General features: G+C 70.5%; 89 protein-coding genes, 1 tRNA gene and 1 rRNA gene. 38 read left to right on the top strand and 53 right to left on the bottom strand.

Features of this window, described 5'->3' with window-relative positions; genetic code table 11:
* The first annotated feature begins 67 nt into the window (after positions 1-67).
* Together rrf and BM140_RS06735 are read left to right on the top strand one after the other, a co-directional pair.
* Positions 68-183 (top strand): 5S ribosomal RNA (rrf, locus tag BM140_RS06740).
* A gap of 84 nt (positions 184-267) precedes the next feature.
* Positions 268-344 (top strand) — tRNA-Met (locus BM140_RS06735).
* 465 nt (positions 345-809) lie between these two features.
* On the opposite strand, the gene BM140_RS06730 is transcribed toward BM140_RS06735, so the two are convergent.
* Positions 810-1,226 carry a hypothetical protein gene (locus BM140_RS06730; protein WP_091943281.1) on the bottom strand — a complete coding sequence of 139 codons (417 nt, stop codon included), beginning with the start codon at positions 1,224-1,226 and terminating at the stop codon, positions 810-812.
* A 350-nt stretch (positions 1,227-1,576) separates the two neighbouring features.
* Positions 1,577-2,896, bottom strand: a complete 1,320-nt coding sequence (locus BM140_RS06725) for a lipopolysaccharide biosynthesis protein (protein WP_244535320.1) — start codon at positions 2,894-2,896, stop codon at positions 1,577-1,579.
* A gap of 330 nt (positions 2,897-3,226) precedes the next feature.
* Between BM140_RS06725 and BM140_RS06720 the strand changes: the two genes are divergently transcribed.
* The 5 genes from BM140_RS06720 (at position 3,227) to glpX (ending at position 9,963) form a co-directional block, all read left to right on the top strand.
* Positions 3,227-4,024: a polysaccharide deacetylase family protein gene (locus BM140_RS06720; RefSeq protein WP_091943280.1), complete on the top strand. Its 798-nt coding sequence runs from the start codon at positions 3,227-3,229 to the stop codon at positions 4,022-4,024.
* A 13-nt stretch (positions 4,025-4,037) separates the two neighbouring features.
* A complete protein-coding gene (locus BM140_RS06715; RefSeq protein ID WP_091943346.1) occupies positions 4,038-5,165 on the top strand; it encodes a glycosyltransferase family 4 protein in 1,128 nt (375 codons plus the stop codon).
* Positions 5,162-7,138: a right-handed parallel beta-helix repeat-containing protein gene (locus BM140_RS06710; RefSeq protein ID WP_091943278.1), complete on the top strand. Its 1,977-nt coding sequence runs from the start codon at positions 5,162-5,164 to the stop codon at positions 7,136-7,138. Before BM140_RS06715 ends, BM140_RS06710 begins: the two co-directional genes overlap by 4 nt.
* Positions 7,139-7,340: 202 nt before the next feature.
* Positions 7,341-8,660, top strand: coding sequence for a homoserine dehydrogenase (locus BM140_RS06705; RefSeq protein WP_091943276.1), 1,320 nt, complete (start codon positions 7,341-7,343; stop codon positions 8,658-8,660).
* A gap of 304 nt (positions 8,661-8,964) precedes the next feature.
* Positions 8,965-9,963 (top strand): class II fructose-bisphosphatase, encoded by a 999-nt coding sequence (glpX, locus tag BM140_RS06700; RefSeq protein ID WP_091943274.1) that lies wholly within the window; start codon positions 8,965-8,967, stop codon positions 9,961-9,963.
* A gap of 176 nt (positions 9,964-10,139) precedes the next feature.
* Here glpX and BM140_RS06695 read toward each other — a convergent pair whose 3' ends face one another.
* Entirely contained in the window at positions 10,140-10,520 is a 381-nt protein-coding gene (locus BM140_RS06695; RefSeq protein ID WP_091943272.1) for a response regulator, read from the bottom strand.
* Positions 10,521-10,676: 156 nt separating this feature from the next.
* Positions 10,677-11,546 (bottom strand): tetratricopeptide repeat protein, encoded by an 870-nt coding sequence (locus BM140_RS06690; protein WP_091943270.1) that lies wholly within the window; start codon positions 11,544-11,546, stop codon positions 10,677-10,679.
* Positions 11,547-11,837: 291 nt separating this feature from the next.
* On the opposite strand from BM140_RS06690, the gene BM140_RS06685 reads away from it, so the two are divergent.
* Entirely contained in the window at positions 11,838-12,230 is a 393-nt protein-coding gene (locus tag BM140_RS06685; protein ID WP_091943267.1) for a response regulator, read from the top strand.
* Here BM140_RS06685 and BM140_RS06680 read toward each other — a convergent pair.
* Positions 12,196-13,317 carry a 5-(carboxyamino)imidazole ribonucleotide synthase gene (locus tag BM140_RS06680; protein ID WP_091943265.1) on the bottom strand — a complete coding sequence of 374 codons (1,122 nt, stop codon included), beginning with the start codon at positions 13,315-13,317 and terminating at the stop codon, positions 12,196-12,198. The genes BM140_RS06685 and BM140_RS06680 overlap by 35 nt on opposite strands.
* Positions 13,318-13,334: 17 nt before the next feature.
* Entirely contained in the window at positions 13,335-13,832 is a 498-nt protein-coding gene (purE, locus tag BM140_RS06675; RefSeq protein ID WP_091943263.1) for a 5-(carboxyamino)imidazole ribonucleotide mutase, read from the bottom strand.
* Positions 13,833-14,051: 219 nt separating this feature from the next.
* Between purE and BM140_RS06670 the strand changes: the two genes are divergently transcribed.
* Positions 14,052-14,228, top strand: a complete 177-nt coding sequence (locus BM140_RS06670; protein WP_091943260.1) for a DUF3606 domain-containing protein — start codon at positions 14,052-14,054, stop codon at positions 14,226-14,228.
* A 78-nt stretch (positions 14,229-14,306) separates the two neighbouring features.
* Here the strand turns inward: BM140_RS06670 and BM140_RS06665 are convergent, their stop codons facing one another.
* Positions 14,307-14,528 (bottom strand): YdcH family protein, encoded by a 222-nt coding sequence (locus BM140_RS06665; RefSeq protein WP_091943344.1) that lies wholly within the window; start codon positions 14,526-14,528, stop codon positions 14,307-14,309.
* Positions 14,529-14,775: 247 nt separating this feature from the next.
* Between BM140_RS06665 and BM140_RS06660 the strand changes: the two genes are divergently transcribed.
* The 4 genes from BM140_RS06660 to BM140_RS06645 all read left to right on the top strand — a co-directional run bounded on the left by BM140_RS06660 (position 14,776) and on the right by BM140_RS06645 (position 18,036).
* On the top strand, positions 14,776-14,955 hold the full coding sequence (locus tag BM140_RS06660; protein WP_091943258.1) for a YdcH family protein: 180 nt from the start codon (positions 14,776-14,778) through the stop codon (positions 14,953-14,955).
* Between the two features lie 183 nt (positions 14,956-15,138).
* Positions 15,139-17,055, top strand: a complete 1,917-nt coding sequence (locus BM140_RS06655) for a propionyl-CoA synthetase (RefSeq protein WP_091943256.1) — start codon at positions 15,139-15,141, stop codon at positions 17,053-17,055.
* A 114-nt stretch (positions 17,056-17,169) separates the two neighbouring features.
* Positions 17,170-17,634 carry a hypothetical protein gene (locus BM140_RS06650; protein WP_131803749.1) on the top strand — a complete coding sequence of 155 codons (465 nt, stop codon included), beginning with the start codon at positions 17,170-17,172 and terminating at the stop codon, positions 17,632-17,634.
* 153 nt (positions 17,635-17,787) lie between these two features.
* Complete coding sequence (locus tag BM140_RS06645) at positions 17,788-18,036, top strand: CopG family ribbon-helix-helix protein (protein ID WP_091943252.1); 249 nt, start codon at positions 17,788-17,790, stop codon at positions 18,034-18,036.
* A 189-nt stretch (positions 18,037-18,225) separates the two neighbouring features.
* On the opposite strand, the gene BM140_RS06640 is transcribed toward BM140_RS06645, so the two are convergent.
* Entirely contained in the window at positions 18,226-19,131 is a 906-nt protein-coding gene (locus BM140_RS06640; protein ID WP_244535326.1) for a hypothetical protein, read from the bottom strand.
* Positions 19,132-19,477: 346 nt separating this feature from the next.
* On the opposite strand from BM140_RS06640, the gene BM140_RS26075 reads away from it, so the two are divergent.
* Positions 19,478-20,077, top strand: coding sequence for an energy transducer TonB family protein (locus BM140_RS26075; protein WP_207549436.1), 600 nt, complete (start codon positions 19,478-19,480; stop codon positions 20,075-20,077).
* A 66-nt stretch (positions 20,078-20,143) separates the two neighbouring features.
* On the opposite strand, the gene BM140_RS06630 is transcribed toward BM140_RS26075, so the two are convergent.
* The 5 genes from BM140_RS06630 to BM140_RS06610 form a co-directional block, all read right to left on the bottom strand.
* Complete coding sequence (locus tag BM140_RS06630) at positions 20,144-20,488, bottom strand: hypothetical protein (RefSeq protein ID WP_207549435.1); 345 nt, start codon at positions 20,486-20,488, stop codon at positions 20,144-20,146.
* A gap of 33 nt (positions 20,489-20,521) precedes the next feature.
* Positions 20,522-21,772, bottom strand: coding sequence for a NupC/NupG family nucleoside CNT transporter (locus BM140_RS06625; protein ID WP_091943246.1), 1,251 nt, complete (start codon positions 21,770-21,772; stop codon positions 20,522-20,524).
* Between the two features lie 181 nt (positions 21,773-21,953).
* Positions 21,954-25,175 (bottom strand): caspase family protein, encoded by a 3,222-nt coding sequence (locus tag BM140_RS26660; RefSeq protein WP_342030023.1) that lies wholly within the window; start codon positions 25,173-25,175, stop codon positions 21,954-21,956.
* A 120-nt stretch (positions 25,176-25,295) separates the two neighbouring features.
* The gene (locus BM140_RS06615) at positions 25,296-25,958 is read right to left on the bottom strand and encodes a class I SAM-dependent methyltransferase (RefSeq protein WP_091943244.1); all 663 of its coding nucleotides are present in this window, start codon (positions 25,956-25,958) and stop codon (positions 25,296-25,298) included.
* A complete protein-coding gene (locus tag BM140_RS06610; protein ID WP_091943340.1) occupies positions 25,955-27,097 on the bottom strand; it encodes a glycosyltransferase family 4 protein in 1,143 nt (380 codons plus the stop codon). Before BM140_RS06610 ends, BM140_RS06615 begins: the two co-directional genes overlap by 4 nt.
* Positions 27,098-27,201: 104 nt before the next feature.
* On the opposite strand from BM140_RS06610, the gene BM140_RS06605 reads away from it, so the two are divergent.
* Complete coding sequence (locus tag BM140_RS06605; protein ID WP_091943338.1) at positions 27,202-28,350, top strand: DNA topoisomerase IB; 1,149 nt, start codon at positions 27,202-27,204, stop codon at positions 28,348-28,350.
* A 15-nt stretch (positions 28,351-28,365) separates the two neighbouring features.
* Here the strand turns inward: BM140_RS06605 and BM140_RS06600 are convergent, their stop codons facing one another.
* From BM140_RS06600 to BM140_RS06585, 4 genes are all read right to left on the bottom strand, one after another.
* A complete protein-coding gene (locus BM140_RS06600) occupies positions 28,366-29,067 on the bottom strand; it encodes a response regulator transcription factor (RefSeq protein ID WP_091943242.1) in 702 nt (233 codons plus the stop codon).
* Positions 29,068-29,321: 254 nt separating this feature from the next.
* On the bottom strand, positions 29,322-30,218 hold the full coding sequence (locus BM140_RS06595) for a GGDEF domain-containing response regulator (RefSeq protein WP_091943240.1): 897 nt from the start codon (positions 30,216-30,218) through the stop codon (positions 29,322-29,324).
* A 108-nt stretch (positions 30,219-30,326) separates the two neighbouring features.
* Complete coding sequence (locus BM140_RS06590) at positions 30,327-30,788, bottom strand: hypothetical protein (RefSeq protein WP_091943238.1); 462 nt, start codon at positions 30,786-30,788, stop codon at positions 30,327-30,329.
* A gap of 119 nt (positions 30,789-30,907) precedes the next feature.
* Positions 30,908-31,159 (bottom strand): hypothetical protein, encoded by a 252-nt coding sequence (locus tag BM140_RS06585; RefSeq protein WP_091943236.1) that lies wholly within the window; start codon positions 31,157-31,159, stop codon positions 30,908-30,910.
* A gap of 439 nt (positions 31,160-31,598) precedes the next feature.
* On the opposite strand from BM140_RS06585, the gene BM140_RS06580 reads away from it, so the two are divergent.
* Positions 31,599-32,411, top strand: a complete 813-nt coding sequence (locus tag BM140_RS06580; protein ID WP_091943234.1) for an FTR1 family iron permease — start codon at positions 31,599-31,601, stop codon at positions 32,409-32,411.
* Between the two features lie 94 nt (positions 32,412-32,505).
* Here BM140_RS06580 and BM140_RS25765 read toward each other — a convergent pair whose 3' ends face one another.
* The 8 genes from BM140_RS25765 to BM140_RS06545 form a co-directional block, all read right to left on the bottom strand.
* Positions 32,506-32,658: a hypothetical protein gene (locus tag BM140_RS25765; protein WP_165616405.1), complete on the bottom strand. Its 153-nt coding sequence runs from the start codon at positions 32,656-32,658 to the stop codon at positions 32,506-32,508.
* Between the two features lie 96 nt (positions 32,659-32,754).
* Positions 32,755-33,084, bottom strand: coding sequence for a hypothetical protein (locus BM140_RS06575; protein WP_091943232.1), 330 nt, complete (start codon positions 33,082-33,084; stop codon positions 32,755-32,757).
* Positions 33,081-33,293: a hypothetical protein gene (locus BM140_RS06570; protein WP_131803746.1), complete on the bottom strand. Its 213-nt coding sequence runs from the start codon at positions 33,291-33,293 to the stop codon at positions 33,081-33,083. The genes BM140_RS06575 and BM140_RS06570 overlap by 4 nt, the downstream gene beginning before the upstream one ends.
* Before the next feature lie 180 nt (positions 33,294-33,473).
* Entirely contained in the window at positions 33,474-34,124 is a 651-nt protein-coding gene (locus tag BM140_RS06565; RefSeq protein ID WP_091943228.1) for a M15 family metallopeptidase, read from the bottom strand.
* A gap of 11 nt (positions 34,125-34,135) precedes the next feature.
* Positions 34,136-34,504, bottom strand: a complete 369-nt coding sequence (crcB, locus tag BM140_RS06560) for a fluoride efflux transporter CrcB (protein WP_091943226.1) — start codon at positions 34,502-34,504, stop codon at positions 34,136-34,138.
* Between the two features lie 132 nt (positions 34,505-34,636).
* Positions 34,637-36,898, bottom strand: coding sequence for a xanthine dehydrogenase family protein molybdopterin-binding subunit (locus BM140_RS06555; protein ID WP_091943224.1), 2,262 nt, complete (start codon positions 36,896-36,898; stop codon positions 34,637-34,639).
* Between the two features lie 10 nt (positions 36,899-36,908).
* Positions 36,909-37,922 (bottom strand): FAD binding domain-containing protein, encoded by a 1,014-nt coding sequence (locus BM140_RS06550; protein ID WP_091943222.1) that lies wholly within the window; start codon positions 37,920-37,922, stop codon positions 36,909-36,911.
* Entirely contained in the window at positions 37,919-38,443 is a 525-nt protein-coding gene (locus BM140_RS06545; RefSeq protein ID WP_091943220.1) for a (2Fe-2S)-binding protein, read from the bottom strand. Before BM140_RS06545 ends, BM140_RS06550 begins: the two co-directional genes overlap by 4 nt.
* A gap of 363 nt (positions 38,444-38,806) precedes the next feature.
* On the opposite strand from BM140_RS06545, the gene BM140_RS06540 reads away from it, so the two are divergent.
* The 5 genes from BM140_RS06540 to BM140_RS06520 are packed head-to-tail and all read left to right on the top strand — an operon-like array spanning position 38,807 to position 45,752.
* A complete protein-coding gene (locus BM140_RS06540) occupies positions 38,807-40,198 on the top strand; it encodes a M20/M25/M40 family metallo-hydrolase (RefSeq protein ID WP_091943218.1) in 1,392 nt (463 codons plus the stop codon).
* A gap of 19 nt (positions 40,199-40,217) precedes the next feature.
* The gene (locus BM140_RS06535) at positions 40,218-40,913 is read left to right on the top strand and encodes a hypothetical protein (protein ID WP_244535319.1); all 696 of its coding nucleotides are present in this window, start codon (positions 40,218-40,220) and stop codon (positions 40,911-40,913) included.
* Positions 40,913-42,817, top strand: coding sequence for a glycosyltransferase (locus BM140_RS06530; protein ID WP_091943216.1), 1,905 nt, complete (start codon positions 40,913-40,915; stop codon positions 42,815-42,817). Before BM140_RS06535 ends, BM140_RS06530 begins: the two co-directional genes overlap by 1 nt.
* Complete coding sequence (locus BM140_RS06525; RefSeq protein ID WP_091943214.1) at positions 42,814-44,886, top strand: glycosyltransferase; 2,073 nt, start codon at positions 42,814-42,816, stop codon at positions 44,884-44,886. Before BM140_RS06530 ends, BM140_RS06525 begins: the two co-directional genes overlap by 4 nt.
* Complete coding sequence (locus BM140_RS06520) at positions 44,883-45,752, top strand: hypothetical protein (protein ID WP_091943213.1); 870 nt, start codon at positions 44,883-44,885, stop codon at positions 45,750-45,752. Before BM140_RS06525 ends, BM140_RS06520 begins: the two co-directional genes overlap by 4 nt.
* Positions 45,753-45,776: 24 nt before the next feature.
* Here the strand turns inward: BM140_RS06520 and BM140_RS06515 are convergent, their stop codons facing one another.
* The 5 genes from BM140_RS06515 to BM140_RS06495 form a co-directional block, all read right to left on the bottom strand.
* Positions 45,777-45,983 carry a Trm112 family protein gene (locus BM140_RS06515; RefSeq protein ID WP_091943211.1) on the bottom strand — a complete coding sequence of 69 codons (207 nt, stop codon included), beginning with the start codon at positions 45,981-45,983 and terminating at the stop codon, positions 45,777-45,779.
* Between the two features lie 68 nt (positions 45,984-46,051).
* A complete protein-coding gene (locus tag BM140_RS06510; protein ID WP_091943209.1) occupies positions 46,052-46,726 on the bottom strand; it encodes an LON peptidase substrate-binding domain-containing protein in 675 nt (224 codons plus the stop codon).
* A gap of 37 nt (positions 46,727-46,763) precedes the next feature.
* The gene (locus BM140_RS06505; RefSeq protein WP_091943207.1) at positions 46,764-47,684 is read right to left on the bottom strand and encodes a thioredoxin family protein; all 921 of its coding nucleotides are present in this window, start codon (positions 47,682-47,684) and stop codon (positions 46,764-46,766) included.
* 123 nt (positions 47,685-47,807) lie between these two features.
* Positions 47,808-48,326 carry a hypothetical protein gene (locus tag BM140_RS06500; protein ID WP_091943204.1) on the bottom strand — a complete coding sequence of 173 codons (519 nt, stop codon included), beginning with the start codon at positions 48,324-48,326 and terminating at the stop codon, positions 47,808-47,810.
* Between the two features lie 124 nt (positions 48,327-48,450).
* A complete protein-coding gene (locus BM140_RS06495; RefSeq protein WP_091943202.1) occupies positions 48,451-49,443 on the bottom strand; it encodes a glutathione S-transferase family protein in 993 nt (330 codons plus the stop codon).
* Between the two features lie 133 nt (positions 49,444-49,576).
* Here BM140_RS06495 and BM140_RS06490 point away from each other — a divergent pair, with 133 nt between their 5' ends.
* On the top strand, positions 49,577-50,695 hold the full coding sequence (locus BM140_RS06490; RefSeq protein ID WP_091943200.1) for an NADH:flavin oxidoreductase/NADH oxidase: 1,119 nt from the start codon (positions 49,577-49,579) through the stop codon (positions 50,693-50,695).
* 70 nt (positions 50,696-50,765) lie between these two features.
* Here the strand turns inward: BM140_RS06490 and BM140_RS06485 are convergent, their stop codons facing one another.
* The 3 genes from BM140_RS06485 to BM140_RS06475 all read right to left on the bottom strand — a co-directional run bounded on the left by BM140_RS06485 (position 50,766) and on the right by BM140_RS06475 (position 53,275).
* Entirely contained in the window at positions 50,766-51,197 is a 432-nt protein-coding gene (locus BM140_RS06485; protein WP_091943198.1) for a CBS domain-containing protein, read from the bottom strand.
* A 231-nt stretch (positions 51,198-51,428) separates the two neighbouring features.
* Positions 51,429-52,307, bottom strand: a complete 879-nt coding sequence (locus tag BM140_RS06480; protein ID WP_091943196.1) for a transporter — start codon at positions 52,305-52,307, stop codon at positions 51,429-51,431.
* Between the two features lie 152 nt (positions 52,308-52,459).
* Positions 52,460-53,275 (bottom strand): rhomboid family intramembrane serine protease, encoded by an 816-nt coding sequence (locus tag BM140_RS06475; RefSeq protein WP_091943194.1) that lies wholly within the window; start codon positions 53,273-53,275, stop codon positions 52,460-52,462.
* A gap of 389 nt (positions 53,276-53,664) precedes the next feature.
* Between BM140_RS06475 and BM140_RS06470 the strand changes: the two genes are divergently transcribed.
* The 6 genes from BM140_RS06470 (at position 53,665) to BM140_RS06445 (ending at position 59,337) form a co-directional block, all read left to right on the top strand.
* A complete protein-coding gene (locus tag BM140_RS06470) occupies positions 53,665-54,300 on the top strand; it encodes a PAS domain-containing protein (RefSeq protein ID WP_091943334.1) in 636 nt (211 codons plus the stop codon).
* A gap of 178 nt (positions 54,301-54,478) precedes the next feature.
* Positions 54,479-55,090: a PilZ domain-containing protein gene (locus tag BM140_RS06465; RefSeq protein ID WP_091943193.1), complete on the top strand. Its 612-nt coding sequence runs from the start codon at positions 54,479-54,481 to the stop codon at positions 55,088-55,090.
* 380 nt (positions 55,091-55,470) lie between these two features.
* Complete coding sequence (locus BM140_RS06460; RefSeq protein WP_091943191.1) at positions 55,471-56,133, top strand: transglutaminase-like cysteine peptidase; 663 nt, start codon at positions 55,471-55,473, stop codon at positions 56,131-56,133.
* 225 nt (positions 56,134-56,358) lie between these two features.
* Positions 56,359-57,048 carry a transglutaminase-like cysteine peptidase gene (locus BM140_RS06455; protein WP_091943190.1) on the top strand — a complete coding sequence of 230 codons (690 nt, stop codon included), beginning with the start codon at positions 56,359-56,361 and terminating at the stop codon, positions 57,046-57,048.
* Positions 57,049-57,148: 100 nt separating this feature from the next.
* Positions 57,149-58,228: an ATP-binding protein gene (locus BM140_RS06450; RefSeq protein WP_091943332.1), complete on the top strand. Its 1,080-nt coding sequence runs from the start codon at positions 57,149-57,151 to the stop codon at positions 58,226-58,228.
* 122 nt (positions 58,229-58,350) lie between these two features.
* The gene (locus tag BM140_RS06445) at positions 58,351-59,337 is read left to right on the top strand and encodes a Tim44 domain-containing protein (protein ID WP_091943188.1); all 987 of its coding nucleotides are present in this window, start codon (positions 58,351-58,353) and stop codon (positions 59,335-59,337) included.
* A gap of 90 nt (positions 59,338-59,427) precedes the next feature.
* On the opposite strand, the gene BM140_RS06440 is transcribed toward BM140_RS06445, so the two are convergent.
* From BM140_RS06440 to folE, 3 genes are read right to left on the bottom strand one after another with little or no spacing between them, the layout of a single operon-like run.
* The gene (locus tag BM140_RS06440; RefSeq protein ID WP_091943186.1) at positions 59,428-60,489 is read right to left on the bottom strand and encodes a patatin-like phospholipase family protein; all 1,062 of its coding nucleotides are present in this window, start codon (positions 60,487-60,489) and stop codon (positions 59,428-59,430) included.
* On the bottom strand, positions 60,486-60,902 hold the full coding sequence (gene hisI / locus BM140_RS06435; RefSeq protein WP_091943184.1) for a phosphoribosyl-AMP cyclohydrolase: 417 nt from the start codon (positions 60,900-60,902) through the stop codon (positions 60,486-60,488). Before hisI ends, BM140_RS06440 begins: the two co-directional genes overlap by 4 nt.
* 10 nt (positions 60,903-60,912) lie before the next feature.
* On the bottom strand, positions 60,913-61,662 hold the full coding sequence (gene folE / locus BM140_RS06430; RefSeq protein WP_483127896.1) for a GTP cyclohydrolase I FolE: 750 nt from the start codon (positions 61,660-61,662) through the stop codon (positions 60,913-60,915).
* Between the two features lie 281 nt (positions 61,663-61,943).
* On the opposite strand from folE, the gene BM140_RS06425 reads away from it, so the two are divergent.
* Together BM140_RS06425 and yidD are read left to right on the top strand one after the other, a co-directional pair.
* Entirely contained in the window at positions 61,944-62,402 is a 459-nt protein-coding gene (locus BM140_RS06425) for an iron-sulfur cluster assembly scaffold protein (RefSeq protein ID WP_091943180.1), read from the top strand.
* Positions 62,399-62,719 carry a membrane protein insertion efficiency factor YidD gene (gene yidD, locus BM140_RS06420; protein WP_091943178.1) on the top strand — a complete coding sequence of 107 codons (321 nt, stop codon included), beginning with the start codon at positions 62,399-62,401 and terminating at the stop codon, positions 62,717-62,719. The genes BM140_RS06425 and yidD overlap by 4 nt, the downstream gene beginning before the upstream one ends.
* Positions 62,720-62,737: 18 nt before the next feature.
* On the opposite strand, the gene thrS is transcribed toward yidD, so the two are convergent.
* Both thrS and mtgA read right to left on the bottom strand, forming a co-directional pair.
* Complete coding sequence (thrS, locus tag BM140_RS06415; protein WP_091943176.1) at positions 62,738-64,765, bottom strand: threonine--tRNA ligase; 2,028 nt, start codon at positions 64,763-64,765, stop codon at positions 62,738-62,740.
* Positions 64,766-64,885: 120 nt separating this feature from the next.
* Positions 64,886-65,632: a monofunctional biosynthetic peptidoglycan transglycosylase gene (gene mtgA, locus BM140_RS06410; protein ID WP_091943173.1), complete on the bottom strand. Its 747-nt coding sequence runs from the start codon at positions 65,630-65,632 to the stop codon at positions 64,886-64,888.
* A gap of 36 nt (positions 65,633-65,668) precedes the next feature.
* On the opposite strand from mtgA, the gene BM140_RS06405 reads away from it, so the two are divergent.
* Both BM140_RS06405 and BM140_RS06400 read left to right on the top strand, forming a co-directional pair.
* Positions 65,669-66,631 carry a polyprenyl synthetase family protein gene (locus BM140_RS06405; protein WP_091943171.1) on the top strand — a complete coding sequence of 321 codons (963 nt, stop codon included), beginning with the start codon at positions 65,669-65,671 and terminating at the stop codon, positions 66,629-66,631.
* A gap of 96 nt (positions 66,632-66,727) precedes the next feature.
* Positions 66,728-67,213, top strand: a complete 486-nt coding sequence (locus BM140_RS06400; RefSeq protein ID WP_244535318.1) for a hypothetical protein — start codon at positions 66,728-66,730, stop codon at positions 67,211-67,213.
* A gap of 83 nt (positions 67,214-67,296) precedes the next feature.
* On the opposite strand, the gene BM140_RS06395 is transcribed toward BM140_RS06400, so the two are convergent.
* The 4 genes from BM140_RS06395 to BM140_RS06380 form a co-directional block, all read right to left on the bottom strand.
* Positions 67,297-68,985 carry a cation acetate symporter gene (locus BM140_RS06395; protein ID WP_091943169.1) on the bottom strand — a complete coding sequence of 563 codons (1,689 nt, stop codon included), beginning with the start codon at positions 68,983-68,985 and terminating at the stop codon, positions 67,297-67,299.
* The gene (locus tag BM140_RS06390) at positions 68,982-69,371 is read right to left on the bottom strand and encodes a DUF485 domain-containing protein (RefSeq protein WP_091943167.1); all 390 of its coding nucleotides are present in this window, start codon (positions 69,369-69,371) and stop codon (positions 68,982-68,984) included. Before BM140_RS06390 ends, BM140_RS06395 begins: the two co-directional genes overlap by 4 nt.
* A 103-nt stretch (positions 69,372-69,474) precedes the next feature.
* Positions 69,475-71,427 (bottom strand): acetate--CoA ligase, encoded by a 1,953-nt coding sequence (gene acs / locus BM140_RS06385; RefSeq protein ID WP_091943164.1) that lies wholly within the window; start codon positions 71,425-71,427, stop codon positions 69,475-69,477.
* A 247-nt stretch (positions 71,428-71,674) separates the two neighbouring features.
* Entirely contained in the window at positions 71,675-74,242 is a 2,568-nt protein-coding gene (locus tag BM140_RS06380) for an ATP-binding protein (protein WP_342030022.1), read from the bottom strand.
* A gap of 273 nt (positions 74,243-74,515) precedes the next feature.
* Between BM140_RS06380 and BM140_RS06375 the strand changes: the two genes are divergently transcribed.
* Both BM140_RS06375 and BM140_RS06370 read left to right on the top strand, forming a co-directional pair.
* Complete coding sequence (locus BM140_RS06375) at positions 74,516-75,001, top strand: phasin (RefSeq protein WP_091943160.1); 486 nt, start codon at positions 74,516-74,518, stop codon at positions 74,999-75,001.
* Positions 75,002-75,175: 174 nt separating this feature from the next.
* A complete protein-coding gene (locus BM140_RS06370; RefSeq protein ID WP_091943158.1) occupies positions 75,176-75,502 on the top strand; it encodes a hypothetical protein in 327 nt (108 codons plus the stop codon).
* A 282-nt stretch (positions 75,503-75,784) separates the two neighbouring features.
* On the opposite strand, the gene BM140_RS06365 is transcribed toward BM140_RS06370, so the two are convergent.
* The 8 genes from BM140_RS06365 to petA form a co-directional block, all read right to left on the bottom strand.
* On the bottom strand, positions 75,785-76,450 hold the full coding sequence (locus BM140_RS06365; RefSeq protein ID WP_091943156.1) for a L,D-transpeptidase: 666 nt from the start codon (positions 76,448-76,450) through the stop codon (positions 75,785-75,787).
* Between the two features lie 138 nt (positions 76,451-76,588).
* Entirely contained in the window at positions 76,589-77,395 is an 807-nt protein-coding gene (locus BM140_RS06360) for a transglutaminase-like domain-containing protein (RefSeq protein ID WP_091943154.1), read from the bottom strand.
* A gap of 73 nt (positions 77,396-77,468) precedes the next feature.
* Positions 77,469-77,990, bottom strand: a complete 522-nt coding sequence (locus BM140_RS06355; RefSeq protein ID WP_091943152.1) for a response regulator — start codon at positions 77,988-77,990, stop codon at positions 77,469-77,471.
* A gap of 213 nt (positions 77,991-78,203) precedes the next feature.
* Entirely contained in the window at positions 78,204-79,346 is a 1,143-nt protein-coding gene (locus BM140_RS06350) for a transglycosylase SLT domain-containing protein (protein ID WP_091943150.1), read from the bottom strand.
* Positions 79,347-79,650: 304 nt separating this feature from the next.
* Positions 79,651-80,526, bottom strand: coding sequence for an S-methyl-5'-thioadenosine phosphorylase (locus BM140_RS06345; protein ID WP_091943148.1), 876 nt, complete (start codon positions 80,524-80,526; stop codon positions 79,651-79,653).
* A 372-nt stretch (positions 80,527-80,898) separates the two neighbouring features.
* Positions 80,899-81,795 carry a cytochrome c1 gene (locus BM140_RS06340; RefSeq protein WP_091943146.1) on the bottom strand — a complete coding sequence of 299 codons (897 nt, stop codon included), beginning with the start codon at positions 81,793-81,795 and terminating at the stop codon, positions 80,899-80,901.
* A 21-nt stretch (positions 81,796-81,816) separates the two neighbouring features.
* Positions 81,817-83,109 carry a cytochrome b gene (locus BM140_RS06335; protein ID WP_091943144.1) on the bottom strand — a complete coding sequence of 431 codons (1,293 nt, stop codon included), beginning with the start codon at positions 83,107-83,109 and terminating at the stop codon, positions 81,817-81,819.
* Positions 83,110-83,143: 34 nt separating this feature from the next.
* Positions 83,144-83,713: a ubiquinol-cytochrome c reductase iron-sulfur subunit gene (petA, locus tag BM140_RS06330; RefSeq protein WP_091943142.1), complete on the bottom strand. Its 570-nt coding sequence runs from the start codon at positions 83,711-83,713 to the stop codon at positions 83,144-83,146.
* 436 nt (positions 83,714-84,149) lie between these two features.
* Between petA and BM140_RS06325 the strand changes: the two genes are divergently transcribed.
* Positions 84,150-85,430 (top strand): O-acetylhomoserine aminocarboxypropyltransferase, encoded by a 1,281-nt coding sequence (locus BM140_RS06325; protein ID WP_091943140.1) that lies wholly within the window; start codon positions 84,150-84,152, stop codon positions 85,428-85,430.
* Here the strand turns inward: BM140_RS06325 and BM140_RS06320 are convergent.
* From BM140_RS06320 to BM140_RS06310, 3 genes are read right to left on the bottom strand one after another with little or no spacing between them, the layout of a single operon-like run.
* Entirely contained in the window at positions 85,419-86,273 is an 855-nt protein-coding gene (locus BM140_RS06320) for a methionyl-tRNA formyltransferase (RefSeq protein WP_091943138.1), read from the bottom strand. The two genes, BM140_RS06325 and BM140_RS06320, sit on opposite strands and share 12 nt — an antisense overlap.
* Positions 86,270-87,040, bottom strand: a complete 771-nt coding sequence (locus BM140_RS06315) for an SDR family NAD(P)-dependent oxidoreductase (protein ID WP_091943136.1) — start codon at positions 87,038-87,040, stop codon at positions 86,270-86,272. Before BM140_RS06315 ends, BM140_RS06320 begins: the two co-directional genes overlap by 4 nt.
* A 55-nt stretch (positions 87,041-87,095) precedes the next feature.
* On the bottom strand, positions 87,096-88,403 hold the full coding sequence (locus BM140_RS06310; protein WP_091943134.1) for a capsule biosynthesis protein: 1,308 nt from the start codon (positions 88,401-88,403) through the stop codon (positions 87,096-87,098).
* 413 nt (positions 88,404-88,816) lie between these two features.
* Here BM140_RS06310 and BM140_RS06305 point away from each other — a divergent pair, with 413 nt between their 5' ends.
* From BM140_RS06305 to BM140_RS06295, 3 genes are all read left to right on the top strand, one after another.
* Positions 88,817-90,763: a capsular polysaccharide export protein, LipB/KpsS family gene (locus BM140_RS06305; RefSeq protein ID WP_091943133.1), complete on the top strand. Its 1,947-nt coding sequence runs from the start codon at positions 88,817-88,819 to the stop codon at positions 90,761-90,763.
* Between the two features lie 4 nt (positions 90,764-90,767).
* Positions 90,768-92,255 (top strand): LTA synthase family protein, encoded by a 1,488-nt coding sequence (locus BM140_RS06300; RefSeq protein WP_091943131.1) that lies wholly within the window; start codon positions 90,768-90,770, stop codon positions 92,253-92,255.
* 235 nt (positions 92,256-92,490) lie between these two features.
* The coding region (locus BM140_RS06295; protein WP_425287045.1) for a polysaccharide biosynthesis/export family protein at positions 92,491-93,212 on the top strand (722 nt) is incomplete at its 3' end.

The raw sequence follows: 93,212 nt of genomic DNA, 5'->3' as shown, positions 1-93,212 counted from the left end.
CACAAACAGCACGACAAAGACCAACGCTTGCCGAACACCCCAGTGACAAAACCTTGTGCTGCGCCGGCCTGGTGGCCTGAGCGGTGTGCCCAGGACCCGATCCCATCTCGAACTCGGCCGTCAAACGCACCAGCGCCCATGGTACTGTGTCTCAAGACACGGGAGAGTCGGTCGCCGCCAGGCCTGCCCAGCACAAGATCTCACTGACCTCACCCCATTCCCTCGACACCAGCCGATCCGACCGACCCACACGGTCCCACATCTCGGCGCGGGGTGGAGCAGCCCGGTAGCTCGTCAGGCTCATAACCTGAAGGTCGCTGGTTCAAATCCAGCCCCCGCAACCAAACACAACACACCACACACAACAAACCTATCACACCGAGCCCCGTGCCACCGCACGGGGCTTTCTGTCGTTCCCAAACCCAACACCACCCGACAGGCGCGCCTCCACGAGCGCGCCTCAAACCGAAAGCGGGGCAGGGAAGAGCGCGAGCTCCCCGACAAAGAGCCCTCCGGCGCGCAATCAGCATGAGCGATCGGCTGGGGCTACGCCCCGCCGAAGGGGATCGCACGGACCGAGCCGATCCGATCCCGAAGCAGGGGAGGGGGGCGAGGATTCTCCGGGTTCGGGGATTGTAGCCCACCGATCGGCTTAACGCCCCGTCAGCGCGCTCGACCGGCAGCGCTCCGCGTGGATCCGCATGGCGAAGCGTCCGGCCGAACGCGCATCTCGGCGGTTTCGACACCGATCTACGGCCGATTCGGATCCCGTCCGACTTCGCAATTCCCAGGACTTGTGAGATGCGCGCTTACTTCCGGCCCGGGCGGAGCGGTCCATAGAACCCGCTCCACTCCATGCCCAGGGCCTGTGCTCGCTGTGCCAGGACACCGGGAACCAAAAGCAGGTTCATCACGGGCGAATCGACGATGTGCGGGGCGCTCAGAAGATGCCCGATCTGTCGTCCCCGCCACCAGAGCAGTCCGAACAGCAGAGCGAGCATCAGAAGCAGGCCCCAAGTCACGAGGCTCCAGCCGAGAACATAAAGGCCATAGGGGGGCGCGAGCGCGGTGCCGAGCCGGGACAGGCCAATGAGGATGAGCGGCAACAGGACCAGAAAGCCAAGCAGTTCCAGCGGCAATCTGCGGAACACGCGGAGGGCACTGTTCACATCCTCCACGGATACAAGGTCGAGCGACAGATGTTCGTCGTTCACGGCTTGCTTCACGGAGCCTCCCGACTGCAGTTCCGCCTCCGGCCGTGAGGGCGTGGCGTTCCAGGGTCTTGTTTAGAAAGCCGGCTTCCAGTTCTCGGGCCGGTGCTGGAGGATAAAAGGGACCGAACGGGATTTCTACCTGCCGCACCGTTCAGCCCGGCATCGCGCCGGCCTCTCCTTTCGGTTCGACGTCCGGGCGGGCGCGGGTGATTGCCGCCGGACGAGCCCGGCGCTGGATGGGGTTGTCGCCCCCTTGGGAGTCCTGGGGCCGCCGCTTGCTCAGGAGAATGGCCGGGCCCCGGCCCTGATCGTCCGAGCCGGGAGAGCGCCGGAGCCGCAAGCCGCTCCGGACGCCTCCGCCCTCATCGGGCGCGGGCGAGCCACGCCATCACGGGCCGTGACTGCCAGCGCATCGCCGCCGCGAGATAGATCAGCGAGGCGATGTGGCCTGCGGTGACGGCCGCCGCCGCGCCGGTCACGCCGGCGTGCTTCATCAGCGGCACCACCACGGCGAGCGAGACCACCATGCTGACCCCGAGGGATTCGAAGATCACGCGGGTGTTCTGCTTGGCGCGGAAGTAATGCGCCGCGAGGTCGCGCACGAGAATCACCAGCACCCCGACCGAGAGAATGCGCAGGCAACCGGCGTACGCGGCGAATTCCGCGCCGAAGATCAGGGTCAGCCACAACTCGGCCGGGCCGGCGAGCACGGCCAGGATCGCGACGATCGGTGCGCCGAGGCGGATTCCAGCGCTCACGAGGTAGCGCCGCAGGGCTTCCTCGCCGCCTTCCGTATGGGCGCGGGCGGCGCGCACCGGCAGGACGTTCTCGGTGGCGCTGAGCAGGATCAGCACGGTGCCGACGAGGTACTGCGCCGCCCGCAAGCCGCCGAGGGCGTCGAGGCCGAGGGTCGAGCCCGCGACCATCCACACCAGCTGTTCCTGGGCGAAGGTGACGAACACGATCGGCAGGAGCCAGCGGGCGATCGGCGTGTGGCGCCGGCTCAGCGCCCCGAGCTGGACCGAGGCCGAATCCCGCAGCAGCGGGCGCCCCACCCAGAGCATGAACGGCAGGCTGGTCACCAGCGACGTGAGCGCCAGCATCCCGACGAAGCCGTTGACCCCGACCGCCCCGTGCTGGAGCCAGATCAAGCCGGCCGCGAGGGGGAAGCTCGCCGCGCGGGCGAGGTCCATGCCCAGCGCGCGCAGGCCCTTGCCGCGGGCGAAGAGCAGGCGGCGCAAGGTGAACTGGATGTTCTGGGCCAGCATCAGGGCGCAGGCGGCGGTGAGCGCCGCGGGCGACATCTGGCCGCTCAAGCTCAAGGCGAAGATCACGAACACCGCCCCGGGCACCGAGAGCAGGAACGCGGCGATCAGGATGTTGGCGCCGTAGATCCGCGAGATCGAGCCGCGGGCGCCCGCGAGCGTCATCATCGGCGCGGTGATGAGGGCGTTGTGCAGCCCCTGCGCGAACGAGATCACGATGAGGATCATCGCGAAATGCCCGAACTCGACGATGCCGAGCAGGCGTGCGGCGGCGATGCCGCTGACGAAGCCGAAGCCGCTGACGACACCCTGGTCGGCGAGCGAGATCAGGGCCGCGGGCGGGCGGCGGACGAATTTCTGCGCGCGCAGGCGCAGGCGCAGGCGCTCGCCGAGCGGGGGGGAGGCGGTGTCGTGCATCGGATGCGTTCCGCTCTACAGCGAGGCCGGGGGACGGCGAGCCGTCCGCGGACGGGCCGGTCTGTGCCATCCGGGGGCGGGCCCCGGCGTCGGGATCGTCAGATGGCCCGTCATGAACACCGCTTCTCTTGACCTGTCCCTGCGGGGGACAGGAGGATCACACGTGGCCGTTCCGGCGCAAGCCACGGGCCAGCGGATGCAGTAATCCACGCCGAAACCATCGGAGGCTGATGTTTCTTGGTCAATTAACCACTGAGCGTCAAAGTCGTACACTGGCATCTGCAGAAATGAACCGAAACAATGTAGGGGAGATGGTAGGGCGAGGTGAGCATGTATCACTGGGTCAAGACCACATTGCGCGACACGCCGGGCTTGCGGGAATTGGCCCTGCGCAGCGGCGCGCTGCTACGCTCGCTCGCCTGCGCGGAGCCGGGCCTCTATACCTTATGCTATCATCAGATCCCGCTGGCGCTGCAGGAGCGTTTCGCCGACCAGCTGCGCCTGCTCGGGCGCCACGGCGATTTCATCGATGCCGACACGGCCTGTGACCGACTGGCCGCGGGTTGGCCCGCGCGGGAACGCGCCTTCCTGATCTCCTTCGACGACGGCTATGCGGACACCCACGACGTGGCGATGCCGGTGCTCACGGCGCTCGGCCTGCCGGCCATCGTGTTCCTCGTCAGCGAATGGCTCGATGCGCCGCCCCAGGCACCGGGAGAGCGCCGCTACATGGACCGTGCCGACGTAGCGAGGTGGCTGGCGGCGGGCTTGCAGATCGGGTCGCACGGGGCGCGCCATCTCCGGTTGAGCGGCCTGTCCGCGGACGAGATCGCCGCCGAGTTCGCCCGCTCGCGCCGCGACCTTTCGGCGCTCGCCGGCCGTCCGATCGATCATTTCGCCTGTCCCTGGGGCGTGGCGGGGCACGATTTCGATCCGGCCCGCGATCCGGCCCTTGCCAGGGCGGCGGGCTTCCGCACCTTCTTCACCACCCGGCGCGGCCACACGTGCAGCGCCGACGACGTCTTTCTGATGCCGCGCCACGTGGTCGAGCCGCATTGGTCGGCCTTCGAATTCGAGGCGTTGCTCGGTGGATCGAAGCTGAAGAGGCGCAGCGATGGGACGGCCTGAGCGCATGCCGGCGATGTCCGCGGCGACTGCCCATGCGCGGCGCCCGGTCGTTGTGGTGACGGGCGCGCTCGCGCCCTACACCCACGTTCTCTACGAGCGGCTGGCCGAGCGGCTCGACCGGCCGCTTCACGTCCTGTCCTGCACCCCGCGGGAGACCGCCCGGCAATGGGTGGTCGAGGCGCCGCTTCTGTTCCGCCACGCCGTGCTGCCGGGCCTGCGCTGGCACCGGGACGCGGTGCGCAACCTCTACGTCAATCCCGCGGTCGTGCCGCGTCTGGCCGCTCTCGATCCGGCGGTGATCGTCCTCAACGATTTCTCGCCGACGATGCTGATGGCCGCTGGCTACGCGCGTCTGCGGCGCATCCCCTACCTGATCCGCACCGACGGCGTGCCGGAGACCGATCCGGGGCAGCGTTCGGTGCCGCATCGCTGGCTGCGGCGGGCGATCGTCTCCGGCGCCCGCGGCGGCATCGGCCCGAGCGCGGGCAGCGCCCGGCTGCTGGCGCTCTATGGAATCACGCCCGAGCGCTTCGCCACCAGCCCGCTGTTTCCGGCCTGGTCGCCCGCCGGGCCGCCGCCGCCGGATTCCGAGCGGCCCTACGATGTCCTGTTCTGCGGCATTCTCAACGAGGAGGTGAAGGGCGCGCGCTTCTTCACCGAGGTCGTCCTCGGCTGTGCCGCGCGGGGCCGGAGGCTCTCCGTGCGGGTCGCGGGCGACGGGCCGTTGCGGGCCGAGATGGAGGCGCGCTTTGCCGAAGCCGGAATCGCGGCGCGGTTCGATGGTTACCTGACTCAAGCCGCGCTGCCCGCGGTCTACGCCTCCGCCCGGCTGTTCCTGTTCCCGAGCCGGGGCGATGTCTGGGGCATCGTCGTCCACGAGGCGCTCCAGAGCGGGACGCCGGTTCTGGCCTCGCCCCATTCCGGCATCGCCCGGGACCTCGTCGCCGCCCAGGGCTGCGGCGCGGTGCGTGACCTCGACACCCAGGCCTGGATCGACGCGACGCTGACCCTGCTCGACGACGCCTCCCGCCGCGCGGCACTGCGGGAGGCCGCGTCCCGCGCGCTGGCGGCCTACACGCCGGAGGCGGCGGTGCAGGGCTATCTCGACGGCTTGCGACCGGTCCTGGCGGCCGGGACGTGACGGTTTCTCGCCCGACGGGATCCTGCCTCGCGCTGCTGATCGGCCTCGGCCTGCTCCCGCTGCCGGCCTGTGCCGCGGGCCCCGAGCGCGTGATCCGCGTGCGGCCGCCGATGGATCTGCATCAAGCCCTCGACGAGGTCGCGGCCCTGCGCGCCCGCGATCCCGAACGGCCGATCACGGTCGAGCTGGCGTCCGGGCTCCACCGGCTCGGCCGCTACGCCCGCATCGGGGCCGAGCATGGCGGCACGCAAGGGGCGCCGCTGGTGATCCGAGGCGCTGCGGACGGCACGACCCGCGTGGTCGGCAGTGTTCCGGTGGAGGCGGTGGCGCTGCCCGACGATCTCGCGGCCCGCCTGCCGGCGAAGGCACGGGGCCGGGTGAAGGCATTCCGGCTGCCCAACGAGATGTCCGCGCGCCCGCACATTCGCCCGCCGCGCCTGCTCGGGCCGCCGCCCCCGCCGCTCACCTTCGAGGTGTTCGATGCGCAGGGCGCGCTCCATCCGGCCCGCTGGCCCAACGACGGCTTCGCCCGCGTCACCGCCGGGCCGGACGCGACGGGGACGACGATTCGGCTCGAAGGCACCAAGCCCGAGGCATGGCGCGGCGAGGCCGATCTCTGGGCCGAGGGCTACTGGAGCTGGGGCTGGCTGTTCGAGACGATCCCCGTCGCGGTGCCGGAACCCGGCTCGGCCCTCGTGCGCCTCGGTGTGAGGCCCTACGAGGGCATCCGCGCCATCGCCCGGGCCCGCATCGTCCACGCCCTCGCGGAGCTCGACGCGCCCGGCGAGTGGTGGCGGGACGCCAAGCGCAACCTCCTGCTGGTCTGGCCCCGCGACGGAGCCGGCGCGGTCGAGGTGTCGGTCGCCGACACGCTGATCAGCCTGGAGAAGGCCTCGCATGTCCGCATCGAGTCGCTGCGGCTGGAGCGGACCCGCGGCGACCTGCTCACCGTTCGCGGCGGGGGCGACGTCGTCGTCCGCAACAGCGCTCTGGCGTGGTCGGGCCTGCGCGCGGCGGTGTTCGAGGATGTGAAGGGCGGCGGCCTGGAGGCCTGCGCCATCGCCGACACCGGCTTCGGCGCGGTGCGTCTCGTCGCCGGCGACCGGCCGAGCCTGACCCCCGGCGGCCTCTTCCTCCGTGACTCGAGACTGACCCGCTATGCCCGCCTGTCGCGGACGCAGAGCCCGGCGCTCGAACTCGACGGCGTCGGCAACCGGGCCGTCGGCAACTACTTCCACGATGCGATCGATCACGCGGTCTATCTGCGCGGCAACGATCATCTCGTGGCCGACAACGAGATCACACGCCTCCTCGACGGGGCCACCGATGCCGGCGCGATCTATGCGGGCCGCGACTGGACCGCGCGGGGCTCGGTGATCCGCGGCAACTTCCTGCACGACATCCGCACCCGGCCGGGGCTGGAGGTGAAGGGCGTCTATCTCGACGACATGGCCAGCGGCTTCACCGTCGAGGGCAACCTGTTCGTGCGGGTCGATCAGCCGGCCTTCATCGGCGGCGGGCGCGACAACGTCTTGTCCCGCAACGTCTTCGCCGATTCGAGTCCGGCGATCCATGTCGATGCCCGCGGCCTGAACTGGGCCGCCCCCTCCGTCGCCGACCCGGAATCGCAGATCCGCGCGGGGCTCGCCGCGATGCCGACGGGATCGGCCCTGTGGCGCCGCCGCTATCCGCCGCTCGCCGTGATCCTCGCCCGCGAGCCCGGCTCGGCGCGCGACAACCGCCTCACCGACAACGTGTTCTGGTGGAGCGAGCCGTTCCGCTACGAGCCGCCCGCCCGTCCCGGCGATCAGGTCGTCATGGGCAACGTCGAGGCCCTGCGGCGGCAGCCGCTGCCCGCCGCCTCCGATCCGTCCGCCTTCGCTGCCCCGCCGGTCCCGGCCGGACGCATTCACCTCGACACGACGCGGATGCTCCGCGCGACGCTGCCGACGGCGCCGAGCCCACGCCGCTGAGGCGTGTTCGCCGCCCCGCCGCCGGGACTGCGGACCTGTTCCGACGGCCCCGGTTTCCTTGCGCCCCTGCCGAAATCGTTGCAGAAGTGCGCGCCGTTCCGGACGCGCCGTCGTGCCTCCCGCCGGCCTCCCGCGCGGAGGTCCTTGAGAGCCGCCACCGCCGCCCGGGCCGCAGACCCGAATTCATCGAGACGGCACGCCCATGACCCAGCCCCTTCGCCTCGGCATCGCCGGTCTCGGCACCGTCGGCGCCGCCGTGGTGGGGATGGTGGCGCGCCGCGCCGAGGCGCTGTCCGCCTCCGGCCGCACGGTCGCGGTCACCGCCGTCTCGGCCCGCGACAAGTCCCGCGACCGCGGCCTCGACCTGTCGGGCTTCGCGTGGTTCGACGACCCGGTGGCGCTGGCCCAATCCGACGCCATCGACGTGTTCGTGGAACTCGTCGGCGGGGCGGAAGGGCCGGCCAAGGCGGCGGTCGAGGCCGCCATCGCATCGGGCAAACACGTCGTCACCGCCAACAAGGCGCTGCTCGCCCGCCACGGCGCGGCGCTCGCCAAGGCCGCCGAGGAGAAGGGCGTCGCGCTCGCCTACGAGGCGTCGGTGGCCGGCGGCATTCCGGTCATCAAGGCGATCCGCGAGGGGCTGGCCGGCAACGCGGTGAGCCGCGTCTACGGAATCCTCAACGGCACCTGCAACTACATCCTCAGCCGGATGGAGGCCGAGGGGCTCACCTTCGAGGCCTGCCTCAAGGACGCGCAGGCGCTCGGCTATGCCGAGGCCGACCCGACCTTCGACGTCGAGGGCTTCGATACCGCCCACAAGCTGGCGATCCTGACGAGCCTCGCCTTCGGGGTCGAGATCGACGCCGACGGCGTCTCGGTCGAGGGCATCTCGGCGATCCAGCCGCTCGATCTCGCGATGGCGGACGAGCTCGGCTACCGCATCAAGCTGCTGGGCGTCGCCCAGGCGACGGAGGCCGGCATCGAGCAGCGCGTCCACCCGACCATGGTGGCGAAGGCGTCCGCCATCGCCCAGGTGATGGGCGTGACCAACGCGGTCACGGTCGATGCGGATGCCGTCGGCGAACTCACCCTGATCGGCCCCGGCGCAGGCGGCAAGGCCACGGCCTCCGCCGTCGTCGCCGACATCGCCGACGTCGCCGCGGGCGTGCGGCGCCCGACCTTCGGCCGCCCGGTCGCCGCGCTCTCCGCCCCGCGCCGGGTCGAGATGCAGCGCCACGAGGGCGGCTACTACATCCGCCTGACCGTCCACGACCGCACCGGCGTCGCGGCCGGTGTCGCCACCCGCATGGCCGAAGCCGGCATCTCGATCGAGAGCATCGTCCAGCGCCGCTCGGCCAAGGCGGCGTCGAGCGATCCGAAGGGCCGCTCGGGCCAGCCGGTGCCGCTGGTGCTGATCACCTACGCGGCGACCGAAGGGAACGTGCGCGAGGCGCTCGCTGCCATCGGCCGCGACGGCCTCCTGGCGGAGGCGCCCCAGCTCATCCGCATCGAGCGCGAATAGCGGGGACACCGCCCGCCGACGGCTCTGGCATCATCGTGCCGGGCTTTTCGGCGCGTCTTGCCTGCGGCATGAACTCTCGTGCATGGCACGTGTTAGAGCATCGGCCCGAAAGTCGGGACCGGCTTTCGGAAGAAGCCGATGCGGCACAAGGATCTCAAGCATCGGCCCGAAAGGTGGGGACCGGCTTTCGGAAGAAGCCGATGCGACACAAGAATCTGAAGAATCGTCTCGGCTCCGAGATCCGGGACGATTCTTCGGGCACCGACGGAAAGTCGGGCGTTCCGGGACGAGGGACTCAAGGGCGATGTCGGTGGCCGATACCGGAATCTTCAGCGACCCCACCGCGCGAGGTCTGACCCTCGAACTCGTGCGCGTCACCGAATCCGCGGCCATCGCCGCCGCGCGGCTGCGCGGCCAGGGCCGCGAGAAGGAGGCCGATCAGGCCGCCGTCGATGCCATGCGGGGCGAACTGATGGCGCTCGCGGTCGAAGGCACCGTCGTGATCGGCGAGGGCGAACGCGACGAGGCGCCGATGCTGTTCATCGGCGAGCGGGTCGGCAGCGGCTCGGGGCCGGCGGTCGACATCGCCGTCGATCCGCTGGAGGGCACGACGCTCTGCGCCAAGGACATGCCCGGCGCCATCGCCGTCATGGCGCTCGCCGAGCGCGGCACGCTGCTGGCGGCCCCGGACGTCTACATGCAGAAGATCGCCATCGGCCCCGGCTACCCGCCCGGGACGGTCGATCTCGACTGGAGCCCGTCGCAGAACATTGCCTCGCTGGCTCGGGCCAAGGGCGTCGATCCCTCCGGCCTCACCGCGATCATCCTCGACCGGCCGCGCCACATGGACCTGATCGCCGCCGTGCGCGAGACGGGGGCCGGCATCCGCCTGATCTCGGACGGCGACATCGCCGCGATCATCCACTGCACCAAGCCCGACGAGACCGGCGTCGACATCTATATGGGCACCGGTGCGGCGCCCGAGGGCGTGATCGCGGCCTCGGCGCTGCGCTGCATCGGCGGCCAGATGCAGGGCCGGCTGATCCTCGATTCCGCCGACAAGCGGGCGCGGGCAGCCAAGATGGGCATCACCGATCCGGCCCGGAAATACGACATGCACGATATGGCCCGCGGCGACGTGATCGTCGCGGCGACCGGCGTCACCACGGGGGCGCTGCTCTCGGGCGTGCGCTTCCGTCCCGGCCGGATCGAGACCGAGACGGTGGTCTACCGCTCCAACACCGGCACCGTCCGCCGCATCGCCAGCGAGCACCGCCGGCCCGAGGCATCGCCGCGCGGCTGAAGCATCGGCCCGAAAGGTGGGTACCGGCTTTCGGAAGAAGCTGATGCGGCACAAGGATATCAAGCATCGGCTCGAAAGGTGGGCGCCGGCTTTCGGAAGAAACCGATGCGGCAGTGGCATCGAGGGCATCGTGCGGGAGATCGCATCCAGCACGATGCGCTGAGGGATCGGCTGTTTCAGCAGCCCACGGCCTCGCCGAACAGCGCGTCGGCCAAGCGGGCGGCTTCGACCGGCTTCTCGCAATGGATCGTGTCGCGCAGGCGCTCGGGGATCGCGGTGCGCTCGTAGCCGCTGGCGAAGACGAAGGGCACGCCGCGCTGCCGAAGCAGGTCGGCGACCGGAAAGACCATCGTTTGGCGCAGGTTGATGTCGAGCACCGCGCCGTCGATCCGCTCCGGCGCGCCGGAGAGGAGCGCCAACGCGTCCTCGACACTGCCCACGGGGCCGATCACCCGAGCGCCGCTTTGCTCGAATGTCCGGCGCATGTCTTCGGCAATGAAGTACTCGTCCTCGACGACGAGCACGGTACGCCCTTCCATCAATCGGGATCGGGTCATCGTTCGCCTCCCTGAAATCGCTGCCGGGCCCGCCGCGCGAGGCGTTGGGATCGGACCGATCGAGGGAGAAACTCTACAGCCGGTAACGAGTTCGTGAACAGCCGTTCGAGCGCCGGCCCGAACGAGACGCGTCGGCGTTCGGAGAGGGTCGATGCCTCAGAACAGGCCGCCGCCGCCCTGGGTCCGGCCGATGCCCTGCTTGGCCATGGCGTTGCCCGGATCGAGGCGGGCCGCCTGCTGGTAGCTCTCGGTGGCTTCCTTGCGACGGTTCGTCTTCTCGTAGGCCAGCCCGCGATAGGCCCAGGATGCCGAGTCCTTCGAATTGACGTTGAGGGCGGCGTTGAAGTCCTCGATCGCCTTTTCGTACTGGTTCATGGCGATCAGGCTCTGGCCGCGGGCGGCGTAGGGCGCGGCGACGAAGGGATTGCGGTCGATGGCGGCGGCGAAGTCGCCGATCGCGTCCGGGTTGTTGCCCTGCTTCTGCCGGACCAAACCGCGGGCGTGATAGGCCTCTGCCGATTCCGGAGCGAGGCGGATCGCGACGTTGAGATCGTTGAGCGCGCCGTCGAGGTCGCCCTGCGCACGCTCCAGGTTCGCCCGGCCGATATAGGCGGCGGAAAAGTTCGGATCGTTGGCGATGGCCTTCGAGAAGTCCTGCATCGCGGCATCGGCGCGGCCGGTCTGGCGATAGGCAAGCGCGCGGTTGTTGTAGGCCGAGGCCGAGTTCGGATCGAGCTGGATCGACTTCGAGAAGTCGCTGATCGCGTCGCCGAACTGGCCCGAGCGGGCATAGGCCGCGCCGCGGGTGTTGTAGGCGCCGGCATCGGACGGGTTGCGGGCGATCACGTCCGAGAGCGAGGCGATGTTGACGTTGGTGGCGCCGGTCGTGTCGGTCTCCACCACCGCGAACTGGCGCGGCGCGGAGGTCGCGCTGCCGTAGGTTTCGCAGCCGGCGAGCGCCGCGGCCGTCAGTGCGACGGCGCCGACCAGCCGCGCCTTCGGTCCCTGCAGCGTCATCCCGATCATCTTCGTTACTCCCCCGCGTCGCGTCCGCGGATGCCGGCCCCGGCGGACCTGGGTGCCCTCGTCGCGCACACGCTGCCGCAACAGGGTGAACGGGCGCTTAAGGTCCGCGGAAACGGCGCCCCGTCCCGCTGCTCAAGCGGCGCGATGTGGCGAAGGTGTGGCTCCGGCCCCGCGACCGCCCTCGGGGCGGGCGGCGGGCCTTAGACTTTCGTCTGCTGTTGCCGATCCGCGACAGGATCTACGGTGGGGCCTTGGTCTCGGGCGGGGCATCGGGCGCGGCGGGAGAGGGTGATGGTTTCGCGCAATCCACTGTCCGGGCTCCGCATCCTGATCGTCGAGGACGATTATTTCACCGCGCAGGATACGCGGCGGATCATCGAGCGGGCCGGAGGGACCGTGATCGGGCCGTTCGGGGACTTGCCCGAGGTGATGGCGACCGGCTTGAGCCAGCCGCTCGACGCCGCGGTGGTCGATATCGGCCTGCGCGGGGAAACGGCGTACCGCCTCGCCGACGCCCTCGACGCCCGCGGCGTGCCCTACCTGTTCGCCACCGCCTACGATGCCGGCGTCGTGCCTGAGCGCTTCGCCGGCGTGCCGCTGCTGCAAAAGCCGTTCGGCGGCCCCGATCTCGTCCGGCTGGTCGCCGGGCTCAAGGGGTCGTCCCCGGCGGGATCAGCCGGGTGACGTGGCCCATCTTGCGGCCGGGCCGGGCCTCGGCCTTGCCGTAGAGGTGGAGATGCGCGCTCCCCTCGGCGAGCAGCGCGGGCCACCGCTCCGCGGCGTCGCCGATCAGGTTCTCCATCTCGACGTTCATGCCACCGGTGCGCGCGGTGTCGCCGAGGGGCCAGCCGCAGACGGCGCGCACGGCTTGCGTGAATTGCGAGGTCAGCGCGCCTTCCGTGGTCCAGTGCCCGGAATTGTGGACCCGTGGGGCGATCTCGTTGACGACGAGGCGGGCGGCGCCGGCCGCGCCCTCGATCTCGAACAGCTCGACCGCGAGCACGCCGACATAGTCGAGCGCCTCGGCGATGGCGCGGGCGATCGTTTCGGCCGCCGCGGCGGTCGCCGGGTCGAGGCCGGGGGCGGGCACGCGGGTGAAGGCCAGGATGTGGTCGCGGTGCTCGTTCTCGCAGGGTTCGTAGGCGGCGAATGCCCCGTCCGGCCCGCGGGCGGCGACCACGGAGACCTCGCGCCGGAACGGCACGAAGCCTTCGAGGATGCAGGGCGCACCGCAGAAATCCGCCAGGATCGCCGCCGCGTCGTCGCCCGCGCGGATCGTGCGCTGGCCCTTGCCGTCGTAGCCGAACCGCCGGGTTTTGAGGATTGCCGGGCGACCCAGCGCGTCGAGCGCGGCTTCGAGATCTTCGGCCGTATCGACGGCGCGGTAGGGGGCCGTCGGGATGCCGAGCCCGTTCACGAAGTCCTTCTCGACCAGCCGGTCCTGCGTGGTCAGCAGGGCGTGCGCGCTCGGGCGCACGGTGGCGTGCTCGGCCAGGATCGCCGCGGTCGCGTGCGGGATGTTCTCGAACTCGTAGGTGACCACGTCGCAGGCATCGGCGAAGGCCGCGAGCGCCGCCGCGTCGTCGTAGGATGCGACCGTGTGGGCGGCGGCGACGTCGAAGGCCGGGCTGTCGGCGTCGGGGGCGTAGACGTGGACCTTGAGGCCGTAATTCGCGGCGGCGAGCGCGATCATGCGGCCGAGCTGGCCGCCGCCGACGATCCCGAGGGTAGCGCCGGGCCGGATCTGCCGCGAGGGCGTGGAGGTGGTCATCGGATCGGGTACGTCGGTCAGGATTGAGAGGTGTCGGGCCGCTCGGTGACGGCTTCGGTCTGGCGGGTGCGCCACGCGTCGAGCCGGGCGGCGAGATCGGGATCGGTCAGGGCCAGCACCGCGGCGGCGAGCAGCGCGGCGTTGACCGCGCCGGCCCGGCCGATGGCGAGGGTGCCGACCGGGATGCCGGCGGGCATCTGCACGATCGAGAGCAGGCTGTCCTGCCCCGAGAGCGCCTTCGATTCCACCGGGACGCCGAAGACCGGCAGCGGCGTCATCGCCGCCGTCATGCCGGGCAGGTGGGCCGCGCCGCCCGCGCCAGCGATCACCACCTTGAAGCCCGCCTCCCGCGCGCCCTTGGCGAAGGCGACGAGCCGGTCCGGGGTGCGGTGGGCCGAGACGATGCGGGCCTCGTGGGCGACCTGGAGCGCCTCGAGCGTCTCGGCGGCATGTCGCATGGTCGCCCAGTCCGACTGGCTCCCCATGATGATCGCGACCGGGGGAGATCCCGCCATCGTCGTCCTGATCCGCTGCGCACGAGAGACGGGCTGCCCGCCCGTGAAGCGGGTCGCATAACAGGCGCGCGCGTGAGGTCGCAAGCGCGGCTGGAGGATCGGGCGCGAACCGGCGGAAAAAGTGGGGGAAGGGCGCCTTTTCCCGGAGCCGAGGCCGATGATCCGCGTTGAGTGCGCAACGGCCCTTGCCGGGCCTCCCTCCCATCAGCGAGCCTTCCGATGTCCGTTCAGGACCCGACCACGCGCGCCCGCACCCCGTCCCATATCGACATCCACGACACCGCCAGCCGCCGCCACTGGGCCGACCTGCTTCAGGTGTCGGACGAGCGCCTGCGCAAGGCCGTCCGCATGGTCGGCACCCGCGTATCCAGCGTCACGGCCTATCTGGCGAAGTGATTTGATTTCGGGCCGAGCGCGTCGGCCCGCGCCTCGCAGGGACGAAGCTCCAGCCGAGATGCGCCAAGGCGCCCGGCGTCACGCGATGATGTCGGGCGTCATCTGGTCTTCGAGCATGTTGATGCGGTCGCGCAGGATCAGCTTGCGCTTCTTCAGCCGCTGGATCTGCAGCTGGTCGCCCGCCATGCTGAGCTTGAGCGCCTCGATGGCCTCGTCCAGATCCCGGTGCTCCTCGCGCAACCGGCTGAGCTCGCCCGCCGGATCGGGGCTCAGATCGTTGGCAACCTCGTCCGCCATCATCGCTCGAAACACGCCATCGGCACCGACCGGTCGGACCATGCGCCAAGCCTCCCGCCGGGGCAAGGCGGCGGGGCGAAGCTCGGCGGATTCGGCCGGGGATGACGGGGGAGAAGGGCCTTTTGCGAAGGTCCCGAAATTTGAAATGAGCTTGTTGTCCTGCCGTCCATTTTGCCGCCGAATGGCTTCGACAGGGCCGCGAATCCATGCCAGTCTGTTGCCGTCGGAAACGATAGAGGAGCTTTCCCTCATGTCCTTGCAGACGCATTTGAGCCAGCTCGCCGCCAAGCACGACGCCCTCGAGCGCGAGCTTCACGACGCGATCCAGTCGCCTTCCACCGACGACCAGCGCATCGCCGAACTCAAGCGTAAGAAACTGCAGCTCAAGGACGAAATCCAGCGCCTCCAGTCCGGCGAGACGCTGCACTAGGCGCCCTCCCGAGGCCCGCGGCCCCTGCCGCCGGGCCTTTTTCTTTGTTCACCGCGTACGCCGCCGCCTGGGCCACCAGCGCGGCGGTCTTCGTTTTCGGGGTGCGTCGGCGAAAACCGCGCTATCATCGCGACCGACGAGCCCGGAGCGAACCGGGCCTTCGAGGAAGCCCCCGAGACTGCCATGACCGACGCCCCGCGCCGCTACGCCGACCTCCATGCCGCGTCGCTGACCGACCGCGAGGGCTTCTGGCTCGACGCGGCCAAAACCATCGACTGGGATACGGCGCCGGCCCGCGCCTTCGACGAAGCCCAGGGCGCCTATGGCCGCTGGTTTCCGGATGCCCGGCTCAACGTCTGCCGCAACGCCGTCGACCGCCACGCCGAGGGGGGCCGCGCCGACCAGCCGGCGATCATCCACGACTCGCCCGTCACCGGCACGAAGCGGGTCGTCACCTACGGGCAGCTGAAGGACGAGGTATCGGTTCTCGCGGGTCTTCTCGCCGACCTCGGCGTCGGCCACGGCGACCGCGTGGTGATCTACATGCCGATGGTGCCCGAGGCGCTTTTCGGGATGCTGGCCTGCGCCCGGCTCGGCGCCATCCACTCGGTGGTGTTCGGGGGCTTCGCCGCCAACGAACTCGCCGCCCGCATCGAGGACGCCGCGCCGAAAGTCATCCTGGCCGCCTCCTGCGGCATCGAGCCGAGCCGCGTCGTCGCCTACAAGCCGCTGCTCGACGCGGCCATTGCCCGCTCGGCCCACAAGCCCGATTCCTGCCTGATCCTGCAACGACCGCAGGCGGTCGCCGACATGACGCAGGGCCGCGACCGCGACTGGGCGGACAGCGTGGCGCAGGCGAAACGTGACGGGCGGCGGGCCGATCCGGTGCCGGTGGCGGCGACCGACCCGCTCTACATCCTCTACACCTCGGGCACGACCGGGCGGCCGAAGGGCGTGGTGCGCGATTCCGGCGGCTACTGCGTTGCGCTGACGTGGTCGATGACCAACCTCTACGACGTGGCGCCCGGCGAGGTGTATTTCTGCGCCTCCGACATCGGCTGGGTCGTGGGCCATTCCTACATCGTCTACGGCCCGCTGCTGCACGGCTGCACCACCGTGCTCTACGAGGGCAAGCCGGTCGGTACGCCCGATGCCGGCGCGTTCTGGCGGGTCGCGGCCGAGCACGGCGTCTCGACGCTGTTCACCGCGCCGACCGCGCTCCGCGCGATCAAGAAGGAAGACCCGCGCGCCGAAAAGCTTAGCCATTACGACCTGTCGCGCCTGCGCGCCCTGTTCCTCGCGGGCGAGCGGGCCGACCCGGATTCCGTCGCCTGGGCCGAGCGGGCGCTCGGCAAACCGGTGATCGACCATTGGTGGCAGACCGAGACCGGCTGGGCGATCGCCGGCAATCCGCTCGGCGTCGAGCGGCTTCCGGTCAAGCACGGTTCCACGGCCAAACCGATGCCGGGCTACGACCTCCATGTCCTCGACGAGGCCGGCAAACCGGTGCCGACGGGCACCATGGGCACCATCGCCCTCAAGCTGCCCCTGCCGCCGAGCTGCCTGCCGACCCTGTGGAACGCCGACGAGCGCTTTCGCCAGAGCTACCTCACGACTTATCCGGGTTACTACGACACCTCGGATGCCGGCGTGGTCGATGCCGACGGCTACGTCACGGTGCTGGGCCGCACCGACGACATCATCAACGTCGCCGGCCACCGCCTCTCCACCGGCGGCATGGAGGCGGTGCTGGCCTCGCATCCGGACGTGGCCGAATGCGCCGTGATCGGCATCCGCGACGCGCTGAAGGGCGAGGCGCCCTGCGGCTTCGTCGTCCTCAAGTCCGGCGTCGACAAGGCGCCCGAGGTGCTGGAGCGCGAACTCGTCGCCAAGGTGCGCGACGAGATCGGTCCCGTGGCGGCCTTCCGCCTCGCGCTCACCGTCGGACGCCTGCCCAAGACGCGATCCGGAAAGATCCTGCGCGCCACGATGAAGCGCATCGCCGACGGCGAAGACTTTGCGATGCCGCCGACCATCGAGGACCCGGCGGTGCTGGAGGAGATCGGCGTGAGCCTGAAGGAGCGGGGAATCGGGGGGTGAGGGTGCCGTAAGGTATGTGACGGCGCCTTGTTCCGGCGCCCCAGTTGCCTCCAATTCTCTTGCGCCACTTGCCTTATCGGGCGGCGTGAGTGGTGCCATCACGATTGGGCGTCGATGAATATGGCTCACATTCTGCTGCCAGCTCTTAATGCCGTCTCTCTGATCTTGTTGTCTGGTGCATATACACCGCGACGCATTCTGCTATCTTTGATCTTGCAGCCGACCATTTTGGTGCCCATCCTAGTGGGCATGCCGGCGATGCTCATTGCCGCATTTAAGAGTGGTAAGAAATCGCAAATTTATGTGTCGAATTCAAGCATGCTGCTTTTTATTCTCAGTTGCTATGTAGCCGTCGTGTTCGCAAAGATCGCGCTCTTGATGACCCTGTTCGCCAACGCGGAGTCCTACACCTCTGACAATGTTCTGCTCGTCTACAAGGGTGCGTTGACCACGGAGGCGTATAAAGGCATTTTCAGGGAGAGCTTCACCGAAGTCATGCTCATTGCCGGCTGGTTTTTGTTGCTCAAGCTTATCAATAGGCTTCCAAACTCCGAGCGGCCGACCTCGGTTACGTCGTAGCGAGCCACAGTAGAGGTCGCTCCATGCCGCGGTCCATCGACGTGACGGCGATGCTGGAGGAGATCGGGGTGAACTCGAAGAAGCGGGACATCGGAGGGTGACGACTGCCTGCCACACGGTGTTCGAGCGCCGGAAGTTCCGGCAGGATGCGGCATGGCTCACGACCTGAAGCTCGCCCCCGACCTGCAAGCCCGCGTCGATGCCGTCGCCGCGCGTGCGGGCCGCTCGGCCGGCGAGGTGATCGCCGACGCGCTCGAACACGGCCACTCCCTCGAATGGCAGGAGCGGTTCGTCGAGAAGGTCCGGGCCGGGATCAAGGACGCCGATGCCGGCCGCTTCGCCACGCCCGCCGACGTAGAACGGGTTTTGAACAAGTATCGTCCAAGCCGAGAGCCTGTTTGACAGGCCTATCCCATCCAATTCCCTCATTCTGAGGTGCCGCGAAGCGGCCTCGAAGGAGGGCTCCAGTAGACGCGCGATCCCTGGAGCCCTCCTTCGAGGCTGCGCTTAGCTCCGCACCTTCGGATGAGGGTGAGGGTGACGGTTGGAAAATTCGCAAAATTACATCGAAAGTAGGTCCTCCCCGTCCCCTCACTTCACCTGCAAGCTATCCACCACCTGCCGGAACAGCGGCAGCACATCCGCGCGCTGGTCGGCGCGGGTGACGCCGACGGCGCGGATGTAGCCGTCCGGGTTGAAACGGATGGTCTGGGCCACGACGACGGGCGTGTTCGTCGGCACGTCCACGGCGCGGGCGACGATCTCGTGCCAGTCGACGCCGTTCTGGCGGTAGCTCTGCGAGCGCTCGATCTGGAAGTCCTTCAGGGTCTGGTTGGCGAAGAGCGCCTGGCGGGCCAGCCCGTCGCGCTGTTCCTGCGGCGTCGGGTTCTGGACCGCGTGGGCGATCACGAGGATCGGCTGCTCCATGGCCGAGATCTGGTCGCGCGGCCCCAGCGTCATCAGCACCGAGTTGCCGGCGAGCGCCCGCACCGGCCGGAAGCCCGCAGGGTCACCGATGCGGAAGGGGAGCGCCGCGACCTGCTCGTCGAGGCCGAGCGCCGGACGCAGCTTCACGCTGGTGAGCATCGCCCGGATGGTCTCGTCGCTCTCGGCCCCGGCCGCGGCCTGGGCGATGACGAGGCCGGTCACGTCGCTGCCGCCGACGATGAGCAGCCATTTGTTGACCGCGGACACGCCCGGAACCTCCGAAGCGGTGGCCTCGCCGGTGAACAGCACGCCCTGCATCCCGTCGGCGAGCGTCACCGACTCCCGCGAGCGCACGACCATCCCCTGCGCCTTCAGGGTCTCGTCGGTGAAGGTCTGCTCCATCTCGGTGTAGGCCGGGCCGGGCAACTCGACCACCGAGACGACGACGCCGCCGCCCTTGCGCTCGAAGCCGGTGAAGCGCTTCGAGATCGTCATGTCCGCGGGCGCCGCGAAGCCGAAGCGGGAACTCGGCGGGAACACCGCCTCCTGCGCTGACGCGGGGACGGTCATCGCCGCACCCGAGAGCAGGACGGCGGCCGCGAGGCGGCGGAGGGACAGACGCAACGGTGTCACCGATCGGCTCCGAACAGCACGCTCCCGCACGGGGGGCGCGGTTGCGATGGGTCGTCCGCGGCGCAGGACCTGTCAAGCCGGCGAGGTGGCGACACGGGCGCGCTGACCAGCGTGCATCGTCGAGTGCGATCGGCCGTTGAGCTTTGTCCCTCCGGCTCCTAAAGCTTGGCCATTGCAAGCGGAGCGTGCGGAAACAATGCGTCGGTTGAGCGAGGTGTTAGGCCTGGTGCTCTCGGGCTTGGTCGTATGCCTCGCAGGCGTGCCGGCAGCGACGGCTCGGGACGTGACCGACGTCGCGGGCGTTCCGGGCTACCGCCAGCAGCTCTCGAGGATTCTCAAAGCCAGGATCGCCTCTCTCCGGCATTCGTCGCCCGGCGGAATCGTCGACCTGCGCTTCACCGTAGATCGGGATGGTCACGTGATCCGGTCGGAGGTCGCGGCCACATCGGGCTCCGAGTTCACCGACCGCCTCGCTCTCGGCATCGTCCCGGTGGGATTGAAGCTACCGCCCTTGCCGCCACGGGCGCCAATCGCGGAATTGACCGTGACGGTGCCGGTCCGCCTCTCCTCGCGGGAGGCTGCGATGTCCGACGCTCTGAGGACCTACCGGGCCGCGGTCACGCAGGCTCTGCTGCAACGGGTCCGCAACCTGCCCCACCAAATGCTGACCGGCGGCATGCTCCATATCCGCTTCACCATCGGCCGGGACGGGGTCGTGACGCGATCGGACATCGCGCGCTCTTCGGGCGACCGCGCCATCGACGAACTCGGGTTGCGGATCGTGCCGGTCGGCCTGAGGCTGCCGCCCCTGCCTCCGGGCCAGCCGACGGCGCTCTCCCTCACGCAGCCACTGGCGTTCGGCCTCGCCCCCGAAGGACGATAGAACGCTCTGACGCATCGGCCGTCTCGAAAGCCGAACTCCGCCATTCGTGCCGGGCCTTGGGAACGATCAGGGCCGGCGCCCCGCTTCGTCCTTCTTCGGGCGCCAGCGCCGCCATTGCCGCTCGATCCAGCGGGCGGATTTCTCCATCGGCACCTTGAGGGCGGGCACGTCCTGCGCCAGCAGGGCGAGGCCGAGCGGCAGCATCCACAGTCCGAGGACGGGCAGGATCGAGAAAAGGCCGCCGAGGATCAGCAGGATCGCGGCGACCACTCGCACGGGGAAGCGTGCGGGCTCGCGCAGCCACGCGACCATCCGCTGGCCGCGCTCCGGCAGCTTCAGGCAGGCGCGGTCGACCCGCTCGTCCCAGTCCCGCGCCGTCACCGGCCTGTGTTCGTCGCTCGCGCTGTTCATGCTCACCATATGGTGAGGCGCGGGAAAAAATCCTCAGGCGGCGATGAACAGGCCGGCAATGGCCGCGCTCGTGAGGTTGGCGAGCGTCCCGGCCAGGATCGCCCGCAGGCCGAGCCGGGCGATCTCGGCGCGGCGCTCGGGCACGAGGCTGGTGAAACTCGCGAGCTGGATCGCCACCGAGGTGAGGTTGGCGAAGCCGCAGAGTGCGAAGCAGACGATGGCGGCGGTGCGTGGATCGAGCGTGCCGGCCTTCAGGGTCGGCGAGAGCGTGGCGTAGGCCAGAAACTCGTTGAACGCGATCTTCTGGCCGATGGCGCCGCCGACGAGCCGTGCCTGCTCCCACGGCGCCCCGAGCAGCCATGCCAGCGGCGCCAGGACCCAGCCGAGGATTCCCTCGATCGAGGTGCCGGGGAAGCCCGCGAGCCCACCGGCCCAGCCGACCCCGGCGTTGAGAAGCGCGATCAGCCCGACGAACGCGATCAGCATCGCGCCGACCGCCACCGCGACGCCGAGTCCCTTCTGCGTGCCGTCGGCGGCGGCCTCGATCAGGTTGGCTGCCCGCGCCTCGCCGAACTCGACGCGGGTCGTCAGCACCCGGGTCGGCTCGTCGGAGGGAAACAGGATCTTGGCGTAGAGCAGCCCGCCGGGGATCGCCATGAAGGAGGCGGCGAGCAGAAAGTCCATCGGCACGCCGAGGGCGGCATAGCCCGCCAGGATCGAGCCGGCGGTGGAGGCGGCCCCGCTCGTCATCACGGCGAAGAGTTCGGCGCCCGTGAGCATCGCGAGGAAGGGGCGGAGCGCCACCGCGATCTCGCTCTGGCCGATGAAGATGGTGATGACCGCCGAGAACGACTCGATCGGCGACGTGCCGAGCACCCGCCGCAAGCCCGCGCCGAGGAGGCGGGCGAGCGCCTGCATCGCCCCGAGATGGTAGAGCACGCCGATCAGCGCCGAGACGTAGAGGATCTGCGGCAGCACGCGGAAGGCCAGGATGAACCCTGAGCCGCCGAACAGCTCGAACATCCGCGGCTCGACGAGCCCGCCGAACAGGAAGGCGGTGCCGACATCGCCGAAGGACAGCACCTTGGTGACGAGCCCGGCGATCCATCCGAGGGCGGTGCGCCCGGCCGGCACGAACAGGATCAGCGCCCCGATCCCGACCTGAAGCGCCAGCGCCGCCCCCACCACCCGCGGCCGCACCGCGCGCCGGTTCAGTGAAAAGGCGAACGCCACCGCAAGGAGAAGCGCGACGCTCGCGCCGGCGTGAAGCAACCTGTCGAGCATGTTGGAAGGGGTGCCGCACCTGAGCCGAGCCGTTGGCGGGCGCATGCGCGATCCGGGCCAAGGTCGCAAGGGCGGATGCGCGGCCCGAAATGACGAAGCCGTGCCCGGTCGAACCGGGCACGGCTTTCGGTGTCCTGTCTTGAAGTGCCTGCCCGGCTCGACCTCCTGCGTCGCGGCGAACCTATCGGCAGGGGACGCCCGGCGGGCAGCCGTGGCCACCGCCATGACCGCCGCCACCGGGGGGCGGGCCGGGCCGGGGCATCTGCTGGCGCTGCATCATCATCTGCTGCTGGCGGGCGGCCTGCTGCTGCGCCTGCTGGGCCTGCATCTGCTGCTGACGCGCCATCTGCTGTTGCTGCATCATCTGCTGCTGACGCGCCGCTTGCTGCGCTTGCATCTGCTGCTGGCGCTGGGCCGCTTGCTGCGCTTGCATCTGCTGCTGGCGCTGGGCCGCTTGCTGCGCTTGCATCTGCTGCTGGCGCTGGGCCGCCTGCTGGGCCTGCATCTGCTGCTGGCGCTGGGCGGCCGCCTGCTGCGCCTGCATTTGCTGACGTTGCGCCGCGACGGCACGAGCCTGCTCCGCCTGCTGCTGGCGGGCTGCCTGCTGCGCTTGCATCTGCTGCTGACGCTGCTGTGCGGCCTGAGCCTGCCGCGCTTGGTCGGCCTGCTGCGCCTGCATCTGCTGACGGTGCTGCGCCGCCTGCCTGGCCTGATCCGCCTGCTGCTGCCGGGCCGCCTGCTGCGCCTGCATCTGTTGCTGACGCTGCTGCGCGGCTTGTGCCTGCTGGGCCTGGATCTGCTGCTGGCGCTGAGCCGCCGCGTCCGGCCGCGGCTGGGCGGGATTGGACGGCATCAGGCCGAGGGGCGCACCGGGCCGGCCGGCCTGCTGAGCCGCGGGTCTGTCGGGCGTGCCGACGCCCGGCGGAAGCGCGCCCTGCGGACGGCCTGCGGGGCCCGGACGACCCGCCTGCTGAGGCGGTTGCGGCGCGTTCGCCCCGGAAAAGGGCTGGCCCGGCTGCGGACGTCCGGCGGCGTCCGGACGGGCCGGCAGCGGCTGACCGGGCCGCGCGGCCTGCTGCGCCTCCGGCCGGTCCTTGGCGTCAGGGCGGTCCTTGGCGTTGGGTTCCGGACGGCCCGCCTGTTGGGGCGGGAGAGGCTGGCCGTTCGCACCCGGCAACGCGTGGCCGGCCTGCTGCGGATCGGGCTTGCCCTTTACGTCGAGTCCTTTGGCGTCGAGTCCTTTGGCATCCGGAGCGGCCGGGTTGGCTGCGGGCACGCCCGGACGGGCGGCCTGCTGCGGGTCCGGCTTGTCCTTCGCGTCGAGGCGATCCTTGGCGTCGATTCCCGGGCGGCCCGCCTGCTGGGGCGGGAGCGGCTGCCCGTTGGCGCCGGGAAGCGGACGCCCGGCCTGCTGCGGCGCCGGCTGGCCGTTGGCGGGAGCGCCGGGCTGGCCGGGAACCGGGTTGGTTTGCGCCGTGCCCGGACGGCCCGGCTGCTGCGGCAGCGGCTGGCCGTTGGCGCCCGGCAGCGCCTGTCCCGGCTGGCCGCGTCCGGCCACGCCGAGGGGTGCGTTCGGCTGACCCTGCGCGGCCGGGTTCGACGGGCCGGCGCCGGGGCGACCGGGCTGACCCGGCAGAGGCTGGCCGTTGGCGCCGAGCGCCGGCTGCCCCGCCGGCTGGCCGGGGGCGGCGCCGGGCATCATGCCGGGACGGCTCCCTTGCGGATTTCCGGCCTGCGGGTTGTTGAACGCGCCGGGCATACCGGCCGGGGCGTTCGCACCGGGCACCGGGTTGGTCGGCGGATTGCGCAGGGCCGCCTTCTGCGCCACCGCCGGGGGCAGCGCGACGCGGGCGGCGGCCGCGCCCAGCGCCGCGCCGGCCACGGCACCCGCGCCGGCGGCGAGACCGGGCGAGATCGCGCTCGGATTGCGCGAGATCTCGACGTTGCGCTCGTTGATGGTGTTGATCACCGTCACGTTGTGGATGTTCTGGTAGATCACGTTGTTGGGCGGCGGGACGATGTAGTCCGGGGCGCTGACATAGGTCGGCACGGGCACGAAGGCCGGCACCGGCAGGGCGTAATAGGCGACCGGCGGCGGCGGCGGCGCGAGGTCGACGATGTAGGCCGGCGGCGGCGGCAGGAAGACCACCGGCGGCGGCGGGGGCGGCGCGAGCGCATAGACCGGATCGTCGAGGTAGAGCGCCGGGCGCTGGACGTAGACGATCTCCTCCGGCGGTGGCGGCGGCACGTCGTAGCTGATCGCGGCGAAGCGCGGCGGCGGCTCGAGGGCGGCGGCGAGCTGGCGCAGGCGACGCCGCGCGTCCCAGGCATGGGGGCCGCGCGGGTAGCGGTCGAGATAGGACCAGTAGGCGTCGCGGCTATCGGCCATCCAGGTGCGCCGCCACGTCACCGCCTCGCGGCGGGCGGCGATGAGGGCGCGCACGCGCTTGGCCATGTCGTCGCGGGGATAGGCCTGGACGAATTCCTGATAGCCGTCGAGGGAGTCGCGCTGGAGGCAGACCGCGTAGGCGTCGCGGGCGCCGATCTCCTTGAGCGGGCGCGACCGCAGGGAGGCGACCTCTTCCGGGCGGCCGATCGGCGGGGCGTCGGGGGCGCGCTCGAAGAAGGTGAAGGTCGCGTCGATGCGCGAGGAATGCCAGGGCACCTCGGCGCCCTTGGTGGTCTCGTCCACGCGCAGGCGCACCCGGTCGAACACCTGGGCCGGGGCGAGGCCGCCCTCGCGGATCATCTCGACGAGCGCCGTGGCGTAGGCGCCGTAGGAGCCCTTCTCGTCGGGGCCGATCGTGCCGGGGCTGGCGTTGAAGGCGATGAGCGAGCCGGGCTCGGCCTCCGTCAGGGCGAGGCCGCCGGCAAGCGGATCGCCGTTACGGGCGAAGGGATTGTTGCGCGCGCCGTCGAGCACGACGAAGCGGGCGGCGAGCGGCAGGGCGGCGAGCTGACGGGTGTAGTCCGACAGGCGCAGCGCGCGGGACGGCACGTCGGCGGCAGCCGGAATGCGGGCATCGACCGGGACGAAGTAGTTCTCGCCGGCGAGCTGCAGGCCGTAGCCCGCGAGGTAGACGAAGGCGACCGTGTCGGGACCGGATTGCTCCGCCTTGTCGGTGAAGTCGCGCAACGCCTTGCGCAGGGAATCCTCGTCGAGGTCGCGGGCGCCGACCACGTCGAAGCCCGCCGCCTGGAGGGTCTGGGCCACGAGGCCGGCATCGTTGGCGGGCGTGGCGAGCGCCCCGGCCTCGTAGGCCGCGTTGCCGACGACGAGGGCGATGCGTTTCTGGGTCTTCGGTCCGTCCTGTGCCGAGGCCGAGAGGCCGGGCAAGAGGCCGGACATCGGGCCGATCACCAGACAAAGCAACGCGGTGAGAATACGGGACGACCAGGACATGGACGCATCTCCTGCCCGGCAGGCATACACCCGCCGGGTCGTTGCCGCATCATTGGGACAGTGCGGCTTGAACGCCCCCTGAACGCCAAAATCGGCAATTTCGGGATCGTGCCTCCGCTTTCAGCGGAATGTCCACACGCACGACTTCTTGATCTCGGCATCCTCCAGATCGCGCGTAACCGGGACTTCGTAGGTCGCGAGCGGCACGAGCCGCGCCTTCGGCAAGTAGGCGCGGCCGGGATCGCCGATGAGGACAGTCCGGCCGGCCGCGTGCAAGCCCGCCAGCCAGTCGCCGACGGTCCGGCCGAGGTCGCGTTCGTAGAACACGTCGGCCGCGAGCACGCATCCGGCGTCCATCGCGGCCTCGCCGCCGATCAGGTTCGCGCCGGTCGTCGCGATCCTGTCCGCCACGCCGTTGGCGGCGGCGTTGAGCGGGATCGCATGGAGCGCGAAGGCGTCGAGGTCGCTCGCCAGCACCCGCGCCGCCCCGGCTTTCGCCGCCGCGATGGCGACGAGGCCCGAGCCCGAGGCGAAGTCGATCACCGTCCGCCCGGCGACCGTCTCGGGGTTGTCGAGGATGTAGCGGGCGAGCGCCTGTCCCCCCGCCCAGGCGAAGGCCCAGAACGGCGGCGGCAGGCCGATCTCTTCCAGCTCTTCCTCCGTCTTCTGCCAGAGGGCCGTCGCCTCGTCGGCGACATGGAGCGCGATCTCCGGGGCGTGCGGCACCGGGCGCAGGCGGGTGTGGCTGCGGATGAAGCCGAGCGGATCGCGGGCCGGCGTCACGACGCGAGAAGCTCGGCGTAGATGCGCACGACGGAAGCCGCGACCGCCTCCTCCGTATAGCCCCCCTCCAGAATCCGCGCCCGCGCCGCCGCCCCCATCCGCGCGACGCCTTCCGGGTCGGTGGAGAGTCGGGTCAGCGCGGCGGCGAGTGCGACGACGTCGCCCGGCGGCACCAGCAGACCCTCGACGCCGTCGCGCACCAGCGCGCGGCAGCCCGGCACGTCGCTGGTCAGCAGGGCGCGCCCGCACGCGGCGGCTTCGAGCAGCGTGCGCGGCAGGCCCTCACCGCCGCGCGAAGGCAGGCAACCGACATGGTGCCCGGCAAACGCGCCGGCCACGTCGCGGGTGGGGCCGTGCCACGTGATGCCGTCGCCGCTCCAGCCGCGCAGGGTTTCTTCCGGGATCGCCCGGCGGTTCGACGGGTCGGGGGCACCGTAGAGCGAGAGTTCGACCGCCGCGCCCCCGGCTCGCGCCCGGCGCACCGCCTCCACCGCCACGTCGATGCCCTTCGACCACAGCATCCGGGCGACGATGGCGACCTTCAGCGGAGAAGCCGGCGGCAGGGGGCGCGGCGCGAAGACGTCGGGATCGACGCCCGCGCCGCCGACGATGGTGACGGCGGTGTCGGACGGGTCGAGCCCGAGCGCGCGCGCGTCGTCCGGGTTCTCCAGCAGGAAACGGGTCTGGCGGCTCGCGAGCGGCCCGCGGATCAGACCCTTCAGGGCGAGCCGCGACAGGCGCCCGGTCGCATCCTCGCGGGCGCCGAGCAGGCCGAGGCCGGTGAGCGCGAAGACCCGGCGCGGGATGCCCGCCATCGCCGCCGCGGTGCCGCCGACGAGGATGCCGCGCAGGGCGATGCAGTGGACGATGTCGGCGTCGAGCGCCTTGAGGATACCCGAGAGCTGGCCCGCGGCGTAGCCCGCCGCCATCGGGTTGAGGCTGGAGCGCTCGGCCTCCAGCGGCACCACGCGGATGCCCGCCGCCTCGATGACGGCGCGGTGCTCGCGCACCCGCGTCACCACCGCGACCGACAGCCCCATGGCGATGGCCGCGCGGGCCATCGGCAGGAAGTGCGAGGCGAAGAACCAGTCCTCGGTCACGACGAAGACGATTTTTTTGGGAGTTGCGGGCGCGCTCATCGGGGCTGCCATAGCACGGCGATCCCCCGCTCCGCAGCGCCGGAGCGGAACAGCGCGGCCCGTCCTCCGGTTCTCGTTCAAACGTGGAAGCGCGGGAGGTCGCCATGCTGTCGGACGTCGCCGGTGTGGTCGAGCCGCGCGAGGCCGCGCGGGAGGCGGGCCTGCGCTACGTGGACGACGCCAAGCCGGGCCTGCGGCGCAAGCGCAGCGGCAAGGGCTTTCGGTATCTCGACGCCAAGGGCGCGCCGATCCGGGACGAGGCGGAGATCGAGCGGCTGAAGAGCCTCGCGATCCCGCCGGCCTACACCGATGTCTGGATCTGCCCGAGCCCGAACGGCCACATCCAGGCGACCGGGCGCGACGAGAAGGGGCGCAAGCAGTACCGCTACCATCCGCGCTTCCGCGAGGCGCGGGAGGCCTCGAAATTCCACCGCATCATGGCCTTCGCCGAGGCGCTGCCGGGCATCCGTGCCCGGATCGACGCAGATATGAGCCGCCGCGGCCTACCGCGGGAGAAGGTGCTGGCCACCGTCGTCCATCTGCTGGAGACGACGCTGATCCGCGTCGGCAACGACGATTACGCCCGCGCCAACAAGAGCTACGGCCTCACCACCCTGCGCGATCCGCACGTGAAGGTCGAAGGGTCCGAGATGCGCTTCCGCTTCAAGGGCAAGAGTGGCAAGGAATGGTCGGTCTCGGTGCGCGACCGGCGCGTCGCCCGCATCGTCAAGGCCTGCCAGGATCTGCCGGGCCAGGAGCTGTTCCAGTATCTCGACGACGAGGGCGCGCGGCGCGACGTGACCTCGTCGGACGTCAACGACTACCTGCGCGAGATCACCGGCGAGGATTTCACGGCCAAGGACTTTCGGACTTGGGCCGGCACCGTCCTGGCGGCCCTGGCGCTGCGTGAGTTCGAGGCCTTCGACAGCGAAACGCTCGCGAAGAAGAATCTGCGCACGGCGATCGAGAGCGTGGCGTCCCGGCTCGGCAACACGCCGACCATCTGCCGCAAATGCTACATCCACCCCGAGATCCTGGGCTGCTACCTCGAAGGCGGCCTGCTCCTGCAGATCAAGGACGCGGTCGAGGGCGAGCTGAAGAACGGGCTCGACGAACTCCGGCCCGAGGAGGCGGCGGTGCTCGGCCTGCTGCGCACCCGCCTCGCACGGGCGGTGGCCGAGCCGCCGCGGCGGACGAGCAAGCGCAGCGGCGCGACGCGTGCCAAGCGAGGGGTGGCGAAGAAGGCGGCGTAACGGCGCGCTCCCCCGTCAGATCCGCGCCGCGTGGAGCGTGTGGCGGACGGGCGCGCGGGTCGGCTCGGCGTCGATCACCGGCTTGAGGCCGAGTTGCCGGGCCAGCATCACCAGATCCTTGAGCCGACCGGTCTGGGTCTTGCGGCGCAGGTTGAGCCGGTGGGTCTCGACGGTGCGCACGCTGAGCGACAGGCGGCGGGCGACCTCCTTGTTGCTGAAGCCGGCGCTGAGGAAGCGCAGAACCTCCGCCTCCCGCGGGGTCAGGCCGACCGCGTCCGGCGCCGCGATGCCCGTCTCCAACGGGCCGCAGGGATGAGCCGTGCCGCAAGGCTGGGGCTCGACCCGCTCCGCCGCAGGCGTTGCGCCGCCGAGCGCCAGCAGGGTCGCGCAGATCTCGCGGGCCGGGCTGGCATGCCCGACGAAGGCGTCGGCCCCCGCCTCGATCAGCCGGAACATCGCGCCCGCGTCGAGGGCGCGGAACGCCACCAGCACCCGCATCCACGGGCGGCCGTCCCGAAGGGCCGCGATCCGGGTGCATCCGGCTTCGCACGCTTCCTCGTGGACGAAGACGAGTGCCACCACCGGCCGCTCGCCGGCCCCGGCGAGATCGTCCTCCCCGACGGTGCGCAGGGCCGGCTCGTGCTCCAGGATCGCGCGCTGGGTCGCGTCCAGGCCCGGCGGCTCGTCGATGATGAGAACGTCAACGGCTCGACTCATGCCGCTTCCCCTTCCGTGTCGGCGCGAGACGGCGCCGCAGCGTGCGGAGTGAGAAGAACAAGACTCGTTCCAGGGGTTTACGGCCCGTTTACCGTTGCGAATCGTTCAATCCGGAGAAAATACGCATCAGCGGCCCTAGGGGCCTGTCCCGGTTCGGCACGCATCGCGCGGGTCCCGTCCGTCCCGGCGCCGTATCGGCTCTTTCCGAGACCCCGCGTCACGAGATTCCGAGTGACGCGACCGGCGCGGATGCCTCAGCCCGTCCTGGACAGGACGAGGTCGGTCATGGCCGAGACGACGCGATTGCGGCCGCTGGTCTTGGCCTCGTAAAGGGCGATGTCGGCCCGCTTCAGGAGGCCCTCGACCGTCTCGCCCTCGCTCCATTCGCTGACGCCGAGGGAGCAGGTCAGGCGCACCGGCGCCCGGGCTCCGCGGACACGCAGGTCCGCCGCCTTGAGGCGCAGGCGGTTGGCCAGCGCCTCGGCCTCGGACAAGCTTTTTCCCGGCAGGACCACGGCGAATTCCTCGCCGCCGAGGCGACCGGCGATGCCTTCCTCGGCGATCAGCGCCGAGACCGCCTTGATCGCCGCATCGCCCACATCGTGGCCGTGCTCGTCGTTGATGCGCTTGAAGTGGTCGATGTCGAGGATCATCGCCGAGAGCTGCCCGAACGAGCGCGCCCGCTCCGCCGCTTCGCGGGTGCGTTGAAGGAAGGCGCGGCGGTTGAGCAGGCCGGTGAGCGGATCGGTCTCGGCGAGGCGGATCAGCTCGCTCTGCAGGCTCGTCAGGCGCTCGGCCGCCCGCAGGCGGGCCTGCAATTCCTCGGCGCCCGGCGGCTTGTCGATGAAGTCGTCGGCGCCGCTGTCCAGGGCTTCGGCCAGGTTGCGGGCGTTGCGCACCGACGACATCACGATGATCGAGAGCGGCCGGCTCGCCTCGGCCAGCAGCCGCGCCGACCAGCACAGCTCCAGGCCTGCGAGCGGACGGACCTCCAGACTGGTGATCAGCGCCCGGACGCGGGGATTGTCGGTGACGTAGGCCAGCGCCTCGGCCGAGTCGGTGAAGGCGGAGACGATGTGGCCGCGCGGCTCCAGCATGCCGGCGACGACCTTGAGGATGACGCGGCTCGAATCGACGATGACGATATGCACGATCTTCCCCCTCGGCCGAGGATGATCGTGCACAAGATGTCTTAACGCCCTCTCACGCCGCCGCCGCGGATTTGCCCCGTGCGGGCGATTTTGCGCGACCGGCTCCGGCTATCGGCCCGGCACGCGCATCGGGACCACCTGGGCGCCGCTGCGCTCGGCCGCGCCGATCCCGGCATCGGTCCAGGTCCCGTCCCGGCCGCGAGAGACGACCTTGGCGCTGCGGCGGGGGAGCAGACGGTTCTCTGCGCGGCCTTGGCGCTCGATCACGTAGAGGGCCGGACGGGCCGAAGGCGTATCGCGGATGCCGGCCACCGTCGGCACGCCGTAGGTGCCGTACCCCCAGGCCGGCGGCACCAGGCGGTCCGGGCTCGGAACGCGGGTGAAGGGCGCGCCGACATAGCTCCCGTCGATGGCGTTGCCGGCAAAGCCGTAGCCCGATGCGGCGTAGACCCGCTGGCCGTAGCCCGTGCCGACATAGGAGAGGGACTCGGCCTGCGCGGCGCTGGCGGCCACGGCGAGGAGGGTGCCGGCGGCGAGGGAGCGGGCGAGACGAGGGGAGAGGTTGGGCAAGAGGCGGGTCTCCGGATGGGCGCTCGGCGCGGCGACGATTCGAGGAGTCAAATCCTGCCGCCCATGCTCGTTCCGGAGACGGGCCCGGCGCCAGCGAGGCAGAGTGCTGAGAGGGCGCCCTACCGGCAGATCGTCACCCGACGCACGATCCAGCCCTCGCCCTCGATCCAGAGCCGCTTGCGCAGCTTGCTGCAATTGGCGACGTCGTCCTCGGACTCGGCCTCCGCCGGGCGGATGTCGGAAACCGGACGGACCTGGCTCGCTTCCGCCATCTGGCGGGTGCCGCGATCCGCAGCCGGAGCGGCGAGCGCTGCGGACATGCCGAACAGGACGAGGCCGAAGCCGGCCGCGGCGAAGAGCTTGGGTGCCATGGATATCCTGCCCGCGCGCCGCCCGAGGGGCGCGCTCCCTGTGCCTGATGCGTGCGGGCCTGACCCGCACCGCAGGTCGTCCGCGCCTTTGCCGTATCAATTCGCGACCCGGCCGCGGGGTTTCGCCGCGAATCGGCAAAAGAGGCGGAAATTTGTCGCCGCGGCGATCTCCGGCACGGCGCACTCGCGGGAATTGGCCGCGAGGACGGGGCGCGCGGGCCTGCTTGCGGGGCCGGCGTGAACAGTTATACGGCGACGAAACGTCGAACATCTGCCGGAGGGCCGCCGAGGCGACCGTCCCTCGACTTGTTCGGAACGTTTCCAAACAATCCTCTTCTCGACGCGATCGAGGATTGTTCGATCTTGAGTTCGGTCCTCGATGGGGCCGCAGCGTTCCGGTGCGCGTGCGGCGCCGGATCGAGCCGGGAGTTCGACGGACATGGAAGGCGGATCGACCTTCGTGCAGGCCTTCACCATCCTGTTCCGCGAGGGGCTGGAGGCGATGCTGGTGATCGCCGCGCTGGCCGCTTTCCTCCGGCGGGCCGGCGCCGCGGACCGGATCGCACCGGTCTACATGGGTGCGCTGGGCGCGGTGGTGGCGAGCCTCGCCGCGGCCTGGGTGTTCCAGGTCTTCTACGACGGCAACCACAGCGACCTGTTCGAGGCCGTGATCATGCTCGCGGCGGCCGTGCTCATGTTCTACATGAGCGGCTGGATGTTCCTGCGCCAGGATCCGAAGGCGTGGCAGGCGGACCTGAACCGTCTGGCCGAGCGGGCGCTCGGGGCCGGCACGATGCTGTCGCTTGCCGGCATCGCCTTCCTAGCGGTGTTCCGCGAGGGCGCCGAGACGATCCTGTTCCTGCATGCCCTGGCCAAGGGCGGCAACGGCTTCGACGGCGCCCTGCTCGGCGGCCTCGGAGTCGCGGCACTGGCGCTCGCGGGGATGTTCGTGGCGATGCAGTGGCTCGCCTTCCGCCTGCCGCTGCGGCCGATGTTCCTGGTGACTTCCGCCTTCCTGTTCCTGATGGGCCTGCGCATGGTCGGCGAGGCGTTCCAAGAGCTTCAGGAGCAGCAGATCCTGCCCTTCACCACCGACGGCGTTCCCGCCTTCGTGTCCGAGTGGGGCCTCAACAACGGCACCTGGGAGGTGATCGGCACGCAGGGCGCGCTCGTGCTGGTCGCCCTCGTCGCCGGCCTCCTGACGCTGCGGCGCCAGGGAGCCGACAGGCCGGTCGCGGTCGCCTCGCGCTGAGCCGCGCGAGCGCACTCCGAGAGAGAGTGCACGCCTGAACGACGACGGAGCGATGCCGGCCTGAGGCGATCAGGCCGGATACGGCCTCGAGCCGCTACGGCGCCTCGTCGGGGCCGACGCTGATCATCGGCAGCGTCGTCTCGGTCATATCGTGACGCGGGAAGGTCGGGATGGCCGCCGCGGCCACCATGAGGGCGAAGGTGAGCGCGAGAAGCGAAGTTTCGACGCCGCGGTAGAGCTGTTCCATCGGACACTCCCGGCGCGCGGGAGCGAATCGACCCCGCGTCCCTTCGAGCATCGGGCGCCTTGGTAACCAAATCGTCAAGCACCCCGAAGGCGTCGCTCACGCCCGCCCGGCCGGCACCATCGCGGCGAGGTCGGTGGCGGTCGGCTGGGGCGTCAGGCCCGCCGCCAGCATGGCTTCGAGCACGATCAGGTCGGCCTCCGGATCGGGCTCCCAGCCGCAGGCGCAGGTGCCGTGCGGGCCGTGCGCCGCCGCGACCTGCCGGTAGAGGGTGCCGACGGTGCGGGCCGCGGCCTCCAGGGCGGCCATGGCCGGCATCGGCCGGCACTGGATCACCTGCCAGAACGCCACCGTGAGGGCCCGCTCCAGGGCGGCCTGCGCCGCGCGCTCCTCCGTGTCGGGCCGGGCGGCTTGCGGATGCGGCTTCACGAGAAGAGCCTCCGGCGCGGGGTGGCATCGCCCGGTTCCAGCCCGACCAGGGCTTCGAGCCCGGCCCGGCTGAGCGCCACGGACGAACCGTCCCACCACACGCTGCGCAGGCCGTCGAGGAGGGTCTCGAAGATCGGCTCGGATTGCGCCGGAAGCGTATCCGCGGGGATCCGCGCAGATCGGTGCCGGAACGGGGTCGGAAGTGTCAAGATATGCGTCATGACCCGATGATGACGCGAGTTTTCTGTTTACCGCAAGTCCTGCGCAAAACATTGGAAATACTTTAACTTGTGTTTCCGCGCGATCGACCCAGTCTCGATTTGGAAGAATTCAAGCGGGCCCGAAAAGGCCGCGCGGCGCGGCGAGTTGGCGCTGACGGCGCCGCGACGTCACCGCACCGGCCGGTCGAAGGCCGTTGCCGGGAACGGCTCGTCCTTCAGGGTGAAGTGCCACCATTCCTGAGGATAGGGCGCAAAGCCGGCCCGAATCATCGCCGTGCGCAGGCGCCGACGGTTCGCCCGCGCCGCCGGCCCCACCCGCCCCGAGTCGCTGGCGGAGGCCTCGTCGAACAGATCGAACGGCGTGCCCATGTCGAGTTCTGAGCCGTCGGCCAGCCGCACCAGGGTGAGGTCCACGGTCGAGCCGCGGGAATGGGCCGAGCGCTCGGCGATGTAGCCGAGGCGGAACAGGTCGGCCTTGTCGGTGCGCGGGTAATAGGCCGGCTTCATCCGGGCATCCGCCGGATCGCGGGCCCAGGCGGCGAAGTCGGCGACCGCCCGGACCGGTCGGTAGCAGTCGAACACCTTGAGGCCGAGGCCTTCCGGCGCGAGGTCGGCCTGGACCCGGGCGAGCGCCTGCGCGGCCTGCGGCGTCAGCAGGCAGCGCGGCGCCTCGTAGCCGGCAATCGGCCGCCCGACGAAGTTGTCGGAGCCGGCGTAACGCATCTCGACGGCAAGGCCCGGTACGATCCCGGCGGCGTCGACGAAGAGCGGATCCGCTTGCCCCGCGCCCGTCAGGGCCAGCCCGATCAGTCCGGTCATCGCCGCTCTCCTCACAGCAGATGCCGCATGGCCGCGAGCGCGAGGGCGAGCCCGCCGACCCCGGCCAGGAGCGAGATCAGGACATAGGCGAGCGCCGCGCCCCAATCGCCCCGCTCGATCAGGGTGAAGGCCTCCAGCGAGAAGGTCGAGAAGGTGGTGAAGCCGCCGAGCATGCCGGTGGCGAGGAACAGGCGCGCCTGGGGCGGCCCGCCGCGCAGGGCGAACCAGCCGGTGACCACCCCCATCAGCACCGAGCCGAGCACGTTGATGCCGAGCGTCCCCCACGGGAACGACGATCCGAGCCGGACGGCGGCGAAGTTGACGCCATGGCGCAGGACGCCGCCGAGCCCGGCGCCGAGGAAGACCAGAAGGGTGTTCAAGACCGCGCTGCTCCGATGGACGATCCGCTTCGTACACCCGGTCCCCCGACGTGCAAGGGCGGTGCCGGAACACGACACGGCCCGGAGCGCAGGGGCGCACCGGGCCGCATCCCTTTCCTCATCCCGAAGGAATCAATCCGCGCCGAGGATCTTGTCGATGGTGATCGGCAGGTGGCGGATGCGCTTGCCCGTGGCGTGGAACACCGCGTTGGCGATGGCGGCGGCGACGCCGACGATGCCGATCTCGCCCAGGCCCTTCACGCCGAGGGGGTTCGCCTTGTCCTCCTCATCGACGAAGATCACGTCGATGTCGGGAATGTCGGCATGGACCGGCACGTGATACTCGCCGAGATTGTGGTTCATGAACCGGCCAATGCGGTGGTCGAGCATCGATTCCTCGTGCAGCGCCGAGCCGATCCCCATGACGACGCCGCCGAGGATCTGGCTGCGGGCGGTCTTCGGGTTCAGCACCTTGCCGGCCGCGATCGCCGAGACGACGCGGGTGCAGCGCACGACGCCCAACTCCTCGTCGATCTTCACCTCGGCGAAGATCGCGGAGTGGGTGTAGGCGTTGTACTTTTCTTCGAAGTCCTTGTCGGGCGCGGCTTCGCCGGTCGCTTCCAGCTTGTCCGTGCCGGTGGCCCTCATCACGTCGGTGAGCGCGACGCCCTTCGAGGGATCGCCCGAGACTTCGATCCGGCCGTTGGTGAAGACCACGCGCTCGAAATCGACGTTGGCGAGCGGCGAGTTGTCCATGCCGCGGGCGAGCCGAAAAACCTGCTCGGCGAGATCGCGACAGGCCTTCATCACGGCGGTCCCCGACGAGGCCGCGGTCCACGAGCCGCCGGCCACGGGAGCCTGCGCCAGGGTGGTGTCGCCGAGCTTGGTCGTGACGTGGTCGAGCGGGAGACCCAGCGTGTCGGCGGCGATCTGGGTCAGGATCGTGTAGGTGCCGGTGCCGATATCGCCGGTCTGGTTGCCGACCTCCAGCCGCCCGTCCGCACCGAGCACCGCGCGGGCGCTCGACTGCATCATCATCGATTCCCAGATGCCGGTCGCCATGCCCCAGCCGACCAGTTCACGTCCCTCGCGCATGGAGCGGGGCTCGGGCTTGCGGCTCGCCCAACCGAAGGCTTCCGATCCCTGGCGGAACGCCTCGCGCAGCTCCTTCGAGCCGAACGGCTTGTCCTCGGTCTGGTCGCCCTCGGAATAGTTCTTCAGGCGCAACTGCACCGGATCCTGGCCCGAGGCGTAGGCGAGTTCGTCCATCGCCGTCTCGATGGCGTAGACGCCGGTGACGGCACCCGGGGCCCGCATGTCGCCCGGCGTCGGCGTGTCGAGCTTGGTCAGGCTGTAGGTGAGTGCGACGTTGTCGCAATCGTAGAGGACGCCCGACCAGTTGACGACGACCTCCTGGTAATCCTCGTAGGTCGAGGTGCCCTGCACCGCATCGTGCTTGAGCGCGGTCAGCTTGCCCGAGCGGTCGGCGCCGAGCGAGATCGTCTGGATCGCCTCGGAGCGGTAGGTGAAGGACCACATCTGGTCGCGGGTCAGCGTCACCCGCACCGAGCGGCCGAGGTCTTTTGCCGCCAGCATCGCCAGGAACAGCTGGTATTGCGGGCGAAGCCCCGAGCCGAAGCCGCCGCCGAGATAGGGGTTCAGGACCCGCACCTGCTCCGGCTTCAAGCCGAAGGCGCCGGCGATGTAGTCGTGGGTGTTCGAGACGCCCTGGATCTTGTCGTAGACCGTGTAGCTGCCGTCCTTCTCCACGACCACGGTCGAGGCGTGCGGCTCCATCGGGTTGTGATGCTCGTCGGCCATCCGGTACTGGCCGTTGACGCGAATGTCCGCGCCGTCGAACGCCCCCGCGGCGTCGCCCCACGGCTCCGGCGGTGGCTTGATGCCGGCCCGCTTCATCGGTGGATCGTAGGATTCACCAGCCTGCGCCGCGACATCGGTGAGCGGGGCGGCGGTCTCGTACTCGACCCTCACCAGCGAGGCGGCGTAGCGCGCGGTCTCGAAATCCTCGGCGACGACGAGCGCCACCGGCTGGCCCGAGAACACGATGCGGTCGCTCGCCAGCGCCTGGAACGGCGCGCCGGGGGGCGCCACCGCGTCCTGATAATCCTCCGGCTTCTGCGAGGTCGCCGGGCGGTTTTCGTGGGTGATCACCTTCACCACGCCGGGCACGGCCTCGGCCGCGCCGGAGTCGATCCGCGCGATGCGGCCCTTGGCGATGGCGCTCGACACGACGACGCCGTAGGCGAGGTCGGGCGCGGCGAACTCGCCGGCATATTTGGCGAGGCCGGTGACTTTCGCCGGGCCATCGACGCGGCTGATGGCTTGGCCGACGAAGCGGTCGCGGCCGGCCGCCGGGCTGAACTGGACGGTCATAGGCGACTCCTTACTGGATGCGCTTGTCGGACTGGGACTGGGGCGTACCGGCGGCGGCCTGCTCCAGGCCGCGGACGATGGCGCGGCGCGCCAGCTCGATCTTGAAGCCGTTGGTCGATTGCGGCTTGGCCTCCCGAAGGATCAGGTCGGCGGCCGCCTGGAAGGTCTCGCGGGTGGCCGGCTTGCCCTGAAGCAGCGCTTCGGCCTCCGGGTTGCGCCAGGGCTTGTGGGCGACGCCGCCGAGGGCAAGGCGCGCGGTGCGGATGGTCTCGCCATCGAGCTCGAGGGCGGCGGCGACCGAGACCAGCGCGAAGGCGTAGGACAGCCGGTCGCGCAGTTTCAGGTAGGTGTAGTTGGTCTTGAATTGTTTGGCCGGCAGATCGACCGCGACGATGATCTCGCCCGGTGCGAGGTTGGTGTCCTTGGCCGGATCGTCGCCGGGCAGGCGGTGGAACTCACTGAGCGGAATCGAGCGGTCGCCGTTCGGCCCGCTCACCTGCACCACGGCTTCCAGGGCGGCCAGCGCCACGGCCATGTCGGAGGGGTGGGTGGCGATGCAGTGCTCGCTGGCGCCCAGAATCGCGTGGATGCGGTTGACGCCGCCGATGGCGCCGCAGCCCGTGCCCGGCTCGCGCTTGTTGCAGGGCGTAGCCGTGTCGTAGAAGTAGTAGCAGCGGGTGCGCTGCAGCAGGTTTCCGCCGGTCGAGGCGGCGTTGCGCAGCTGCGCCGAGGCGCCGGCCAGGATCGCGCTCGACAGGAGCGGGTAGCGCTCCTTGATCCGTGCGTCGTAGGCCACGGTCGCGTTGGTCACGAGCGCGCCGATGCGGTAGCCCCCGTCCTGCTCCGTGATGTCGCGCAGCGGCAGGCGGGTGATGTCGATGAGCCGGCCCGGCCGCTCGACATCGTACTTCATCAGGTCGATCAGATTGGTGCCGCCCGCGATGAAGCGCGCCTGCGGATCGGCGCCGAGCGCCTGCACTGCCTCCGCCACGGTGTTGGGGCGGACGTAATCGAAGCGGTTCATCGGGCGCCTCCCTGCTGCATCACGTCCTCGATAGCATCGACGATGTTGGTGTAGGCGCCGCAGCGGCAGATGTTGCCGCTCATCGCCTCGCGGATTTCCTCGCGCGAATGGGCGTGGCCCTCGTTCATCAGGCCGACCGAGGAGCAGAGCTGGCCCGGTGTGCAGTAGCCGCACTGGAAGGCGTCGTGCTCGACGAAGGCCTCCTGAATCGGATGGAGGCTGTTCTTGCCCTCCCGCGCGGCGAGGCTCGCCAGCCCCTCGACGGTGGTGATCTCGGCTCCGTCCTGCATCACCGCGAGCGAAAGGCAGGAATTGATGCGCGTGCCGTTGACCAGCACCGTGCAGGCGCCGCACTGGCCGTGGTCGCAACCCTTCTTGGTGCCGGTGAGGTCGAGGCGCTCGCGCAGGAGGTCGAGGAGCGTCGTCCAGGGCGCCACCTGGATCTCGCGGCGCTCGCCGTTGATCGTCAGGCTGATGCCGATGGTCCCGGCCGCGCCGGGCGAACCGCTGTCGATGAGCATGGTGGTGTCCGTGGCGAGGCGGCGCCCCGCGACGCTCTTCGAGGGGGCTCGAAGTCGTGACGGGGGTTCGCGTCATGGGAGGGCGGGGACGAGCCCGCGCCGGGTCGTTTCCATAACCGTTCCAAGGTGAGGCCGTTCCTTCTCCTTGGTTTGGCCTCAAGCGCCGGCGGCTGCGTCCGCAGCCTTGGCTTTCGCTCCGCTCGACGCCTCGGCGGAGCCGAGGCCGCTGCGCGCGGCGCTCTTCGCGCCGGGCCGTACGGCCGTTCCTCCTGCACGCGATGGTCTTCCGGAGACTGCTCGGCCTTTGCGGAAGGCCGTGGTGGTGCTAGCTCCGGCATCAATCGTTCCCCGCCCGGAGCCCCCATGTCCGCGACGCTCGATCCCGTCCTCAACGACATCGACCGCGACCTCGACGGCGCGCTGGAGCGGCTGTTCGCGTGGCTGCGCATCGAATCGATCTCGACCGATCCGGCCTATGCCGGACAGTGCCGCGCGGCGGCCGCGTGGCTCGAAGGCAATCTGACCGCGCTCGGCTTCGAGACCAGCGTGGAGGAGACGTCGCTGCACCCGGTCGTGCTGGCGCATCGCCCCAAGCCGGGGGCCCCGCATGTGCTGTTCTACGGCCATTACGACGTGCAGCCGGTGGACCCGCTGAACCTGTGGCAGACGCCCCCGTTCGAGCCGCGGATCGCCGAGGAGAATGGATCAAAAAGAATCGTCGCGCGGGGGGCGTCGGACGACAAGGGTCAGGTGATGACCTTCGTCGAGGCCTGCCGGGCGCATCTGGCCATGAACGGCGACCTGCCGGTCGGCGTCACCATCCTGGTCGAGGGCGCGGAGGAGAACGGGTCGCAAGGGCTGCCCGAATGGGTCGCGCAGAACCGCGAGCGCCTCAAGGCCGACGTGGCGTTGGTCTGCGACACCGGCATGTGGGACCGCGACACCCCGCAGATCACCACCTCGCTGCGGGGGCTCGCTTATTTCGAGGTCAAGGTGACCTGCGCCGACCGCGACCTGCATTCGGGCTTCTTCGGCGGGGCGGCGGCCAACCCGATCCACGTGCTCTCGAAAATCCTCGCCGCTCTGCACGACGACGAGGGCCGGGTGACGCTGCCGGGCTTCTACGAGGGTGTGCGCGAGCCACCGGCCGAGCTGCTGGAACAGTGGCGCGGCCTCGGCCTCACCCCGGAAAAGTTCCTGGGGCCCATCGGCCTCAAGGAACCTGCGGGCGAGCGCGGGCGGCTGCCGATCGAGCTGATCCAGTCGCGCCCGGCCTGCGACGTCAACGGCATCATCGGCGGCTATACGGGAGAGGGGACCAAGACGGTCATCGCGAGCCAAGCCTCGGCCAAGGTCTCGTTCCGCCTCGTGGACGATCAGGACCCGGAAAAGCTCGCCCAGACCTTCGAGGCCTTCGTGCGCGCGCGCGTGCCCGCCGACTGCTCGGTCGAGGTGATCTGCTACAAGGGCTCCCGCGCCGTGGCGCTCCCCTACGACATGCCGCAGCTCGACGCGGCCAAGCGGGCGCTCGCCGAGGAATGGGGCCGCGAGGCGGTGGCGGTCGGCGCGGGCGGATCGATTCCGATCGTCGGCGACTTCAAGCGCATCCTCGGCCTCGACACCCTGCTGATCGGCTTCGGCCTCGACGACGACCGCATCCACTCGCCCAACGAGAAGTACGAGCTGTCGAGCTTCCACAAGGGCACCCGCTCCTGGGCGCGCATCCTCCAGGCGCTCGCGGACGCGCGGGTCTGATCGGGGCGTGCCTGTCCCGATGTCGGCAGCCTACGGCGCCTCGTCCGGCACCGCCGCGCGCCGCATGAGCCCCGATCCGACGCCGGGCCGGCTCCTTGCCGGCTCTCGAAACACCGCCCTGCTGCGCTTCCCCCTGCCGCCTGCCCTGCCGATTCCCCTCGGCATCGCGGCGCCCGAGGGCGTAACGCTCGCCACCTGGGCCTTCTCCGGCCTGGAAGAGGGCGACGCGGGCGGCCCCGTCTGCCTGCTTGCCCTCGAAGGCACGCCGCAGGGCGACCTCACCCTCGCCACCCATTTCCGCGACATCCCGATCCGGCCCGAGCCCGCTTCCGACGCCTTGAGCGAGGCCGAGCGCCTGCTGCTGGCCCGCGCCCTACTCTCGGCCGGACCGACCGGTGTGTCGGCGCTCGCCGGCCTGTTCGCCCTGATCGAGCCGGCGCTTTCCACCCTCATGCCCGCCGCCGACGCGCCCGCGCTGATCCCCGAGGGGCCCGGCTATCTCCTCACCGGCACCGCGATCCCGCACGCCCTGCTCGTCCACACCGCTGCCGGCTGGGCTTGCGCCCGCATCGCGACCGGGCGGCTCCGCTTCGCCGGCGGGGCCCGCATCGCCCTCACCCTCGAACCGCTCTGGGGCGCCCCGCCGGAGGGCGCGCGGGCCGGCTTGGCGCTCAACGCCCACGGTTTCGTGCCGCTCCATGTCAGGGCCGCCTGATGGCGCACGAACCCGCCATCCTCGTCCTCGCGCCGATGCCCGCCGCGCCCGCGAGCGCGGGCAACCGCCGCCGGCTGGTCGCCACCTGCGAGGCGCTGGCGCGGGGCGGATTCGCCGTCGATCTCGCCTATCTGGCCCACGAGGATCAGGTCTATCGCCGCTTCGGCCAGCACCCGCCGACCGATCTCCTGGCGATGCAGGAGACCTTCCGGAACGTCTTCCTGATCGAGCCGCGGGGCATCATCCCGCTCAAGACGCGCGCCCCCTGCTTCGGCATCGACGAATGGTGCCCACCCGAGGCCGGCGATTTCGTCGCCTGGTATTGTTCGCAACACCCCGAGACCCGTGCGGTCCTGGTCAACTACGTCTTCCTCTCGGCGGCGCTGGAGCGGGTGCCGCCGGGCGTGCTGAGGCTGATCGACACCCACGACCGCTTCGCCGACCGCCAGACCCAGTACCGGCCGTTCCGCGCCGAGCCGAACTTCTTCTACACCGACGCGGCCGGCGAGGCGGTGGGCCTCACCCGGGCCGACATCGTGCTGGCGATCCAGGCGGCGGAGGCGCGCCACTTCACCGACATCGCGTCCGCGCGCGTCCTGCTGCTGCCGCCGCACTTTCCCGCGCAACGGCCGTTCGCGGTTCCGGAGCGGGTCGCCCGCCTCGGCTTCCTCGGCCACGGCAACGATCCCAACCTGTTTTCCATCGGCCGCTTCGCCCGCGCCTGGGCCGCGGACTGGACGCCGGAGCGGCCCGAACTCGTCATCGCGGGCGAGATTTGCCGCTCTCTGGCCGGCATCGAGGGGCCGGGCGTGCGGCTGCTCGGCTATCTCGACCGGCTGGCGGATTTCTACACGCAGGCCGATCTCGTCGTGGCGCCGATGCTAATGGGCTCGGGGCTGAAGATGAAGGTCGGCGAGGCGCTCTCCTACGGGCGCCCGGTGATCGGCACTGAGATCGGCCTCGAAGGCTTCGAGCCGGACCATCCTGCCCATCGCTGCCGCGACGCCGACGCCGTGAAGGCGGCGGTGTTGGCGGTGCTGGAGGATCGCGTGGCGCTGGCGGAGCTGACGGCGGCGAGCGAGCGGCTGTTCGCGCGCTACGCGGCGGTGGCGGAAGCGGCAGAGGCCGAACTGATCGGGCTACTGCGTTCGCACGAAGAGGCCCGATCAACCCCCTCGCCCCGCACGCGGGGACAGGGTCGCGACGACGGGGTCGCCGAAGTCCTCTCCGCGCGTACGGGGAGAGGAGATGCGCACGATGCGTCCGCCTCGCCCGAAAACGTCGTCCTCACCGGCGGCGGCCTCACGATCACCGCCGAGCATTCCCCCCGCTCCCTTCTCACGACCGACCCCGATCTCGGCGCCCTCGTCGCCACCGAGCGCCGGCCCGGTGGCGGAACCGCCGCGTCCTACGCCCCCGAGCGGCGGCGCTGGTTCGCGCGCGTGTCCGACGCGGATGGGCCAGTGCCCCGGCTCGGCGCCCTCGACGTCGCGCTCTCGCCCGAATGGGTACGCACCCGCGCGCTGCCCCCTGCGGCGCGCACGGCCTTGGCCCTGGCATTTGCCGACATGGTGGCGGATTGGGAGGCGGCGGGCCGGATCGTCGGCCGGGCTGGCGACCGGATCGAACTCGCGACCCTGCTGCCCGGCGTGCTGGCCTCCGGCACACACCCCACCGCCGCCTTCCTGATCGGCGAGGATGCCGCGGCCGAACGGCGCCTGGAGCGCGTCACGCCGCTGCAGATCCGCCCGCCCGGCTCCTACGCCGACCGCACCGGCCGCCTGCCCGCGCCGATCCCGGTGAGCCTGAGCCTTCGCGGCGAGGCCGAGCCCCCCGCGACAGCCCGCTGTCTCCTCCTGCTCACCGATGACGGCATCGGCCGCATCACCCTGGAGGTGTCGTGAGCGACGCGCCCGCCATCCCCCGCCTCGATACCGTCGATCCCGGCATCGGCCGCCGTGCCGCCCTGGTCGAGGCCGCGCTGATCTGGGAGGCGATCCACCGCAACGGCGTGCGCCTCGCCTTCCGGCCCGAGCCCGAGCCGGACGTGTCGGTGGTGATCGTCGCGCGCGACGCCCGCCATCTCCTGGCGCTCACGCTCTACCGGCTCTGTGCGCAACAGGCGCTTGCGGGCGTGCGGTTCGAGGTCATCCTCGTCGACAACGCCTCGTCGCCGGAAACCCGCAGCCTCTATCCCCACCTCGACGGCGTGACGCGGATCGAGAACGCCGAAAACACCGGCTTCGGCCCGGCCTGCAATGCGGGGGCCGAGCGGGCGCGGGGGCGCTTCCTGCTGTTCCTCAACCCCGATGTCGATCTGATGCCCGGCGCCATGGCCGCCATGGTGGCGGCGTTTCGCGATCACGCCGACATCGGCATCGTCGGCGCCCGCCTCGTCTTCCCCGGCGGCTATCTGCAAGAATCCGGTGCGGGCTTTCGCGACGATGCCGGCCTCACCCATCCGCACGGACGGGGTAATCTCGATCCGCTCACCCCCGAACATGCCGCGACTCGTGATGTCGGCTACGTCTCGGGCGCGGTGCTGATGATCGAGCGCGCCCTGTTCGAAACGCTCGGCGGGTTCGATCCGCTCTTCGCCCCGGCCTATTACGAGGACACCGACCTCTGCCTGCGCTGCCATCAGGCCGGGCGGCGGGTGCTGGTGCAGCCGCGGGCCACCGCGATCCACTACGAGAACGCCACCAGCGCCAAGCGCGAGGAGGTGGAGGCGCTGCTCGACCGCAACCGCGCCCGCTTCCTCGACCGCCACCGCGAAAACCTGTTCGCGCAGGGGCCGCAGCCGCGGGCGGGCGCCAGCCTCGATCATGATCCGTGGCGGTTACGGGTGCTCTACGTCGACGACCGGGTGCCCCATCTCGATCTCGGCGCCGGCCTGCCCCGGGCCAACGCCATCCTCAACGCCATGGCGGAACTCAGCTTCGCCGTGACCTTCTTCCCCAATTACGGGGCGGATGCCGAGGAGGCGCAGCGCTACCGCGACCTCGACGAGCGCATCGAGATTTGTCACGCCACCGGCGACGAGGGCTTCGCCCGGCTGATCCAGGAGCGGCGCGACCATTACGACGTGCTCTGGGTCAGCCGCCCGCACAACATCCTGTTCGTGCTCCAGGCGCTCGATGCGCTGGGCCTCGACCCGCGCGGCTTCGTGCGGTCTCGGGTGATCTTCGATTCGGAAGCCCTGTTCTCGTTACGCGATTTCGTGACCGAGGCCGCGACCGGCGGCAGCGCGGTCGCCGCCGACCTCGCGTGGCAGGCCGAGCGCGAGGCGCGCCGCTTCGGGCTCGCCGACGCGGTGGTCTGCGTCTCGCACGCCGAGGCCCGGGTGCTGGCGCGCTACGCGGCCTGCACCGTCGCGGTCCTCGGCCACGCGCTGGCGCTGCCGGAGGCGCCGAGCCCGGATTTTTCGGATCGCGCCGGCTTCGTCTTCGTCGGCGCGCTGGGCCGCGAGGGCCAGCCCAACGTCGATTCCCTCGACTGGTTCTTCGGCCATGTCTGGCTGCGGGTGCGGGCCGCCTTGCCCGAGGCGACGCTGACGATCGTCGGCGAAATCGCCGACACGATCCGAGATCGCTTCGGCCGCGAGGGCGTCCGCATCACCGGCCGCGTGCCGCGCACCGAGCCCCATCTCGACGCCGCCCGCGTGTTCCTGGCGCCGACCCGCTTCGCCGCCGGCATCCCGCACAAGGTCCACGAGGCGGTGGCCCACGGCCTGCCCTGCCTCGCCACGCCGATCCTGTCCGAACAACTCGGCTGGCCCGACGGCACCGGCCTGCTCGCCCGCGACTGGCGCGACCCGGAAGCCTTCGCCGCGGCGCTGATCCGCCTGCACGAGGACGCCGGGTTGTGGCGGAGTGTGCGCCAGAACGGCCTCGACCGCATCCGGGCGGAATGCGACCCGCAGGCGTTCCGCAATGCGATCCGCTCGCTCTGCGAGGCGCAGACCGTCGCATGAGCCGTCTCGTCGCCCTCGCCTCCGGCCTGCTGCGCCGCGCCCTCCACGGCCGGGTGCCGCGCCTGTTCGATGCAGCCTATTACCGCGCCCGCAATCCGGGGGTCGCCAGGAGCGGCCTCGACCCGTTCCTGCATTACGTGTGGTTCGGCGCGCGGAAGGACCGCAATCCGAACGCGGATTTCGACACCGCCTTCTACCGTCGCCAGAGCGGGCCGACGCGGCTCGATCCCGTGCGCCACTACCTGCGCGAGGGGGCCGCCAAGGGGCTCGATCCGAGCCCGGCCTTCAGCACCGCCCTCTACCTCGCCCGCTATCCCGATGTGGTCGCGGCGGGCGTCAATCCGCTCGTGCATTTCCGCAACGACGGCCGCACCGAGGGTCGCGAGGCCGCGCCCTCGCCGATCGAGCCGGACCGCCTTCGCGCGCTGGACGGCGTGGCCGATGACCACATCCTGACGCTCCCCGATTTCGAGGGCGGACGCTTCTCGCTCACGCTGGAGCGTCCTCAGCGGCCCGATCCCGCGGCGGATTTCGCCCCACGGGTCTGCCTCCAGCTCTGCGTCGATGGCCTCGAATACGACGCCCTGCTCGATGCCCTGCGCGCCTTCGAGGCCGGCCGGCAGGACAGCCTCGCGCTCGACATCGACACGGGAACCGGCCCGCATCCGCCGATGCCGACGCAGTTGCTCGCCTTCGAGCGCTGCTTCCTCACCCGTTCCGGCGACGGCCGGAGCTGGAAGCTGTCCTACGCCGAGCTTCGGGTCTGGGACCTCCGCCTGAAGCGGCCGGGCGTGGCGGCGGTGTTTCCGGGCGGGGGCTTTTCCGCACAGCGACTGGCGAAGGGGGACAACTGGCCGATGAAATGACGCCGGACAGCCCTCCAAAGAGCATCAATCCGTCAGCGAGCGCGCCTCTTCCGGCAGCATGATCGGAATGCCGTCGCGGATCGGGTAGGCGAGCTTGGCCGAGCGGCTGATCAACTCCTCGCGGGCCGCGTCGTATTCCAGCGGCTCCTTGGTCAGCGGGCAGACCAGGAGTTCGAGCAGGCGGGGATCGACCCGGGTCGCCTCGACGGGGGGGACAGCGCTGTCGGCCATGGTGTGTTCCGGGTCCTCGATACGGTGCCTGCCCCATAGCCGGAACCGGCCCGGGCCTCACGCGGAATCTATTGCAGGGTCGGCTCCGGGCCGCCGCCGGTGCGCATCAGCTCCATCTCGGTCACCGCGACCAGCACTTCGGCGCGGGTCTTGAGATCGGCGGCTTCCAGCATCGCCTGTTTCTCGCGCACGCCGAAGGGGCTCATCATGCAGAGCGCGTTGACGAGCGCCTCGTTGGGCGCCTCCTCGATCCCCGACCAATCGACCTGCAGCTCGTTGGCCTCGACGAAGCGGCGCAGGGCCTGCAGCACGCCCGCGCGATCCACCGCCTCCTCTCCGGCCCGCGGCTCGAAATCGCTGGCGAAGGCGTCGTAGGAGACGTGGCAGCGGCGGTAGGCCGTGGTGGTGGCGAGTTCGCTCTCGACCCGGAAGCGGCTGACCCCGGTGAGCGAGATCAGGTAGCGCCCGTCGCCGGTCTCCGCGAACTGGCTGATCCGGCCGGCGCAGCCGACCCGGTAGAGTTTCGGAGCGGCGGCCGCGCCGCCGCCCTCCGGGTCCGGCTGGATCATGCCGATGATCCGGTCGGTGCGCAGCGCGTCGTCGATCATCGCGAGGTAGCGCGGCTCGAAGATGTTGAGCGGCATCTGCCCCCGCGGCAGCAGCAGGGCCCCTGGTAGCGGAAAGACCGGGATCACGGCCGGGCAATCCGCCGGAGACTTGAGATTGCTCGTCTGCGTGCTCATGCGCGTCTCCCCTGCGAGCCGGTGGGGCGTCGCGCGGTCACGAGAACAGGATCGTCGAGAGCTGGCGGCGTCCGCGGATCGCGGCCGGGTCCATCAGGCCCCAGGCCTCGAAGAACTGGAGCAACTGCTTGCGGGCGGCGTCCTCGTTCCACGTCCGGTCGGCCCGGGCGATGGCGACGAGCTGGTCCACCGCCTCGTCGCGCTTGCCCGCGGCGTTGAGGCCGAGCGCGAGATCGAACCGGGCCTGGAAATCGTTGGCGTCGGCCTCGATCCTCTTTTGCAGCCCGGCGAGGTCGCCCAGGCTCTCGGCCTGGTCGGCGAGTTCGAGGGCGGCGCGCACGCCGGCGAGCAACGGGTCGTCGGCCTTGTCGGCGGGCACCATCGCCAGGACTTGGCGCGCGTTATCGGCCTCGCCGAGTTCGAGCTGGGTCTTGGCGAGCCCGGCAATGGCCTTGAGGTTGTCGGGCTCCTCGCGCAGCACGGCGGCGTAGAGCTCGGAGGCCGAGGCGAGGTCACCGGCGGACGCCACGGCGGCGGCCTCTTCGAGGATCTGGTCGATCTCGGACGGGCCGGCGAGGCGATCGACGAAGGCGCGCACCTCGGATTCCGGCACCGCGCCCATGAAGGCGTCGACCGGCCGCCCGCGGTCGATGGCGATCACGGCGGGGATCGATTGCAGCCCGAGCTGTTGGCCGATCTGCTGCCACACGCCCGGATGCTCGTCGATGTTGAGCTTGGCGAGCTTCACCCGGCCGCCGGCCGCGTTCACCACCTTCTCGAGGACCGGCGTGAGCTGTTTGCAGGGGCCGCACCAGGGCGCCCAGAAATCGACGATGACCGGCTGGTTCATCGACTCGGCGATGACGTCCTGCCGGAACCCTGCCGTGGTGGTGTCCTTGATCAGGCCGGCGGCGGCGGAAGCACCGGCAGGGGCACCGGCGGGGTTGGCGTCGAGCATGGAGCCCTCAGTGTCGAAAACGCGTTTCGCGAGCGTCGCATCGCGCGCGTTACATGGGGCCTGGGCCCCGGCCTGACCAGCGGTTTTGCCGCGCACGGGGCCTGCAAACGGCGGGTCGTCCGCTCAGGGCTTGGCGCTGTCCTTCTTGTCCTGGCTGCCGTCGCCGGCCTTCGCATCCGACTTGGTCTCTGACTTGGCCTCGGTGATGAAGGTCCCGGCGAAGGTCTTGCCCTGCGAGGTCGCCTCGCAGGCGATCTGGGTCTTGCCGGGCGCCGGGCTGGAGAAGCGGCAGGCGCCGACCGCGGGCGCCGGGCTGCGCACGATGCCCTCGTTGTTCTTGAGGCCCGACACGATCAGGCTGATCGGCTGCAGCTGCTCGGTCTCCTCGGTGGCCTCGTGCTGGGCGCCCGAGCCGCTGAAGCTCAGGGTCTGGCCGTCCCAGGCGGCGAAGTCGAAGGTGGTGCGCCCGCGGGCCACCGTGTTGACGAGCTGCTCCTTGCAGTTCTGGGTGATGTCCTTGTCGCCGATCACCAGCCGCTCGCACTGGCCGGTCATCTTGATTTCGGCCCCCTGCTGCGCCGCGGCCGGCCCGGCGGCGAGCGCCCCGAGGAGGGCGAGAAGGGAAGCGGCGCGGGTCGTCATGTCTCGGTTTCCTCCGGTTCGGCCGTGCTGTGGCGGCCGGGGCGGCTGCCCCCGATCGGTCGTTCGGGATCGTCGTGGGTCGGGATCGTCGTCGTTTGGGATTCTTGGGCGCGCCGCCCCGGCTTCAAGCGCCGAAGCGCAGGGCGCGGTCGTTGGGCGCAGCGAAGTCGAGTTCCGGCCCGAGCGGGACGATGCCGGTCGGGTTGATGGTCGGGTGGCTGCCGTAATAGTGGCGCTTGATGTGCTCGAGGTTCACCGTCGGGGCGACGCCCGGCAGGGCATAGAGGTCGCGCAGGTAGTTCGACAGGTTCGGATAGTCGGCGATCCGGCGGCGGTTGCACTTGAAATGGCCGACATAGACCGCATCGAACCGCACCAAAGTCGTGAACAGGCGGATGTCGGCCTCCGTGAGCCGCGATCCGCAGAGATAGCGCTGCCGGTCGAGCCGGTCCTCCAGCGCGTCGAGTTCGGTAAACAGCGCGGTGAACGCCTCCTCGTAGGCGTCCTGTTTGGTGGCGAAGCCCGCCTTGTAGACGCCGTTGTTGACCCGGTCGTAGACGCGGGCGTTGACCGCATCGATCTCGTCCCGGAGTTCCTCCGGATAGAGATCCGGGCCCTCGCGGCCGAAGGCGTCGTTGAGCATGCGGATGATCTCGGCCGACTCGTTCGAGACGATGGTGTTGCGCTCGCGGTCCCACAGCACCGGCACGGTGACCCGGCCGCTATAGTCGGGCTTGGCCCGCTGGTAGAGTTCGTAGACGCGCTTCGAGCCGAACAGCGCATCGGCGGTGGCGCCCGGCACGCCGCCCTGGGATTCGGACTGAAACACCCAGCCCTCGTCCAGCATGTAGGGCGAGACGACGGAGACCGAGATCGCGTCTTCCAGCCCCTTGAGCGCGCGCACGATCAGCGTGCGGTGGGCCCAGGGGCAGGCGAGCGAGACGGTGAGGTGGTAGCGCCCCGGCTCACCCTTGAAGCCGCCCTCGCCCGAGGGGCCGGAGCTGCCATCGGCCGTAACCCAGTTGCGGAAGGCGGCGGCGGAACGCTCGAAGCGCCCGCCGGTCTTGGCGGTGTCGTACCACTGATCCCGCCACTGCCCGTCGACCAGCAGACCCATCGTGCGGTTCCTTCCCTGTCCGCGCGGGAACATGGGAGGACGGCCGGCGGATGGAAGGCCAGGACGGACATCGAAGGCTGGCCGTGCGGGTGCGCGGCCCCAGATGCCCGCCGAACGAAGCCCGGAGCCCGCGATGTCCGCCCGCCTGTTCGAACCCCTGCGTCTCGACGATCTCGAACTGGAAAATCGCATCGTCATCGCGCCGATGTGTCAGTACTCGGCGAGCAGTGGCGCCGCGACCGACTGGCACCTGATGCATCTCGGCCAGCTCGCCCAATCGGGCGCGGGCCTGCTGACCCTCGAGGCGACCGCGATCTCGCCCGAGGCCCGCATCTCGCCGGCCGATCTCGGCCTCTACGACGACGCCACCGAACGGGCGCTCGCCCGCGTCCTCGACGCGATCCGCGAATACGCGCCGATTCCGGTGGCGATCCAGATCAACCACGCGGGCCGCAAGGCCTCGAGCCGGGTGCCGTGGGAGGGCGGCGCGCAGATCGCCCCCGACGCGCCGGACGGCTGGCGCACCGAGGCGCCGTCCGCGGTTGCCCACGCCGAGGGCGAGGTAGCGCCCCACGCCCTCGACGCGGACGGCCTCAAGCGCGTGCGCGATGGGTTCGTCGCGACGGCCAAGCGGGCGCTGCGGCTCGGCATCGACGGGTTCGAGATCCACGGCGCCCACGGCTACCTGCTGCACCAGTTCCTCTCGCCGCTCTCCAACCGGCGCGAGGATCCCTATGGCGGCAGCCTGGAGAATCGGATGCGCTTCCCCCTCGAAGTGTTCGAGGCGGTGCGGGAGGTGGTGCCGGCGGGCAAGCCGGTGTGGATGCGCGTTTCGGCGACGGATTGGGTCGAGGAGGGCTGGGACCTCGACCAGACGGTGGAACTCGCCCGCGCCCTGAAGGCGCGCGGCGCGGCGGCGATCCACGTCTCGACGGGGGGGCTATCGACCGCCCCAAAAATTCCGCTGGGGCCGGGCTATCAGGTGCCCTTCGCCGAGCGGATCAAGGCGGAGACCGGGCTCACCACCATCGCGGTCGGCCTCATCACCGAGCCGGCGCAGGCGGAAGCCATCCTGGCGGAGGGGCGGGCCGACGCGGTCTCGCTGGCGCGTGCGATGCTCTACGATCCCCGCTGGCCCTGGCACGCGGCGGCCGAACTCGGCGGGCAGGTGCGGGCGCCCAAGCAATACTGGCGCTCGCAGCCACGGCAGTACAAGGACCTGTTCAAGGATACGGCCCACGGACAAAGGTGAGGCCGCCGCGGCGACGGGGCGGACGCGCCGAAGGACGCGACCGCCCCGACACGGCCGTGAGCGCCCGCCGTCAGGCCATGGTGATGTAGTCGCGCATCGCCTGATGCTCCGCCTCGACGGCGGCGATGCGGCGCTTGACGACGTCGCCGATCGAGACGACGCCGATCAGGTTCCCGTCCTCGACCACCGGCAGATGGCGGAAGCGACCCTCCGTCATCAGCTCCATCACGTCCTCGATCGAGGTGCGGCGGGTGCAGGTCACGACCTTGGAGGTCATGTAGCGCGAGATCGGCTGGTCGAAGGCCGTGGCGCCGTCGCAGGCCAGCGCCCGCATCACGTCGCGCTCCGACAGGATGCCGATGACCCGGCCGCCGGAATCGCCGACGACGAGGGCGCCGATGCGCTTCTCGGCCAGCAGATGGATGGCTTCGTCGATCGTGCGGTGAGGCGGCACGGTGACGACGGCCGTGCCCTTCTCCGCGAGAATACGCGCAACGCTCATGAGATCCCCTCCCTGTTGGATCGCGCCGTCAGCCCCGCGGCGCGAGAGCGATCCGGGGCGGGTTGGCCCGCCTCCGATGCGGCGATTGTGTGGCACCCCCACGGCACTGTCCAGCGCTTCATGCAAAATAACGCATCAAAGCGCGGGAATGTTCTGAAGCAAAATGCAAAAGGCCGGCCGGAGATATCTCCGGCCGGCCTTGCGATTGCTGGCGTTATGCCCGTGTCTTCGTCAGCGACCCTGGGCCTGCTGGCGGGTGACCAGGGTGCGGTTGGCGGCGGCCTCGCCCTTGTCCTGTCCGAAGGGCACGACGACCCGCAGCCAGCCCCGCGTCTCGAGGCCGCCGTAATTGCGCTCGACCACGTCGCGGGTGACGTAGCCCTGCACGTTCATGAAGCCGAAATTGTAGCCCACGAGACCGCCGACCGCGATCTGCCCCTGCTGCCGGTAGCTCGCCACGTTGGTAGGAAGGTCGGTCGAGGCGAAGGCGACGGGGCCGACCTGCCACTTGCCGAACTTCTTCGTCAGGGTGACGTCGAGGTTGAGATAATCGGGATAAAGCACGCCGGTGGGCGAGCGCGACTCGAGCATGTGGCCGTAGAGCAGGTTGCCGGTGATCGCCCAGTCGTTGGCCGCGTAGGTGATCGCGAAGCGGTGGCTCAGCGAGGCCGACTGGGTCAGGAAGCGCGTGTCCCACGGAAGATAGCCGCCGAGCAGGTAGCTGACGCCCACGCCCGACCCGAGGTCCCAGGCGAGCTGGCCGGCCAGCAGCGGTTGGCCCCAGCCGCTGTTGTAGGCGGCACCGCGGACGCTAGAGGCGACGATGGGGGCGACGAAGATGAACTGCACCTGGCCGCCGAGGACCGAGAACGGCGTCGCCCACAACAGCGTCGGCAGGTTGACGTTGCTCTCGGAATTGAGCGGCGCGGTGTCGCGAACGCCGAAGCTCGACAGGTTCACCGCGTAGAAGCCCTTGGGAAACGGAGCACCGAACGGCACGCCGATGGTCTGGCCCGGCTGGGCGGCGGAGGCGGCGAAGGCGGCCTGACCGGTCAGGGCCGTGATGCAGGCGGCAAGTCCGAAACGGGCGGCGAGAGTACGCTTGGTCACCGGGAATCAACTCCGTCGGATCGGCGACGCCGGTTGGTCGCCTTCCTTTCGATGACGGATGAAAGGCCGGATCGATTGCAGGGCACGGCTCAGCTTTTCCCGGAAGCGCGGCCTTCGTGGCTTCGGGGGCACAGTCCCGGGGCCGGCATCGCTCAGCGGCGCCCGCGCGGCTCCATCAGCGGCAGCAGGAAGAACCCGGCGAGGAAGCCGCCGAGATGCGCGTCCCAGGCGATCGGGCCGTCGGCGCCCCCCAGCGGCAGGGCGAGCAGGCCGAACAGCAGGTTGGTGGCCAGCAGCACGCCGAGAAACAGCATCGCCGTGCGGTTGCGCATCAACTCGGGGATGGTCTGGAGGGGCGGGCGCGGCGGGATCTGCCACGGGGCGGCCGCCGGGAACGGGGGCGGCGGCTGGAACACGAAGCGGGCGGCCGCCGCCATCAGGGCCGAGATGCCGGCCGAGGCGCCCACCAGCGGCATCGCGCTTTCGGGATCGAGGAAGAGATGGAGGCCTGCGCCGGCCACGATTCCGGCGAGCGCGACGAGGCCGAAGCGCAAAGCCCCGTAGCGCCGGGCCACCGGCGCGCCGAAGGCCGCGAGCCAGACCGAATTGAAGATCAGATGCATCCACGAGCCGTGCAGCAGCCCGTAGCTGACGAAGGTCCACGGCATCGCCGAGGGGTCGGAGACGAGGTAGCGGGCGAATTCCCGTCGCGCCGCGGCGATCTGCGGATCGCTCACCGCCTCGCCCGCGGCCTTGACGATGTCGGCGGCCCGCGACGGATCGAGGGCGGCGGTCCAGCGGGCCGGGATGAAGGCGAGGTCGAGCAGCACCGACAGGTCGAGCTCGTCGGGCAGCACGCTGCGCACGACGTGGATGGCGGCGAGCACCGCGATCGAGGCGGTGACGATCCCCGGCAGGTTGAAGACGGGTACGCGGCCCTGTCGCGGCAGGTCGGGAGAGGCATCCATGCCGCACCATGTCGGCGCGCCGGCCCGCCCCGCAAGCCCCGCCAAGCCGGAATCCGCGCGCTCCCGCGCCGCAGCCGCCGGGAAAGGCACGGGAGGGCCTGTCGGAAGACCCTCCCGTGCGGCCGGATGCCCGAAACGGACCCGGCCGGAAGTTCCGGCGTCGACATCGCTCTCGACGGCCCGATGGTCTCGCGGGAGCGCCCGATCGGCAAGGGAGGGCGCCCGTCAACCTCTTGTTAAGGTTAAGGAAGAGTTACCCGCGCGGGAATCGGGCGTCGAGCATAGGGTGTGCACCGGAAGACGTGAGCGGCGGGTCGGAACAGGCGTTTTGCCCCGCAACGAACCGTTAAGGGTCCGTGACGAGTCGGACCGTACCGATGCGGAACACCATGAAGCATCCGACCAGCCGTCAGCTGCATGCCTACTGGAATCGCCTGCGGGGCCCGCGTTCCGCCCCGGAGCGGGGCGAGATCGAGCCGGGCGAGATCCGCAACCTGCTCGCCGACAGCTTCATCCTCGAGATCGATCCGGCCCGCCGCACCTGCGCCGTGCGGCTCGCGGGCACCCGGCTCTGCGCCCTGTTCGGACGCGAATTGCGGGGCGGCGCCTTCGCCGGGCTCTGGGGCGAGACGGCGGGCGGGAGCGAGGCCGACCGCTTCCAGACGGATCCTTGGCGCCTCGTCGAGGCCGTCAACGCCGACACGGTCGGGATGGTGGCCGGCCTGACCGGACACACCCTCCGCGGCGAGAGCCTCGACCTCGAACTCCTGCTCCTGCCGCTGCGCCACCGCGGCAAGACGCAGGCGCGGATGCTCGGCGCGCTCAGCCCCCACACCATCCCGCCCTGGCTCGGCATCCGCCCGATCCTGCATGTCGAGACGGTGTCGCAGCGGGTCCTCGCCCCCGCCGGGGCCGACGCGGCTCTCCGCGACTTCACCGAGGGCCTGCCCGAGCCGGCCAACGATGTCCAACCGGTGCGGTTCGGCCATCTCCTCGTCCACGAGGGCGGGCGCGGCGGCGCCTGAACGCGGCCCGAGGAGGCGGCGAAGCCTCCCGGCGGGATCGGGCCCGGCGGGGCCGGACACGCTCTTGCCGGCCGGCCACAACCGGAGCGGGGGTATCGGGATCGAGGCAAGTGTTTCGTAACCGGCCGGGCGGTAGTGATCGAGATGAGACGTTTGGTCTCTCGACTGCCGGACTGCCATGATCGAGCACGCTCAAAGCGGGTCCGCCATCCGCCTCGCAGACCAGCGGCGCCACCAACGGGTGCGCGCCGAGCTGCTCGGCCGCTACATGCTCTCGGACCGCCGCGAATTTCCCTGTCAGACCGTCGACATGTCCCCCGGCGGCGTGCGCGTGACCTGCGCCGTGACCGGCACCGTCGGCGAACGCGTGGTGCTCTATCTGGAACAGATCGGGCGGCTGGAGGGCATGATCGTGCGTCATCCGCCGAGCGGATTCGCGATGCAGCTCAACGCCACCCCGCGCAAGCGCGACAAGATCGCCTCGCAGCTGATGTGGCTGGCCAACCGGGAGAATCTCGGCCTGCCGGAGGGGCGGACCCACGAGCGCCTGGTGCCGACCAATCCGGGGGTGCAACTTCGCTTCGACGGCGGCCGGACGATCCCGGCGCGCGTCATCGACATCTCCATGTCGGGCGTGGCGCTCGCCACGACAAGCAGCCCGCCGATCGGCACCGTCGTCATGGTCGGCTCCACGCCGGGCCGGGTGGTGCGCTATTTCGAGGGCGGCATCGGCGCCCAGTTCATGCTGCCGATTTCTCCCGACCGCTTCCACGAAGGCCTCACGCTGTGACGCGTCCGGCGCCCTGACGGGCGCCCCGACCGGCCGAAGAACCCCTCGCCCGACAGGCCGTCGCGCGAGGGGTTTTTCGTCGTGGCTCGAACGGTGTCCGACCGGTCGCCCCGCGACGGGGGCGTGCCGCGGGCGCGTCGTCGATGCCGAACCGCGGGGCGGACGCCGCGGATTGCCGGCGGTTCGGCTCGGTTGCGGCATCGCAGGGTTATCCGCCGCCTAACGCGATCGCGCGGATTCTTCGGAACTCCCTGAACTCCCCTTCGCCCTTCCGTGCGGAGCGTGGCCGTGGGCGGCGAATCGATAAAATTGCGCGGATCGACTTCAGCGCGGCGGAGGGGGTGCGGCGACATTCTGGTCTCGTTCGAAGGACAGCCGCCATGCGCAACGCCGACACGGGATCCCTCAAGGCCGGACTGAAGACGGCGATGCTCGCCGCCCTCACGCTCTGCGCCGGCTTCATCGGCTCCGCCCAGGCTCAGACGGTGGCCGCGCTTCCCGTCGCGCTCCCCTCGGTGAGCGCCGGCCTCACCCCCGGCGCCGAGGCCCGGCCGATCCTGGCCTGGACCGAGTTCTGCCGCAGCTACCCGGCCGAGTGCGCCTTCGACCGCAACGAGCCCGCCCGCATCACGCTGACGCCCGCGATCTGGAACACGATCGTCGCGGTGAACCGCCGGGTGAACCGCCAGATCCGCCCCGTGACCGATCAGGAGCATTGGGGCCGTCCCGACCGCTGGGACCTCGCCGAGGACGGTTCGGGCGATTGCGAGGATTTCCAGCTGCTCAAGCGGCGCCAGCTCGCCGAAGCCGGCCTGCCGCGCCGCGCCATGCGGATGACGGTCGTCATCGACGAGAAGGGCGAGGGCCATGCCGTGCTCACGGTGATCACCGACCGCGGCGACTACGTGCTCGACAACAAGACCAGCGCGATCACCGCCTGGCACGAGACCGGCTACGTCTTCATCAAGCGCGAGGGCCAGGATGCCCTGGCATGGGTCTCGCTGGGCGGCGCCAGCTCGCCGATCACCACCGCCAACCGGTGAGGGGCAAGGCGAGCGTCCGCCGGACGCCGCGAACAGGGCGGGATCGGCGTGACGGCAGCCGAAGGGGAGGCGCCGGTGTGGCCCGATTGCCAGCCCATCCACGAATGTCCCGATCCGACACGGGAGAGCCGCCGGGCTGCGTCACCCTTTCTTCACTTTCGCCTTGAGCCGGCCGCAGCCGCGTGCAAGCTTCACCGTGAAACGGGGGCGGCAGGACGGTCGGCCATGCGGTACGCGGTGCTCGGGGGCGTCGGCGACGGATCGGCGTTCTCCCGCGGGGTGCTGGGGCGGCGCCTGCGCCGGGCCGCCCACCTCTCGCTCGTCGGCTCCACCCTGCTTTTGGGCGGCGCCTCCACCCAGGCCCAGACCGTCGCGTCGATCCCCGAGGCCGGCACCGCCGCCGAACAGGGCGCGCCCGCCCGGCCCGTGGCCGCCTGGAACGACTTCTGCCTCCGCCATCCCGCCGAATGCGTCGTCGACACGTCGGAGCCGGCGATCATCGCGCTGACGCCCTCCGTGTGGCAGACGCTCGCGAGTGTGAACCGGCGGGTCAACGCCCGCATCAAACCGATCACCGACGCGGCCCATTGGGGCGTCGTCGACCGCTGGGACTTCCCCGACGACGGCTTCGGCGATTGCGAGGACATCCAGCTCCTCAAGCGCCGGATGCTGATCGAGCGGCGCCTGCCGCGGCGCGCCCTGCGAATGACCGTGGTGATCGACGAGATCGGCGAGGGCCACGCGGTGCTGATGGTGCGCACCGACCGCGGCGACCTGATCCTCGACAACAAGACCAACGCGGTGCTGCCGTGGCAGCGCACCGGCTATTCCTTCGTCAAGCGCGAGGGCCAGGACGGCAAGGCCTGGGTCACCCTCAACAACGGCGCCTCGCCGGTCACGACCGCCAACCGCTGAGGCGACGCGACTCTGCCGGGTGGTATCGGCGCGCCCGCAAAGCGGCTATCGATCGGAGTTCCAGGGCTCCCGCGGCCCGGCTTTCGGCAGCCACGCCCGCATGACCGCGCTTCCCGAGGACGTATTTCCGGCGCTCTTGCCGCTGCCCAGCCTGCTGATCGAGGGGGGCGAGGCCGGCGCGGCGATCCGCGCCGTGAACTCACCGCTCTGCGCGCTGACGGGTTTTGCGGAGTCCGATCTCGTCGGCCAGCCGCTCGCCACGCTCGAATGCCGGCATGGGGATCATGCCGGCTGGAGCAGCCTGCGCGAGGCCCTCGGCCGGGGTGAGGGCGCGCGCGTCGAGTTGCTCCTGGCCCACAAGGGGGGCGCCTCGTTCTGGGGCGAACTGTTCGTCGTCCCGCGTCCGGACGAGCCCGGACGCTTCCTCGGCCAGATCGTGGACATCACCCGCTGCCGCGAGGCCGAAGGGGCGCTCGCCCTGTCGCGCCAGCGCGAGGCGCTGGGACTGCTCACCAACAGCGTCGCCCATGAGTTCAACAACTTCCTTCAGATCCTGATCGGCTACATCGACGGTCTCAAGCGGCGCCTCGGCGACCGGCAGGAGCCGTTCATACAGCGCGCCGTCACCCGCTCGACCGAGGCCTCCGAGCGCGCCGCGGTGCTGACGCGCCAGTTGCTCGCCCATTCCCGCCGCATCGCGCCGGACCTGCGCCCGGTCGATCTCGGGGGCGCGGTGCGGGCGGCCCTCGACCGGCTGCGCCCGAGCCTGCCGCCACGCATCACCCTCGACCTGTCGATCCCCGACGGGCTGCCGCCGGCCCTGTGCAACCCGAGCCAGGTCGAGCTGGCGCTCGGCCACATCCTGGCCAATGCCTGCGAGGCGATGGCCGGCGAGGGCACCGTCACGATCCGGCTGTTCGCCATCGAGCCCGGCGACCGCACCTTGCAGCGGCCCGAGGCCGGCGCAGTGGCGCTCACGGTCTCGGATACCGGCCACGGCCTGTCGCCGGAGATGCAGGCGCGGGCGCTCGCTCCCTTCGCCACCACCCGCGAGGCCGGTCGCGGGGCCGGGCTCGCCATCGTCCACGGACTGATGAAGCGCCAGAATGGCACCATCTCCCTCGACAGCCGCCCCGGCGAGGGCGCCACCGTGCGCCTCGTCTTCCCGGCGGCGGGATGAAATCCGCTTCGGCCCGGGGGAACGTGACCTTGGAAAGGGACTAAAAACCCGCCTCGCCCGTCACCATCTCTGAGAGGGCGATCGTCCGCCCGCTCTCAAGATGGTGACCCGAGGTTTACCCGATGGCTTCCTCCCCGCGCGCCAAGCGCGTCGTGACCCTCCTCGCGCTCGTGGCCTCGCTCGCCGTCGCGGCCCCGGCCGTCGATGCGCGGCCGGGCGGCGGCGGATCGAGCTTCGGCTCCCGCGGCTCCAAGACCTATGCCCCGCCCGCCGGCACGGCGACCTCGCCGGGCACGATGGGCGCGCCGATGCAGCGCTCGCAGACGAGCCCGAGCCCCGGCATGACCAATCCCGGCATGGCGGCCCCGAACCGTCCGCGCTTCGGCGGCGGCTTCATGGCCGGCCTGCTCGGCGCGGGCCTGTTCGGCGCGCTGCTGGGCGCCGGCTTCTCCGGCGGGCTCGGCGGCATCGCCTCGTTCCTCGGCCTGATCCTGCAGATCGGCCTGCTCGCCCTCGTCGTCATGTTCGCGGTGCGCTTCTTCCGCCGCCGGAAGGAGGGCGCGCAGCCCGCCATGGCCGGCAACGGCGCGTATGCCCGCTCCGGTCTCGACCGACAGAACGCGTCCTCTCAGGGGGGCATGATGGGCGGCGGTATGGCCGGCGGCCTCAATCCAGTGGGCGGCGGCTATGCCGGTGCGGCGCGTCCGCAGCCGATCCAGGTGCAGCCGAACGACTTCCAGGCGTTCGAGCGCAATCTCTACGAGATCCAGGGCGCTTACGGCCGCGAGGACGTCGCCACCCTGCGCCGCCTCGCGACGCCCGAGATGGTCGGCTATTTCGAGGAGGAGCTGCGCGCCAACGCCGCCCGCGGCGTCGTCAACCGCATCTCCGACGTGAAGCTGCTGCAGGGCGACCTGTCCGAGGCGTGGCGCGAGGGCCCGGTGGAGTACGCCACCGTCGCCATGCGCTTCTCCCTGCGCGACGAGGTGTTCGAGCGGGCGACCAACCGCCATGTCGAGAACGGCGCCCAGGAGGCCAAGGAGTTCTGGACCTTCCTGCGCGAGCCGAACGGACCGTGGATCCTCTCGGCCATCCAGCAGGGCCGCTGATCCTTTCGCCGGATCGATGAAGGGGGCGTCCGGCGCGAGCCGGGCGCCCTTTTCGTTGCGCCTTTCGGCTCATTCCGGCCGGGTGCGCTTTCAGCACCGGGCGGCCGCGCTCTCCAGCATGCGGCGGATGTCCGGCAGAGCCGCGCGTCCCGCCTGACGGCCCAGATCGATCGCGTATTCGGCCCGGTGGAACTCGAACTGGCCGAACGCGCCGAGCCTTGGCCGGATCGACACGTCCGGCGGCTCGCCCGCCAGCCGCGCGCGGGAAATCCGGTCCTGGGTGATGTTGAAGGCGTCGAGCATCACGCGGGCGACGCCGGGGGCGGTGCGACCCGCCGCCTCTGGCGGTTTGGGCCGGGCGCGGCGGCCCATCAGGCGCCGGCTCGCGCCGGTGAGCAGGGCCCAGCGGCCCCGGCGGCGCACGGTGGCCTCCAGCGTCCGCTCGATCTCCGCCTCGTCGGGCTCGCCCGCCTCCTCCAGAGGCTCTTCCGGATCGAGGCCGGGGCGGATCACCCGGCCGCGGGGCCGGCTCTCGCAGGCGAGGTTGACGCAGATCACGAGGTCGGCGCCGAGCTCGCGGGCGAGCCGCACCGGCACCGGATTCACCAGCGTCCCGTCCATCAGGAGGCGCCGCTCGAAGGTGACCGGCGGAAAGACGCCCGGAATCGCGTAGGAGGCGCGCACCGCCTCGACCAGCGACCCCCGCGTCAGCCAGACCTCGTGTCCGGTGCCGAATTCGGTGGCGACGGTGGCGAACGTCAGCGGCAGCTTCTCGATGCTGTATCCGGTCAGTTCCCGCGCGAGGCGGCGGCGCAGGCGCTCGCCCGCGATCAGCCCGGAGCCGGTCAGGCGCGGGTCGATCATGCCCATCACCCGGCGTCGGGTCAGCGAGAGCGCGAAATCCTTGAGGGCGCCGAGCCGCCCGGCGGCATAGGCCCCGCCGACGACCGCGCCGATGGAGCAGCCCGCGACCACTTCGGGATAGATGCCGGCCTCTTCGAGCGCCTCGATCACGCCGATATGCGACCAGCCGCGGGCCGAGCCGCCGCCCAGCGCGAGGCCGATTCGGGGGACGCGGGCGCGGGGCGCTACCGGCTCCACCGCCCCTTCCGGGAACAGGCAGGGGAGGGGCGCTTGCGCCTCCAGCCTCATCGCCCGGAAGGAGTGAGGATGGGGGCGCCGGTCTCAGGGTGGCGCGCGACGGTGCGGTAGAAACAGGAGCGGCGCCCGGTATGGCAGCAGCCGCCGTCGCCGCCGACCTCGACCCGGATCAGCAGCGCGTCCTGATCGCAATCGACCCGCATCTCGACGATGCGCTGGATCTGCCCCGAGGTCGCGCCCTTGTGCCAGAGCTCGCCCCGGGAGCGCGACCAGTACCACGCCTCGCCGGTCTCCAGCGTGCGGGCCAGCGCCTCGGCGTTCATGTGGGCGAGCATCAGCACCTGCCCGTCATGGGCATCGACCGCGATGCAGGACACGAGCCCGTCGGCGCCGAAGCGCGGGGTCAGGCGGGCGCCTTCCTCGACCTCGGCGCGGGGGCCGGGCCTGTCGAACAGCTCGGTCATGAAGCGACGATCAGGCCTTGCCGCCGCGCACGAGCGTCAGGAAGCGGACCTGCTCGCTCGGATCGTCCTTGTAGACGCCGCGGAACTGGGTGGTGATGGTCGAGACGCCGGCCTTCTGCACGCCGCGCATCGCCATGCAGAGGTGCTCGGCCTCGATCATCACGGCGCAGCCGCGGGGCTGGAGGATGCTCTCGATCGTGTCGGCGATCTGGGCCGTCATCGTTTCCTGCGTCTGCAGGCGGCGGGCGAAGGCATCGACCACGCGGGCGAGCTTCGAGAGGCCGACCACGCCCTTGATCGGGTAATAGGCGATGTGGGCGAGCCCCATGAACGGCACCATGTGGTGCTCGCAATGGGAATAGAACGGGATGTCGCGCACCAGCACGACGTCCGAATAGCCCTCGACCTCCTCGAACACGCGCTCCAAGAGCGCGTCCGCATCGGCCTTGTAGCCCCCGAAAATCTGCTCGTAGGCCTTCACCACGCGGGCGGGGGTGTCGATCAGCCCCTCGCGGGTCGGATCGTCGCCGGCCCAGCGCAGCAGCGTGCGCACGGCGGCTTCGGCCTCCTGGCGGCTCGGGCGGCCGAGGGCGACCTCGTTCGGCACGCGCTGGGCCGATTCGGGAAGCGGCGCGATATTGGCCGAGCCTTCGGGTCGACCGGCATCGTTGGCGCCGCGCATCCCGTCGAGGCCGACGGCGCTCGTGCGTCGCTCGTCGTTGCTCATGCCGTACGAGAGGGATTTGAGGGCGGCATCCATGGCATCTCCGGCCTTCGCGACACGGGCCTTCATGGTCGTGCTGTCGGGCTTGGCGTACATCGTCGATCCGTCCCGGCGCTCTCACTCAGTGCCGACGCCCTCGAACGATCCGAATCCGGGGTCGGGGCGTGACCGGGATCGACGGGGCCATTCTCGCGAAACGGCATCGTCGCGCCTATATCGTCGCATTCGCGCCGCCACGCAATGCACGGCACGCGCATCCGGCTCAACGTTTCCTTGAGTCGTCTCCCTCTTCGGTGCCTGTGGACGGAAGATCCGCCATGATCGACGACATCTACAACCGCCGCATCCTCGAACTGGCCGCCGACATTCCCCGGCTCGGCCGCCTCGACTCACCGCAGGCCACCGCCACCGCCCATTCGAAGCTGTGCGGCTCGACCGTGACCGTCGATCTCGTCACCGATTCGGCCGGCACGGTCACCGACTTCGCCCATGACGTGAAGGCCTGCGCCTTGGGGCAGGCCTCCTCCTCGCTGATGGCGCGCCACGTGGTCGGATCGAGCGCCGACGAACTGCGGGACGTGCGGCTGCAGATGCGGGCGATGCTGAAGGAGAACGGCCCGGTGCCGGAAGGCAAATGGGCCGATCTCGCCGTGCTGGAACCGGTGCGCGACTTCCGCGCCCGCCACGCCTCGACGCTGCTCACCTTCGACGCCGTGGTGGACGCCCTCGACCGAATCGCGGCGGGCAAAGGCTCGGGCGCTCCGGAGGCGGCGTGATTCGGCACGCCGCTCACTGGGCCATTCGCGGCTACCAGCTCACCCTGTCGGGGCTGGTCGGCCGCCAGTGCCGGCATTGGCCGTCCTGCTCCGAATACACCGACGCGGCGATCCAGCGGCACGGGCTCTGGGCCGGCGGCTGGATGGGGTTTTCGCGCATCTGCCGCTGCGGCCCGTTCGGCACCCACGGCATCGACCTCGTGCCGGAGCGCATCCCCGACGGCGCCGCGTGGCACCGGCCCTGGGCCTATGGCCGCTGGCGCAGCGTCGAGGCGCCGCCGCCACTGGTCTGCGAGGCGGTGGAGGAGGGGCGTTAACGCGCCCCTCCGGTAGGTTTACGGCGCCGGCTGCTCCACATGCTGCCCGTCGAGCACCGCATCGGTGCTCGGGCGGCTCTCGGTCACCGCATCGGCCCGGCGGCGGTCCGGCGAGGTCGCCTCCTCCACGAAGGCGGCGAGGGCGGCCTCCAGCGTCAGCGTCGTGGTCTTCTGGCTGCCGAGACGGCGCACCGAGACCGTGCGCTCCTCCGCCTCGCGCTTACCCAGCGCCAGCAGCACCGGCACCTTGGCCAGCGAGTGCTCGCGGACCTTGTAGTTGATCTTTTCATTGCGCAGGTCGGCGTCGACGCGCAGCCCTGCGCGCTCGAGAACCCGCACGACTTCGCGGGCGTAGTCGTCGGCCTCGCTGGTGATCGTCGCCACCACGATCTGCACCGGGGCGATCCAGAGCGGGAAGTGACCCGCGAAATGCTCGATCAGAATGCCGGTGAAGCGCTCCATCGAGCCGCAGATGGCACGGTGGACCATCACCGGCGGCTTCTTCTGGCTGTCGGCATCGATATAGGTCGCGCCGAACCGCTCCGGCAGGTTGAAGTCCACCTGCGTCGTGCCGCATTGCCAGTCGCGGCCGATGGCGTCGCGCAGCACGTACTCGAATTTCGGGCCGTAGAAGGCGCCTTCACCCGGGTTCACCGCGGTGCGGATGCGGCCGCCCGACTGCTCCTCGATCTGCGCCAGCACCCGCGTCATCACCGCCTCGGCGTGGTCCCACAGATCGTCGGAGCCGACGCGCTTCTCGGGCCGCGTCGAGAGCTTCACGAGGATCTGGTCGAAGCCGAAATCGGCGTAGGTCGAGAGGATCAGCTCGTTGATCTTGAGGCATTCGGCGGCGAGCTGGTCCTCGGTGCAGAAGATGTGCGCGTCGTCCTGGGTGAAGCCGCGCACCCGCATCAAGCCGTGCATGGCGCCGGACGGCTCGTAGCGGTGGACCACGCCGAACTCGGCCATGCGCAGGGGCAGGTCGCGGTAGGATTTCAGGCCGTGCTTGAAGATCTGCACGTGGCCGGGGCAGTTCATGGGTTTGAGGGCGAACCAGCGCTTGTCCTCGGCCTCGTCGCCCGCGGATTGGGCCGCGAACATGTTCTCGCGGTACCAGCCCCAGTGGCCGGAGGTCTCCCAAAGGGCCTTGTCGAGGATCTGCGGCGCGTTGACCTCCTGATAGTCGCCGCGCAGGCGCCGCCGCATATAGGCGATCAGCTCCTGGAACACCGTCCAGCCCTTGGCGTGCCAGAACACGACGCCGGGGCCTTCTTCCTGGAAGTGGAACAGGTCCATCTCCTTGCCGAGCCGCCGGTGGTCGCGGCGCTCGGCCTCCTCCAGGCGATGCAGATACGCGTCGAGATCGGCTTGTGACCCCCAGGCGGTGCCGTAGATGCGCGTCAGCATCGGGTTGTTGGCATCACCCCGCCAATAGGCGCCCGCGACCTTCATCAGCTTGAAGGCGGTGCCGATCTTGCCGGTCGAGGTCATGTGCGGGCCGCGGCACAGGTCGAACCACTCGCCCTGGCGGTAGATCTTCAGATCCTCGCCCGGCGGAATCGCATCGACCAGCTCGACCTTGTAGCTCTCGCCCTTGTCGGCGAAGAGCTTCTTGACGTCGTCGCGCTTCCAGATTTCCTTCGTAAAGGGCGCATCGCGCGCGATGATCTCGCGCATCTTCGCCTCGATCTTCGGGAAGTCCTCGGGCGTGAACGGCTCGGCTCGAGCGAAGTCGTAATAGAAGCCGTTCTCGATGACCGGGCCGATCGTCACCTGCGTGCCGGGCCAGAGCGCCTGCACGGCCTCCGCCAGCACGTGCGCGCAATCGTGGCGGATCAGTTCGAGCGCGCGGGGATCGTCGCGCGAGATGAACTCGATCGCGGCATCCTGCGAAATCGTGTCGTCGAGGTCCTGCACGACGCCGTCGAGCGCCATGGCGACGGTGCGCTTGGCCAGCGACTTGGCGATGCCCTCGACCACGGTCCGGCCGGTCACCGCGGCCTCAAAAGCGCGGGTGTTGCCGTCGGGGAAGGTCAGGATGGGCATGATCGGACCGTTTTGTGGAATGTCGCGCCCTCAAGAGGGCGTCGGCGGGTTTGGGGACGCGAGAGAGGTAAGTCAACGCTGACTTGCTTTTGCCGGACGGGACCTGCGCTCCCTGTTTCCTCAGCGCTTCAGGCAGCCCATCAGCCCGTCCACCTGCCCCATTCGCCCCTGGATGCGGGCGGCGATCCTGCGCACTCCCGGGGTCGGCTTGCCCGCGCTGCGCAGGATCGGGTTGGGCAGGATCGCGGCGAGCAGGGTGGCCTCGCTGCGGGTCAGGTCGCGGGCGCTCTTGCGGAACCAGTGACGGGCGGCAGCCTCCGCGCCGAACACGCCGTCCCCCCACTCGGCGACGTTGAGGTAGATCTCCATCGTCCGCCTCTTGCCCCACACCGCGTCGGCCAGCACCGCGAGCGGGATTTCCAGCGCCTTGCGGATGTAGGAGCGGCCCGGCCAGAGGAAGACGTTCTTGACCGTCTGCATCGTGATCGTGGAGGCGCCGCGGCTCGGACCCTCCTCGTCGTCCACGACGTCGCGCAAGGCGCCCCAATCGACGCCGTTGTGAAGGCAGAAGCGCTGGTCCTCGGAGGCCACCACCGCCTGCACCAGCGCCGGGGCGATCGCGTCCAGCGGCACGCTGTCCCGCTGCGCCGCCTCGCCTGAGAGCCAGCGCCCGAGCATCAGGGTTGAGGGCGGGGTCGCCACGCGATAGACGAGCGCCAGCGTGAGCGTGAAGACGACGACGAGGAGGGGAGCGAGCGTGATCAGCGTCGCGATGCGCCGCAGCCCGCCGCCGCGCCGCCTCGGCCCCGTCACCACTCTCAGGTCGCGCCCGCGCGGCTCCGCGTCGCTGTCCTCATCTCCGCGCACGGCGCCTCCGCCCCTCCCCGATCCAGGCCCTTCCCGATGACCTCAACGCAGTCTCCCACCCCCTCGGTCAAGGCGGACGCGTCGGGCTACGAGTTTACCCACAGGCTCGCCGAGGTCGCCGACACCGTCGAGCGTTTTCTGGTCGAGCTGCTCGGGCCGAACCTGAACGCGGGCGAGATCGCCCGGCCGCCGCGCCTGATGGAGGCGATGCGCCACGCCGTGCTCGGCGGCGGCAAACGGCTGCGCCCGTTCCTCGCCATCGAGACCGCCCGGATGCTCGGCGGCGCCGAGGATGCGGCCCTCGCGGCGGGCGCGGGCGTCGAACTCGTCCATTGCTACAGCCTCGTCCACGACGATCTGCCGGCGATGGACAACGACGACCTGCGCCGCGGCAAGCCGACCGTCCACAAGGCCTATGACGAGGCGACCGCCATCCTGGTCGGCGACGCGCTGCTGACGCTGGCCTTCGAGGTCACCGCCGATCCGCGTTGGCAGCCGGACCCCGCCATCCGCGCCGAACTCGTGCTCGGATTGGCCCGGAGCTCCGGCCTCGGCGGCATGGTCGGCGGCCAGCTCCTCGATCTCTCCGCGGAGGGCCGCTTCGGCCCGGTCGATCTCGACATCGACGACACCCTGCGGATGCAGGCGATGAAGACCGGCGCGATCCTGGCCTTCTCGGTCGAGGCGGGCGCGCTCGTCGGCGGCGCCAACGCGGACGAGCGCACCGCGCTGCTGCGCTACGGCCAGGCGCTCGGCCAAGCCTTCCAGGTCGCCGACGACATTTTGGACCGCGAGGCCTCGCCGGAAGCCATGGGCAAGGCCACCGGCAAGGACAAGGACGCCGGCAAGGCCACCCTGGTCGACCGCCTCGGCCTCGACGGGGCGCGGGCCGAGTGCGACCGGCTGGTCGCGGTCTGCGAGGAGGCCGTGGCCCCATGGGGCGAGCGGGCGCGGGTGCTCAAGGACGCGGCCCGGTTCACCGTGGCGCGCAAGGCGTAATTTTTGGGACGTTTCGCGAGGGCCGGAGCCCGGCTTACTCTCCTTGATCCCGCCACGGTTGGCAGGTCGAATCCCGCTGCCAACCGGGGTCTGCCCATGACCGTTCTCAGAGCGCTCCTCCTCGCCGGCGGCCTGATCGGCGCCGGCAGCAGCTATCTCGGCTGGGCGCTCACCAGCGAGGGCGGCTACGAGGCCGGCGGCCGGGCGCTGAAGGCCCAGGTCGGCTTTCTCACCATGCCGCATGCCGAGCGCCAGAGCCTGCGCAAGCTCGCCCTGATGAAGGCCGCGGGCGATTGCGAGTGGGAGATCGACGAGGCGTTCTGGAGCCGGATCTATCACCTCTATGTCGGTGAGGAGCGCGGCGTGCGCGCCGCCGTCTACGACACCCTGCTGGACGAGCAGGAGCGCTACTTCCGGGCCGATTCCGACCAGAGCCGATGCCGCGCCGCCTGGGCCCGCTTCGGCGCCGAGGGCGCCGACATCCGCGGCATTCTTCGCAGTGCCAGGGGAGGGACCCCGCCGCCCCCGACGGGCACCGTGCTCAACGCCAGCGCCGCGGGCCCGGATCCGGACGAGCGCTGAGCCATCCTCGACAAACACGGCGAACAAAAAAGAAGGGCCCCGCCTCGCGGCGGGGCCCTTCTTCGTATCGGAGGAAGATTGCCTCAGTGCGCGTGCGCGCCCGAGGCGCCGATGCCGGTCTCCGAGCGGACGTACTGCGCCTCGAAGGCGGCGCGCTCGCGGTTGCCGCGGCGGGTCCGGTCGATGGTCGAGACCGCCCAGATCGTGAGGAAGGCGAGCGGCATCGAGAACAGGGCCGGGTTGGCGTAGGGGAACAGCGGCGCCGGATGGCCGAAGGTCTTCACCCACACGGCGTCCGACAGCACCACCATGGTGACCGCCGCCACGAGGCCGACGAGGCCGCCGATCAGCGCGCCCCAGGTCGTGGTGCCGCGCCACAGGATCGACATGGCGAGAACCGGGAAGTTGCAGCTCGCCGCCACCGAGAAGGCCAGCCCGACCATGAAGGCGACGTTCTGGTTCTCGAAGATGTAGCCGAGCACGATGGCGACGATGCCGATGCCGACGGCGGAGGCCTTCGACAGGTTCACTTCCGCCTTCTCGGTCGTGCGCCCACGGGCGAAGACCTGGGCGTAGAGATCGTGGCTGATCGCCGAGGCGCCGGCCAGCGTCAGGCCCGCCACCACCGCGAGGATGGTCGCGAAGGCCACCGCCGAGATGAAGCCGAGGAAGTACGGGCCGCCCACCGCGTTGGCGAGGTTCACGGCGACCATGTTGGTGCCGCCGAGCATGTCCTTGATCTTGTCGTAAGTGGTGCCGTCGGCGCCGAGCTTGAAGTAGCTCGGGTCGGACATCAGCATGGCGATGCCGCCGAAGCCGATGATGAAGGTGAGGATGTAGAAGTAGCCGATCAGGCCGGTGGCGTAGAACACCGACTTGCGGGCGGCCTGGGCGTCCGACACCGTGAAGAAACGCATCAGGATGTGCGGCAGGCCGGCGGTGCCGAACATCAGGCCGACGCCGAGCGAGATCGAGTCGATCGGGTTCGTCACGAGGCCGCCGGGCGCCATGATGGCGTCACCCTTCGGGTGCGTCTGCACGGCGCTCGCGAACAGCTTCTCGGGGCTGAAACCGTAATGATAGAGCACCGCGCCTGCCATGAAGCTCGCGCCGCCCAGCAGCAGGCAGGCCTTGATCACCTGCACCCAGGTCGTGGCCTTCATGCCGCCGAAGGCGACGTAGATGATCATCAGCGCGCCGACGAGCACCACCGCGTAGAGGTAGGGCAGGCCGAACAGGAGCTGGATCAGCTTCCCCGCGCCGACCATCTGGGCGATCAGGTAGAACGCCACCACGACGAGCGTGCCGGTCGCCGAGATGATGCGGATCGAGGTCTGGTCGAGGCGGAAGCTCGCCACGTCGGCGAAGGTGAACTTGCCCAGGTTCCGCAGGCGCTCGGCGATGAGGAACAGCACGATCGGCCAGCCGACGAGGAAGCCGGTGGAGTAGATCAGCCCGTCGAAGCCCGACGAGTAGACGAGGCCGGAGATGCCGAGGAAGGACGCCGCCGACATGTAGTCGCCGGCGATCGCCAGCGAGTTGGTGCCGGCCGAGATGCCGCCGCCCGCGGCGTAGAAGTCGGCCGCCGACTTCGAGCCCTTGGCCGCCCGGTAGGTGATGCCCAGCGTGAACAGCACGAAGAACAGGAACATGCCGATGGCCGGCCAGTTGGTGGCCGATTGCTGGACCTGTCCGAGATCCGGCCCGGCGGCGAGCGCCGGGGCGGTGCCGAGGGCGAGGCCCGCGGCGAGAAGGGTCGACGCGCGGATCATTTCGCGAGGCTCCGGGTGAGTTCGGCCGAGAGCCGGTCAAAGCGGGTGTTGGCGCGGGCGACGTAGATGCCGGTCAGCACGAACGCGAAAACGATCACGAACATGCCCATGTAGAATCCGAGCGAGGCGGTGCCGCCGACCTTGGTCGCGAGCAAAGCCTTGTCGAAGGCGATGAGGCCGATGAAGCCGAAATAGACCAGCAGCATCAGGCCGGTCAGGGTCCAGGCGTACTGGTTGCGCTCGCGCACCAGCGTACGGAAGATCGGGTTCTGGGACACCCGGTCGAGCCTAGGATCGGACACGGGGTTGTCGAGGGTGCCGACGACCCCGGGCAGGGGTTGGGCGTGCGAAGTCGCGGGCGGACCCGCCGATTGGGTGGCGCTCATGAATCTCCTCCCGTGCCCATCCGAGCCGTCGAGCGGTCGGTGGCGGGTTGCTTTTTTGGTCGTTGTTTAGGGGGCTCCTCCCCCTTGCGGGGGAGGAGAGAGCTTACGCCTTGCCGCGGTTCTGGCGGTTCTCGATCAGGTCGTCGACCACCGCGGGCTCGGCGAGCGTCGAGGTGTCGCCGAGCGAGCCGAAATCGTCCTCGGCGATCTTGCGCAGGATGCGGCGCATGATCTTGCCCGAACGGGTCTTGGGCAGGCCCGGGGCGAACTGGATCAGGTCCGGCGAGGCGATCGGGCCGATATCCTTGCGCACCCAGGTGACGAGCTCCTTGCGAAGCGCATCGTCGCCCTCCAGGCCCTCGTTGAGGGTGACGTAGGCGTAGATGCCCTGGCCCTTGAGGTTGTGCGGATAGCCGACGACGGCGGCCTCCGACACCTTGGGGTGGGCGACCAGCGAGGATTCGACCTCGGCCGTGCCCATGCGGTGGCCCGACACGTTGATGACGTCGTCGACGCGGCCGGTGATCCAGTAATAGCCGTCGTCGTCGCGCCGCGCGCCGTCGCCGGTGAAGTAGAGGTTCTTGTAGGTCGAGAAGTAGGTCTGCTCGAAGCGCTCGTGGTCGCCGTAGACCGTGCGCATCTGGCCGGGCCACGAGTCCTTGATGCAGAGGTTGCCCTCGCACTTGCCTTCCAATTCCTTGCCCTCGGCATCGACCATCACCGGCTGCACGCCGAAGAACGGACGGGTCGCCGAGCCGGGCTTGAGCTTGGTCGCGCCGGGCAGCGGCGTGATCAGGATGCCGCCGGTCTCGGTCTGCCACCACGTGTCGACGATGGAGCAGCGCCGCTCGCCCACCACGTTGTAGTACCAGTCCCAGGCCTCCGGGTTGATCGGCTCGCCGACCGAGCCCAGCACGCGGAGCGACTGGCGCGAGGTCTTCTTCACCGGTCCCTCGCCGCCGCCCATGAGCGAGCGGATCGCGGTCGGCGCGGTGTAGAAGATGTTGACGTTGTGCTTGTCGATCACTTCCCAGAAGCGGGAATTCGACGGGTAGGTCGGGATGCCCTCGAACATGAGCGTGGTCGCGCCGTTCGCGAGCGGCCCGTAGACGATGTAGCTGTGGCCGGTGACCCAGCCGACATCCGCCGTGCACCAGTAGACGTCGCCGTCGTGGTAATCGAACACGTATTGGTGGGTCATGGAGGCGTAGACGAGGTAGCCGCCGGTGGTGTGCACCACGCCCTTCGGCTGGCCGGTCGAGCCCGAGGTGTAGAGGATGAAGAGCGGGTGCTCGGCCTCGACCTGTTCGGCCGGGCAATCGTCGGTCACCTGTTCGGCGGCCTCGTGGTAGTAGACATCGCGGCCGGGCTCCATCGCGACGTCGCCGCCGGTGCGCTTCACGACGATGACGTGCTCGACGAGGTCCTTCTCGACGCGCTTGATCGCCTCGTCCACGTTGGCCTTGAGCGGCACCTTGCGGCCGCCGCGCAGACCCTCGTCGGCGGTAATGACAACCTTCGAGCCGCAGCCGTTGATGCGGCTCGCCAGCGAATCCGGCGAGAAGCCGCCGAAGACGATGGCGTGGATGGCGCCGAGCCGAGCGCAGGCCAGCATGGCGTAGGCGGCCTCGGGGATCATCGGCAGGTAGAGCGTGACGCGGTCACCCTTGCCAACGCCGCGGTTGCGCAGGACGTTGGCCATCCGGCCGACTTCGGCGTGAAGCTGCCGGTAGGTGATGTGCTTGGACTCGTTCGGGTCGTCGCCTTCCCAGATGATCGCGGTCTGGTCGCCGCGCGTTTCCAGATGGCGGTCGATGCAGTTGACGGCGACGTTGGTCTTGCCGTCCTCGAACCACTTGATCGAGATGTTGCCCGGCGCGAAGCTGGTCTCCTTGACCTTGGTGAAGGGCGTCGACCAGTCGATCCGCTTGCCGTGCTCGGCCCAGAACGTCTCGGGATCCGAGACCGACGCCGCGTACATCTCCTGGTACTTGGCGTCGTCGATCAGAGCACGCTCACGCCACGCGTCCTGAACGTCGATGACCTTCTCGCTCATGTCGTTTCTTCCCTGAACGGTGCCCGATCGTATCGTGCCGATGCACGCAGCCGGGGCTTCCGAGAAACTCTTAAGCGCATGTGAAGAGGGCCGGCAAGCGCCAAAAAGTCTAGTACAGTGATTTTGCGCAATTGAATTGCACAAAATCATCTTATGAACGATCCGGCGGTCTCGTCCCGAACCGTCCGAAGCATGAAACGCTTGTTTCTCAGTCGGATCGCGGATCCTCCGCGGACGGGCGCGTGAATCAGGCGGCCGGGAAAATCATCTCCACGAGGGTGCCCTCGTCCTTGCGGCTGCCGATCCGGAAACGCCCGCGATTGGCCTCGACCAGGGCCTTGGTCAGCGTCAGGCCGAAACCGCCGCCCTCGGCGTCCGCCGCCGGGTCGGCCCCGTCGCGGAACGGTTCGAGGGCGCTGGCGACGGCCTCCGGCGACAGGCCGGGGCCGGTGTCGCGGACCCGGAGGGCGACCTCGCCGCGGTCGGCGACGGTCGTCGAGACGATGACCTGCCCGCCCGCTTCCGTGACCCGGATGGCGTTGCCGATGACGGAGAGCGCCGCCTGGCGGATCGAGCGCTCGTCGGCGAGGAAGGGCGGCAGGTCGGGGCCGAGGCTGGTGCGCACGACGATGCGGTCGCGGGCGGCCTGGGCCTGCATCGTGCCGATGCAGCTGGCGACGAGGTCGTTGAGCCCGACCTTGGTGAAGGTGAGGTTGCGCCCGGCCTGGAGGGCGGCGAGGTCGCGCAGGTCGTCGAGGATCGCGGCGATGCGCCCGCCCGACAGGCGCACCTCGCGCAGATAGGCCTCCAGCCGCTCGGCATCGGCCCGGTCGAACCGATCCGAGAGCATCATGTCGGTGAGCGAGAGGATGGCGGTCAGCGAGGGGCGGATCTCGCGTCCGACGCGGGCGAGCGCGCGGGCCTTCCAGATCGCCGCGGCGCCCTCGTCCGGCGCTGCGGGCGGTGCCGCGGCGGGGATCGGGGCCGGCAACGGGGAAGGCGCCGCCTCGTCCTCGCGGATTTCCCGCAACGAGGCGCAATATCCGGGTGCATCCTCGCCGAACAGGCGCGCGATGCGCAGGCGCAGGGCCGCCGCCCCCGAGCGGGCGGTGACGCCGAGCAGCTCGCTCGCGCCGGAGCGCTGGGAATCGGTGACGGCGGCTTCCAGCGCCGGCAGGCTCTCGGGAGCGAACAGGTCGGCGAAGCGTCCGCCGACCACTTCCTTGGGATGGGCGTGAACGAGTTCGGCCGCACTCGGATTGAGGCCGACGACGCGGCCCTCGGCGTCGAGGGTGACGACGCCTTCCTCCAGGCGGTCGAGTACCTTTTCCGCCCGCAGCCGCGCGTCGTTGTGCGGGACCGGAGGCGGGGCCGCCTGCGGATCGGCGGCCCGGGCGAGGCAGAGCTCGGCCGGCGTCCCGTCCCAGTCGAGCCGGGTGTGATCGACCGCGAGGGCGACGGTGCCGCCATCGGCCCGGCCGAAGGGGACCGGCGCCGTCGCGCCGCGCGCATCCGGCGCGAGGCCGCGGAACAGATGAGGCAAGCCGGCCTCGCTCAGGGCCGCCTGGTCCGGATAGCCCGTGAGCGTGAGGAAGGTGCGGCTGGCAAACAGCACCGCGTCCGCGCGGTAGACCAGCACGCCGACCGGCAGGCGTTCCAGAAGCTCGGTGAGCGCCGCGCGGGTCCGGGTCTCGGCGTCGGCGGCGCGGAAGGGCGGGGTGGGGAACGGCGTGACCGAACTGCCGGACGGGCCCTCCATCCGCTCGGTGTCGGGGGCCTCGTCCGCCGCGTCGTCGTGGGCGAAGCGCAGGCCGAGGAGGCGGGCGACCTCGCGGAAGGCGGCGTGCTCGTTGACCGAGAGCGCGCCGGCCTCCGGTTCGGCCTGGGCCGCTTCCGCGTGGGCCGGATCGGCGTTCGACGGCGCGATGTCCTCGTCCGCCGGGCGCGGATGGCGCGCCTTCAGGAGCGCGAAGCCGCTCAGGCCCGCTCCGTCCCGACCGGGGCGGCCGAACGGGGCGCCGGACATCTCGATACCGTGCTCGAAGGCGCGGCCCCGGACGAGGAGCGGCAGCGCGCGAAACGTCTCGGTCGGCTCGTGCAGGAGGGCGTCGAGCGCCGCGCCCTCGACGATGCCGTCGGCGGCGAGGTCGGCCCAGGCGCGGCCGACGATCACGGCCGCGAGATCGGGATGCGTCGCGGAGACATGGGTCAGAACGCCCTCGGCGTCGCTGCGCCAGACGAAGCGGACAGGGGGCTCGACGGCTGCGGGGGCGGGGGACGCGCTCTCGGCGGTAGCCGGCGAGAGCGGCGCGTCGGGCGTTTCGGTGCTCTCTCCGGCGGCCTCCTGCGCCGGGCTCTCCGGGGGCGGGGGCGTCTCCACGCGGATATCGGCGGGCCGCAGCGAGGGGAGGGGGGCGAGGGGCGCCAGCAGCAGCGCCTCGCGCTCCTCGTCGAGGGCGGCGCGCGCGAGCAGGACCACCACCGGCGGGGCGACCCCGCGGGGATCGAGGCGCAGCCGCACCATGCGCGGGCGCGGGCCGACCGGACCGGCGCGCCGGATCTGCTCGGCGAGGCGCAGCGCCGGCATGATGCGTCCCTCCGGCCCGCCGACCCCCGCGCCATAGGCGGCAGCCGGTCCGGCGGCGTGGAGGAGGCGCTCCGCATCCGTATCGAGCACGAGCAGGGCCGCACCCTCGCGGGCGAGATGCGCCGTGAGGGGCTCCTCCCGCCAGCGCTGGATCGCCCGGCGGAACACCTCGCCGCCCGGCTCGGCGGAAACCTCAGTGGCGCGGTCCGACATCCGAACCCTGGTCAAGAATGCCTCACTTCAAGACGCCCGAACCCTCCGGACATCGCATGTCGGTCGCGGCAGCGCAGCGAAATGCGCGGGCCGATCGTCCGCAGACGGACCACGATCGTGTGTGCAACTAAACGCGCGCCGGACATAGACACCGAAGCCCACCGACACACGTTTATCAACTGGTAACCCTAATTGGCCGCCTTGGGGCTGGAAAAAGTGCCGCCCCCGCGCTATGTTGCACTGCACAACGCGTGAAAGCGTCGAATCAGCGAAAGAGAGGAGCCCCCCATGAGCAACACTCCGAACTACGAGATCCCGACCGAGATGCGCGATTTCGCCGAGAAGAGCGTCGAGCAGGCCCGCAAGGCGTTCGACTCGTTCATCGGCGCCGCGCGCCGCACCGCCGACACCGTGCAGGGCTCGACCGACCTCGCCCGCACCAACGCTTCCAACCTGTCGACCCGCGGTTTCGAGTTCGCCGAGCAGAACGTGAATGCGGCCTTCGATCTCGCCCAGAAGCTCGTACGCTCGCGCGACGTGCAGGAGGCGATGCAGCATCAGGCCGAGTACGTCCGCTCGCAGTTCGCCGCGATCCAGGCCCAGGCCAAGGAGTTCGGTGGCCTCGCCCAGAGCGCGTTCCAGCAGAGCGCCGAGAATGCCAAGAGCGCGATGCAGCAGGGTGCCAACGAGGCCCGCGCTGCCTACGAGCAGGGCGTCGAGACCGCCCGCGAGAACGCTGCCGACGTCCAGAAGGCCGCCAACAACCACCAGTGATCGGCCGCCGGGTCGTCCCGGCCGCGATCGACGGCCCGCGCCCCCCGGCGCGGGCCGTTTTGCGTGCGGAAACCTCGGCGCCGCTTTTTCGCCGCCGGGGAGCGTCAGATACGTCGGCCTCATGAAGCGCCTTCGGCGATCCGCCGCAGGGCGCCCCATCGGAGTGCCCGACCCATGCGTCCCGTCCGTCGCCTCGGCCCCGCGGCCCTGGCCATGACCTTGGCCCTGTTTGCGGCCGGCAGCCCCGCTCAAGCACAATATTACGACGACGGCTACGACCGCCCGCCGCCCCGCCGGATCTACCGCGAGCCCGATTACGGTCGCCCGCCGCCTCGGCCGATGGGCCTGAACTGCGACGCGGTGCAGAGCGGCATCTCGGGCAACCAGCCCTATTCCTGTCCGCTCCCCGGCCCGCGCCCCCTCGGCGCCCGCTGCTTCTGCGACATGCCGGTCTCGTTCATGAACGGGCCGCAGACCGCTGTGGGACGCGTCTCGCCGTAACGGAAACGCCGCGCCGGAGTCGCTCCGACGCGGCTTTTCTCTGCGGGCCTCAGGCGCTGGCCGCGGCCTCAGAGCATCGGCCCGAAAGGTGCGGAGCGGCTTTCGGAAAAAGCCGATGCGGCACAAGAACGGAGAGCGTCGTCCCGGATCCGATATCCAGGACGACGCTCTAGGCTTCTCGCTTCGCTAGAGGCCTCGGCAGAGCCGAGGCCGCTGCGCGGGGCGCTTTTCGCACCTGGCCACGCGGCGCCATCGCGCGTTTCCGCGCGATGGTCCGGCCGATCAGTTCACGATCACCGTCGCGCCGACCTTCACCCGCGAATAGAGGTCGGTGACGTCCTCGTTGGTCATGCGGATGCAGCCGGACGACACCGCCTGGCCGATCGTGTCCGGCTCGTTGGAGCCGTGGATGCGGTATTCGGAGCTGCCGATATACATCGCGCGGGCGCCCAGCGGGTTCTCGATGCCGCCGGCCATGTAGCGCGGCAGGTCGGGGCGGCGGGCGATCATCGCGGCCGGCGGGGTCCAGCTCGGCCACTCGCGCTTGGCGGTGATCTTGTTCACGCCGCTCCAGGTGAAGCCCGGGCGACCGACGCCGACGCCGTAGCGCAGGGCCTGGCCGTTGCCGAGGACGAGGTAGAGGCGCCGCTCGGCGGTGGAGACCACGATCGTGCCCGGTGCGTAGCGGCCGTCATAGGCCACGACCTCGCGCGGGATGCGGGCGACCTGGGCCTGCGCCTCGGCCGAGCCGTATCCGTAGCTCTGGGAGGCCGAGCCGCGCTGCTGGCTGCCGTAGGGATCGTAGACCGGCCAGCCGCCCTGGGACTGCTCGGCGTAGGTGTCGTCGCTCTCGGAGCCGAAGGGATCGTACGGCGAGGCATGAGCCGCGCCGATGGCAAGAACACACATGCCGACAGCGCCGGCGAAGACAGATGCCAAGGTCTTCATGGGATGGCCTACCTGTGCAGTAACCTTTGCCATTAAAAGCGTGACTGTGGCTTTCGGGTTCCAGGCGAATCGCAGATTTTGCACAGGCCGGGTGTGCGGCGGGGCACCCGAGCTTGACTATCGGAGCCGCAGTACGGTTCAGGCGACCTCTGCGGTGTGAACCCCGAAGTTCACAAGCTGCTGGAAACCAAAATTGGTGGTGAGCGCGCAATCGGTGGCGTCGCGCCCCCGCGCCATGACGATGCGGCCGATCCGCGGGCGGTTGTGGCGGGCGTCGAACGTGTACCAGCGCCCGTCGAGATAGGCTTCGAACCACGCGGAAAAATCCATCGGGTCGGGCACGGGCGGCACGCCGATATCGCCGAGATAGCCGGTGCAGTAGCGCGCCGGGATGTTCATGCAGCGGCACAGCGCGATGGCGAGATGGGCGAAGTCGCGGCAGACGCCGACCTGTTGGGTGTAGCCGTCGAAGGCCGTGCGGGTGGCGTCCGCCCGCATGTAATCGAAGCGGATGCGGTCGTGGACGTAATCGACGATCGCCTGCACCCGCGGCCAGCCGGGCGGCGTCTGGCCGAACAGCTCCCAGGCGGTGGACGACAGCTTATCGGTGTCGCAGTAACGGCTGCCCATCAGGAAGACGAGAGCGTCGTCGGGCAGGTGCCGGACCTCGGCCTGGCTGGCCGTCGGCACCACCGGATCGGGCAGGCCGGAATCCGCGACGATGAAGTCGGCCGCGATGGTGAGGCGCCCGGCCGGTGCGACGATGCGGGTGCAGACGTTGCCGAAGCCGTCGGCATAGCGGTGGACCGGGACCGGCGGGTCGAAGGTCACGGTTTCCGGCGTCACGAGGTCCGGCACCCGCGACGGATGGAGGTTGAGCATCAGGATCATCGGCGTCGACTGAACCGACTCGAAGGTGATGTCGAAGCCCGTCCGGATCTGCATGGGGTCGGTCCACCTCCTGCCGCCCGGCGCGGGGCGGCCGGGAGAGAACCTGCAAGAGGCGCGCCCGACGGATTCAGGCGATGGGCGGCGCCCGGTCGCGGCTGGCGCGCTCGGCCTCGACCAGCACGTCGAAGGCGCGCCAGGGCTTGGGGATGAACACGGCGCCCTCCGGCAGGGCCTCGCCGGGCTCGGGATCGACCCCGGAGGTGACGACGAGCCGGGTGCAGGGCCACAGCGTGGCGATGGCGCGGGCGAGCTGCACCCCGTCCATGTCGCCGGCGAGGCGAATGTCGGCGAAGACCAGCGCGACCTCGCCGCCGTGCTCCTGCAGGTAGGTGAGCGCCTGCTCGGCGCTGGCGCAGCCGACCACGTGCAGATCGGTCTCCTCCAGCACGCTCTCGGCGAGGTCGCGCGTCTCGGCCTCGTCCTCGACCACGAGGGCGATGCGGGACCCGGGCACCCGCGCCTTCGCGCGGGCCGCGCGCTCGGCCCGGTCGACCCGGCGCACCAGGGCGGCCAGATCGTCGGGCAATCCCTCCGCCACGAGGTTGTCGTAGCAGGAGGCCAGGGCCTGCCCGATCTGATCGAGCTTCATGCCCGGCAGGAGCGGATCGTCGATCCCCCCCGTGAACGACCGATCTCGAAACGGACCCTTCAAGGTCGAAAACCCTCCTCTCGCGTGGGGCGGCCTTGATCGACCGCGCCCCACATCAAAGCGGGCGGACGCTTGTCAGTTGCGTCGAAGGATGAATTTCGGAAGTCGCAACGAACGCCGCGCGGCGGGCCGCCGCGGGGCGCGAGCGGAGCTTTACTGGACCGTATCGGCGTCGGCGGTGAGCACGAGGCCGGCGACGCTGCGCACGTCGCGGTAGCGGTCGCCGCGGGCGCTCATCATCGCCTCGAACTTCTGATGCACCTGCGCCACCGAGAGGCTCGCGGGCTTGCGGTGCCGCCCGCGGCCGGTGGTGCCGGCAAAGAAGATCGAGCGGTTGGCCCGCGCCGGGCCGGGCAGCAGGGTCGCGGCGGCGGCGGTCGGCTTGTCGACCACCTGCGAGAGGAAGTTCTCGGCGTCGTCCGGGCCGAGGAAGTGGGCGAGGTAGACCTCGCCGAGCGACAGCTCGCGGCCGATCTTGAGGGCGATGCGGGCGGCGTCGCGCTTGAGCATCTCGCCCGCCATCAGCGCGGAGAGGTAGGGATCGCGGCGCATGTCGAGGATGCGGGCGCGCTCCGACTGGTCCTGCACGCTCGGCCGGTCGTTGGCATCCGGCACGATCAGGGCGGCGTCCTGAGCGTAGCCGTATTTCGGGCCGAAATCGCGGATCACGCCGAGCCAGGTGCGCTCGATGAACTGGTACAGGCCGGTCGCCGAGGAGGTCTTGGCCTGGACCGCGGTGATGAAGCTCGATTCCTTGTCGGCGACCGCCATCAGCAGCACCGGATCGGTCTCGACCGCCTGCGCCGCCTTGACGATCGTCTGCACGATGTGGCGGCGGATTTTCATCGGCCCGAATTCGAGGATGTCGTTCGGATCGCCGGTCGAGGTCTGCGACAGCAGGAAGTCGTAGGAGACCCGGTCGACGGTGCCGGCCGTCAGATCGGTATCGAGCGCATCGACGGTGCGGAAGCTCGACGAGGCCGCGACCACCGAGGGGACCGGGGCCTCGGTCGAGACCGCTTGCAGGACGGCCTGGACGCGGGGCTTCGGCATCGTCAGTTCGGCCGCCTTGGTCGAGGCCTCGGCCCGGCCGAGATCGGTCCCGGCATTGAGCAGGATCGCGCTCAGGCCTCCGGCGAGCAGCGTCATCGAGAGGACGGAGCGCAGGAGCGCCGGTCGGCTGCCGTGGTCGCGGCCCGGACGGGCGGCGACGGAGATGACGTCGGAAGAGGCGATGCGCCCGGTCTTGCGGGCATCACGGGTGGTACGCGGCGATCCGAACGTGCGGCCCTGCATCTGTCTCGTCACCCCATCCAAAGGTTGGTGCCGTCAGCGGCGTGTGGGCAACAGTTACGCCTCGGCTTGTGGCGCAAACACGGCCGAGGTTGTGGCATCCCCATGGCAAGGCGGGGCGATTTGCGGGCAAGCTCAGCCGTTTGGCCGGTTTTCCCCGTGATCGTCCACAGGGTTCTGGATCGGCACCGCGGGGAGGCGGCGCGAAATCGGCACTTGGAAGTGTCCGTCGCGACACGGGACCGACTCGCGACGAGGGCCGGCCCCCATGGGGGGCCGGCCCTCGTCGTGCGGCCCGTCGTGAAAATCAGCCGTTGAGCACGCGGCCCGCCACGGCGTCGAGCTTGGCCACCAACTCCGGATCGCGATGCGAGGGGGCGGTCATGATGGCGCCGTCGAGCGCCCGGTGCGAGCCGGCCGGGCATTCCTCGCGCTCGGCGGGGAAGTCGCGGGCGACGCGGGCGACGAGCTGGGCCGCCTTGCTGGCGTTGGCGCGGGCCACCGCGATCACCGAGGCGACGTCGACGCTGTCGTGGTTCGGATGCCAGCAATCGAAGTCGGTCACCATGGCGATGGTGGCGTAGGTGATCTCCGCCTCCCGCGCGAGCTTGGCCTCGGGCAGGTTGGTCATGCCGATCACGTCGTAATTCGCCGCCTTGTAGGATTTCGATTCGGCGAGCGACGAGAACTGGGGGCCCTCCATGCAGACATAGGTGCCGCCCTTGTGGACCGCGATGCCCTCGGCCTCCGCGGCGGCGGCGATGCGCTTCTGCAGGAGCGGACCGACCGGATGGGCGAAGGGCACGTGCGCGACGCAGCCATTGCCGAAGAACGACGTCTCGCGGGACACCGTGCGGTCGATGAACTGATCGACCAGCACGAACAGGCCGGGATGCAGCTCGTTGCGGAACGAGCCGCAGGCCGAGAGCGAGACGATGTCGGTCACGCCCGCGCGCTTCAGCACGTCGATATTGGCCCGGTAGTTGATCCCCGAGGGGGAGAGGCGGTGGCCGCGCCCGTGCCGGGCCAGGAACACCACCTTGGTTTCGCCGATCCGGCCGATGCGCAGCGCGTCGGACGGCTCGCCCCAGGGCGAGGTGATGGCCTCCTCACGGACATCCTCCAGGCCGGGCAGGTCGTAGACGCCCGAGCCGCCGATCACGCCGAGAATCGCTGCCGTCATGCGGTCTTATCCCTTGTGCTGTGTTGGATTCCCGCGCCGTTCCGCGCGGGCGAGCGGTCGCGTTCTGCGCACGATCCACCCATGATGCCACCGAGTCGTGACGCCCGTCCGATCCGGGGGGCCGCGCCGAGGCGTCTTTTTTCGATGGGCTTCTCGGCCCGATGCCGTCCGGGACGGCTCACGCGGATCGCCGGTCGCGCACCGCGCTCCTGCGCGCGGGGGCGGCTCCGCGCCTTCTTCCGCCGAGCCGCCCTCCCGGCGGCCGACCGAAGTGTTCGCGAGCCGACTCTTAGCCACAGGGGACCCGGCAAGCAAACGGGCCCGCGAGGGGCCCGTTCGTGAGGTTCGGAAGAGGCTGCCGCGGCGGACCCGTCAGTAGGTCTTGTGCAGCTCCGGCTGGAGGCCGTGGACCTCGCCGCCGACCTTCTTCCAGACCTGCTTCTTCACGTAATAGAGCAGTCCGGCCAGCACGATCAGGAACAGGATCACGCGCAGGCCGAGCGCCTTGCGGGCCATCATGTGCGGCTCGGCCGCCCAGGCCATGAAGGCCGCCACGTCGTGCGAGTACTGCTCCACCGTCTCCGGCACGACGGGCTGGCCCTTGTCGTCCTTCGGATAGGTGATCTGGCCCTCGCTCAGCGGGTTCGGCATCGCGATGACATGGCCGGGATAGTATTTGTTGTAGTAGCCGCTGCCCGGCATCTCAAAACCCTTTGGCGGGTCCTCGTAGCCGTTCAGGAGCGCATGGATGTAGTCGACGCCCTGCTCCGAATAGCCGGTGAAGGGCAGCGCATCGAACACGAACCACGGGAAGCCGCGCTCGTAGGTGCGGGCCTTGGCGAGCACCGAGAAGTCCGGCGGCGCCTTGCCGCCGTTGGCGGCGGCCGCCGCCTTGTCGTTCGGGAAGGGCGGCGGGAAGCGGTCGGCGGGGCGGGCCGGACGCTCCTTCTCGGAGCCGGAATCGTCCAGTTCCTTGACGCTGTAGGTCTCGGCCAGAGCCTTGACCTGCGCCGCGCTGAAGCCGGGACCGCCCTCTTCGGAGAGGTTGCGGAAGGCGACGAGCTTCATCGAATGGCAGTTGGCGCAGACTTCCTTGTAGACCTGGAAGCCGCGCTGGAGCTGCGCCTGATCGAACCGGCCGAACATGCCGGCGAAGCTCCACTTCTCGCGGGGCGGGTTGACGCCGCCGTGGCCGTCCTCGGCGCGGAGGCCGGTGGAGCCGAGGGCCGCCGCGAGAAGGCCCGCGGCGGCGAGGAGGGCGATGCGCATACCGTGTCTCCTCAAGGGTGCTCAGCCGCGCTTGGCGGGTTCGGCGGCGGCGCCCGCGGGCATGCCCGATCCGCTCACCTGCTTGCCCGGTCCGGTCACGGTCTCGAGGATCGAGCCCGGCACGCGGTCCGGCGTTTCGAACAGGCCGACGAGCGGCATCACGATCAGGAAGTGGGCGAAGTAGTAGGCGGTGCAGAGCTGCGAGGCGATCACGTAGCCGCCCTCCGGAGGCTTGGCGCCGAGCCAGCCGAGCAGGATGGCGTTGGCGGTGAACACCCAGAAGAACACCCGGTAGACCGGCCGGTAGTTGCAGGAGCGGACCCGCGAAGTGTCGAGCCAGGGCGCGAAGGCGAGGATCAGCACCGCGCCGAACATCAGGATCACGCCGCCGAGCTTGTCGGGAACGGCCCGCAGGATCGCGTAGAACGGCAGGAAGTACCATTCGGGCACGATATGCGCCGGGGTCACCGACGGGTTGGCCGGGACGTAGTTGTCGGCGTGGCCGAGATAGTTCGGCTGGTAGAAGATGAACCACGCGAACAGGATCATGAACACCACGACGGCGAACACGTCCTTGATGGTCGCGTAGGGGGTGAAGGGCACCGCATCCTTGCTCGACTTGATCGGGATGCCCGCCGGGTTGTTCTGGCCGGTGACGTGCAGCGCCCAGACGTGGAGGACGACGACGCCGGCGATCATCCACGGCAGCAGGAAGTGCAGCGAGAAGAAGCGGTTGATCGTCGGATTGCCGACCGAGTAGCCGCCCCAGAGCAGGCTCTGGATCGTGTCGCCGACGACCGGGATCGCCGCCAGGATGTTGGTGATGACGGTGGCGCCCCAGAAGCTCATCTGGCCCCACGGCAGGGTGTAGCCGAGGAAGGCGGTGGCCATCATCAGCAGGTAGATGATGACGCCGAGCAGGTAGAGCACCTCGCGCGGGGCCTTGTAGGACCCGTAATAGAGGTTGCGGAAGATGTGGACGTAGACCGCCACGAAGAACATCGACGCGCCGTTGGCGTGGGCGTAGCGCAGGAGCCAGCCGTAGTTCACGTCGCGCATGATGTGCTCGACGCTCTCGAACGCGTTGGCGGCGCTCGGATCGTAGTGCATCGCCAGCCATACGCCGGTGATGATCTGGATGCCGAGGAACGCGATCAGGATCGCGCCGAAGGTGTAGAAGTAGTTGAGGTTCCGCGGAACCGGGAAGGCGACGAAGGACGAGTGCACCAGGCCGACGAGCGGCAGGCGGGACTCGAACCACTTCGCGACGCGGCTCTTCGGGACGTAGGTCGAGGTCGCGTGTGCGCTGCTCATCGGGTGCCCGCTCCGGCTTCTCGTGTCCTGGTTGTTACGCGGCGGCCTTGCCGCCCTCTTCGCCGATCGTGAGCTTGGTGTCGCTCGAGAAGGCGTAGGGGGGGATCGGCAGGTTGGTCGGCGCGGGGCCGCGGCGCACGCGGCCGACGGCGTCGAACTGCGAGCCGTGGCAGGGGCAGGCCCAACCCTCGAAGTTGCCCGAATGGCCGATCGGCACGCAGCCGAGATGGGTGCAGTTGCCGTAGGACACGAGCCATTGATCGTGGCCGGCCTTCACCCGGGCGGAGAACGGCGCCGGATCGATCATCTGGTCGAGGGGCACGGCCTTCATGTCCGTGACCTCCTTCTCCGTGAGCTTGCGCACGAAGATCAGCTTGCCGCGCCAGAACACGTTGACGATCTGGCCGTCCTGGATCGGGCTGAGATCGACGTCGAGCGGCGCGCCCGCCGCGACGGTGGCGGCATCGGGGGCCATGGAGGCCACGAAGGGCCACGCCACCGCGCCGACGCCCACGGCCAATCCTGCACCGGTCGCGAGAAACAGGAAATCGCGCTTGGTGCCCTCGGGCCCCGCGGTTGCGTGCGTGGCTGTCGTATCCGCCAAGGTGCAACTCTCCCGTCAGTCGGCGCGCCGAAGCCTCTCATGCCGGATCGCGAAGGGTGTTCCTGCGCCCGGCCCTGGAAGCTTTCAAATTTGAACCTGTCGCAATGGCAGACACCATTGCGCGGCAGCAATCAATGCGACGCGCGGTCACCGGATTGCCATCGTTTCCTCGACGCGCTCTCTGACATGCCAGATGCGAACGTGTCCAGACTGCCGCGCTTGTCCGGTCGAGCGGCGCGGCAACGATCCGCCGGGATCGTCACCCGCATCTTCTGCCCTTGCACCGCCGGAGACCGGGGGCGTAAACCGCCGCTCATGAGCGCTTTCCGGGTGATGAGATCGCCGGTTCGCCGAAAGAAAGCGCGGCAGAACAAGGAGCTGGAGCCGCCGGCCCGATGCCGCCGGGTCGGATACGGCTCCAAGAGGAGTTTTCGCGATGACCGACCGCCAGCCCGGCTTCAACACCCTCGCGATTCACGCGGGCGCGACCCCCGACCCGGCGACCGGCGCGCGGGCGACGCCGATCTACCAGACCACGAGCTTCGTGTTCGACGACGTCGATCACGCCGCCTCGCTGTTCGGGCTGCAGGCCTTCGGCAACATCTACACCCGCATTACCAACCCGACCAACGCCGTGCTGGAGGAGCGCATCGCGGCCCTCGAAGGCGGCACGGCGGCGCTCGCCGTGGCCTCGGGCCACGCGGCGGAATTCCTGACGCTGCACGCCCTGATGCAGCCGGGCGACGAGTTCGTGGCGGCCAACAAGCTCTACGGTGGCTCGATCAACCAGTTCAACCATTCCTACAAGAACTTCGGCTGGCAGGTGGTCTGGGCCGACACCGACGACCCGGACTCGTTCGAGCGCGCCATCACCCCGCGCACCAAGGCGATCTTTTGTGAGTCGATCGCCAATCCGGGCGGCGTCATTACCGATATTGCCGCCCTCTCGGTGATCGCCAAGCGCCACAACATCCCGCTCATCGTCGACAACACGATGGCGACGCCGTACCTCATCAAGCCGTTCGAGCACGGCGCCGACATCGTCGTCCACTCGGCCACCAAGTTTTTGGGCGGCCATGGCAATTCCATCGGCGGGCTGATCGTCGATGGCGGCACGTTCCAGTGGCAGGGCGACCAGCGCTATCCGATGCTGTCGCAGCCCCGGCCCGAATATGCCGGCATGGTGCTGGCCGAGACCTTCGGGAATTTCGGCTTCGCCATCGCGGTGCGGGTGCTGTCCCTGCGCGATCTCGGGCCGTCGCTGTCGCCGTTCAACGCCTTCCTGATCCTCAACGGCATCGAGACGCTGCCCCTGCGGATGCAGCGCCACTCCGACAACGCGCTCAAGGTCGCGACCTTCCTCGCCGGCCACGACCTTGTCGATTGGGTGAGCTATCCGGGGCTGGAGACCGACAAGTACCATGCGCTGGCGCAGCGCTACACGCCCAAGGGGGCGGGCGCGGTGTTCACCTTCGGCCTCAAGGGCGGCTACGAGGCCGGCGTGAAGCTGGTGTCGAACCTGCAGCTCTTCAGCCATCTGGCCAATATCGGCGACACCCGCTCGCTGGTGATCCACCCGGCCTCGACCACCCACCGCCAGCTCACCGACGCGCAGAAGACCGCCGCCGGCGCCGGCCCCGAAGTGGTGCGGCTTTCGATCGGCATCGAGGACCCGCAGGACCTGATCGACGACCTCGACGCCGCCCTACGGGCCTGACCCGCGGGCGAGGCCGAGGGCGTCCCGCCAGTCGCCCCGGTCCGCCAGGGGCAGGCCCGACTGGTGCATCCGGGCGAGCAGCGCCCGGTCGGGGAAGCCGCGATAGGGCAGGACGGGAACATGTCGGCCCGCCGGCACCGCGCCCTGCGCGGCGATATCGGCGAGCACGGTCTCGAGCACTCCCCGCCCGCGCTCGTGCAGCAGCCGCGCGGCGCGGGTGGCGCTCGTGCCCTGTGGCAGCGTCACCGGCTCCTGCGCCAGGATCGCCCCGGCATCGATCGCGGCGGCGAGCCGATGGACGGTGACGCCGAAGGCGCGGTCGCCGTCGGCGAGCGCGTGCAGGGTCGGCGTCGGGCCGCGATGGCGCGGCAGCAGGCTCGGATGCACGTTGAGGCCGCCGAGCGGGGCCCGGTCGAGGGTCGCGGCGGAAAAGATCTGGTCGAAGTGGAACGAGACGATCAGGTCGGGCGCGTGCGCGGCGAAGGCGTCGGCCACCTCCGGCCCGTTCACGTCGTCCACCGTCAAGACCGGGATGCCGAGGCGGCGGCAGAGCGGGGCCAGCGGCGTCGCCTCCGGGGGTGCGTTCCGGCGCAGCGTCGTGGATAGGCCGTTGACGAGGTCCGGCAGGCCGAAATTGACCGCGAGATAGGGCAGGAAGCGCGGCCCCGAGCGGGCGAGGTGGCGGCGCACCTGCGCGACGAGCCCGCCGGCCGAGGGACGCTCGGCATGGGACAGGCCGACGAACGCGATGGTTTCGGCATGGTCGGCGACGAAGCGCCGGAGGGCGCGGGCGTTCGGCAGCGCCTCCAGCGCGAAGACGGCGAGCCGCGGCGCGGCCCTCATCGGCGCGGCCGGTTGCGGAAGCGCAGGCCGTGCAGGCCGAGCGTCCGCACCCGTTCGGGCACCAGCAGCGCCCCGCGGGCCAGCGCCGCCAGCGGCCAGGGGAAGGCGACCACGTCGCGGTCGCGCTCCAGCCCGCGCAGGATGCGGGCGGCGGCCTCGTCCGCGCTCATCTCCAGCGGGCGCCAGCCCTTGATGACGCCGCCCATCGGCGTCTTCACATAGCCCGGCGTCACCACGCTGACGCGCACGCCGAGCGGCCGCAGCTTCGACCGCAGCGCCAGCCCATGGGCCAGCAGCGCGGCCTTGGCCCCGCTATAGGCCGGAGCGTCCGGCAGCGGCGCATAGGCGGCGAGCGAGGAGACCAGCGCGATCTGGCCCCGCCCGCGCCGGCTCATCAGGCTGACGGTGGGCAGAAGAACGTTGAGCGCACCGCCGTAGTTGATGTCGGCGGTCTCGAACGCCGTCTCCTCGGTCTCCAGGCTGCCGGACGGATGACCGCCATTGACCGCGGCGTTGACGATGACGAGGTCGAGGGGCGTTTGCCCATCGATCGCCCGCAGCCACACGCCGACGCTCTCGCGGTCGCGCACGTCGAACAGCCCGGTGCGGACCGGCGCTCCGAGCCCCCGGCACTCCGCGGCGACGGCGTCGAGGCGCGCACGGTCCCGTCCGGTGAGGACGAGCTGCGTGTCGGGGCGCCGGGCGCAGAGCCGCGCCAGGGCGGCGCCGATGCCGCTGGAGGCGCCGGTGATGAGGATGACGGGCATTGCGAGGGGATGGCGCGGGGGATGCGGCCTGTAAAGCCCGCCGGGTCGCCCGCGATCAATAGGCCGGCGAGAGCCGTCCGGCCCGCTCGGAGCCCTCGCGCAGGTCGCGGGCGGCGGCCAAGGCGGCGGGTGGCAGGGTCGCCTCCAGCCGCGGCACCGCTCCGGCCACCGCCCGCTCGATGGCGGAGGGCGAGAAGTAGCCGCCGTTGATCTGGGTGCGGTGCATGACGACGCGGCGGAAATCCTCCATCAGCTCCCGGTCGGGTGCCTTGGGGTCCCCCCAGAAGGTGTCGATGTCGCCCTGATGCGTCAGGCCCGGCATGTTGTAGACTGCCTGCCCGAAGGCGAGCGTCGGTCGTCCGCGCTCCAGCGCCAGCATGCCGACCGTCGAGTTTACCAGCACCACGCCGCGGCTGCCGTCGATCAGCTTGGGCAGGTCGCCGCCGTCGATGAAGTCGAGCCGGTCGTTGCAGCCGTGGCGCTTGGCCGCCTGCCGGGCGCGCTTGCGCCAGTTCATGATGCCGCTGTCGAGGGGGTGCAGCTTCACCAGAAGCCGCGTCGGCGCGCTCGAATGCCGGGCGAAGGAGGCGATCACCCGGTCCATGAAGCCCTCGACGCCGAGGAACGGCGAATGGACGCGGATCTGGTAGTCGCTGTCGAGCTGGAGCGGCAGCAGGAAGTACTGGGCGTTGACCGCCTTGTAGTTCTCGCCCACCCGCGCCGCCTCGCGGCGGGTGCGCTTGCGGCGGACGAACTTCTTGATCCAGCCGCCGTATTCCGCCGCGATGTGGTTCGGCCGGTGGCTGCGGAAGCCCGGATAGAGATAGGGGAAGCCGACATTGGCGACGTTGAAGCCGATGTCCCAGATGCTGCGGCGGGCCATGTCGCCGGTCAGCGGCATGGCGCGGCCGGCCTGAGGCAGCTTGCGGGCGATCGCCCGGATCTCCTCGGCGCTCTTGGGCAGCGGGGAATTGCCGTTCACGCCCCCCTGCTCGCAGGTGATCCAATAGGGGCGGATATAGCCTTCCTCGAACACGTGGATGCGCACGCCCATCGGCTTGGCCGTCTGGATCGCCGCCTGATGATAGGGCCGGCAATCGCCGAACAGCACGATGTCGGTGACCGAATGCGTGCGGATATAAGCCTCGAGATAGGCGTCCCAGTCGTCGCGGTTGCCGCGGTAATTGTCGGAGGGCAGGCGCCAGAACAGCCAATCGCCCGCGGAGAAATTGATGCGGCGGACCTTGTGTCCACGATCGCGCAGGGCCCGGCCGAGATCGGAGAAGAACGGAGACGCGATCCCCTGCAGGAACAGGAACGTCGCGGCGTTGGGGCCGGAAGCGTCTGCGCGAGGCTGCGTCATACCGAGGCGCGGTGTCCCTGATCGCTTGAGACGGCGGGTCGACGGCATCTGAAGCAGACGCGTCGCATGTCGTCACCGGCCTCCGCAACCGCGGGACCGGGGCGTCAACACAATTCACGGTCTCCGTTGCCGTCCAGCCACATCCGCGGCCGGAACGGTTTCTCTTTCCCTCGCGATTGCGGCCCGCTTGTGTCGAATCGCCCCTTCATCCCCGCGATCCCCGGAATTCTTCGCACCGCACGCGCCGACAGCCCTCTGGGCCTGCGATCGGTCGACGAAGAGGTCGCCGCAGGGCCGGGCGAGAAGCCCGGGAGGACAGCGAATGGACACGATGTATGCGGCCTCCGGCGCCGGAGGCCGAGCCGCAGGACGCCCTCGCGCCGAAGCTGCCCTTGGGCTAAGGCGGGGCCGCCATGGCCGACGCGCCCCCTTCCGAGCCGCGCGGGATCCCCGTCCCGCCCCGCTCCTACCTGCCGCTGGGCCGGCCGCTGCGCCGCCTGCGCGCCGAGATCGAGGCCTGCACGGGCGTGCCCCTGCGCTTCGACCGGCCCGGCGCGCCCGCCGTCTGGACGCCGGGCGCGGCCTTTCCCGCCGCCGGTCGGGCCGCGACCCTGCGGGTCGCGCCGGGGCCGCTGCTGAGCCCCTACGATTCGCCGGCCACCGGCTTTACCAGCCTGCGCCTGAGCTATGCCGGGCGCGCCCTCGGCGGCGAGGCGCCCCGGCCGGGCCTCGCCCGGTCCCTGAGCGAGGCCCGGCTCACCGGCTTCAACCGCTTTCCCCCCGGATCGGGCGCGGACGAGGCCTTCGCGGTCGAACCCTGCCCCTCGCTCGCCCTGATCGACCCCGATCTCGTCGCCGCGCGGCGGGTCCCCGCCTTCCTGGCGCGGCTGCTGCGGACGTTTCCCGAGGAGCGCTTCGTCGCCGCCGGGCCGGATGGCTGCCCGCTCGCCGGCTTGCCGCGAGACCCGCGCCTCACGGTGCTGTCCGCACCCGCCGACCCCTTCGCCTTGTTCGCGCGCGCCGGGCGCATCCACGTCGCGTCCACGGCCGCTGCCTGCGAGGTGCATCTCGCGGGGCTTCCCGCCCTCTGCACCGATCCGGCCCTCGGGCCGATCCCGATCGAGGCCGCCGGTTCGCTCGCGCTCCGTTACGGCGCGGGCGTCCACGCCTTCGATCCCTGGACGCGCCGACCGATCCCGCTGCTCGATGCGGTGGAGCGGGTGGCGTGGTTGCGCGCGCGCTTCCGCGGCAACGATCGGCGCGTCGTCCTCGTCGGCGTTTCGGGCTGGAAGCGCGAGGCGCTCGACGTGTTCGCCGACGGTCCCGGTGGACGCCCGCTGCACACGATGGAAGCGGCGGAGGCCGTCGCGCTGGCCCGTCGCCACGACGGCGCCGTCTGGGCCTGGGCGACGCGCTGCCCCGAGGCGCTGCCCGGTCTCTGCGCGGAGGCCGGCCTGCCCTTCGCCCGCATCGAGGACGGCTTCCTGCGGTCCGTCGGCCTCGGCGCGAGCCTCAAGCCCGGCGCCTCCATCGTGGTCGATGACCGCGGCATCTACTATGACCCGCGCGTCCGGAGCCGGCTCGCTCACCACCTTGGCGAGACGGCGTTTCCGCCCGAACTGACCGAGCGGGCGGCGGCGTTGCGCGCCGCGATCGTCGCCCGGCGCCTCAGCAAGTACAATGTCGGCGTGGCCGCCCGCGACGCGGACTGGCCCGCGGGGCGGCGCCTCGTGCTGGTGCCGGGGCAGGTCGAGGACGACGCCTCGGTCCTCACCGGTTCGCCGGAGGTGCGCGGCAACCTGGCGCTCCTGAGGGCGGCGCGGGCCCGCAACCCGGACGCCTTCCTGCTCTATAAGCCGCATCCCGACGTGGAAGCCGGCTTCCGGCAGGGCGCGGTCCCTGAGGCCGAGGCCTTGGCGCTCGCCGACCGCGTCGTCTCCGGCCTGTCGATCGTCGATCTGCTCGACCGCGTCCACCACGTCGAGACCATGACCTCGCTCGCCGGCTTCGAGGCGCTGATCCGGGGGCTGACCGTCGCGACCCATGGGCGGCCCTTCTATGCGGGCTGGGGCCTCACCGAGGATCTGGCGCCCGGCGCCGACCGCGGCCGGCGCCTCGCCCTCGACGAACTGGTGGCCGGGGCGCTGCTGCTCTACCCACTCTATCTCGATCCGGTGGCGATGAAGCCCTGCACGCCCGAGCACCTGCTCGACCGGCTGAGCGAGGCCCGTGCCGACGCCCCGGCGAATGCGCTCGCCCTCAGGGCGCTGCCGCATGCGGTGATGCGGGCGCGCTACGCCCTGCTCAATCCGATCCTGCGGCGCCTGCGAGCGCGCCGCGGCGTCGGCCCCGGACGGTGACGGGATGGCGACGCTCGCCCTCGCCCTCCTCTTGGCCCCCGCCTCGGCCCTGGCGTCGTCCTTCGCCGTCGAGGCGGCGACCGGCGCGCGCCGCCCGAGCCTGCGCCCCGTCGACCTCGCCGTGCGCAGCATCGGCTACGGGCTGCTGACGGCCTTCTGGTTCCAGTTCTCCTGGCGGCCCTGGCTCGCCGCCGCCTCCTGCCTGCTGACCGTCGCGATCCTGGCTGCCGTCGATCAGCTCAAGCGCCGCATCATCGGCGAGCCGCCGGTCTTCAGCGACCTGGCCCTGCTGGCGCAGGTGCCGCGCCATCCCGAACTCTACTATACCCGCTCGTTGGCCGATCCCCGTACGGCCGGGCCGCTGATCCTCGGGCTCGCCGTCGTCGCGGCGTGGTACGCCCTCGAGCCGACACTCCTCCCCGAGGGCACCGGGCCCGCTCTGGCCGCCGTCTTGGCCCTGCCGCTGGGGCTTGCCGCTTTCGTGGGCCTCCTCCGCACGTCCCCCGGCCGGTCCCTCGTGCGCCGGTTGTTCCCGCGACCCGATCTGACGGCGGACGTCGCCCGGTTCGGCATCGTGGCGACCATGATGGGCTACGCGCTGCGCCGCCGTGACGAGACGTTCGAACCGCCCCCGCTCCCGCCCGTCCTGTCCCCGGGCGAGCCGGAGGCCGAGCTGCTCGTGCTGGTCCAGCTCGAATCCTTCCTCAATCCCGTCCGGATCGGCGGCCCGCCGCTTCCCGTGATGGACCGCATCCGCGCGGAGGCGGCGCAGTACGGTCGCCTCGCGGTGCCGGCCCACGGCGCCTACACCATGCGGACCGAGCACGCCGTGCTCACCGGCCGCGAGCCCGAAAGCCTCGGCTTCGGCCGCTACGATCCCTATCTCGCGTGGAAGGGCGACGAGCCGACGAGCCTTGCCCGGCTTGCCGGGACGACGGGGTTCGCCACGGTCTTCGTGCATCCGTTCCATCGCGACTTCTTCGACCGGGCGCGGGTCTTTCGCCGCCTGGGCTTCGACCGCCTCGTGATGCAGGAGGCGTTTTCGCAAAGCCCCCGGATCGGTCCCTACATCGCCGACGAGGCGGTGGCGGAGCGCATCCTGGCGGAAGTGGCCGATGGCGGGCGCCGCTTCGTCTTCGCGGTCACCATGGAGAATCACGGTCCCTGGACGGCCGGCCGCCTGCCCGGGATCGAGGCCGGCCTCGCGCAATACGGCCACCACGCCGCCGGCACCGGCCGCGCGGTCGAGCGGCTGATCGACGGCCTGAAGGGCCGGCGGGCGACGCTCTGCGTGTTCGGCGACCATGCGCCCTCGCTGCCCGAATGCCGCCCGCGACCCGAGGGCCCGGTCGCGACCGACTACGCCGTGTTCCGCTTCCCCGCCCCGGCGGACCGGAAGCCCCGGCGGGTCGATCTCACGGCGGGGCAACTCGGCTGTCTCCTGCGGGGCGCACTGGCCGCAAATAAGCCGGGATTAAAGAGCCAAGCGTGACCGTGTCGTCGCGGCGGCGTAAGGGTGCCCGAGGGCCCGGCGCCCGCCCGCGACCGCGTTCGCCGTCGGCTGGTCAGGGCAGCGTTAAATGGATCGCAGCGACTTCCGGGCCATGCTCGGCCGACAGGAGCCGGCCCGCCGGTCCGTCCGGTGTGGGTGGGAAATGACCATGATCTGTGCAACCCGTGCGGCCTCCCGCACCGCCGCGCTCTCGGTGCTGGCCGCCGCGCTCGCGATGTCGGGATGTTCGATCCTGCCGACCTCGGGGCCGACCGCGCGGGCGATCGACGGCGGTGCCGACATCGCCACCGCCGAAGGCCTGTTTGCCCGCTACGAGATCATCGACCTCGATCCGGCCATCGTCGAGGCGCTACGCACCCGCCCCCTCGACAGCCTGCTCGTCACCTTCGGCGACAACCGCCCGGCGGCCGAGCCGCTGATCGGCGTCGGCGACGCGGTGGCCGTGCAGGTGTGGGAAGCCGGCTCCGGCGGCCTGTTCTCCGGCCCGCTCGTGGCCGACCGCTTCTCCGCCGGCTCGAAATCCGCCTTCATCCCCGAGCAGATCGTCGGCCCCGACGGGGCGATCTCGGTGCCCTATGCCGGCCGCATCAAGGTCGCGGGCCGGCGGACCCAGGACGTCCAGACGCTGATCGAGAGCGAGCTGGCCGGCAAGGCGATCCAGCCGCAGGTCCTCGTCAGCGTCACCAAGCCGGTCTCGCAATCCGTCACCGTGACCGGCGAGTCGGCGACCGGCATGCGCGTGCCGCTGACCGGCCGCGGCGACCGGCTGCTCGACGTGATCGCGCTCGCCGGCGGCGTGCGCACCTCGGTCTCCGAGACCTTCGTGCGGCTGTCGCGAGGCGGCCGCACCGTCACGGTGCCGATGAGCACGATCGTGGCCAACCCGCGCGAGAACATCTTCGTGCGGGCCAACGACACGCTGACGCTGGTGCGCGA

Source organism: Methylorubrum salsuginis (genome assembly GCF_900114375.1).
Classification (GTDB): Bacteria; Pseudomonadota; Alphaproteobacteria; order Rhizobiales; family Beijerinckiaceae; genus Methylobacterium; species Methylobacterium salsuginis.
This window is presented reverse-complemented; position numbering and strand designations above follow the sequence as displayed.

Bases quoted from the DNA above. Each gene is read 5' to 3' on its own strand.
- BM140_RS06725 (WP_244535320.1), bottom strand. From the start codon at position 2,896: ATGCACGACACCGCCTCCCCCCCGCTCGGCGAGCGCCTGCGCCTGCGC.
- BM140_RS06720 (WP_091943280.1), top strand. From the start codon at position 3,227: ATGTATCACTGGGTCAAGACCACATTGCGCGACACGCCGGGCTTGCGG.
- BM140_RS06715 (WP_091943346.1), top strand. From the start codon at position 4,038: ATGTCCGCGGCGACTGCCCATGCGCGGCGCCCGGTCGTTGTGGTGACG.
- BM140_RS06705 (WP_091943276.1), top strand. From the start codon at position 7,341: ATGACCCAGCCCCTTCGCCTCGGCATCGCCGGTCTCGGCACCGTCGGC.
- glpX (WP_091943274.1), top strand. From the start codon at position 8,965: ATGTCGGTGGCCGATACCGGAATCTTCAGCGACCCCACCGCGCGAGGT.
- BM140_RS06695 (WP_091943272.1), bottom strand. From the start codon at position 10,520: ATGACCCGATCCCGATTGATGGAAGGGCGTACCGTGCTCGTCGTCGAG.
- BM140_RS06690 (WP_091943270.1), bottom strand. From the start codon at position 11,546: ATGATCGGGATGACGCTGCAGGGACCGAAGGCGCGGCTGGTCGGCGCC.
- BM140_RS06685 (WP_091943267.1), top strand. From the start codon at position 11,838: ATGGTTTCGCGCAATCCACTGTCCGGGCTCCGCATCCTGATCGTCGAG.
- BM140_RS06680 (WP_091943265.1), bottom strand. From the start codon at position 13,317: ATGACCACCTCCACGCCCTCGCGGCAGATCCGGCCCGGCGCTACCCTC.
- purE (WP_091943263.1), bottom strand. From the start codon at position 13,832: ATGGCGGGATCTCCCCCGGTCGCGATCATCATGGGGAGCCAGTCGGAC.
- BM140_RS06670 (WP_091943260.1), top strand. From the start codon at position 14,052: ATGTCCGTTCAGGACCCGACCACGCGCGCCCGCACCCCGTCCCATATC.
- BM140_RS06665 (WP_091943344.1), bottom strand. From the start codon at position 14,528: ATGATGGCGGACGAGGTTGCCAACGATCTGAGCCCCGATCCGGCGGGC.
- BM140_RS06660 (WP_091943258.1), top strand. From the start codon at position 14,776: ATGTCCTTGCAGACGCATTTGAGCCAGCTCGCCGCCAAGCACGACGCC.
- BM140_RS06655 (WP_091943256.1), top strand. From the start codon at position 15,139: ATGACCGACGCCCCGCGCCGCTACGCCGACCTCCATGCCGCGTCGCTG.
- BM140_RS06650 (WP_131803749.1), top strand. From the start codon at position 17,170: ATGAATATGGCTCACATTCTGCTGCCAGCTCTTAATGCCGTCTCTCTG.
- BM140_RS06645 (WP_091943252.1), top strand. From the start codon at position 17,788: ATGGCTCACGACCTGAAGCTCGCCCCCGACCTGCAAGCCCGCGTCGAT.
- BM140_RS06640 (WP_244535326.1), bottom strand. From the start codon at position 19,131: ATGACCGTCCCCGCGTCAGCGCAGGAGGCGGTGTTCCCGCCGAGTTCC.
- BM140_RS06630 (WP_207549435.1), bottom strand. From the start codon at position 20,488: ATGAACAGCGCGAGCGACGAACACAGGCCGGTGACGGCGCGGGACTGG.
- BM140_RS06625 (WP_091943246.1), bottom strand. From the start codon at position 21,772: ATGCTCGACAGGTTGCTTCACGCCGGCGCGAGCGTCGCGCTTCTCCTT.
- BM140_RS26660 (WP_342030023.1), bottom strand. From the start codon at position 25,175: ATGTCCTGGTCGTCCCGTATTCTCACCGCGTTGCTTTGTCTGGTGATC.
- BM140_RS06610 (WP_091943340.1), bottom strand. From the start codon at position 27,097: ATGAGCGCGCCCGCAACTCCCAAAAAAATCGTCTTCGTCGTGACCGAG.
- BM140_RS06605 (WP_091943338.1), top strand. From the start codon at position 27,202: ATGCTGTCGGACGTCGCCGGTGTGGTCGAGCCGCGCGAGGCCGCGCGG.
- BM140_RS06600 (WP_091943242.1), bottom strand. From the start codon at position 29,067: ATGAGTCGAGCCGTTGACGTTCTCATCATCGACGAGCCGCCGGGCCTG.
- BM140_RS06585 (WP_091943236.1), bottom strand. From the start codon at position 31,159: ATGGCACCCAAGCTCTTCGCCGCGGCCGGCTTCGGCCTCGTCCTGTTC.
- BM140_RS06580 (WP_091943234.1), top strand. From the start codon at position 31,599: ATGGAAGGCGGATCGACCTTCGTGCAGGCCTTCACCATCCTGTTCCGC.
- BM140_RS25765 (WP_165616405.1), bottom strand. From the start codon at position 32,658: ATGGAACAGCTCTACCGCGGCGTCGAAACTTCGCTTCTCGCGCTCACC.
- BM140_RS06565 (WP_091943228.1), bottom strand. From the start codon at position 34,124: ATGACCGGACTGATCGGGCTGGCCCTGACGGGCGCGGGGCAAGCGGAT.
- BM140_RS06555 (WP_091943224.1), bottom strand. From the start codon at position 36,898: ATGACCGTCCAGTTCAGCCCGGCGGCCGGCCGCGACCGCTTCGTCGGC.
- BM140_RS06550 (WP_091943222.1), bottom strand. From the start codon at position 37,922: ATGAACCGCTTCGATTACGTCCGCCCCAACACCGTGGCGGAGGCAGTG.
- BM140_RS06545 (WP_091943220.1), bottom strand. From the start codon at position 38,443: ATGCTCATCGACAGCGGTTCGCCCGGCGCGGCCGGGACCATCGGCATC.
- BM140_RS06540 (WP_091943218.1), top strand. From the start codon at position 38,807: ATGTCCGCGACGCTCGATCCCGTCCTCAACGACATCGACCGCGACCTC.
- BM140_RS06535 (WP_244535319.1), top strand. From the start codon at position 40,218: ATGTCGGCAGCCTACGGCGCCTCGTCCGGCACCGCCGCGCGCCGCATG.
- BM140_RS06530 (WP_091943216.1), top strand. From the start codon at position 40,913: ATGGCGCACGAACCCGCCATCCTCGTCCTCGCGCCGATGCCCGCCGCG.
- BM140_RS06520 (WP_091943213.1), top strand. From the start codon at position 44,883: ATGAGCCGTCTCGTCGCCCTCGCCTCCGGCCTGCTGCGCCGCGCCCTC.
- BM140_RS06515 (WP_091943211.1), bottom strand. From the start codon at position 45,983: ATGGCCGACAGCGCTGTCCCCCCCGTCGAGGCGACCCGGGTCGATCCC.
- BM140_RS06510 (WP_091943209.1), bottom strand. From the start codon at position 46,726: ATGAGCACGCAGACGAGCAATCTCAAGTCTCCGGCGGATTGCCCGGCC.
- BM140_RS06505 (WP_091943207.1), bottom strand. From the start codon at position 47,684: ATGCTCGACGCCAACCCCGCCGGTGCCCCTGCCGGTGCTTCCGCCGCC.
- BM140_RS06500 (WP_091943204.1), bottom strand. From the start codon at position 48,326: ATGACGACCCGCGCCGCTTCCCTTCTCGCCCTCCTCGGGGCGCTCGCC.
- BM140_RS06495 (WP_091943202.1), bottom strand. From the start codon at position 49,443: ATGGGTCTGCTGGTCGACGGGCAGTGGCGGGATCAGTGGTACGACACC.
- BM140_RS06490 (WP_091943200.1), top strand. From the start codon at position 49,577: ATGTCCGCCCGCCTGTTCGAACCCCTGCGTCTCGACGATCTCGAACTG.
- BM140_RS06485 (WP_091943198.1), bottom strand. From the start codon at position 51,197: ATGAGCGTTGCGCGTATTCTCGCGGAGAAGGGCACGGCCGTCGTCACC.
- BM140_RS06475 (WP_091943194.1), bottom strand. From the start codon at position 53,275: ATGGATGCCTCTCCCGACCTGCCGCGACAGGGCCGCGTACCCGTCTTC.
- BM140_RS06470 (WP_091943334.1), top strand. From the start codon at position 53,665: ATGAAGCATCCGACCAGCCGTCAGCTGCATGCCTACTGGAATCGCCTG.
- BM140_RS06465 (WP_091943193.1), top strand. From the start codon at position 54,479: ATGATCGAGCACGCTCAAAGCGGGTCCGCCATCCGCCTCGCAGACCAG.
- BM140_RS06460 (WP_091943191.1), top strand. From the start codon at position 55,471: ATGCGCAACGCCGACACGGGATCCCTCAAGGCCGGACTGAAGACGGCG.
- BM140_RS06455 (WP_091943190.1), top strand. From the start codon at position 56,359: ATGCGGTACGCGGTGCTCGGGGGCGTCGGCGACGGATCGGCGTTCTCC.
- BM140_RS06450 (WP_091943332.1), top strand. From the start codon at position 57,149: ATGACCGCGCTTCCCGAGGACGTATTTCCGGCGCTCTTGCCGCTGCCC.
- BM140_RS06445 (WP_091943188.1), top strand. From the start codon at position 58,351: ATGGCTTCCTCCCCGCGCGCCAAGCGCGTCGTGACCCTCCTCGCGCTC.
- BM140_RS06440 (WP_091943186.1), bottom strand. From the start codon at position 60,489: ATGAGGCTGGAGGCGCAAGCGCCCCTCCCCTGCCTGTTCCCGGAAGGG.
- hisI (WP_091943184.1), bottom strand. From the start codon at position 60,902: ATGACCGAGCTGTTCGACAGGCCCGGCCCCCGCGCCGAGGTCGAGGAA.
- folE (WP_483127896.1), bottom strand. From the start codon at position 61,662: ATGGATGCCGCCCTCAAATCCCTCTCGTACGGCATGAGCAACGACGAG.
- BM140_RS06425 (WP_091943180.1), top strand. From the start codon at position 61,944: ATGATCGACGACATCTACAACCGCCGCATCCTCGAACTGGCCGCCGAC.
- thrS (WP_091943176.1), bottom strand. From the start codon at position 64,765: ATGCCCATCCTGACCTTCCCCGACGGCAACACCCGCGCTTTTGAGGCC.
- BM140_RS06405 (WP_091943171.1), top strand. From the start codon at position 65,669: ATGACCTCAACGCAGTCTCCCACCCCCTCGGTCAAGGCGGACGCGTCG.
- BM140_RS06400 (WP_244535318.1), top strand. From the start codon at position 66,728: ATGACCGTTCTCAGAGCGCTCCTCCTCGCCGGCGGCCTGATCGGCGCC.
- BM140_RS06395 (WP_091943169.1), bottom strand. From the start codon at position 68,985: ATGATCCGCGCGTCGACCCTTCTCGCCGCGGGCCTCGCCCTCGGCACC.
- BM140_RS06390 (WP_091943167.1), bottom strand. From the start codon at position 69,371: ATGAGCGCCACCCAATCGGCGGGTCCGCCCGCGACTTCGCACGCCCAA.
- acs (WP_091943164.1), bottom strand. From the start codon at position 71,427: ATGAGCGAGAAGGTCATCGACGTTCAGGACGCGTGGCGTGAGCGTGCT.
- BM140_RS06375 (WP_091943160.1), top strand. From the start codon at position 74,516: ATGAGCAACACTCCGAACTACGAGATCCCGACCGAGATGCGCGATTTC.
- BM140_RS06370 (WP_091943158.1), top strand. From the start codon at position 75,176: ATGCGTCCCGTCCGTCGCCTCGGCCCCGCGGCCCTGGCCATGACCTTG.
- BM140_RS06365 (WP_091943156.1), bottom strand. From the start codon at position 76,450: ATGAAGACCTTGGCATCTGTCTTCGCCGGCGCTGTCGGCATGTGTGTT.
- BM140_RS06360 (WP_091943154.1), bottom strand. From the start codon at position 77,395: ATGCAGATCCGGACGGGCTTCGACATCACCTTCGAGTCGGTTCAGTCG.
- BM140_RS06355 (WP_091943152.1), bottom strand. From the start codon at position 77,990: ATGAAGCTCGATCAGATCGGGCAGGCCCTGGCCTCCTGCTACGACAAC.
- BM140_RS06350 (WP_091943150.1), bottom strand. From the start codon at position 79,346: ATGCAGGGCCGCACGTTCGGATCGCCGCGTACCACCCGTGATGCCCGC.
- BM140_RS06345 (WP_091943148.1), bottom strand. From the start codon at position 80,526: ATGACGGCAGCGATTCTCGGCGTGATCGGCGGCTCGGGCGTCTACGAC.
- BM140_RS06340 (WP_091943146.1), bottom strand. From the start codon at position 81,795: ATGCGCATCGCCCTCCTCGCCGCCGCGGGCCTTCTCGCGGCGGCCCTC.
- BM140_RS06335 (WP_091943144.1), bottom strand. From the start codon at position 83,109: ATGAGCAGCGCACACGCGACCTCGACCTACGTCCCGAAGAGCCGCGTC.
- BM140_RS06325 (WP_091943140.1), top strand. From the start codon at position 84,150: ATGACCGACCGCCAGCCCGGCTTCAACACCCTCGCGATTCACGCGGGC.
- BM140_RS06320 (WP_091943138.1), bottom strand. From the start codon at position 86,273: ATGAGGGCCGCGCCGCGGCTCGCCGTCTTCGCGCTGGAGGCGCTGCCG.
- BM140_RS06315 (WP_091943136.1), bottom strand. From the start codon at position 87,040: ATGCCCGTCATCCTCATCACCGGCGCCTCCAGCGGCATCGGCGCCGCC.
- BM140_RS06310 (WP_091943134.1), bottom strand. From the start codon at position 88,403: ATGACGCAGCCTCGCGCAGACGCTTCCGGCCCCAACGCCGCGACGTTC.
- BM140_RS06305 (WP_091943133.1), top strand. From the start codon at position 88,817: ATGGCCGACGCGCCCCCTTCCGAGCCGCGCGGGATCCCCGTCCCGCCC.
- BM140_RS06300 (WP_091943131.1), top strand. From the start codon at position 90,768: ATGGCGACGCTCGCCCTCGCCCTCCTCTTGGCCCCCGCCTCGGCCCTG.